The organism is Tumebacillus lipolyticus (assembly GCF_042682745.1).
Classification (GTDB): Bacteria; Bacillota; Bacilli; order Tumebacillales; family Tumebacillaceae; genus Tumebacillus_A; species Tumebacillus_A lipolyticus.
On sequence record NZ_JBHUIO010000005.1, the window covers coordinates 108,420 to 207,543 of the forward strand.

At 55.7% G+C, this 99,124-nt stretch carries 102 protein-coding genes, 2 pseudogenes, 1 riboswitch and 1 other annotated feature; of the genes and pseudogenes, 26 read left to right on the top strand and 78 right to left on the bottom strand.

Translation table 11 applies throughout. The features are described 5' to 3' along the window. Positions 1 to 3: 3 nt before the first annotated feature. From ACFSOY_RS05745 to htpG, 7 genes and pseudogenes are all read right to left on the bottom strand, one after another. The gene (locus ACFSOY_RS05745) at positions 4 to 594 is read right to left on the bottom strand and encodes a C39 family peptidase (protein ID WP_386044687.1); all 591 of its coding nucleotides are present in this window, start codon (positions 592 to 594) and stop codon (positions 4 to 6) included. 17 nt (positions 595 to 611) lie between these two features. Continuing rightward, complete coding sequence (locus tag ACFSOY_RS05750) at positions 612 to 1,082, bottom strand: hypothetical protein (RefSeq protein WP_386044689.1); 471 nt, start codon at positions 1,080 to 1,082, stop codon at positions 612 to 614. A gap of 120 nt (positions 1,083 to 1,202) precedes the next feature. After that, complete coding sequence (locus ACFSOY_RS05755) at positions 1,203 to 2,552, bottom strand: SpoVR family protein (RefSeq protein ID WP_386044691.1); 1,350 nt, start codon at positions 2,550 to 2,552, stop codon at positions 1,203 to 1,205. Between the two features lie 15 nt (positions 2,553 to 2,567). After that, positions 2,568 to 3,734 carry a sporulation protein YhbH gene (gene yhbH / locus ACFSOY_RS05760; protein WP_386044693.1) on the bottom strand — a complete coding sequence of 389 codons (1,167 nt, stop codon included), beginning with the start codon at positions 3,732 to 3,734 and terminating at the stop codon, positions 2,568 to 2,570. Positions 3,735 to 3,809: 75 nt separating this feature from the next. Further along, positions 3,810 to 4,856, bottom strand: a pseudogene (locus ACFSOY_RS05765) (protein prkA); the annotation flags it as partial. Positions 4,857 to 4,895: 39 nt separating this feature from the next. Beyond that, on the bottom strand, positions 4,896 to 6,470 hold the full coding sequence (locus ACFSOY_RS05770) for a recombinase family protein (RefSeq protein WP_386044695.1): 1,575 nt from the start codon (positions 6,468 to 6,470) through the stop codon (positions 4,896 to 4,898). 258 nt (positions 6,471 to 6,728) lie between these two features. After that, the gene (gene htpG, locus ACFSOY_RS05775) at positions 6,729 to 8,603 is read right to left on the bottom strand and encodes a molecular chaperone HtpG (protein WP_386044697.1); all 1,875 of its coding nucleotides are present in this window, start codon (positions 8,601 to 8,603) and stop codon (positions 6,729 to 6,731) included. 254 nt (positions 8,604 to 8,857) lie between these two features. Between htpG and ACFSOY_RS05780 the strand changes: the two genes are divergently transcribed. Beyond that, positions 8,858 to 9,016 (top strand): hypothetical protein, encoded by a 159-nt coding sequence (locus ACFSOY_RS05780; RefSeq protein WP_386044699.1) that lies wholly within the window; start codon positions 8,858 to 8,860, stop codon positions 9,014 to 9,016. Between the two features lie 75 nt (positions 9,017 to 9,091). Here ACFSOY_RS05780 and ACFSOY_RS05785 read toward each other — a convergent pair. Next, a pseudogene (locus ACFSOY_RS05785) lies at positions 9,092 to 9,970 on the bottom strand (protein prkA); the annotation flags it as partial. Positions 9,971 to 10,284: 314 nt separating this feature from the next. Between ACFSOY_RS05785 and ACFSOY_RS05790 the strand changes: the two are divergent. Next, positions 10,285 to 10,872, top strand: coding sequence for a TetR/AcrR family transcriptional regulator (locus ACFSOY_RS05790; RefSeq protein ID WP_386044701.1), 588 nt, complete (start codon positions 10,285 to 10,287; stop codon positions 10,870 to 10,872). Between the two features lie 108 nt (positions 10,873 to 10,980). Here ACFSOY_RS05790 and ACFSOY_RS05795 read toward each other — a convergent pair whose 3' ends face one another. From ACFSOY_RS05795 to ACFSOY_RS05820, 6 genes are all read right to left on the bottom strand, one after another. Beyond that, entirely contained in the window at positions 10,981 to 13,062 is a 2,082-nt protein-coding gene (locus ACFSOY_RS05795) for a YhgE/Pip family protein (RefSeq protein WP_386044703.1), read from the bottom strand. After that, positions 13,059 to 13,685, bottom strand: a complete 627-nt coding sequence (locus ACFSOY_RS05800) for an ATP-binding cassette domain-containing protein (protein ID WP_386044705.1) — start codon at positions 13,683 to 13,685, stop codon at positions 13,059 to 13,061. Before ACFSOY_RS05800 ends, ACFSOY_RS05795 begins: the two co-directional genes overlap by 4 nt. A 140-nt stretch (positions 13,686 to 13,825) precedes the next feature. Beyond that, entirely contained in the window at positions 13,826 to 15,118 is a 1,293-nt protein-coding gene (locus ACFSOY_RS05805; RefSeq protein WP_386044707.1) for a helix-turn-helix domain-containing protein, read from the bottom strand. Between the two features lie 225 nt (positions 15,119 to 15,343). Continuing rightward, entirely contained in the window at positions 15,344 to 16,063 is a 720-nt protein-coding gene (locus ACFSOY_RS05810; RefSeq protein ID WP_386044708.1) for an HAD family hydrolase, read from the bottom strand. Between the two features lie 129 nt (positions 16,064 to 16,192). After that, positions 16,193 to 16,657 carry a tRNA (uridine(34)/cytosine(34)/5-carboxymethylaminomethyluridine(34)-2'-O)-methyltransferase TrmL gene (gene trmL, locus ACFSOY_RS05815; protein ID WP_386046756.1) on the bottom strand — a complete coding sequence of 155 codons (465 nt, stop codon included), beginning with the start codon at positions 16,655 to 16,657 and terminating at the stop codon, positions 16,193 to 16,195. Between the two features lie 253 nt (positions 16,658 to 16,910). Continuing rightward, positions 16,911 to 17,861 (bottom strand): amidase domain-containing protein, encoded by a 951-nt coding sequence (locus ACFSOY_RS05820; protein ID WP_386044710.1) that lies wholly within the window; start codon positions 17,859 to 17,861, stop codon positions 16,911 to 16,913. 211 nt (positions 17,862 to 18,072) lie between these two features. Here ACFSOY_RS05820 and ACFSOY_RS05825 point away from each other — a divergent pair, with 211 nt between their 5' ends. From ACFSOY_RS05825 to ACFSOY_RS05840, 4 genes are all read left to right on the top strand, one after another. Continuing rightward, positions 18,073 to 18,819, top strand: coding sequence for an IclR family transcriptional regulator (locus tag ACFSOY_RS05825; RefSeq protein ID WP_386044712.1), 747 nt, complete (start codon positions 18,073 to 18,075; stop codon positions 18,817 to 18,819). 113 nt (positions 18,820 to 18,932) lie between these two features. After that, positions 18,933 to 20,867 carry an aconitate hydratase gene (locus tag ACFSOY_RS05830; protein WP_386044714.1) on the top strand — a complete coding sequence of 645 codons (1,935 nt, stop codon included), beginning with the start codon at positions 18,933 to 18,935 and terminating at the stop codon, positions 20,865 to 20,867. 107 nt (positions 20,868 to 20,974) lie between these two features. Beyond that, positions 20,975 to 22,051 carry an isocitrate/isopropylmalate family dehydrogenase gene (locus ACFSOY_RS05835; RefSeq protein ID WP_386044716.1) on the top strand — a complete coding sequence of 359 codons (1,077 nt, stop codon included), beginning with the start codon at positions 20,975 to 20,977 and terminating at the stop codon, positions 22,049 to 22,051. 133 nt (positions 22,052 to 22,184) lie between these two features. Continuing rightward, entirely contained in the window at positions 22,185 to 23,600 is a 1,416-nt protein-coding gene (locus ACFSOY_RS05840) for a CotS family spore coat protein (protein ID WP_386044718.1), read from the top strand. A 77-nt stretch (positions 23,601 to 23,677) separates the two neighbouring features. Here the strand turns inward: ACFSOY_RS05840 and ACFSOY_RS05845 are convergent, their stop codons facing one another. From ACFSOY_RS05845 to ACFSOY_RS05865, 5 genes are read right to left on the bottom strand one after another with little or no spacing between them, the layout of a single operon-like run. Further along, a complete protein-coding gene (locus tag ACFSOY_RS05845) occupies positions 23,678 to 24,142 on the bottom strand; it encodes a 2-thiouracil desulfurase family protein (protein WP_386044720.1) in 465 nt (154 codons plus the stop codon). Continuing rightward, positions 24,139 to 25,290: a tRNA epoxyqueuosine(34) reductase QueG gene (gene queG, locus ACFSOY_RS05850; protein ID WP_386044722.1), complete on the bottom strand. Its 1,152-nt coding sequence runs from the start codon at positions 25,288 to 25,290 to the stop codon at positions 24,139 to 24,141. The genes ACFSOY_RS05845 and queG overlap by 4 nt, the downstream gene beginning before the upstream one ends. Positions 25,291 to 25,305: 15 nt before the next feature. Further along, on the bottom strand, positions 25,306 to 25,737 hold the full coding sequence (gene rnhA / locus ACFSOY_RS05855) for a ribonuclease HI (protein ID WP_386044724.1): 432 nt from the start codon (positions 25,735 to 25,737) through the stop codon (positions 25,306 to 25,308). Next, positions 25,734 to 26,351 carry a TetR family transcriptional regulator gene (locus tag ACFSOY_RS05860; protein ID WP_386044726.1) on the bottom strand — a complete coding sequence of 206 codons (618 nt, stop codon included), beginning with the start codon at positions 26,349 to 26,351 and terminating at the stop codon, positions 25,734 to 25,736. Before ACFSOY_RS05860 ends, rnhA begins: the two co-directional genes overlap by 4 nt. Then, the gene (locus ACFSOY_RS05865) at positions 26,344 to 27,504 is read right to left on the bottom strand and encodes a YhgE/Pip domain-containing protein (RefSeq protein WP_386044728.1); all 1,161 of its coding nucleotides are present in this window, start codon (positions 27,502 to 27,504) and stop codon (positions 26,344 to 26,346) included. The genes ACFSOY_RS05860 and ACFSOY_RS05865 overlap by 8 nt, the downstream gene beginning before the upstream one ends. Before the next feature lie 145 nt (positions 27,505 to 27,649). Here ACFSOY_RS05865 and ACFSOY_RS05870 point away from each other — a divergent pair, with 145 nt between their 5' ends. Both ACFSOY_RS05870 and ACFSOY_RS05875 read left to right on the top strand, forming a co-directional pair. After that, entirely contained in the window at positions 27,650 to 28,879 is a 1,230-nt protein-coding gene (locus ACFSOY_RS05870; RefSeq protein WP_386044730.1) for an aminotransferase class I/II-fold pyridoxal phosphate-dependent enzyme, read from the top strand. Positions 28,880 to 28,919: 40 nt separating this feature from the next. Continuing rightward, entirely contained in the window at positions 28,920 to 29,582 is a 663-nt protein-coding gene (locus ACFSOY_RS05875; protein WP_386044732.1) for a hypothetical protein, read from the top strand. A gap of 95 nt (positions 29,583 to 29,677) precedes the next feature. Here ACFSOY_RS05875 and ACFSOY_RS05880 read toward each other — a convergent pair whose 3' ends face one another. The 4 genes from ACFSOY_RS05880 to ACFSOY_RS05895 all read right to left on the bottom strand — a co-directional run bounded on the left by ACFSOY_RS05880 (position 29,678) and on the right by ACFSOY_RS05895 (position 32,090). Further along, a complete protein-coding gene (locus tag ACFSOY_RS05880) occupies positions 29,678 to 30,445 on the bottom strand; it encodes an N-acetylmuramoyl-L-alanine amidase (RefSeq protein ID WP_386044734.1) in 768 nt (255 codons plus the stop codon). 36 nt (positions 30,446 to 30,481) lie between these two features. Beyond that, complete coding sequence (locus tag ACFSOY_RS05885; protein ID WP_386044736.1) at positions 30,482 to 31,048, bottom strand: N-acetylmuramoyl-L-alanine amidase family protein; 567 nt, start codon at positions 31,046 to 31,048, stop codon at positions 30,482 to 30,484. Between the two features lie 125 nt (positions 31,049 to 31,173). Further along, positions 31,174 to 31,386 (bottom strand): hypothetical protein, encoded by a 213-nt coding sequence (locus ACFSOY_RS05890; protein WP_386044738.1) that lies wholly within the window; start codon positions 31,384 to 31,386, stop codon positions 31,174 to 31,176. Between the two features lie 98 nt (positions 31,387 to 31,484). Then, complete coding sequence (locus ACFSOY_RS05895) at positions 31,485 to 32,090, bottom strand: DUF2140 family protein (RefSeq protein ID WP_386044740.1); 606 nt, start codon at positions 32,088 to 32,090, stop codon at positions 31,485 to 31,487. A gap of 94 nt (positions 32,091 to 32,184) precedes the next feature. On the opposite strand from ACFSOY_RS05895, the gene ACFSOY_RS05900 reads away from it, so the two are divergent. Continuing rightward, entirely contained in the window at positions 32,185 to 32,505 is a 321-nt protein-coding gene (locus tag ACFSOY_RS05900) for a DUF2614 family zinc ribbon-containing protein (RefSeq protein WP_386044742.1), read from the top strand. A gap of 31 nt (positions 32,506 to 32,536) precedes the next feature. On the opposite strand, the gene nth is transcribed toward ACFSOY_RS05900, so the two are convergent. From nth to ACFSOY_RS05935, 7 genes are all read right to left on the bottom strand, one after another. Then, on the bottom strand, positions 32,537 to 33,211 hold the full coding sequence (gene nth, locus ACFSOY_RS05905; protein ID WP_386044744.1) for an endonuclease III: 675 nt from the start codon (positions 33,209 to 33,211) through the stop codon (positions 32,537 to 32,539). Beyond that, on the bottom strand, positions 33,208 to 34,641 hold the full coding sequence (locus ACFSOY_RS05910; protein ID WP_386044746.1) for a bifunctional metallophosphatase/5'-nucleotidase: 1,434 nt from the start codon (positions 34,639 to 34,641) through the stop codon (positions 33,208 to 33,210). Before ACFSOY_RS05910 ends, nth begins: the two co-directional genes overlap by 4 nt. A gap of 102 nt (positions 34,642 to 34,743) precedes the next feature. Continuing rightward, complete coding sequence (locus tag ACFSOY_RS05915; RefSeq protein ID WP_386044748.1) at positions 34,744 to 34,926, bottom strand: hypothetical protein; 183 nt, start codon at positions 34,924 to 34,926, stop codon at positions 34,744 to 34,746. A gap of 50 nt (positions 34,927 to 34,976) precedes the next feature. Next, on the bottom strand, positions 34,977 to 35,198 hold the full coding sequence (locus tag ACFSOY_RS05920) for a hypothetical protein (RefSeq protein ID WP_386044750.1): 222 nt from the start codon (positions 35,196 to 35,198) through the stop codon (positions 34,977 to 34,979). Positions 35,199 to 35,275: 77 nt separating this feature from the next. After that, the gene (locus ACFSOY_RS05925) at positions 35,276 to 36,370 is read right to left on the bottom strand and encodes a tetratricopeptide repeat protein (protein WP_386044751.1); all 1,095 of its coding nucleotides are present in this window, start codon (positions 36,368 to 36,370) and stop codon (positions 35,276 to 35,278) included. 261 nt (positions 36,371 to 36,631) lie between these two features. Then, positions 36,632 to 37,267, bottom strand: a complete 636-nt coding sequence (locus ACFSOY_RS05930) for a YktB family protein (RefSeq protein WP_386044753.1) — start codon at positions 37,265 to 37,267, stop codon at positions 36,632 to 36,634. A gap of 13 nt (positions 37,268 to 37,280) precedes the next feature. Next, on the bottom strand, positions 37,281 to 38,231 hold the full coding sequence (locus tag ACFSOY_RS05935; RefSeq protein ID WP_386044755.1) for a D-2-hydroxyacid dehydrogenase: 951 nt from the start codon (positions 38,229 to 38,231) through the stop codon (positions 37,281 to 37,283). Positions 38,232 to 38,331: 100 nt separating this feature from the next. Between ACFSOY_RS05935 and ACFSOY_RS05940 the strand changes: the two genes are divergently transcribed. Then, entirely contained in the window at positions 38,332 to 39,210 is an 879-nt protein-coding gene (locus ACFSOY_RS05940; protein ID WP_386044757.1) for a complex I NDUFA9 subunit family protein, read from the top strand. Here the strand turns inward: ACFSOY_RS05940 and ACFSOY_RS05945 are convergent. After that, entirely contained in the window at positions 39,203 to 39,721 is a 519-nt protein-coding gene (locus ACFSOY_RS05945) for a mismatch-specific DNA-glycosylase (RefSeq protein WP_386044759.1), read from the bottom strand. The two genes, ACFSOY_RS05940 and ACFSOY_RS05945, sit on opposite strands and share 8 nt — an antisense overlap. Before the next feature lie 65 nt (positions 39,722 to 39,786). Between ACFSOY_RS05945 and ACFSOY_RS05950 the strand changes: the two genes are divergently transcribed. Further along, positions 39,787 to 40,122 (top strand): cupin domain-containing protein, encoded by a 336-nt coding sequence (locus ACFSOY_RS05950; RefSeq protein WP_386044760.1) that lies wholly within the window; start codon positions 39,787 to 39,789, stop codon positions 40,120 to 40,122. A 105-nt stretch (positions 40,123 to 40,227) separates the two neighbouring features. Here ACFSOY_RS05950 and ACFSOY_RS05955 read toward each other — a convergent pair whose 3' ends face one another. From ACFSOY_RS05955 to ACFSOY_RS05965, 3 genes are all read right to left on the bottom strand, one after another. Continuing rightward, positions 40,228 to 40,605 (bottom strand): hypothetical protein, encoded by a 378-nt coding sequence (locus ACFSOY_RS05955; protein ID WP_386044761.1) that lies wholly within the window; start codon positions 40,603 to 40,605, stop codon positions 40,228 to 40,230. 120 nt (positions 40,606 to 40,725) lie between these two features. Beyond that, a complete protein-coding gene (gene bioB, locus ACFSOY_RS05960; protein ID WP_386044763.1) occupies positions 40,726 to 41,721 on the bottom strand; it encodes a biotin synthase BioB in 996 nt (331 codons plus the stop codon). Positions 41,722 to 41,975: 254 nt separating this feature from the next. Then, positions 41,976 to 42,500 (bottom strand): MgtC/SapB family protein, encoded by a 525-nt coding sequence (locus ACFSOY_RS05965; RefSeq protein ID WP_386044765.1) that lies wholly within the window; start codon positions 42,498 to 42,500, stop codon positions 41,976 to 41,978. Between the two features lie 200 nt (positions 42,501 to 42,700). Here ACFSOY_RS05965 and ACFSOY_RS05970 point away from each other — a divergent pair, with 200 nt between their 5' ends. After that, positions 42,701 to 42,838 (top strand): YvrJ family protein, encoded by a 138-nt coding sequence (locus tag ACFSOY_RS05970; RefSeq protein ID WP_386044767.1) that lies wholly within the window; start codon positions 42,701 to 42,703, stop codon positions 42,836 to 42,838. A gap of 200 nt (positions 42,839 to 43,038) precedes the next feature. Here ACFSOY_RS05970 and ACFSOY_RS05975 read toward each other — a convergent pair whose 3' ends face one another. From ACFSOY_RS05975 to ACFSOY_RS05990, 4 genes are all read right to left on the bottom strand, one after another. Further along, positions 43,039 to 43,290, bottom strand: coding sequence for a helix-turn-helix domain-containing protein (locus ACFSOY_RS05975; RefSeq protein ID WP_386044769.1), 252 nt, complete (start codon positions 43,288 to 43,290; stop codon positions 43,039 to 43,041). 4 nt (positions 43,291 to 43,294) lie between these two features. Beyond that, positions 43,295 to 43,882: an RNA polymerase sigma factor gene (locus tag ACFSOY_RS05980; protein WP_386044771.1), complete on the bottom strand. Its 588-nt coding sequence runs from the start codon at positions 43,880 to 43,882 to the stop codon at positions 43,295 to 43,297. Positions 43,883 to 44,087: 205 nt separating this feature from the next. Next, the gene (locus ACFSOY_RS05985; protein WP_386044773.1) at positions 44,088 to 44,570 is read right to left on the bottom strand and encodes a ferritin family protein; all 483 of its coding nucleotides are present in this window, start codon (positions 44,568 to 44,570) and stop codon (positions 44,088 to 44,090) included. Between the two features lie 169 nt (positions 44,571 to 44,739). Further along, complete coding sequence (locus ACFSOY_RS05990; protein ID WP_386044775.1) at positions 44,740 to 45,549, bottom strand: Cof-type HAD-IIB family hydrolase; 810 nt, start codon at positions 45,547 to 45,549, stop codon at positions 44,740 to 44,742. A 225-nt stretch (positions 45,550 to 45,774) separates the two neighbouring features. Between ACFSOY_RS05990 and ACFSOY_RS05995 the strand changes: the two genes are divergently transcribed. Beyond that, positions 45,775 to 46,389 carry an RsfA family transcriptional regulator gene (locus ACFSOY_RS05995; RefSeq protein WP_386044776.1) on the top strand — a complete coding sequence of 205 codons (615 nt, stop codon included), beginning with the start codon at positions 45,775 to 45,777 and terminating at the stop codon, positions 46,387 to 46,389. Positions 46,390 to 46,422: 33 nt separating this feature from the next. On the opposite strand, the gene ACFSOY_RS06000 is transcribed toward ACFSOY_RS05995, so the two are convergent. The 12 genes from ACFSOY_RS06000 to ACFSOY_RS06055 form a co-directional block, all read right to left on the bottom strand. After that, on the bottom strand, positions 46,423 to 47,961 hold the full coding sequence (locus tag ACFSOY_RS06000) for an S-layer homology domain-containing protein (protein WP_386044778.1): 1,539 nt from the start codon (positions 47,959 to 47,961) through the stop codon (positions 46,423 to 46,425). After that, positions 47,939 to 48,667 carry an ECF transporter S component gene (locus ACFSOY_RS06005; protein ID WP_386044780.1) on the bottom strand — a complete coding sequence of 243 codons (729 nt, stop codon included), beginning with the start codon at positions 48,665 to 48,667 and terminating at the stop codon, positions 47,939 to 47,941. Before ACFSOY_RS06005 ends, ACFSOY_RS06000 begins: the two co-directional genes overlap by 23 nt. Beyond that, a complete protein-coding gene (locus ACFSOY_RS06010; RefSeq protein ID WP_386044782.1) occupies positions 48,664 to 50,379 on the bottom strand; it encodes an ABC transporter ATP-binding protein in 1,716 nt (571 codons plus the stop codon). Before ACFSOY_RS06010 ends, ACFSOY_RS06005 begins: the two co-directional genes overlap by 4 nt. Further along, entirely contained in the window at positions 50,380 to 51,258 is an 879-nt protein-coding gene (locus tag ACFSOY_RS06015) for an energy-coupling factor transporter transmembrane component T (RefSeq protein WP_386044784.1), read from the bottom strand. Beyond that, entirely contained in the window at positions 51,255 to 52,469 is a 1,215-nt protein-coding gene (locus tag ACFSOY_RS06020) for a DUF4430 domain-containing protein (protein ID WP_386044786.1), read from the bottom strand. Before ACFSOY_RS06020 ends, ACFSOY_RS06015 begins: the two co-directional genes overlap by 4 nt. Before the next feature lie 71 nt (positions 52,470 to 52,540). After that, a complete protein-coding gene (locus tag ACFSOY_RS06025) occupies positions 52,541 to 53,848 on the bottom strand; it encodes an S-layer homology domain-containing protein (protein WP_386044788.1) in 1,308 nt (435 codons plus the stop codon). Positions 53,849 to 54,001: 153 nt separating this feature from the next. Beyond that, a riboswitch (cobalamin riboswitch) is annotated at positions 54,002 to 54,204 on the bottom strand. Between the two features lie 35 nt (positions 54,205 to 54,239). Continuing rightward, on the bottom strand, positions 54,240 to 54,608 hold the full coding sequence (locus ACFSOY_RS06030; RefSeq protein WP_386044791.1) for a hypothetical protein: 369 nt from the start codon (positions 54,606 to 54,608) through the stop codon (positions 54,240 to 54,242). Between the two features lie 96 nt (positions 54,609 to 54,704). After that, positions 54,705 to 55,463, bottom strand: a complete 759-nt coding sequence (fabL, locus tag ACFSOY_RS06035; protein WP_386044792.1) for an enoyl-[acyl-carrier-protein] reductase FabL — start codon at positions 55,461 to 55,463, stop codon at positions 54,705 to 54,707. 71 nt (positions 55,464 to 55,534) lie between these two features. Further along, on the bottom strand, positions 55,535 to 56,389 hold the full coding sequence (locus tag ACFSOY_RS06040; RefSeq protein WP_386044793.1) for a DNA alkylation repair protein: 855 nt from the start codon (positions 56,387 to 56,389) through the stop codon (positions 55,535 to 55,537). A gap of 273 nt (positions 56,390 to 56,662) precedes the next feature. Continuing rightward, entirely contained in the window at positions 56,663 to 57,193 is a 531-nt protein-coding gene (locus ACFSOY_RS06045; RefSeq protein WP_386044795.1) for a hypothetical protein, read from the bottom strand. A gap of 96 nt (positions 57,194 to 57,289) precedes the next feature. Further along, on the bottom strand, positions 57,290 to 57,730 hold the full coding sequence (locus ACFSOY_RS06050; protein WP_386044796.1) for a hypothetical protein: 441 nt from the start codon (positions 57,728 to 57,730) through the stop codon (positions 57,290 to 57,292). Between the two features lie 64 nt (positions 57,731 to 57,794). Then, complete coding sequence (locus ACFSOY_RS06055; protein ID WP_386044798.1) at positions 57,795 to 58,310, bottom strand: DUF402 domain-containing protein; 516 nt, start codon at positions 58,308 to 58,310, stop codon at positions 57,795 to 57,797. A gap of 112 nt (positions 58,311 to 58,422) precedes the next feature. On the opposite strand from ACFSOY_RS06055, the gene ACFSOY_RS06060 reads away from it, so the two are divergent. Continuing rightward, positions 58,423 to 59,244, top strand: a complete 822-nt coding sequence (locus tag ACFSOY_RS06060) for a metallophosphoesterase (RefSeq protein WP_386044800.1) — start codon at positions 58,423 to 58,425, stop codon at positions 59,242 to 59,244. A 23-nt stretch (positions 59,245 to 59,267) separates the two neighbouring features. Here ACFSOY_RS06060 and ACFSOY_RS06065 read toward each other — a convergent pair whose 3' ends face one another. From ACFSOY_RS06065 to ACFSOY_RS06080, 4 genes are read right to left on the bottom strand one after another with little or no spacing between them, the layout of a single operon-like run. Beyond that, complete coding sequence (locus ACFSOY_RS06065; protein WP_386044801.1) at positions 59,268 to 60,698, bottom strand: NAD-dependent succinate-semialdehyde dehydrogenase; 1,431 nt, start codon at positions 60,696 to 60,698, stop codon at positions 59,268 to 59,270. A 19-nt stretch (positions 60,699 to 60,717) separates the two neighbouring features. After that, positions 60,718 to 61,149, bottom strand: coding sequence for a hypothetical protein (locus ACFSOY_RS06070; RefSeq protein ID WP_386044803.1), 432 nt, complete (start codon positions 61,147 to 61,149; stop codon positions 60,718 to 60,720). Positions 61,150 to 61,191: 42 nt separating this feature from the next. After that, the gene (locus tag ACFSOY_RS06075; RefSeq protein ID WP_386044804.1) at positions 61,192 to 61,929 is read right to left on the bottom strand and encodes a YidC/Oxa1 family membrane protein insertase; all 738 of its coding nucleotides are present in this window, start codon (positions 61,927 to 61,929) and stop codon (positions 61,192 to 61,194) included. A gap of 41 nt (positions 61,930 to 61,970) precedes the next feature. Next, positions 61,971 to 62,489, bottom strand: coding sequence for a DUF4178 domain-containing protein (locus tag ACFSOY_RS06080; RefSeq protein ID WP_386044806.1), 519 nt, complete (start codon positions 62,487 to 62,489; stop codon positions 61,971 to 61,973). Between the two features lie 192 nt (positions 62,490 to 62,681). Here ACFSOY_RS06080 and fabI point away from each other — a divergent pair, with 192 nt between their 5' ends. From fabI to ACFSOY_RS06105, 5 genes are all read left to right on the top strand, one after another. After that, a complete protein-coding gene (gene fabI, locus ACFSOY_RS06085) occupies positions 62,682 to 63,452 on the top strand; it encodes an enoyl-ACP reductase FabI (protein WP_386044808.1) in 771 nt (256 codons plus the stop codon). A gap of 131 nt (positions 63,453 to 63,583) precedes the next feature. Then, on the top strand, positions 63,584 to 63,808 hold the full coding sequence (locus ACFSOY_RS06090) for a hypothetical protein (RefSeq protein WP_386044810.1): 225 nt from the start codon (positions 63,584 to 63,586) through the stop codon (positions 63,806 to 63,808). A 775-nt stretch (positions 63,809 to 64,583) separates the two neighbouring features. Next, on the top strand, positions 64,584 to 65,147 hold the full coding sequence (locus tag ACFSOY_RS06095) for a flavoprotein (RefSeq protein WP_386044812.1): 564 nt from the start codon (positions 64,584 to 64,586) through the stop codon (positions 65,145 to 65,147). Next, the gene (locus ACFSOY_RS06100) at positions 65,140 to 66,375 is read left to right on the top strand and encodes an MFS transporter (protein WP_386044814.1); all 1,236 of its coding nucleotides are present in this window, start codon (positions 65,140 to 65,142) and stop codon (positions 66,373 to 66,375) included. Before ACFSOY_RS06095 ends, ACFSOY_RS06100 begins: the two co-directional genes overlap by 8 nt. A 12-nt stretch (positions 66,376 to 66,387) precedes the next feature. Further along, positions 66,388 to 68,259 (top strand): tetratricopeptide repeat protein, encoded by a 1,872-nt coding sequence (locus tag ACFSOY_RS06105; RefSeq protein WP_386044816.1) that lies wholly within the window; start codon positions 66,388 to 66,390, stop codon positions 68,257 to 68,259. Between the two features lie 72 nt (positions 68,260 to 68,331). Here ACFSOY_RS06105 and ACFSOY_RS06110 read toward each other — a convergent pair whose 3' ends face one another. The 3 genes from ACFSOY_RS06110 to ACFSOY_RS06120 all read right to left on the bottom strand — a co-directional run bounded on the left by ACFSOY_RS06110 (position 68,332) and on the right by ACFSOY_RS06120 (position 70,730). After that, positions 68,332 to 69,711 carry a sensor histidine kinase gene (locus ACFSOY_RS06110; RefSeq protein WP_386044818.1) on the bottom strand — a complete coding sequence of 460 codons (1,380 nt, stop codon included), beginning with the start codon at positions 69,709 to 69,711 and terminating at the stop codon, positions 68,332 to 68,334. Beyond that, positions 69,711 to 70,421 (bottom strand): response regulator transcription factor, encoded by a 711-nt coding sequence (locus tag ACFSOY_RS06115; protein ID WP_386044820.1) that lies wholly within the window; start codon positions 70,419 to 70,421, stop codon positions 69,711 to 69,713. Before ACFSOY_RS06115 ends, ACFSOY_RS06110 begins: the two co-directional genes overlap by 1 nt. 75 nt (positions 70,422 to 70,496) lie before the next feature. Further along, positions 70,497 to 70,730, bottom strand: a complete 234-nt coding sequence (locus ACFSOY_RS06120) for a DUF5325 family protein (RefSeq protein WP_386044822.1) — start codon at positions 70,728 to 70,730, stop codon at positions 70,497 to 70,499. Between the two features lie 157 nt (positions 70,731 to 70,887). Here ACFSOY_RS06120 and ACFSOY_RS06125 point away from each other — a divergent pair, with 157 nt between their 5' ends. Continuing rightward, positions 70,888 to 71,916 carry a glycosyltransferase gene (locus tag ACFSOY_RS06125; protein ID WP_386044823.1) on the top strand — a complete coding sequence of 343 codons (1,029 nt, stop codon included), beginning with the start codon at positions 70,888 to 70,890 and terminating at the stop codon, positions 71,914 to 71,916. 55 nt (positions 71,917 to 71,971) lie between these two features. On the opposite strand, the gene ACFSOY_RS06130 is transcribed toward ACFSOY_RS06125, so the two are convergent. From ACFSOY_RS06130 to ACFSOY_RS06165, 8 genes are all read right to left on the bottom strand, one after another. Continuing rightward, positions 71,972 to 72,700 carry a FadR/GntR family transcriptional regulator gene (locus ACFSOY_RS06130; protein WP_386044825.1) on the bottom strand — a complete coding sequence of 243 codons (729 nt, stop codon included), beginning with the start codon at positions 72,698 to 72,700 and terminating at the stop codon, positions 71,972 to 71,974. Between the two features lie 56 nt (positions 72,701 to 72,756). Continuing rightward, a complete protein-coding gene (locus ACFSOY_RS06135; protein WP_386044827.1) occupies positions 72,757 to 73,401 on the bottom strand; it encodes an SGNH/GDSL hydrolase family protein in 645 nt (214 codons plus the stop codon). Between the two features lie 95 nt (positions 73,402 to 73,496). Further along, positions 73,497 to 74,594 carry a serine hydrolase domain-containing protein gene (locus tag ACFSOY_RS06140; protein ID WP_386044828.1) on the bottom strand — a complete coding sequence of 366 codons (1,098 nt, stop codon included), beginning with the start codon at positions 74,592 to 74,594 and terminating at the stop codon, positions 73,497 to 73,499. Positions 74,595 to 74,721: 127 nt separating this feature from the next. Continuing rightward, on the bottom strand, positions 74,722 to 81,801 hold the full coding sequence (locus ACFSOY_RS06145) for an amino acid adenylation domain-containing protein (protein ID WP_386044830.1): 7,080 nt from the start codon (positions 81,799 to 81,801) through the stop codon (positions 74,722 to 74,724). A 180-nt stretch (positions 81,802 to 81,981) separates the two neighbouring features. Then, on the bottom strand, positions 81,982 to 82,626 hold the full coding sequence (locus tag ACFSOY_RS06150; protein ID WP_386044831.1) for a Bax inhibitor-1/YccA family protein: 645 nt from the start codon (positions 82,624 to 82,626) through the stop codon (positions 81,982 to 81,984). A 144-nt stretch (positions 82,627 to 82,770) separates the two neighbouring features. Beyond that, complete coding sequence (locus tag ACFSOY_RS06155; RefSeq protein ID WP_386044833.1) at positions 82,771 to 83,172, bottom strand: hypothetical protein; 402 nt, start codon at positions 83,170 to 83,172, stop codon at positions 82,771 to 82,773. 27 nt (positions 83,173 to 83,199) lie between these two features. Next, positions 83,200 to 83,385, bottom strand: coding sequence for a hypothetical protein (locus ACFSOY_RS06160; protein WP_386044835.1), 186 nt, complete (start codon positions 83,383 to 83,385; stop codon positions 83,200 to 83,202). A 138-nt stretch (positions 83,386 to 83,523) separates the two neighbouring features. Continuing rightward, complete coding sequence (locus ACFSOY_RS06165; protein WP_386044836.1) at positions 83,524 to 83,841, bottom strand: hypothetical protein; 318 nt, start codon at positions 83,839 to 83,841, stop codon at positions 83,524 to 83,526. 107 nt (positions 83,842 to 83,948) lie between these two features. Here ACFSOY_RS06165 and ACFSOY_RS06170 point away from each other — a divergent pair, with 107 nt between their 5' ends. Continuing rightward, positions 83,949 to 84,428: a hypothetical protein gene (locus tag ACFSOY_RS06170; protein WP_386044838.1), complete on the top strand. Its 480-nt coding sequence runs from the start codon at positions 83,949 to 83,951 to the stop codon at positions 84,426 to 84,428. Between the two features lie 80 nt (positions 84,429 to 84,508). Here the strand turns inward: ACFSOY_RS06170 and mutY are convergent, their stop codons facing one another. From mutY to ACFSOY_RS06185, 3 genes are all read right to left on the bottom strand, one after another. Beyond that, positions 84,509 to 85,612, bottom strand: coding sequence for an A/G-specific adenine glycosylase (mutY, locus tag ACFSOY_RS06175; RefSeq protein WP_386044839.1), 1,104 nt, complete (start codon positions 85,610 to 85,612; stop codon positions 84,509 to 84,511). Positions 85,613 to 85,694: 82 nt separating this feature from the next. Further along, positions 85,695 to 86,924 carry a bifunctional diguanylate cyclase/phosphohydrolase gene (locus ACFSOY_RS06180; RefSeq protein WP_386044841.1) on the bottom strand — a complete coding sequence of 410 codons (1,230 nt, stop codon included), beginning with the start codon at positions 86,922 to 86,924 and terminating at the stop codon, positions 85,695 to 85,697. Positions 86,925 to 87,212: 288 nt separating this feature from the next. After that, positions 87,213 to 88,328 (bottom strand): aminopeptidase, encoded by a 1,116-nt coding sequence (locus ACFSOY_RS06185; protein WP_386044843.1) that lies wholly within the window; start codon positions 88,326 to 88,328, stop codon positions 87,213 to 87,215. A 108-nt stretch (positions 88,329 to 88,436) separates the two neighbouring features. Here ACFSOY_RS06185 and ACFSOY_RS06190 point away from each other — a divergent pair, with 108 nt between their 5' ends. Next, positions 88,437 to 88,895, top strand: coding sequence for a peroxiredoxin (locus ACFSOY_RS06190; RefSeq protein WP_386044845.1), 459 nt, complete (start codon positions 88,437 to 88,439; stop codon positions 88,893 to 88,895). 45 nt (positions 88,896 to 88,940) lie between these two features. Here ACFSOY_RS06190 and ACFSOY_RS06195 read toward each other — a convergent pair whose 3' ends face one another. Continuing rightward, positions 88,941 to 89,393, bottom strand: coding sequence for a MarR family winged helix-turn-helix transcriptional regulator (locus tag ACFSOY_RS06195; RefSeq protein ID WP_386044847.1), 453 nt, complete (start codon positions 89,391 to 89,393; stop codon positions 88,941 to 88,943). 125 nt (positions 89,394 to 89,518) lie between these two features. On the opposite strand from ACFSOY_RS06195, the gene ACFSOY_RS06200 reads away from it, so the two are divergent. Further along, complete coding sequence (locus ACFSOY_RS06200) at positions 89,519 to 89,707, top strand: hypothetical protein (RefSeq protein WP_386044849.1); 189 nt, start codon at positions 89,519 to 89,521, stop codon at positions 89,705 to 89,707. Between the two features lie 48 nt (positions 89,708 to 89,755). On the opposite strand, the gene ACFSOY_RS06205 is transcribed toward ACFSOY_RS06200, so the two are convergent. The 9 genes from ACFSOY_RS06205 to ACFSOY_RS06245 form a co-directional block, all read right to left on the bottom strand. After that, positions 89,756 to 91,039 (bottom strand): DUF4097 family beta strand repeat-containing protein, encoded by a 1,284-nt coding sequence (locus ACFSOY_RS06205; protein WP_386044851.1) that lies wholly within the window; start codon positions 91,037 to 91,039, stop codon positions 89,756 to 89,758. Then, entirely contained in the window at positions 91,032 to 91,781 is a 750-nt protein-coding gene (locus ACFSOY_RS06210; RefSeq protein ID WP_386044853.1) for a B-box zinc finger protein, read from the bottom strand. The genes ACFSOY_RS06205 and ACFSOY_RS06210 overlap by 8 nt, the downstream gene beginning before the upstream one ends. 14 nt (positions 91,782 to 91,795) lie before the next feature. Next, positions 91,796 to 92,335 (bottom strand): anti-sigma factor, encoded by a 540-nt coding sequence (locus tag ACFSOY_RS06215; protein ID WP_386044855.1) that lies wholly within the window; start codon positions 92,333 to 92,335, stop codon positions 91,796 to 91,798. Next, positions 92,289 to 92,891: an RNA polymerase sigma factor gene (locus ACFSOY_RS06220; RefSeq protein ID WP_386044857.1), complete on the bottom strand. Its 603-nt coding sequence runs from the start codon at positions 92,889 to 92,891 to the stop codon at positions 92,289 to 92,291. The genes ACFSOY_RS06215 and ACFSOY_RS06220 overlap by 47 nt, the downstream gene beginning before the upstream one ends. Before the next feature lie 115 nt (positions 92,892 to 93,006). Next, positions 93,007 to 93,288, bottom strand: coding sequence for a DUF4190 domain-containing protein (locus ACFSOY_RS06225; RefSeq protein WP_386044859.1), 282 nt, complete (start codon positions 93,286 to 93,288; stop codon positions 93,007 to 93,009). 99 nt (positions 93,289 to 93,387) lie between these two features. After that, the gene (gene rpsD, locus ACFSOY_RS06230; RefSeq protein ID WP_386044860.1) at positions 93,388 to 93,993 is read right to left on the bottom strand and encodes a 30S ribosomal protein S4; all 606 of its coding nucleotides are present in this window, start codon (positions 93,991 to 93,993) and stop codon (positions 93,388 to 93,390) included. Between the two features lie 8 nt (positions 93,994 to 94,001). Beyond that, on the bottom strand, positions 94,002 to 94,433 hold the full coding sequence (locus tag ACFSOY_RS06235) for a hypothetical protein (RefSeq protein ID WP_386044862.1): 432 nt from the start codon (positions 94,431 to 94,433) through the stop codon (positions 94,002 to 94,004). Between the two features lie 142 nt (positions 94,434 to 94,575). Beyond that, positions 94,576 to 95,157, bottom strand: a complete 582-nt coding sequence (locus ACFSOY_RS06240; RefSeq protein WP_386044864.1) for a beta-class carbonic anhydrase — start codon at positions 95,155 to 95,157, stop codon at positions 94,576 to 94,578. An 866-nt stretch (positions 95,158 to 96,023) separates the two neighbouring features. Beyond that, positions 96,024 to 96,602 (bottom strand): MOSC domain-containing protein, encoded by a 579-nt coding sequence (locus ACFSOY_RS06245; RefSeq protein ID WP_386044865.1) that lies wholly within the window; start codon positions 96,600 to 96,602, stop codon positions 96,024 to 96,026. A gap of 309 nt (positions 96,603 to 96,911) precedes the next feature. Then, positions 96,912 to 97,133: a binding site (T-box leader), on the top strand. Positions 97,134 to 97,232: 99 nt separating this feature from the next. Here ACFSOY_RS06245 and ACFSOY_RS06250 point away from each other — a divergent pair. From ACFSOY_RS06250 to ACFSOY_RS06260, 3 genes are all read left to right on the top strand, one after another. Beyond that, a complete protein-coding gene (locus ACFSOY_RS06250) occupies positions 97,233 to 97,844 on the top strand; it encodes a LysE family translocator (RefSeq protein WP_386044867.1) in 612 nt (203 codons plus the stop codon). A 126-nt stretch (positions 97,845 to 97,970) separates the two neighbouring features. Then, complete coding sequence (locus tag ACFSOY_RS06255; protein WP_386044869.1) at positions 97,971 to 98,327, top strand: VOC family protein; 357 nt, start codon at positions 97,971 to 97,973, stop codon at positions 98,325 to 98,327. Positions 98,328 to 98,728: 401 nt separating this feature from the next. Then, positions 98,729 to 99,118, top strand: a complete 390-nt coding sequence (locus ACFSOY_RS06260) for a hypothetical protein (RefSeq protein ID WP_386044871.1) — start codon at positions 98,729 to 98,731, stop codon at positions 99,116 to 99,118. Positions 99,119 to 99,124 lie beyond the last annotated feature (6 nt).

Genomic DNA, 99,124 nt, shown 5'->3' on the forward strand with positions numbered 1-99,124 from the left:
AAGCTATTCTTTTACAGTGACCGCCTGACGCCCGAGCAGTTCCCAGCGCTTGACGAACAGATCGCGCGGATACAGCTCTCTGTTCCCCGTGTCTGGATCGTTGAGGATCACATGCTCCTGATCATACCCGACCATCAGCATGCAATGTTGAGGCGAGATCCATTGCACCTCAGTCCCCGCTTCGTCATACCAGACGTCTGTGACCTGCCCCGCTTGCAGTCTGAGCGTCGCCCAGACGATGACCGGCCGTCCTCCCTCCAGCACTTCGAACAGCTCTTCGATCGTCCCCGCGCTCAGGTCGACCGCTCGGCCGGGCAAGTAGTGGTCTAACAGCTTGGCGATTGGTGCGTGAAAGACGCCAAAGCTCTCTTTGGTAAACGGGTCACCGACAAAGCCTTTGTTCGGGTTGCCCCCGGCCATCTTCCCCTCCACCTGCCGAGGCAGCGGAACTTTCGGCAGCGCATGGGCCACCTCAGTGTTCTCGATCTCAAGCCCGGCGAAGCGAAGCAACATCGTCAGCGCCGTCGCCTCGCATCCGGTGGGAAGGATCGGATATTGATAGATCACCGGAATCCCCTCGATCAATATCGCCATCTCGCTCTCCCCTCCGCTTAACAGTATTGGCCCTGTTCGTCGATACCGATCGGAAAGTAGGGCAGCTTCGAGATGATCTTGTAGAGCTGATCGTATTCGTCGCTCAGCCAATCGACCGCAAAATCGAGCGGATTCACATAGGTCATGCCGTCGAAAAACGAATCCTCATCCTCGGCGGTCAACCTCGCTTCCTCCTGCACGCTGCTCGCCTCTTCGCTCCCTTCATCCAACTCCGCTTCAAGGTCCATCGCTTCGAACTGAGCGTTCAAGCGATCACAGGCGATCCAATATTTTCGAAGCACAGCGATGACGCGGCCCGAATAGGCGATCGGCTGCCACGCTTCGGTCATCCACTTCTCAAGCTCCTCTTCGCTCGCATAGGAGGTGCGATTGCGCTCCCTGATTCGGTCGCGGCGCCCTACTTCATCTGCGACAGCCTGTCCGAGCTCTGCCGTATAGCTGGCAAACAGTTTACGATACGGGTTCATCTTGTCGTTCTTGCTCCTTCCAGACAGCAATTCTACATCCATTCATCTTTGTCCAATTCTACGCTTTTTATGTAAAAAAGGAAACGCCCTGCCAGGCAGGACGCTCATCCGGTCTTCCGCTCATTGAAACCTGCGATGGTTCTTCTTGCCATCGTGTGTGAACACCACCCCGCGCCCGTCGAGGACAGTCTCCAAATGCACGGTGCGCCCCCAGAGGTTGTGGAGATGCGGCAGCGTCTTTTCGAGATCTTTCACATCGAGCTCGGTGCCATCAAAGCTGTGCTTGAGGTAGAGCTCGCCGTTCTTCAGATGATCGCCATCCTGGACGGTGATCACCGGGAACCCGCCGTTGACGCGCGCGGCGCAGAGCATGTCGCGCACCTTCTCCCAATCCTTTTCGACGATCTTCCACTCGCTGCCGACCTTTTGGTACAGATAGAGGTCCATCTCTTCGCATAGCTCCTGCGTCAGATAGTTGCGCAGAAAGGACGAGTCCGATTCCACCTCGCGGATCTCCCACATCGCTTCCCGACCGAATCGCTTCTCGATGTCCTCCCACATCTTCAGCCCCACATGGTACGGGTTGAGCGAAGTGCGCGAAGGCATGATCACGCCGGCATTCATCTGGGCAAACTCCAAGCTCTCCCCCTCATCGAGATCGAGCTCGCGCATGATCCGCAGATGCCAATAGGTCGCCCACCCTTCGTTCATGATCTTCGTCTCCATCTGCGGCCAGAAGAAGAGCATCTCCTCGCGAACGACCGATAGAATATCCCGCTGCCAATCTTTGAGGTGTTTCGCATTCTCCATGATGTAGAGCACGATATCCTTTTCCTGATCGGCAGATCGATGCGGCGTGGAGCGCGCTTCCGCCGCGTCTTGTACCGTGCCGATCGCGAAAATGTCCGCATAGGGATTTTCCGATTCCCCATCAGGCGCAGGCGTCGTTTCTTCCTCTCTTCGCATGCGCCTGACGAGCGAAGGATCGATGTGCTCTTGAATCGTCAGCGCAGAGTCGATAAACGACTCGACCGCCAGCTTGCCGTGATCGATCTCATATTGGCGAATCCGCTCCGCCGAGGCGGCCATCGAGTCGACCATAAAGCGCGACGTGTTTCGAAAGCGGGCGTTGTGTTTGAAAAAGTCGCAGTGGCCGAGCACATGTGCGACGATCAGCTTGTTCTGCAACAGCGTGTTGCAATCGAGCAAAAACGCGTAGCAAGGATCGGAGTTGATCACCAGCTCATAGATCTTCGACAGGCCGAAGTCGTATTGCATTTTCATTTTATGGAATATTTTTCCAAAACTCCAATGCGAAAAGCGAGTCGGCATTCCATACGCACCAAACGTGTAGATGATGTCGCTCGGACAGATCTCGTAGCGCATATCATAAAAATCAAGCCCAAAATCGCGAGCGATCATCGTGATCTCGTCGATCGCTTCCTCCAGCTTCTTAATATCTAGGCTCACGCGTAGCCCCCCTTTTTATGAGGCCTTTGTGCTGTCATCCGCTGTAAAAAACGTGGTCAGCGCCTTGTGAACATCGCTTTTTTCGCGGATCATCACATGCCTGAACTTCGGATCGGTCAGGTTTTTATAAGCGCTCATCAGGGTCGAGCTCCTCTGGTATTGGTTGACTTCTCCATAGCCGAAGATGTTGGAGATCTCCATCAACTGCTTGACCAGCCGCAAACATTTTTCATTGTCTGAAGTCAGATTGTCGCCATCAGAAAAATGGAAGGGGTAGATGTTATATTTGTCTGGCGAGTACTGCTGTTGGATCAGTTCCAGCGCGAGGTTGTAGGCAGACGAGCAGATCGTCCCCCCGCTTTCCCCCTTGGTAAAAAACTCGTGTTCGGTGACCACCTTCGCCTCTGTGTGGTGGGCGATATACTGAATGTGCACATGTTCGTATTTGGTGCGCAAAAAGCGGGTCATCCAGAAGAAAAACGAGCGGGCGATATACTTCTCGAACTGTCCCATCGAGCCGGAAGTGTCCATCATCGCCAGCACCACCGCCTGTGAATGGGGGACTTCGATCTCCTCCCACGTCTTGTAGCGCAAGTCGTCTGGCGTGATGTCGCTCAGGCCGCGCTTGCCCGAAAGCGAGTTGCGCCTGATCGCTTCGATCAGCGTGCGACGCTTGTCGATGTTGCCGCTTAGCCCCTTTTTGCGCACATCTGTAAAGCGAATATCTCTCGTCTTGATGTCATCGAGCGTCTTGCGCTGCAGGTTGGGCAATTCGAGGTCTTTGAACAGCATGTTCTCGATCTCATCGAGGGCAACTTCCGCTTCATAGTAGTCGATCCCTGGCTGATCTCCGGCTCGCTCTCCTTTGCCCGCCCCCTTTTGTCCCGTGCCGCTCGGGTCTTTGGCCAGCACGTCGCCGACCGATGAGGAACCGTCCCCCTGCCCCCCGTGCTGGTTCTTGTTGAAGTTGTAGCGAATGCGGTATTCGTCGAGCGAACGGATCGGCACCTTGATGATCTGCTTCCCGTTCTGCATGATGATGCTCTCGTCGGTGACAAGGTCGGCGAGGTTCTTCTTGATCGCCTCTCGCACCTTTTCTTGGTGGCGCAACTGGTCCTGATAGCCCTTGCGATGCAGGGACCAATCGTCTTTTGAGACGACGAAGTTCTGCTTTGGAACCATTCGCGCTCCCTCCTTTTCCTGTGGAGATTTGAAAAGGAGACAGGTGCCTTCGCCCTCCTGTCCCCTGAGCTCGATCTATCGGTTGAGCAAACTGCCCGTGTAGCGGAGCAGCTCGTTGGCGCAGACTGGGCAGTAGCCATGCTCGTCGATCAACTGTTTGGTCACCTCGTTGATCTTTTTCAGCTGCTGCACATCGGGTGTTTTGGTCGAGGTCGTGATTTTCACAACGTCTTTCAGGTCGGAGAACAGCTTCTTCTCAATCGCTTCCCGCAGTCGATCATGAGAGTTGTAGGCGAATTTTTTCCCGCGGCGGGCGTAGCTGGAGATGCGGATCAGGATCTCTTCGCGAAACGCCTTTTTCGCGTTTTCGGAGATGCCGATCTGCTCCTCGATCGACCGCATCAAGCGCTCATCCGGATCGACCTCTTCGCCGGTGATCGGGTCTTTAAGGCGCTGCCAATTACAGTAAGCTTCCACATTGTCGAGATAGTTTTCCAACAGCGTCTTGGCCGACTCCTCGTAGGAATAGACGAACGCTTTCTGCACCTCTTTTTTGGCGATCTCATCGTACTCTTTGCGGGCGATGGCGATAAAGTTCATCAGGCGCTCTTTGTCCTCTTTGGAGATCGAAGCGTGTTGATCGAGACCTTCTTTGATGCCGCGCAGCACGTCGAGCGCATTGATGCAGTTCGTATCGCGGCGGATCAGCGCGGAGGAGATGCGGTTGATCACATAGCGCGGATCGATGCCAGACATCCCTTCATCGGGCGATTCGTTCCGCAGTTCCTGCACATCTTTTTCCTTGTAGCCCTCGACGGCCGCGCCATCATACAGCTTGAGCTTTTTCAGCAGGTCCATACCCTGCTTTTTCGAATCTTTCAGCCGCGTGAGGATCGAGAAGATCGCCGCCGTCTTCAGCGCATGGGGGGCGATGTGCACATGGCGCATGTCAGACTGCTGGACCAGTTTGTCATAGATTTTGACTTCATCGCTGACTCGCAGATTGTACGGGATCGGCATCACGATCATCCGCGATTGCAGCGCTTCATTTTTTTTGTTGGCAATAAATGATTTGTACTCGGTCTCATTCGTATGTGCGACGATCATTTCATCGCTGGAGATATGCTGATACAAAATAGGTTCCTCCAAGACCGTTTGGCATCAAACCAAAAGGCCTGCTTTGAACCTGATATAAAGATCGAACGTGGTCGGCTTCCTGCCGCGCCCCTTTTCTCGGACAGCCAGTTCGACCTGATCGAACACAGCTTGGAACAGCCTGTTTTTGCACGTTTTGCTTCCCAGCTTCTGATACACACCGTGGACGTTTAAGAGGTTGGTCAGCAGGTCGGACAGATCGACTGTAGCGCTCGGCCGCTCCGGCGCGTGATGAAGCGCAACATAGTGCCGATGCTCGTTGATCTCATCGATCTCAGCCTGATATTTGGCTCGCCGCTCGGCAAACTCTTCCTTCGTGAACGTTCCATCGAGGACGAGCTCATACGCCTTTTCCAGTTTGCGCTGAATCGAGTCCTCCTGCTGCGCCAGCTGCTCCGTCAAGCGCGTCGCTTGCACCGACTCCTCCGCTGGCTGGGCTTGCAAGATCGCCTGCACGCCCGCTTCCAAAAGGGTCGGATCGAGCTTGATCTGTCCGATCAGCTCAAGCAGCCGTTCCTCCACCTCTCGATATTTCACATAGACGCCGCAAGTGCAACGCAAGAACTCCTTTTCATACGTGGAGATGGAGCCGTCCCGCTTCGTATACTGCTGTACCGAATATTGACGGACCATCTTGCGAGCACAAGAGCGGCAAACGACCAGCGAAGCGAGCTCACAGGGGGAGTAATCGGTGTTGATCGGCAGCTTCCCAGCAGTGTCGCGCAATCGCCGCTGCGCCTGCTCCCAGGTCTGCTCGTCGATGATCGGCTCATGGGCAGCTTCAACGATGATCCATTCTTCCTGCGGACGCGCCTTCACTCGGCTCCCCTGCCGCTCTGTCGTGCGAAAATTGACCTGGCCGATGTAGACAGGCTTTTTTAACATGCGGTGAACGACTTCCGGCTGCCACCTCGCCTTCCCGGTCGCCGTGCGAATGCCAATCTTGCGCAAATGAGTGGCGATCGCCTGATACCCCATCTTTTCGTGTGCATACAGGTGGAAGATCAGTCGCACCACCTCTGCCTGATCCGCTTCGATCATCAGGCGTTGGGTGTGCTCGTCAAATCGATAGCCGAACGGAACGGAACCGGCCATCCACTTCCCCTGCAGCGAATAGTTATAGCGGGCTCCCATCAGACGCTCGCGGGTCGTTTCGAACTCCTCCCGGGAGAGAAACAGCTCGAAGCGAATTTGCCGCAGGTCGGAGTGGTTCTTCGGATCATAGATCTTATAAGGCGTGATGATGTAGATGCGGTTGTTGGTGAGGATGTCATAGATGCGCCCCATATCGGTGTAGCTGCCACGACCCAGCCGGCTGATCTCCTTGACTGCGATCGCGTTCCACTTGCCAGCTTGCAGCTCCTCCAGGACTTCGCTGAAGATCGGCCGCGTCTCGATCTTGTCTCCAGATCCGATCTCAAATCGCTGTTCATAAGGGATGCCACAGGAGGAGAGCACGCGGTTCATCAGCATCTTTTGCTCAGCGAGCGTATCTTCTCCCGTCCTGCGCTCACGCTCCTCATCTTGGCGGGAGCGGCGGAGATAGTTGATGATCGACTTGATGTCAGGCGGTAAATTCATCTTGGATCACCCGTTATTTTAGTAGTACTACCATATGATCACCCGACCCAAAAATGCTTTGCTGGCTCGTAGATCTCCACGCGGGGAAGATGCAGCGCACCATTTTCCAACGTCAAAAAGCCTAGAGCAGACCGGCTCTGGACTTCTCTCGCCTGCTGGAAACAAGCCAATTCGCGATCGCTCCATCGCTCTCCAGCTTGCTGAACGCGATGGCAAAAAAAGAAGACAGCACCCTCACGGATGCTGTCACAACTTCGATTAAACCATAATTTTACAGATGTCGTTTGTAAACTCGACCGGATCTTCAACGGTCAACCCTTCGATCAGCAGCGCTTGGTTGTAGAGCAGCGCTGTATAGAGATCGAGTTTCTCCTGATCCTTCTCAAACGCTGCTTTCAGCGATTGGAACACTTCGTGCTGCGGGTTGATCTCCAACACTTTGTTCGCTTTCACCGGGGCACTGTTCGGCATGGCGCTCAAGATTTTTTCCATCTCGATCGTCACATCGCCATCTGTGGACAGACACACAGGATGCTTTTTCAGCCGCTTGGAAGCGCGCACGTCTGACACTTTCCCTGCCAGCTTGTCCTTCATGTAAGCGAGCAGCTCTTTGTTCTCCTCTGCGTCTTGCTCCGTCTGATCCGCTTCCGTTTCGATGCCGAGATCTCCGCTCGATACGTTCTTGAACTGCTTTTCCTGATAGTTCATCAACGACTTGATCGCAAACTCGTCGATGTCGTCCGTAAAGTAGAGCAGCTCATACCCTTTGTCGGTGACAATCTCCGTCTGCGGGAGCTTCTCGATTCGTTCGATCGATTCACCTGTCGCGTAGTAGATATACTTTTGCTCCTCCGGCATTCTGGACACGTATTCCTCAAGCGTGACGAGCTGCTTCTCCTTGGAGGAGTGGAACATCAGCAGATCTTGCAGAGATTCTTTTCTCCCGCCGAAATCGCTATAGACGCCAAATTTCAGCTGTTTGCCAAACGACTCAAAAAACTGCTCGTACTTCTCGCGATCATCTTTGAGCAAACTTTGCAGATGGCTCTTGATCTTGCCGGCGATGTTTTTCGCGATCAGCTTCAGCTGCCGGTCATGCTGCAACATCTCGCGGGAGATGTTGAGCGACAGGCTGTCCGAGTCGACCATCCCTTTGACAAAGCTGAAATGATCGGGCAACAGGTCGGCGCATCTGTTCATGATCAGAACACCGTTCGAGTACAGCTCCAGCCCTTTTTCATATTCCTTCGAATAGTAGTTGAACGGAATCTTCTCTGGGATGAACAGGACAGCCTGATAGGTCACAGCCCCTTCAACGCTCAGGTGGATGTGCTTGATCGGCTTGTCGAAGCCATAGTGCTTCTCCGCGTAGAAGTTTTCGTAATCCTCAGCGGTCAGCTCATTTTTATTTTTGCGCCAGATCGGAACCATGCTGTTGACCGTCTGCTCTTCCTGATAATCTTCAAACTCCGTATCGCTGTCTTCCTTCGGACGTTTGCCCGCCATGTCCATCTTGATCGGGTAGCGGATGAAGTCGGAGTATTTTTTGATCAGCGACTTCAAGCGATACTGCTCTAAAAACTCATCATAGCTCTCTTCTTCGGTGTTTTCCTTGATCTTCAAAATGATCTCGGTGCCGATATCCGCTTTTTCACAGGGCTCGATCGAGTAGCCTTCCGTCCCTGTCGATTCCCATCTGTAGGCGGTGTCGCTGCCCAATGCTCGGCTGATCACGGTGACCACATCGGCCACCATAAAGGCAGAGTAGAACCCGACCCCAAACTGGCCGATCAGATCGTGCCCGTCTTTCGATTCGTGCTCCTTTTTAAACGCTAAAGAGCCGCTCTTGGCGATCACGCCGAGGTTGTTTTCCAGCTCTTCCTCCGTCATGCCGATCCCCGTATCGCGGATGGTCAGCGTGCGATTGTCCTTGTCGGCGATCACTTTGATGAAATAGCTATCATTATCAAAGACCAGTTGCGAGTCGGTGAGCGCTTTGTAGTAAATCTTATCGATCGCATCGCTCGCGTTGGAAATCAGCTCCCGCAGAAAGATCTCTTTCTGCGTGTAGATCGAGTTGATCATCATCTCCAGCAGTCGTTTCGATTCGGCTTGAAATTGCTTCTTTTCCATACCTCATTCTCCCCTTTGAATAATAAACGATCTCCAGCAAGCAAGGTCTGTTAGCACTCAATCTCAATGAGTGCCAGTAATATTTTTATAACATTCTACCCTTTTAATGTCAACCGAGGTTGAAGCGCGATTCGAGCCCTTCCCGTTCAAACGCTGTGCGGGCGCTGTTCAAGCCCTTTTCGAAACGAATCGCCCCGTTCATACATCCCCTCTGCTCCGAATAGGTTGACTCAAACGAGCAAAGGGGTGATGTCGTGAAGAGCGAGCCCATCCTGCAGGCGTATCAGTCAGACACTGGCGAGACATTTGTGCTAGCACCGACCAAAGAGGAGACAGCAACTGACCGCGCCGAGCTGCACAACCTGATTGCCCAGCTGCTCGTCGATGATGCGCGGGACGGTCATCGCGACTGACCAGTTCGGAAGATCGCAGCCTGGTTGTCTGCTGGCATACCGCTCCCGGCGAGCACATAGTTTTAGGTATCACCTGCTCACAGACGATTCATCAGCGGAGATAAGCGCAAAGCGACCCGCCTTAAAATTGCCCTCTTGTGTCAGCGACAGCAAGTGCCAGAGAAATTTTTCATCGCATTTGAGCATCTCTTGAAACTCCATCAGCCCGCGGTTCGCTTTGTTCAGCTCGCCGTCAAACTTGTACGCCCGCGGGTCCGATTCGGAACCGAATTCGGAGATTGTCGAAAAGTCGATCGACCCGGTCAGATCGGCAATATCTTGCGACTTCGGATCGGAAGGTGAAAACGTGCCGATGCCGACGCGCTCATCTTCGGAGAGCAGGATGCGTTCGATCTGCACATCTTCGATCCGCCCCTCATAGTCGGTCTGCAAGCGCATCCGGCAGGAGGGGCAGAGGTTGCCCTCGATCCGAACTCCATATTCCCGTTCGAACTCGGCACGCAGTTCGTTTGGGATCAGATGCAGTGGCTCCTCATGCATCGGGCAGCCTTTTATTGCGTACATCGCACCCTCATCGGTGCGAGAAAAACGCTCCATCCCTCGCTTCAGCAAGGTCACGATCGTCGACTTCCCACCAGAGACAGGCCCCATCAGCAACAAAATCCGTTTGCGAACATCCAGGCGACGTGCAGCCGAGTGAAAATACTCCTCGACCAACCGTTCGAGCGATGCGTTCAACCCGAAAATCTCGGTGGAGAAAAAGTGGTATTTTTTTCGGCCGTTATCTTCTGTTGTGATCCCGTGTGATTCGATCATATTGTAAATGCGGGAATGCGCCGTCTGCGCAACGTTAGGCTGTCTTCTTACGATCTGCAGATAGTCAACGAACGTCCCTTCCCATCGCAATTGTTCTTCTTGAGCCCGATAGGCATTCAGACGATTCAGCAGGTCCATGTACACTTCCTCCTCCTTTTTTGGTCGGGTCCGTGCCCAACTTTCCCGCTGGGTCCCCTTGGTTTTCAGAAGCATATTCGGACAGATGCTTGCATGATGACGTTAGGAGGCGATGATACGAATCGTAGGAAGACGGGGATGCAAGTTCTAAATCGTTCGTATTCTATATCTATGCAAGCCCAATTGAACTGTTGCGTCTCGCTCTGAAATGTTCAAAACTCCCCACAGGCAGGGAAAATTGAAATGCGGGTCGTTCTCTGCTATGATATTAGGAGTGATTATTAGTACTTACTTCTAAGTGGGTGATGATGTTCATGCGCAAGAGCAAAATGAGCTTAATCTTCCAAGCGGCCATCGATGTGTTCTCCGAAAAAGGGTTTGATAAAGCCACGATGGATGACATCGCGGCGCGCGCGAACGTCGCCAAGGGAACGATCTACTACCATTTTAAAAGCAAGGAAGAGCTCTTCCTTTTCCTCGTGGAAGAAGGCGTTGAACTGTTGCGCGACGGCGTGGAGTCCAAACTGCTCCCCGACATGACACCAACAGAAAAATTGGAGCTTATCGTGCGTGAACAGATCAACTTCTTTGGACAATATCGCGATTTTTGCGTCATTCTGCTTCGGGAATCATGGGGGGCCGAGGAACGTCAGCTTGAGTTCCGCAAGATGATTCGCTCCTATATGTACTTGATTGAAGCGGTCGTTCAAGAAGGGATCGCGAAGGAAGAGTTTCACTTCGTGAATCCGGAAAATGTCTCCTCCGGCCTTTTCGGGATGATCTCGATCGCAGCTTTGCATATTCTGCTCGGTCACAAACCGTACGATGGGGATGCGTTGTTCCAAGATATGCGACGCATGACGTTCTCGGGCCTCTTAAAACAGGGCGAAGATAAGCTGTAGTTGTCAACCGACCTCGCAATTGGCGGGGTCTTTTTTATCACCGAAAGATCACCGAATGCAAAAAGCAACGCAAAAAGCCTCTGCTCCGATGAGCAGAGGCTTTCGCATTTAGCCTGCGAGCTGATCCTTTTCATGCAGGTCACGCACGCGCAACGTGCGCCGCGTGGTGACGATGTGCAGGAGCAGCACGCCGACGAGCAAGCTGCCTAAGATGATCAGGTTGCGCGTGACGAGCGCTTCGTCGCCTGTGGCGATGATCGAGCGCAATCCCTCCACGCCATAGGTCATCGGCAGGAAGTTGTGCAGGCCCTGGAAGAAGTCAGGAACCAGCTCGATCGGGAACGTCCCGCCGCTCGATGTCAGCTGCAAGATCAACAGCAGAATCGCCAGAAAGCGTCCCGGTCCGCTGCCAAAGCGCGCGATCATCAAGCCGATGATCGCGATCGAAGTCAGCGACATCAAGATGTTGAACAGATAGAACTCGGTCAGGTGCAACACCTGAAGCCCTAACACCTCGGTCAGACAGAAGGAGACGATCACCGCTTGGCAAATGCCGATCACAGCAAGCGTAGAAAATTTGCCGAGCACAAGCGATGGAGTGGAGACAGGGGACAGGGTCCAGCGATACTCTTGCATCGACAGGATGAAGTAGAGCATCAGCGCCCCGACCCACAGGGAAAGCGGAATGAAGTAAGAGGCAAAGCCCATCCCGTACGTCGCCACCTCATGGATCGGCTTCCACTCTGTCTCCAGCGGATCTGCCATCACCTTCGCTTTTTGATCCGGATTTTTGATCGTCGAGTCGGACGTTGCGTTCGTCAGCTCATCGGCGAGCTTCTGGTTGCCGTCTGCCAGCTCGCGGCTGCCGTCGGCAAGCTTCTGGCTCCCGGCGACCAACTCCCCGGTGCCACCGGCCAGCTTTTGACTGCCTTGTACAAGCTCGTTCGACTTGCTGGCAAGCGTTGCCGACCCGGTTTTCAGATCGCTCAATCCGCTGTAGAGCGAAGAAGCTCCCAGCGTCAAGCGATTGCTGCCATCGGTCAGCTTTTTCGCCCCGGCGACCATCTGATCCTGTCCGGTCGCGATCTCATTCAGCGCGCCGATCGCCTGTTGCAATCCGCCTTTGCTTCCTTGCACTTCTCCGGCAGTCTGCTCCAGCGCTCCGGCGACTCCCGCCGTCTTTTTCAGAGCGCCTTGATACACCGGATCTTGGCTCAGATCGTACTTCTGACCGAGATAGCCGAGCATCTCCTGCACCGTCCACTGGCTGGGGTCTTGCGAGCTCGGCTGGCCAGCGCTCTTGCCGAGCATGCCCTGCATCTGCAGCAAGCCAGCTTGCAGACGATCGGTGTTCGGAAGCGAGCCCTGCAGCCCGTCGCGCACCTGCCGCACACCGGCGGTGCTGGTGGTGAGTCCGGTGGACAGCTGCTGGCTGCCAGAGGCGATCTCTTTTGCCCCTTGGGCCAGCGCCCCCGCACCATCATGCGCTTTGCTCACCCCACCGCTGATCTGTCCAGCACCATCGGCAAGCTTCGCGCTGCCGTCCGCCACCTGACGCGCACCATCATCCGCTTTGCGAGTTCCATCCGCCAGATCATGATTGCCTTGCGCGAGGTCATTCGCTCCGTCCGCCAGCTTGTTGGCACCGTCTGCCGCCTTGCTCAGCCCGTTGCCCGCATCGCCGATCACGTCGAAGATGCCTTTCAGATATTCCTCGCTGAACTTATTGCCCACCTCTTCGCGCAGTTGCAGTTCAAGCCGCGAAGTGATCGTCGAAGCGATGTAGTTCTTTCCTTCGTTCGGGGTGAACAGCAGTTTCGCTCGCGTTGGGTTGTCCCCTTCCACCGATTTCACATCGTCGGAGAAGGTCGGGGGGATGGTGATCGTCAAATAGTAGCGATCTCCTTCCAACCCCTCTTTGGCGGTCGCTTCGTCCACCACCTCAAACCCGAACTTTCTTTCCTTGAGCAGCTCATCGACCAGCTCTTGTCCATACTCGCCCTTGTCCTGATTGACGAGCGCGACCGGAAATTCGTCGAGCTGCTCGTACGGGTCCCAAAAAGCGTAGAGATACAGACCGCTGTACAAGAGCGGAATGATCATCCCGACGACAATCGCCGCCCGTCCGATCCTCGATCGAAGCAAGCGGCGGAACTCGGTGCGGAAGATCCAAAAGATGTTCATGTTCATGGCTCCCATACCTCCCCTTCTGGAAGCACGGCCACCACGTCGCAGCGCTCCGCCACCTGCCGCAGCACGGTGGTCAACATCACCGTGGAACCAGACTCGGCTAAATTTCGCAGATCCTGATAGGCGAGCTCCCACTCATCGTTGGTCAAGCCGCGCTCCGGCTCGTCGATCAACACGAGGTCAGGTCGATGCACCACCGCCGTGGCCAGGCCGACGCGAAACTGTTCGAGATGGGCAACATCCTTCACCCGCGATCGCCGCACGATTTCCAGATCGTACTCCTGCAACAGCTCTTGAACTCGTGCTTTCGCCTGTCGCACATGGTGCAGCTGAGCCTGAAACAACAGGTGTTCTTCAACGGACAACGTATCAAAAAGCGGTGATAGATCATGGATCGGTCCAAGCCCCGTTCGCTTATGATCCGGTTTCGCTCCGTCGACGAGCACCTTGCCCTTCGCCGGCAGCAGGTGACCGGAAGCGAGCAACAGCACGCTCGACTTTCCCGTGCGCGAAGGGCCGTAGATCGCTCCGATCTGACCCCGCTTCAATTCGAAGTGGAAGTTCTGATAAATCTGATGCCGCCCGTAGCGAAGCTCCACATCTTGAATCAAAACAGCGGACATGGCATCCACCTCCCGAAAACTGACTGGTCAGTACAAATTGAAAATCTGTTTCAGATTATACGCTCAAAAGTGACATCGTGTCAACAATTAAAAAAGCCCCGTTTCCGGGGCGTATTCTTAACGGTAGTATGCGAAAGAGACTACAGGACGATGCCTCGCTCTTTCAAATTGCTCTCCATCGCGCGCTTCATCTGTTCAAGGGAGTGAATCGCCTTTTGCAGGTCTCCCTGATCTTTGTAGATGTCGCCGAGCAGTGAGTACGACTTCGCGATTTCACGAGGCAGATCTGCGATCTCGAACACTCCGACCGACTTCTCCATGTACTGGATCGAAGCTTCGAACTCGCCTTGCTCCTTTTTGATGATCGCGAAGGTGCGGTAGACATAGCCGCGCTCTACAGCGGAGTCGGCCAAGAGCTTCAGCGCTTCCTCACAATGTTTGGCGGCTTCTTCAAATGCGCGGTTCGACAGGTGGATGCGCGCCATCTCGCCATGCGTGTGCGCAACTTTGTCAGCATATCCGTACTCCTGATATTCGGACAGGCATTCGGCAAGAGTTTGCAGCGCCTGGCTCGGATCGCCACCCTCACCTTTGGAAATGCCATAGCTCTCCTTCACTTCGATCGCCAGCTTGATGTTTTTCAAGCCGCGGTACAAGGAAATCGCATGCTGGGAGTATTCGCTCGCCCGATCGAAGTCGCCCACCTCTTTAAACTTCTGACCGAGGTGGCGGAACAACTCGGCAATCGTGCTGAAGTTGGCCGTATTCTCCAGCAGCAGATGCGCGCGCTTGTAGGATTCGAGCGCTTCGCCCTTCTCGCCGAGATAGCCGAACACTTCACCGAGATGGCTCAAGATCGCCGAGGTGAGGAACGGATCTTTCTCCTCCAGCTTTTCCATCAGATCGAGCGCTTTTTGCCAGTGGTAGATCGCGAGCGGATAGTTGTGACGCTTCTTCTCGACCAGGCCGAGCATCTTGAGGGCGAGAACTTGCATATAGGTGTCCTTGCGCGTCGCAGCCGAAGACAAAACGCGGTCAAACCCATCCATCGCTTCGTCAAAGCTGCCCATCTCCAGTTGACATTCGGCGAGGTCAAATTGAATTTCTGCCGAATGAAGCTGCGGGATCGAATCCTCGATCAGCTCCGACAGCACAGGTACCGCCTGTGCAAATTCGCCCGCCTCCATCATGGCGCGAGCTACTTTGTATGTAGCGATCTGCTCGATCTGCATCTGCATATCGGTCAAAAAATATTCGATCGGCGTCTCCAACTTCTCGGCGATCGCTTGAAGCAGCTTGTGCGACGGGTTCGCTTTATCCGCTTCGATCTGCGAGATCATCGACGGGGTGACCATCCCTGACCCGAGGTCGCTTTGAGTAAGCCCTTTCTGAATGCGAAGTTCTTTAATCTTCTGTCCCAACGTTGCTGGCATACGAACATTCTCCTCTCATCTGAGCTGGATTCTATCACGACTTGCATGATCGTTTACTTTCTGTCAATTAACTTTCGCCTTTATCCGACCATTATTAACGGAGTTAATTCATTCTATACATTTCCGCTCCCGAATAGACCAATCTTTTTAAGCATGCCCCACTCCCATTCACAATTCGGTCAAGAGAAAAGACTGTGCGCGGGCACAGTCCATAGCGCTCAGCAATTAACGCACGGTCGGAAGCTCTTCACGAACAAAGCGCAACAGGTCTTCCAACGTCCCTCGATGATCAAACGGCAGCGTTTGCTCGTCAGGAACGGCGAGATTGTTCACCCAATAGGTCTGCATGCCCACTTGACCGGCAACCAGATCCTCACATGCATCATTGCCGATCATCATACATGATTCGGCAGGCACGCCAATTTTTTGTACGATCTCCAAAAAATAATTGGGATTCGGTTTGCAAAAATGGCTGTCTTCATAGGTGGTGACGAGAGCGAACGGAAGATCGTCAATCCCAGCCCAGCGCATTCTGTGCTGCGTAGCCGCCCGCGGAAAAAGGGGGTTGGTCGCAAGCGCCAACATATATCCTTTCTGAAGCGCCGCTTGGCAGATCTCCCGAGCGAGCGGCGTCGGCTCCGAGAGATGGGAGAGATCGCCGAATGCCCTGTTATAGAAATCATCGACAAGCGGGAAGATCTCTTCCTCTTTCAGCTCCAGCGCGCGCAGGAAATCAGCTTTGAACACCTGCTCGTTCGTCAAGTCTGGGTCGTCGTTCTTGACCATCGCTTTGGTCGATGCCCAGACTTGGGCGACAAACTGCTCAGGAGACAGGAGATGCGCAACACAGGCGGCCAGATGTTTAAAGTACCCTTTTGTGAAATGGTCATTATCGAGCGGCAACAGCGTGCCGTCAAGGTCGAACAAAAGCGTAGTCAACTTCATGGAAGTACCCCTTCCTCTTCTGCTTCCTTTTCATCGTGCCAAGCATCGACTGCGAAATGAACGAAGATGCGCGCTGTTCCGGTTGATCGAACGCATGATCAAACGGCGGTGAGCACGCCCCCAACATCTTCATTTCAGGCTTGGAAACCCTTGCTGCCGCAGCGCCTCAAAGACGACGACAGCCACCGCGTTCGACAGGTTGAGCGATCTGGCGTCCGGCAGGATCGGGATGCGAATGCAGGTCTCGCGATTCGCTTCGATCAGCTCGTCTGGCAACCCTCGCGTCTCTCTGCCAAAGACAAAAAAGTCGTCAGGCCCGTATTCGACCTCCGTGTACGACTTGTCCGCTTTGGTGGTTGCAAAAAAGAAACGCCCCTGCGGATACTTTGCTCGCAGGTCTGCAAAACTGTCATGGTAATGCAGATCGAGCAGGTGCCAATAATCGAGGCCAGCACGCTTTAATTGCTTATCGTCAACAGAGAAGCCGAGCGGCTTGACAAGGTGCAAGGTGATGCCTGTGCACGAACAGGTTCGCGAGATGTTCCCCGTATTAGCTGGTATCTCAGGTTCGACAAGAACAATGTGCATGAATATGCAACCCCCTTCAGTTAAATTGCAGGGTTTAAGTCGGCTCTAAGATACTAGCATACAAAAAGGAACAGCCTCCCGCAACTGTGAAGGCTGTCAGAAGATCGCGCGGGGTGTATTCAGGAATCCTTTGCAACTGTAACAAAACCTGTTCGATCGCTGGCGATTCTTTTGAACAGCTTTTCGTTAACAGTTGGAGTCCACATAAATACTACCATAAACCGACTGGAAAATGGAATGTAAATATGCTGGAAATAAATCAGAAAATGTCCGGAATATGATAAAACGCGTATCGAGTTCGTGCCGTGTGCGCATAGCTGTCCCGATAATCGAAATACCTGCGGTGGGAAGCTACTGTGTGCGCATTGACCAGCGGCATGCCATAGGCGTCGAAGTCGACCACCACCGTGTTGTGCTGCCAGCGGCCATCGCCGTCCCAATCGTAGCAGATCACATCGCCGATCTTCAGCTGGCGGGGATCGCCCACCTCTTGCGCATGCAACAGGCGCGGCAGGGCCAACTTAAACGAGTGGGCCACCGCCCAGGAGTAGCTCCAGGTCTTCCCACGGTACCACCAGCCTTTTGCCCGCGATTGACTCATCACGAACGGCATGCCGCCCGCATGCACCACCTGCGAGATAAAATTGGTGCAGTCGTTGCCCTGTACCTTCATATAGCTCGGATTATACCCGTCCCACCAGCGCTCAGCATATTTATACGCTTTCAGGCGATCATACCGCCCGCGCATCTGCCGCGCGACCGCTTCGTCCTCGCGATCTTCTGGCTGATCTGTCAGAGGTTGATCTGCGCGCCCACCGACCTGCTCAGCGTCCGCTAGGTCGCGCGCCACCTTCCAAGTCCCCCCGTCCAAGAGCAGGGTCAACCGCCGACGGCTCTTTCGCGCCTCATGACCGATCGTTCCCCCTTGGTCATAAAAAAAGCGGACCGCCTCCACCAGATCGACCTGCACGACCTCCTCCCGCTGAATCCACTTGCTGTGCAGCACCTGCAGGTTGGTCTTCGCCTTGCGATATCGCATGTCGCGCGTCGGCAGAGCATCGCGTAGTGCCCGAACTTCTAAATATGAATGGCAGTCGGCCGGAGTTCCCTTCATAAAGTGCAGGAGATTTCCTGTGTCGTCCTGCAGCCAGACCCGGTTTTTCTCGCGGAAAAAATCTTCGACTCGCTTGAGCCATGCCCGCTCCTCCATCGCATCCACCTCCCGTCCGAATCATCTGTTCAACTTAAAGGAACGATCGCTTCAATCTGTGTTCATCCCTCATCTTTATGCGCGTCAGCTCGCCTTTCTTCCGCGAAAAAAAAGTTTGAACAATTCCTCGCTCATGGTATACTATATAATGAAACAGGGTTTCATCTACTGAAACACCACTGAAACGCTCCGTTATGAGGAGGTAGGGAGTATGGCTGCGGAAGGTGAAAAGGGTACGGTTCGTGCAGTCGAGCGAGCGCTTGACATCCTGCTCTGCTTCTCTGGTGAGGAGACGGAGCTCGGATTGTCAGACATCGCCAAACGGATCGGACTGCACAAGAGCACCGTCCACCGATTGCTCGCATCGCTTGAGGGCAAAGGTTTTGTCAGACGACACCCGACCACCGACAAGTATCGCCTCGGTTGGAGCGTGTTAGAATTGGTTTCCAACATCAAGCAATCGGACGACCTCTCCACGATCGTCCGCCCCGCGATGACGCGACTGCGCGATCAGCTCGGGGAAACGACCTCGCTCTATGTGCGAGCAGGCGTTGATCGAATTCGCATTCAGGCGGTCGAAAGCACGCAACCGGTGCGGCGCGTGGCCAACATCGGCAAGCGTTTGCCGCTGTATGTTGGCGCATCGGGCAAAGTGTTGCTCGCCTATGCGGATGAGCCGATCGAAGAGCTTTTAGAAGATCCGAGCTGGCCGAAAGACTTGAACCGCACCGAATTTTTGCAAGCGATCCAAGCGGTGCGCGACCAGGGGTATGCGGTGTCGATCGAAGAGCGAGAAGCGGGAGCTGCAGCAGTCGCTGCACCGATCTTTTCTCGCAGTCAACAGATCGTCGCTGCTCTTTCCGTATCAGGCCCGGTCGATCGGTTTACACCAGAATCTGTTGAACGGTTTGCCGAAGCGGTGCGTCAGTCGGCAGAGCTGATCAGCAAGCTGGTATGATCACCCGCACGTGTTCCCCCTTGATCAAGTTTGTTTTTCCTGTTGATCTAGGCTCCCTTTAGGGTACGCTAGATTGCAGAGACTCATATGAGGTTTTATGGGAGGTTTATGAAATGGGAAAGAACCTAGTACAGAAAATTCTTGAAGCTCATCTCGTGCAAGGCGAGATGGTAATTGGCAAAGAGATCGCAATTCGCATCGACCAAACGCTTACGCAAGACGCGACCGGTACGATGGCATACTTACAGTTCGAAGCGATGGGCGTGCCGAAAGTGAAAACGGAACTCTCCGTTTCCTACGTTGACCACAACACCCTGCAATCCGGCTTCGAAAACGCTGACGACCACCGCTTCCTGCAAACGGTTGCGTCCAAGCATGGCATCCACTTCTCACGCCCGGGGAACGGGATCTGCCACCAAGTACATCTTGAGCGCTTCGCGAAGCCTGGCAAAACGCTGCTCGGCTCCGACTCCCACACCCCGACTGCTGGCGGCATGGGCTCGATCGCAATCGGTGCAGGCGGTCTGGACATCGCAGTTGCGATGGCTGGCGGCGCGTTCTACCTGAACACCCCGAAAGTGGTAAAAGTTGAACTGCAAGGCACCCTGCAACCGTGGGTCGCTGCAAAAGATATCATCCTCGAAGTGCTGCGCCGCATGACCGTTAAGGGTGGCGTTGGCAAAATCATCGAATATACGGGCGAAGGCGTGAAGTCGCTGACCGTTCCGGAGCGCGCAACCATCACCAACATGGGTGCTGAGCTCGGCGCGACGACTTCGATCTTCCCGTCTGACGAAAACACTCGCATCTACCTGGAAGCACAAGGCCGCGGCGCAGACTATCAACCGCTGGCAGCCGATGCGGATGCAACTTATGAAGAAGAGATCATCATCGACCTGAACAACCTGGGACCGAACATCGCACAACCGCACTCCCCGGACAACGTGGCACCGGTTGCTGAGCTCAAAGGTCAAAAGATTCCGGTTCAACAGGTGGCTGTCGGTTCCTGCACCAACTCCTCCTACGTGGACCTGATGCGTCTCGCGGCAGTTCTCAAGGGCCGGACTGTACACCCGAACGTATCGCTCGTCGTATCTCCTGGTTCCAAGCAGGTGTTCGAGATGATCGCGCGCAACGGCGCACTGGCTGACATTCTGGCATCTGGCGCACGCATCCTCGAATCGGCTTGCGGTCCGTGCATCGGGATGGGCCAAGCTCCTTCCTCCGGCGCAGTATCTGTTCGCTCCTTCAACCGCAACTTCGAAGGCCGCTCCGGTACTGCCGATGCGAAAGTATACCTCGCATCTGTAGAAACTTGCGCAGCTGCTGCGATCAACGGTTACATCGCAGATCCGCGCGACCTCGGCGAAATGCCGGCGATCGAAATGCCGGAACAATACCTGGTTGACGACCGCCTGGTGCTGTCGCCGTCCGAAACTCCTGATCAGGTGGAAGTCGTGCGCGGCCCGAACATCAAGCCGCTGCCGGTCAACACGGAGCTCGCAGAAGCGCTGACCACTCCGGTCTCGCTGAAAGTTGGCGACAACATCACCACCGACCACATCATGCCGGCAGGTGCAAAAGTTCTGCCGCTGCGCTCCAACATCCCGGCGATCTCCGAGCACGTTTACGTGCGCGTTGACCCGAACTTCCCGGCGCGCGCACAAGAGCTGGGCAAGTCGATCATCATCGGCGGTCACAACTACGGCCAAGGTTCTTCCCGCGAGCATGCTGCGCTCGCTCCGATGTACCTCGGCGTCAAAGCGGTCATCGTTAAGTCGTACGCTCGTATCCACCGTGCGAACCTGATCAACTTCGGTCTGCTCCCGCTCACCTTCGTGAACGAAGCTGACTACGAAGCGATCGAGCTCGGCGATGAGATCACCATCGACAACCTGCGCGATCAGATCAAAGCGGGCAACGAGCTGACCGTGAAAAACGCAACCAAAGGCACCGAGTTCAAAGTGACGCACGACCTGACCGGACGTCAGATCGACATCATCTTGGCTGGCGGCCTGCTCAACTACACCAAATCTCAAGCGGTTTAATGAACTGCTGACGATTGGCTCACACTAAGGGGGGGCGAGAAGCTTCCCCCTTTCCTTTGCTTTTGCTGACCGATTCAGATCTTGTAGACGACTTAGAGGTGAACTTCATGGACAAATTCACAATCGTTGTAATGGAAGGCGACCAGACCGGTCAAGAACTGCTCGAAGAAGGACTGCGCGTGCTCGACCCCGCGTTGATCGGCGTAAACGTTGAGCTGATGCGCTTCGACCTATCGCTCGAAAACAGACGGGCGACCAAAAACCAAGTGGTACATGATGCGGCAGCTGCGATGAAAGAGCATGGCTTCGGCTACAAAGCGGCGACGATCACCCCGGAGATCCCCGGCGATGTCGGCTCTCCTAACGCGATCCTGAGAAAAGGCATCGACGGCACCGTGATCGTCCGCACCGGACGCCGCATCCCGAGCATCACCCCTGTCGCTGGCGTGTACGCGCCGATCTCTGTCGTTCGCATGGCGGTCGACGATGCATACGGGGCGAAAGAATGGCGCGAAGGCGAAGGCGTGGATGAGATCGCCTACCGCACCGAGAAGATCTCCCGCAAAATCTGCCGCGGCGTGGCGAACTTCGCCTTCGAACAGGCGCGCAAGATGAACGCGAAAGTGTTTGGCGGCCCGAAATTTACCGTCTCCCCTGTCTATGAAGGCATGTTGAAGGAAGAGATGGACCTGTCAGCGAAGAGCTTCGCTGACGTCAAATACGAGCCGCAGCTGATCGACGCAACTTACGCGCTCCTGCTGAACACGTCTGGCGAGCCGCTGGTCATCCCCGCGCTGAACCGCGATGGTGACTGCCTGTCCGACCTCGTGCTGCAGATGTTCGGTTCGATCGCCGGCGCCGAGTCTGTCCTGCTCGCCTTTGACGAGCAGCAGAACGTGACGACCGTGATGGCGGAAGCTCCGCACGGCACTGCGCCGGGCCTGTTTGGCAAAAACGTGGCAAACCCGATGGCGATGATCCTCGCTGCCGCTTCGATGCTGACCTTCTTCAAGACGAAGGAAGCGGATCTCGCATCCCGCGCGATCTACGAATCGACGCTGGAAGCTGTCGTCGAAGGCGTGCGCACAGCAGACCTCGGCGGTACCGCGTCGACCACCGACTTCACCGATGAAGTCATCCGCCGCATGAAGACCAAGCTGGAAGTGTGGAAGTCCCTGTCGTAATCGACGACTTCATCCGCTTGGCTCAACTTCATCATCGCGCAAGGACCACTCGAATCTCGGGTGGTCTTTTGCGTATTCGCATCGCTTGCCCCCCTGTCATATGCTGTAGAGACAGCGTAAAGGGGGTGAGAACATGGCGGATAACAGCAAGAACAGCGAAAAGAAAGGGCAAGATTGGCTCAAGCTTTTGCTCGACGAGTTTATGAAACCTCCCAAATGGTTGAACGACGGGAAAAAACAGGGTGGCAGTTCGGCCGGTAAGAGCGGAAAAAAGAATGAGGCTGACGTTTCAATCACGCCAAAGAGACGTCAGCCTCCCGCCTGGTGGTCCTGGTCGGCATCCGATGGGGTACCCAAGGCTCGGCGCAAAAAAAAGAAGAGGGAGCTCCACGGCGCTCATGATCGCGGCCGTGCCCCCGCACCGAAGAAACTACCCCTCGCCCCTTCCGAAGTGCAGCTGAAAAAAAAGAACCGCCCTGCAGACCGTCTCGCTCCATCAGACCTTGGCAGCGCACTGCCAAGCTCCCCGACAGGTCTGCATGCGCAGATCAGCCGACACGGTTTCGCACCTGCCGTGCTGCGCGCCTATGGCATCACGCCGACCAAGGTCGAGCCGTTCGGCCCCGTCTTGCGCCTGCGCACGAACAAAGGTCTGATCGCCTTGAAAAAAAGCTATCTGCGATCTGCGCACATCGCCTACCTCCACCAGGTGTTCAAGCATCTGGAGCAGAACCAGTTCAAAAGATACGCCCCATTCTTGCTGACGACCAAAGGGCTGCCCTATGCGGAGATCGGCGGAGATACGTATTACGCCACCAGGTGGATTCGCGGCCAAGAGGTCGATTTTCGCTCGCGCTCGCAGCTGGCGATCACCGCGCGCACGCTCGCCGAATTTCATCGGGCATCCCGCGGCTTTGAGCCGTCCGGATTCGCACCGCCGTCGATCTTCGACATGGTCGAGCGGTTTGCAGACCGGCGAGATGAGCTGATCGAGTGGAAGCGGCGGGCAGAGGTGAAATCGCGTCCCGATGCGATCGATAAAATCTACCTCCAGCACGCCGACCATCACATCTCGCAAGCGCAGCAAGCGTTAGCGATTCTAAAGCGTCCGCAGGTGCGCGCCCAGCTGTTGTTCGAAGAGGATGATCCGCCGCTGCTGCACCTCGACCTCACCCCGTACAATCTGATCTATGCGCAAAACCATCAGGTGATCATGATCGACTTCGACTTCGCGACGCCCGGGCCGCGAACGCTCGACCTCGCGCATCTGATGCGCCGCGGTCTGCAGCGTCAAGAGTGGGACGAGGCGGTCGCCCGGCTCATCCTGGTCAACTACAGCTCCGCAGGGGGCTTACAAAATGCAGAATATCAGATGCTTTCCGGCCTGTTGCGCTTTCCCCATCGCTTTTGGCGCATCGGCTACCAGCATTACGATCTCGGTCATGACCCCAACCATCTCGGCTATTTCCAACTCGCCGAAGCGGAGGAAGAAAATCGATTGAAGTTCCTCGAACGATTCGATCGAAATATCTCCAGAACTTGGAGTTAACCAACCTAGAGCTAAAAAAAGCGCCGACCTTTAAACAGGTCCGCGCAGGATCATCAGGGGAGCAACAGCTCCTCCTTTTAGTTGTTCGACTTGCGTTTCGAATAGGTCTCCTCCGAATACACGTCGATGCCATGACGTTTTAGCAGAGCGGAAGTGACGCCGTCCCCCGCGCGCTTGCCGGCGGTGAACGTGCCGTCATAGATCAGCGTGGAGCCGCAGGAGGGGCTGCGCTCCTTCAGGATCGCTTCCTTCGCCCCGACGAGCTGCGCCATCTGCAGCGCCTGCTCCGCGCCTTTGAGAAACTGGTGCGTCACATCTTCGCCCCCGTCTGTGATCACCTTCGCCCGACCGGCTAAAACATCCTCGCCCGTACCGCCGACGATCTCGGCGGGGGGTCTCGGTGTGGACAGGCCGCCGAGCTGTTCTGGGCAGACGAAGACCGCCTCTCCCCGCTCGACCATCTCCTGAAACTCTCGAATCAGATTGTCATCCCCATCATAGCGACATTGACAACCGACCAGACAAGCGCTGATCACCTTCATGCTGGTTCTCCTCCTTCACTTTCGACCGCCCACGCCATCTCTCGCTTCGCCGCCTCATCTTGCTCCCGCTCAAAGGCGTCTGCCACCGCTTGACGATGCTCCGCTCTGTCGATCATCTTCAGCGCCCAGGCGGTCGTTCCGCGGATCTCCGGCCGCTCATCCTGCCGCAAGAGCTGAAGCAGCTTCGGCACCGCCGCTTTTTCCCTCATGTTGCCGAGGGCGATGATCGCATTGCGCTGCATGATCTTCACGCCTCGCCAAGCGGCTGCCGATGCGCCGAACTCTTTGCGAAACTGCCGGTTGGACAGTTCCAACAGCCGCATCAGATCGGGAAACGCATACTCGGGCTCCGGGTCGAACTCGATCGCCGTCCCAAACGATACTTCCCGATTCTTCGGGCAGACCACCTGACAGGTGTCACATCCCCACAGCCGCCGCCCGAGCTTCGGGCGATACTCCTCTGGGATCATGCCTTTCATCTGGGTGATGTAGGACAAGCATTTGCTCGAATCGGTCTGAAACGGCTGCACGAGCGCTTTGGTCGGGCACGCTTTCAAACAGAGATCTGGACAGTCTGCACACTGCGGCAGCGGCGTCGGCTCGTTCGGCTCGATGTCCACATCGCAGATCAGCTGCCCAAGAAAGACCCATGAGCCATGCTTGTCGGTGATCAGCGAGCAGTTTTTGCCCACCCAGCCGATCCCCGCTCGCTGGGCGACGGCGCGATCGACCAACGGCCCTGTATCGACCGAATGGTGAACGTGGATCTTCCGCCCCACCTCCGCCTCCAACCGCGCGGCCAGAAGCGTTAACTTTTGCTTCAGCACCAGATGATAGTCCATCCCCCAGGCATAGACGGACATCTGACCGCGCAGACCTTCCGGCTTTTTCTGCCCGATATATCTCTCGGTGCGGTAGGCCATCGCGATCGCCACGATCGACCTCGCCTCAGGAAAAAAGGCGCGCGGATCGACTCGCTCTTCCAAGACCGGATGCTCGAATCCAGACTCGTGCCCCGCTTCCCGATAGTGGATCAGGTGCGCTCGCAACTCCTCAAACGGCTCGGCGGTCGTCACCCCGATCCCGTCGATGCTGAGCTCCTCCCCGATTCGTTCGATCGTCTCGCGATCGATCTCATATCTTTTCATCGCACGCTCACATCCTCACTTCGGAACTGCGGCCCGCGCCAGCTCATCACAGCGCTCGTTCCAACGATCCCCGCTGTGCCCTTTCACCTTGATAAACTGAATCTGGTGGATGCGGTACAGCCGGAGCAACTCTTCCCACAGATCTCGGTTGGCGACAGGCTGCTTCTGCGAGTTGATCCACCCGTTCTTCTCCCAGTTGACATACCAGCGCGATTTAAAGCAGTTGATCAAGTAGGCGCTGTCGCTGTGCAGCTTGACCGAACAGGGATATTTCAAAAGTTTGAGCGCTGCGATGACGGCGAGCAATTCCATCCGCTGGTTGGTCGTCTCCTTTTCTCCACCGGAGATCTCCTTGTGATGCTCGCCTGCCATCAGCACCGCGCCATACCCGCCCGGCCCTGGGTTGCCCGAGCAAGCTCCGTCTGTGTAGATCACGACTTCTTTCATCTTTCGCTCCCTCGCTCGCCAGCCTTAGGGTTCACCCCAAGCCCACGCAAAATGTACAGCCTGGTTGCCTCACCTTGCTCGTAAGTCGATATCTCTTCTTCCCCCTCGAAGATGCCCATCACATCACTAGGCGCCATATGTGGGTAGATCAGAGCACCGATCGTGTTCAACACGGCTGCCTTCAAGGAAGAAAACTCAAACTTGCCCTGCGCCCGCCCTTCTTGCAACGCTCTGCTGATGCGCTTCCAAAATGGCGATGTATAGGTCTCAATAATTTTGCTGTATCGGGCAGACCGCATCAAGATCTCCTGTGAGATGATCTTTTGCACATACTGTTGCTCGTTCGCATAGTCCAGATAGCCGATGATAAATCGGTTCAACCGCTCCTCCGGATCTGCGACCGCATCGATCTCAGCGTACACTTCATCGCTTGGAAAGGCGCGATCTAACAGAGCGAACAGCAATTTTTCTTTCCCACCGAAATGATAAGAGACAAGAGCCACATTGGCCCCTGCCTCTTCGCATATTTGACGAACGGATGTCGCTTCAAAGCCCTTGACGGCAAACAGGCGCTCCGCAGCATCCAAGATCCGAGTTTTTACATCTTCACTCATGTGCTCCCACAACCTTTTGTTGATGTACAGGTGCCCTGTCTCGATGGATCAACACGCCAAGCATTGCGATGAGCAGTGCAGCCAGCGTGATCCAGAGCAGTCCGGTGACCGCTCCTGCCGTGCCAGTTCCGCCGAACAGCAGATTGGAATCACCGAGCACCGCATAGGTTGCCGGCAGGTAGTTCCCGATCGCATAGAACGTGTCGGAGAGCAGCTCCCGCGGCAGCATCGTGCCAGACGAAGCGAGCTGTAGCGACAGCGCGATGATGTTGAACAGCATGCCCGCCTGCCCGAACAGGAACAGAAACGTCTGGGCAAACGAGAGAAAGGCGAACAGCGAGAGCATCAAAAACCCGCTCAGCTGCAAATATCCGGCTGCTGGCTCCACGTCAAACAGATAGAGGATCAGCGTGGCGACAAGGCCGACCAGCACCGCGGCGCCCAGATTGATGATCTGTCTGGCGCCAAAGCGCATCCAGCGGTTCGCCTTCCCTTTCAGCAGCAGATCGGACGCGGTCAACTGCATCGACAAGAGCATGCTCCCGACATAAGAGGCCAGCACGACCATCATCGGAACCATCTGCAGCGAAAAATTGGTGATCGAGTTGAGCGCCGTATACGTCCCGACAACGCGACCGGTCACGCCTTCCGCCACCTGGGTCGCCTGTTCGGTCGGAACGCGCATGCCACCGAGCGCCGCCACGATCGAGCTTTTTGTAACCTGTTCATTAACATTCTTCGTCACTTCGCCCAAGACCTGCTGCCCGACGCTTTTTACCATCATCGGATTGGACTCGTTGACCAAAACTTCGAGCTCCGTCTGCTGACCCGGTTGCTGCAGCTTGGCAGAAAAGTCAGCAGGCAGGTAGATCACCGCTTGCAACTCCCGATCGTTCAACCGCTCCTTCGCCGCTTCCAGCGTCGAAAGCTCCTCCGTCTGAAACGGCAAGGTCTGCAACAGGTTGGTTGCGATCTCCCGCCCGACCTGCGCATCTTCGCTGACGATGCCGATCTTCAGCCTGTCGATCCGATCGGTCACATTGTCATATCCGTTCATCCAGACCACCGCAAAGATCAGCTGAAAGAACAGCATCGTGATCAGGCCGATGATCGTCGTCTTTTGTTTAAAGAAGTACCCGAGCGTACGTACCATGAACTCTCCCCCATAAAACCATCGTTTTAATCAAACGTTTGTTTAATAGCTATTTCTTAGTATATGCGAAAGTCTTCCCATGTCAACAAGAAAAGTGGGAATTGGGGAATGCTAGTCAAAAACCACCGCAAGGAGGACGTGCAACATGTTAAAAGCGGAAAAGCTGCAGGGCATCGCCCCCTATCTGTTTGCCCAGCTGGATGAACGGGTCTATCAGCTGCGCGAATCTGGCATCAAAGACATCGTCGATTTTGGCAAAGCGGACCCTGATCATCCCACGCCGCAAGCGGTCGTCCAGCGCCTGATCGAAACGGCGAGCGATCCGGAAAATCACCATTATCCGGCCTTTAAAGGCTCGCTTTTTTTGCGTGAGCAGATCGCCAGATGGTACAAGGAGCGATTTGGCGTCACCGTCGATCCGGAGACGGAGGTGCTCGCGCTGATCGGATCGAAGGAGGGGCTGTTCCACATCTCGCTCGCCTACCTCTCACCTGGCGACCTCGCCCTCGTCCCCGACCCGTCCTTTCCGGTGTACAACGATGGTGCCTTTTTTTCCGGGGCTGATGTCCTGCGCTTGCCGCTGCTCAAAGAGAACGGTTTTCTCCCCGATCTTGACAGCTTGGATCAGGCGACGAAAAAGCGAGCCAAGCTGCTCTTCCTCAACTATCCGAACAACCCTTGCGGTGTGCTCGCACCTCCCGATTTTATGAAAAAGGTGATCTCCTTCTGTCAAGAACATGAAGTGCTGCTCTGCTACGACCACGCCTATAGCGAAGTATATTTTGACCCGGCGCACAAGCCGCAAAGCCTGCTGGAGCATCCGGGGGGCAAAGATGTCGGCGTCGAGTTTTTCACCTTTTCCAAGACGTTCAACATGGCCGGCTGGCGCTTGGGGGCTGCGGTCGGCCATCAGGAGGTGATCAACTCGATGCTCGTCGTGCAAAGCCACATCAACTCCGGGATCTTCGCACCGATTCAATTTGCCGGAGCGACCGCGCTGCAAGAGGTGGCGCACTCCGACTTTCTCGACGGTCAGCGCGCCGAATACAAGCGCCGCCGCGATTATGCGATCAAGCGATTTGACGAGATCGGCTGGGATGTGCACAAGCCGGATGCGACCGTCTATCTGTGGCTGCCGACTCCTGAGCAGATGAACGGCGAGCAGTTTGCCGCCCATCTGCTGGAAAACTACCATGTGGTCGTCGCTCCCGGCACCGCGTTTGGCACTTCTGGCAAGCGCTATGTGCGCCTGTCGCTGACCACCGCCTACGAAAATGTGGTGAAAGGCATCGATCGCATCTGTGAAGCTTTGCAAAAACTAGGGGCAGCACCAGCCGTTTCCGCACATGAAAGCGAAAGCGAGAACAGAAGCTAAGCCCAGAATGAAATCGCCTGCTGTGAGGAGGTTTTTGGTGATGAGATTCTGGAATAAAGGATTGTCTTCTCTCCTGTTGCTCTCCTTCGTCACCGTCGGAATCACCGGGTGCGGCAAGCAAGCGCTCCCCGGGCGGACGGAGACAGATCGCGGAGGGCACATTCAATCGAGCGACTCCTCTCCCGTCTCTGACAAGCAGATGAAAGATGCGCAGAGCAACGGGATTCTGGCTGCCAACCAACTCGCCTTGCGCCTGAACAAGATGCCTGGCGTGCAAAATGCGACCGTCCTCGTCCTGAACGACGACGCGTTCGTCGGGTTGACCAACATCGGCACCGAGCGCAAGCCGGACGCGCAGATCAAGCAGGATTCTTGGCGGGGCGAATCTCCCTGGGGAACGCAGACCGCTCCCAAATCGGCAGCCGGCATGACGGTAGAAGAGCTGCAGACAGAAGGGATTCGCGGCAATGCGGCCACGCTGGATGGCCCGCGCTCTTCGATCACCGGAAATGTGGCGGACGATCTGAAGGGGAAGATCTCGGCGACGATCAAACGCTCGCTGCCTCAGGTGCAAAACGTTCATATCACCGGGGTGCTCAGCGACGCGCAGCGGCTGAGCGGGTACAAGCACTTCATCACCAACGGCGGCGACATGGCCGCCCATATGAACGAGTTTCTAACCTTTATCGGCCACACGTTTTAGCCGCGCAAAAAAGAGACACACCGCTATCGGTGTGTCTCTTTGCCTCTGCATCTCGATGCCCGCTTTCTGGCTGGAGGAACTTGCGGAAATGCTGTTCATCCTCTCGTCAAGCAGACGGTGTGCGTCTCCTTGTCCCAGGAGATGCCACAGCCGAGCAGCTCTGCCAACTCGCCGACCGGCACGTACGTTTTGCCTTCGATCAGCCTTCCGCTCTGCTCCATCGAAGCGCCGTTCACTTTGATCTGCACCCGATCGGCGTCGCGCTGCCGAGTGGGCTCAACCGCCGGAGGTTCCACATAGGGCATTTTAAAAATCTGGCAGATCGCCTCGGCTGCCGCTTCCGCCTGCGTTCGCAAAAACTGCTCGTCCGACAGGCGCGTCTCCTCGCTCGGATTGGTGATAAAACCACCCTCGATCAAGACCGCATCCATCATCGCATCGCGCAATACCTGAAAATCGCCCAGATAGATGCCTCGATGCTTCTGACCTGTCGCTTTGGAGATCCGATGGCAGATCAGATCTGCCTTGTAGTAGGCAGACTTGCCTTTTTGCGAGGGATGAATCCACACGGCGACTCCGTGCACAAACTCATCTGCGCTCGCGTCGTAGTGCCAGGAGACAAACAGATCTGCTGAATTGGTGTTGGCAAGCATCGCTCGCGCTTTCAGATCGACCGCATCTGTCACGCCCGGAACGCGCTCCGTGTCTTTGTCGCGGGTGATCAGCACATCGATTCCCGCCCGAACGAGCGCCTCTCGCAGCAGCAGGCATGCTTTCAGGTTGACATCTTTCTCCTGCAAACGCTTTCCGATCGCGCCCGGATCACGACCGCCATGTCCGGGGTCGAGCACAATTCTTGGCATATTTCCTTCCTCCTTTACTCTCTCTATGCAGCGAGCTCACTCGATCAGGGACAGCCTGTGGAGAACTTTCAAAATTCCCCTCGCCGTGCCTTGCGCCTGCGCTTGTAAAAAGTTAGGGCTCTTGCAGAGCTCGTGATCCTCTTCGTTGGACAAAAATGCACCGCGGATCATCACCGCGGGCACGTGAAGCAAAGACAGCACGTTGTCATGATCTTGAAAGACCCCGAGCATGATCTGCTTCGTCGCCTCGACGATCGCATCTCCGATCGCATCGAACTCGATCATGTAGCGCTCCTCCACATGATCGCCGACCCAGAGCGACACTCCGCTCACCACCTCATCCTCCAGATAATCGCAATGCCAGGAGACGAACAGGTCCGCTTCCATCGCATGGGCAAGCTCCGCTCGTTTGATCGGCTCCACATCCACATCTGCCGTTCTGGTCATCAACACATCGACGCCGCTCGCTTCCAAGATCGTCTTCAATCGACTGCAGACGGCGAGGTTGACATCTTTCTCCACCAACGTCTCCGTGCCAAAACCATGATCTGACCCACCATGGCCGGGATCGAGTACAACATGCCACCGTTTCTTCTCTGTCATTTTGCCTTGTGCTCCTTTCAATGAAAAAAGGACGCTATGCGACAAATGCCGGGCTGACTGCTGACAGTCAACCGACAGATGTAGCATAACGTCCTCCGGGTCTCGGTCGGACCATGTACATTTGCTTACTTTTTCTCACGGTAATAGGTAGTCGCTTCCATCACACAGGACAGGATCTGTCCGTGGTGCGTCTTTACAGTGCGGGTGTCAAACTCGCCCAATTTGATCTCATCAAGAATACGCCCTCGATCGACGAGGACCAGCTTCGGGCCGTCATCCACGCGCATCGACTGGTACAATGGCTCGGTGGAATTTGGTGGTTGAAGTGCTTTCTTCATGCTTCTATCCCTCGCTTGAGTACGATCTTGCCTCTCAATAATAGCACATATGTTCGCCTTTTTGCAAGTTTAGATTTCAAAAATGCGAACAAGTGTGCTTATTTTCGCAGCAGGATCTCCAGCTGTATCTTCTCCCCACCCCAGTCGATCTTCTTCAGCCGGTAGGAATATTTATCGACCTCCCGCTCAGAAAGCGCCACTTGCAGGGTGTATTTCTCCGACTCGACATGCACCCACGGCGGCCACGGCAACCCTTCGAGCACAGCGAACAGCGTCTTCAGCGGAATCGAATAGCCGCCTACCTTTGCGTCTTCCGCCACGAGGGTCAGGTCGCCATTTTCCAGCACCTGCGGCCGCATCCACATCGACAGGCTCATCTGACGTCCGAAAAATTGCAGGTCCGCATCCGTTCTGACCAATCCCGCTCCGAGCGACAGCTGCGCCTTTTCGATCGGGGTCTCCCGGTTTGCCAGCTGCATGGCCAGATACTGATTGATTCCATCGAGCGTGATGCTCGCTTCGACCGGCACGCCTGAAGAGTTGGCGACCGGCTGCCGTTCGGGCGGCTGGCCGCTCGATCCCCCTGACGTGATCGCATACCACATGTAGAGGAGCACCAGCAGCAGGACGACTAGGAAACCTGCGAGCAACAAGAACGAAAAGCGCCAAGGGTTGCGAAAAAGACTCCTCTTCCGACCATCCAATCGCGACTCCTCCTTTCACATATCCTTCATTGGACAAAGCACCCACAAGTGAGGTAGCATGAGAGCAGACTATGCAAAAAATGAGGGATTCCCTGTGAAGTTAAATCGATTGCGCAACTGGGCGCTGGGCTTGATCTTTCTCGCCTTTATCGTCATGTACCTCGGCGTGTTCGCCACCAGCCTGATGCCGTTCCTGTTCACGATCGGCACGCTGATGATCCTCGTCTCCGTCTTCATCTACTTTCGAGTCGGCGCGATGTCGATGCGCATCCCCACTTTAGAATGCCCGCATTGCCAGAAAAAGACCAAGGTGATGGGGATTGAAGACGGCTGTATGTATTGCCACGGGCTGATTCGAGTCGAACTGGACGAAGCGGGCGAGCTGTACGCCGTCCCCCGTTCGAAAACAACCTGATCATTTCTGAGTATATGAAAGAAGACCTGCTCTATTCGGGGCGGGTCTTCTTTCTTGCTTTATAGTCTAAGCATTGTGCGGTCAGTTCACACTGGTCACATTTCGGTTTGCGCGCGTCGCATACCCTTCGTCCATGCCAGATCAGCCAGTGATGCGCATCTGTCCACTTCGCTTTCGGAATGCGCTTGGTCAGCTGTTTTTCGATCACCAGCGGATCTTCGCTCTTGGCGAGGCCGATCCGGTTGGCGACGCGCAGGACGTGCGTATCGACCGCCATCGCCGGAACGCCGAACGCGTTGGAGAGCACGACGTTTGCTGTCTTCCGCCCGACGCCGGGCAGCTCGACCAGATCTTCCATCTTCGCCGGCACTTCCCCGCCATGCTTGGCGAGCAGCAGATGGCAGGTGGCGAGAATGTTTTTCGCCTTGTTCTTGTACAGCCCGATCTCTTTGATCTCCTGCTCCAACTCCGCTTGGCTCAACTGCAGAAAGGATGCTGGGTCGGGATACTGCTGAAACAGCCCGGCTGTGACCTGGTTCACCTTCTTATCTGTCGCCTGGGCGGAGAGGATCGTCGCGATCAGCAGCTCAAACGGATTGCGAAAGTTAAGCTCACAGTGGGCGTCAGGATACATCGCAGCGAGCGTGTCGAGGATTTTCGTCACGGGGACGCGAGGAAGCGTCACTTGCTCTTTTGTCTGGCTCATTTTCCCCTCACCTCTTGCAACAGATACCTCGGTGCGCTGTCTTGGCGCTCGCTGCGACCAAGCTCCGAAGCGAGCAGCTCGCGCAAAAATGGCAGTTCGAAGCGGATCGCCTGTCCTTGCTTGAACTCCTCGTACACCGATGAAAAATAGAGATAGTCGACAGCTGCCACCTCATAGTGACGCGCCGGATCGAGCGGTGCCCCATCGTGCTCCACCGCGACCACCCGCAGTCCCGCCTCCGCTTGGGCGACCTGAACGAGCAAGCCAGACACCTGCAGCCCGCCGACAAAGTGGCCGCGGAAGCCGTGTCCCTTGCCAACGCGTTCGATGTAAGCCTTGTCGAGACCTTTTTGCAGCAAGGACAGGATCTGCGCTCCGGTCAGCTCCACGACCACCGGGGTGTTCGGGCCTGGACAACAGGTCAGCATGTCAGCGCGGGTGACCGGCCCTGCGATCAGCCCGTGCATCAAAAGACCCCCATTGATCATCGCGATCGGAGCGCCGGTCAAGCGGCGCAATCTGTCGGTGACGACGTTTGCCAGCGGCGAGTTACCCCAAAGCGCATGTTCTAACGGTTCGGCAAGATCTGTGATCACCTCGCTCAGCGCGTCTGCCGCCTCCTCTTGCCAGCGGGCGAACAGCTCGACCAGCTCGTGATCCGGCTCTTCTGCCGGATCGCGGGGAACTGCGCCTCCCGAATAGCTCTTGCGCTCTCGCCGCTGTGCATCCCATTCGACCGACAAGTGCCCATAGTGGGACCCGTAGCTCCCCGCTTGGCAGATCAACGTGCGCCCAACCTGCTCCGGCTCGGTCAGAATGTGGTGCGAATGCCCGCCGAAGATGATGTCGATCTCCGGAAATTCGGCAGCGATCTTCCGGTCGAGATCGAGCCCGAGATGGGACAGCAGCACGACCATGTCCACCCGCTCCCGCTCAAGCTCTGGCAACAGCCGCTTCAGCGTCGACTGCGGAAGTTCGGCAGCGATGCTGTACAGTTTGTAAAAGTCGACAAACGCTGCGGTCAGCCCGATCACGCCGATCCGAATGCCCCCTCGTTCTAACACCAGATACGGCTCTAGCTCCGGCAGCCTCTCACCCGTCTTCAGATCGCTCAGATTGGCCACCAACAGCGGCATCTGCGCCGCTTCGACAAGCGCATGCCAGCGGTCGGCAGAGATCGTCAGCCCCTCGTTGTTGCCAAACGTCCAAGCGTCATAGCCGATCTGCTTGAGCAGCGCGGCGTTGGTGCGACCGAGCGTCCCTTCCGTCTCCATCCGCTTGCGATCCGCGTTGTCGCCGATCTCAAAGGTGAAGGCGATCTCCCCGGCGGCCAGCGCTTCCTCTCGCTTCCGCCGCAGCTGCGTGGTGACCTGCAGGAACTCTTCAAAATGGCTGTGCACATCGTTCGTATGAAAAAAGTGGATCTTCATCGCTCCCACTCCCGTTTCTCCACCAATTTTCCCTATTCTACCACAAGAAAAAATGCCGCGCACCCGCACGGCAATTCAGGGTTCTCGTCTATGTCTGACCGATCAATCTTGCGATCCGTTGTCATGCTCGTCGAATGACAGCTGGCAGACCATCGTCGTATCGCCTCGCGCTCGCTCTTCGTCGGTCGCAGGTCGCTGAAGTTCGTCATCCTCAAGACCAGGTGCGATCGTCGGCTCATGCGCTTCGCTGTGGAGCGCTCGTTTGAAACGCGGCTGCTGCTCCATCTACCTCACCTCCTCGTAAGAGGAGTATGCCCAACCATTATCTATCTGAATTATCCGACAATAGAAGGTGCCATCGGTTCTGGTGGCTCCGTCTGCGAGATCGAATGATTCCCGCTGTCCAACATTCCCATCGGCTCCGGCGGCTCGGTCTGATCCCCAAATCTCCGATCGCCTTGTACCTTTATGCCGACCTGATCGATCCAACCGGCTTGTCCAGCAAAAAAGTGTGATCCGTTCTCCCCAGCCGCTCCGTCAACTGCTCCCCAAGACAAGAGTCCCCCACCTATCAAAAGAAGACTTGCGAGTGTCATCCCCAACCAAACTTTGATTTTCATAGGAACTTCCTCCTCTAACCAATAAGTTGGATTGCGTTCTGGTTGTATTGTTCTGCAAGCTCTTTGAGACCGACTCTCTCAAAATCATTGGCAATCGTGCGCAACAGAGATGCAACTTTCTGCTGAGTCTCGTCACTGCCTGCCAAAAACAACGCCCGAGAAGCGCATACTTCCAGTTCGTCGTATCGACCCAGCGCAAACAGGATCTGAGCCCAGCTTTCGAGGCAGGTCACCTCTTTTTCTTGCAGGCGGTACTGATGGCAGATCGCGATCGCTTGTGTGGTGTAATTGAGCGCCGCATACCAGTCCTTTTCGGCGATCAGGTAGTTGGTGATCGATTGAAGCGTCGTCGCTTGTCCCTTAAAATCTTGGATGCGCTTTTTCATCTCCAGCGACATCCGCCAGGCGGCGATCGCCTCTTCGTGGCGTCCGAGATCCTGCATCAGCTCCGCATAGTTGTGCCAAGTTCGCGCGAGATGCAGATAGTCTTTGTGCTTTTCAAACCCCTGCTTGGCTCGCGTCAGATATTCATTCGCCTGATCGAAATCCTTTTGCGCTTTGAAACAGATCCCAAGCAGCATCTCCATCAAGGCGATATCATGCTCTTCACCATTCGTCTCAAACCAGCTCAGAGCACGGCATGCATAATCCACAGCAGAATCGTATCGTCCGAGGTATTCATAGACGAGCGCGATGTTTTGCCGCAAGGTGGAAAGATCGCGTCCCTCTTGATGAGCCGAGAGGAGCCATTGTTGCTCAACCGCCTGCAAGAATGTGAGCGCCTCATTGTACATCCCCACTTTGATGTACATGCGGCCCTTCATTCGCTCAGCTGTCATCACCAGCTCTTCCCACTCGCCACGATCCGCCTGTGAGACCCAATGAAACCAGGAAAGTGCCAACCAATACTGGCCTAACCGCTCAAGAAGTTTACCGATGCGAAGTGCCAAGGGATAGTCTGCATGAAGCCGGATGATCGATTCCCAGCTGGTCAATTGATCACCGGTCAGCTCTAACACAGAATTTGAATCACTGTCCACCAAAAGCTCCAGTTTCCCAACTTCTTGCGCCAACTCTTCTACAGAACCGTTTGTTACCTTAGACTTCAACACTCTCAACCCCTTTCATTGCGCCTGTTTAATCGGCTATCGCTTCTTCTTGCCGTTTTACTTACGTTTGAGATTGTGTGTTTATCTATATCATAAGTTCCTGATTTAGCTTAATCAAGAGATTCGCGGAATCCTTTTAGAATACGACTAAACTTCTTACGAATCCCTTCGGTTCGACAGGATCCAACACCGCTTTTTCGGTGCTTTCGACAAAGAAAAAGCGCCCTCTTTGGCAAATGCAAGAAGGCGCTTTCCCCGCTCTTATTCGGTAGTTGAAAATGCTAATCGATAGAGTGGGAGCAAGGTGACAAACGTCTCTTTCGCCCGATCGAGAAAAGCTTGCTCGCTCATCTGCACCGCTTCGTCACGCGGTATCTTCACCCCGATCATCACCTCACCATTTTTCTGGTTGGCCAGCCGGTGGGCGATCTTTTCAAAGTCGACCAGCTCCATCTCCGCCATCACCATGCCGCTTGGGTCCATATGATCTGGATACCACAGATAGGAGGCTGGGATCAGTTGCTTGATCTCATCGAGATGCTTGATCATCTGCTCGGCAAACAGACCTTTCATCGGCGACTCATAGATGATGCCAAATTGGATGAACGCGTGCGTCTCCCACGCGCCGATCTGAAAATGAGGGTACATCTTGTATCCGCGCTTGTTTTTGCTCCACGCGACCCAGGAATCCCGTGGCGGATTGGTTTTACGCCGCGCATGTTTGGCGACATGCGGGAACATCTCCTCGCCCGTCTGTTCGCTCAAAAAAGGGGCGAGCTCCTCGCCAAGCTCGGTCAGCTTCACCCGCAGATGGGTGATCAGCGCCTCCATCCGCGCTTCCAGCCCTTCCACTTGAAACACATCAAAATCTTCATTGCTCCATCCGGAAAACTTCAAATCGTCTCGCTCCTCAGTATCCTTTTTTCACGTCGATCACGTTTTGCATCTCGCCTGGCTGTCCGCGATAGACGGACAGGTTGTGCAGGAAGATCTCCTGCGCCCGCTCCATATATTTGGGCGAACGAGAGGAGAGGTGCGGGGTCAGCACCACATTTTCCAACTCCCAAAACGGATGGTCTTCCGGCAGCGGCTCCTGCATGAACACATCGAGCCCCGCACCGCGAATCCGCTTTTCCTGCAAGGCGGAGAGCAGCGCTCCCTCCTCGACAACCTGTCCACGCGCGATGTTGATCAACACGGCGCTCTGCTTCATCAAGCTGATCTCGCGCTCGCCGATCATCCCCTCGGTCTCTGCGGTCAGCGGGACGATCACCACCAGATAGTCGGATCGCTTGAGCACCTCATCGAGGGCGCTGCGATCGAACACCTCATCAAACTCTGGCAGTTCCCGCACCGTAGTCGCCACGCCGAGCGTGCGCATGCCAAATGCGCGGGCCCGCTCCGCAATCTTGCTGCCGATCGCGCCTGCGCCGATCACGCCGAGCGTTTGGCCGTCCAGCTCATCGATTCGGATCGAGCGATCCCATCTGTGCTGCAGCTGGTTTTGATACAATTCGACGAAGCGGCGAGAAAACATCAGGATCAAACCGATCGTATATTCGGACATCGGGCCGACATGAATCCCGCGCGCATTGGTGACGAGGATCTCCTGCCGCCCGATCTGATCGAACGGCATCAGTTCAAGTCCAGCAGATATGACATGAATCCATTTTAAGGAGGTACAGGACGCGATGATCTCGTCCGTCAGGTCTTCTCCGTATGTGATGATGATCTCTGCGATCGCAAGACTGCCTCGCGCTGCCTCCAGATTCGGAAAGATCCGAATCTCCAGCTCCGGTGCAGCCTCTTTCATCTTCGCCAAATGTCTGTCGCTGACCGGACAGGTGGTGACAAGTACCATGCTCTCATCCCTTTCCCTTCACTCTACACTCATTATGGAAAAAGAATCGGTTGTTCGCAACCACCCCGATTGATAAGATGGAAGAAAGAGGTGATCAAGGATGAAAGTGTTTCTCACGGGAGCATCCGGCTTTGTCGGGCGCGAGATCGCAAATCGATTGATCCGAGCAGGCCATGAGGTTCGCTGCCTAGTCCACAGCAACAGCCAGCTGCCAGACGGCTTGCAGGCGGTACAAGGGGACATCCTGCAAAAAGAGAGCTTGATCAGCGCGATGCGAGGGTGCGAGGCGGTCGTGCATCTGGTCGGCATCATTCGCGAATCCCCGAAACGAGGGGTGACGTTTCAAAAGATCCATGCGGATGGCACGAAAAACATGGTCGATGCGGCGCGAGCAGTCGGGGCACAGCGCTTTTTGCAGATGAGCGCGCTCGGTGCTCGCCACGGCGCCACCAGCCCTTATCACCAGACCAAGTGGTCGGCAGAAGAGCATGTGCGAGCGAGCGGACTCGACTGGACGATCTTCCGCCCTTCGGTGATCTATGGGCCAGGCGACGGATTTGTCTCGCTCTTGGCTGGCGTGTTGCGTCGTGCGCCCTTGTTTCCGATCTTCGGGAACGGTCGATTCCCGCTCTCTCCGGTGGCGCTGCACGATGTTGCGGACGGATTTGTCGGTGCGCTGACAAGGTCGTCGACCAGCGGGCAAGCGTACGAGGTGGGCGGGCCGGAAGCGATCCCGTACCGCGATGTCATCCAGACGATCGGCCGCGCGATCGGCAAGCGAAAAGTACCCACCTTCACCGCACCGATCCCGCTGGTGCGACCTGTCGTATCGCTGATGGAGCGGTTTTCTTTCTTCCCGATCACAAGTTCGATGCTGACGATGTTGGTGGAGGGGAACTCCTGCGATTCGACCCGCTATGCGAGCGAATTCGGACTGTCGCTCACCCGCTTCGCAGAGGGGATCGCCTACGTCAGATGATCTGCCGCAACAGCTTATAGATCTCAAGAATCTCCTCATACTTCATGCGTACCAGACCGCTTGAGGAGGGAGCAACAAAGTCGATCACGCCGTGCACAGCCGAATCTGGTTGAACTCCCCAGGGAATGTTTCTGTGCCCGTTGTATTCCTCATAGACCCCTTTTCCCACAAAGCAGGCGACCTTCGGGCGATACTCAGCGATCAGATCGCGTAGGCGAATCCGCCCCTCCGCATACTCTTTGCGGCTGATCTCATCGGCGCGACGGGTTGGCCGCGACACGATGTTGGTGAAGCCATAGCCGATCGAGAGCAGTTCGCGATCTTCTGTCGGCTTGACCTGATAGTCGGTCAACCCGGCATCGTGGAGGAGCCGCCAAAAGCGATTGCCCCGCCCCGCGTAATTATGACCGATCTCACCGGAGGTGAGCGATGGATTGTAGCCGATAAACAGGACGCGCAACCCAAAAGCGATCGAGTCAGGCAGAACTTGAAAACTGTGATTGTCTGTCATACATGTGCCTCCCATCTTTACACATACTAGGTTCATCTGTCAGGCCAAAGGAGGAGCATCCTGAGATGAACCGTGCGGAAACCGTATTCCAAAATCCTGCATTTGACGATGAGGGCGTCGGTAAGGTCAACAACTTTACTGGAGCAGACCTGACCACCAACACCTATTATTTTCGTCCAGGGCAAGCGCTCGACTTTCAACTGCGCCCTGTCGGCGATCAAGTGTATGTCGTGCTGTCAGGTGAGGGGCAATGCATCCTCGACAACGGTCAGCAAGAGACGATCAGCATCACCACCGGCTCGGTCGTGTATGTGCCGAGCGGTGTGAATGTGAAGATGATCAATACGGGAAGCGGTGAGTTGATCTGTACAGAAGTCTGCCATCCGAGTCACAAGCAGTGACTCACCCTGTTTGTTATGTACAAGGAAAAACCCGACATTCCTTTGTCTCGGATGTCGGGTTTTTCTTTTTTTGTAACATTTGATTAAAAGTTACACTGTTTTCACCTAGTGACTGGCCGGCGCATTGGTCAAATACTTCGTGAGCAATTTCGGCAGATCGAGGGATAGCTTCGAATTGGCAACCACCTCATCACATCCTGCCGCTTCGGCAGCCTCACGAGCTTCAACGTTGACGTGGGGTCCGTAGGCGAGGACAGGAACGCCCGTCTCCTTCGCTCTGGCCACCGTTTGCTGCCAATCGCCCGTCACTGCAGTCAAATCTAAGATGAGGAGCGAAGGATGAATCTCCAGCTTGTCGACAATCTCCTCACTTGATGAGACGAGAATCACATGACCACCGAGTGCGTTCGCCACCTCACCGATGCGGACTGAGAACATTAGATTGCTGACCCAAGCCAAAACAGTTTTAACAGCTTTTTCCATGTACACTCTCCTTTCTCCCCGACGTTGGGAACGATCTTTAAGGTACGTATTATATAGAGTATCGAAAATTTCTGTTCCCTGCAAGTGCCGCCAGCCATTATACTTAACTACAAATTTTATTTACAAAGCGCACTCTTCGATTTCAAAACCCAGATCTTCGATCATCTGCCAATCGCTGGTCGGCTCCTGACCTTGCGTGGTCAGATAATCACCTACAAAGATCGAATTGGCCGCATACAGTCCGAGCGGCTGCAAGGCGCGCAGGTTGATCTCACGCCCGCCAGACAGTCGAATCTCTTTGCTCGGATTGACAAAGCGCATCATCGCGACCGCCTTTAAGCATTTGCGCGGATCGAGATGTTGAGCGCCCTCTAGCGGGGTACCGTCGATCGCATTTAAAAAGTTGACCGGAATCGAATCAGCATCGAGCGCGCGCAAGGAGATGGCGAGCTCGACCAGCTCCCGATCCGATTCGCCCATGCCGATGATCACGCCAGAGCAAGGGGACATGCCCGACTCTTTCGCCTTTTGCACAGTGTCTACACGATCATCATACTCGTGAGTGGTACAGATGTTGCTGTAGTTTTCTTTCGAAGTATTCAAATTGTGGTTGTAGCGATGCACGCCAGAGTCGGACAGCTTTTGTGCATGCTGTTCGGACAAAAAGCCGAGGCAGGCGCAGATTTTCAGCTGGGTGGTCTCCCTGATCTCTTTGACCGCCTCCACCACATGGTCGAGTTCGCGCTCGGAGGGGCGCCTGCCCGACATGACGATACAGTAGGTGCCCGCCTTGCGGTGGATCGCTTCTTGCGCCCCCGCGAGAATCGATTCTTTGGAGAGCAACGCATATTTTTCAACTGGCGCGTCGGAGATGATCGATTGCGAACAGTAGCCACAGTCCTCCGGGCATAGGCCAGATTTCGCATTGATGATCATGTTTAGCTTTACCTTTTTTCCAAAAAAACTCTTGCGAATTTGAAAGGCAGCATGCAGCAGGTCGAGCAGATCATCATCTGGAGCCTCGACGATGCGGAGCGCTTCCGCACGGGTCAACTCGTACCCGCTGAGTACCTGTTCTGCCAATTCGCGATAGTTGATTGCAGTCTGAGTCGTCATCTTTTTCCTCCTGTTGGACCGATCTGTGCGGACAAGGAACAGCGCGTGGCACCAACGTGCACGCTGGTGATCGCCTGTGAATGCTCAGTTCGCATGTCCGCTCGCATTCGATATTTGTCAACCTATTATTTATTATAAGTTGACAATAGAGAAAATTGTACCACTCTCTGCCAATTGGAGCAACAGCAGACCTGCATAAAAAAAGGACAACTTCGCCCGCGCGAAATTGTCCTTGCTGAAACACTTAGAGACATTTAAAGATCGTCCTCTTCCTCATCGCCCTCTTGCGCTTTCGATTGTCGCGATCTTTCAAACAGACGGGGGAAAAGATGATGCGCATCTAAGATCACAAAAGCTAACACGGCAGACATCAAGCCGCTCAAATACATGCCAGCGCCGATCATCAGACCGATCGCAGCGGCGACCCAAAGACCTGCTGCGGTGGTCAGCCCGCGGACAAACCCCCTGCCATCTTTGATAATCGTCCCGGCTCCCAAGAAACCGACCCCTGCCACCACCTGAGCTGCTACACGACCTGGATCGTCTGTCGCACCGGTCGTCGGAAACCCGTATTCGGATGCGAGCGCAAACATACAGGAGCCAAGACAGACCAGCGAATACGTTCGAAATCCTGCACCTGTATGAAATTTGCCCGTCTTCAAATTTTTCTCGCGCTCCATCCCCATGATGGCTCCCGCGATAAACGCAATCAACAGTCGAACAACGACCACATCGATATGAGCAAATTCAGAAACCAGATCATTCCAAATACCTGACACGAGCGAAACACCTCTTCACCAATTATGTTTCGTAAGTATGATCCTACATCATACCATAGAATTGCAATATTGGGTTGTATAATTCGTCAGAATAGTTCATCTACTATGTAATCTCTGGGAAATGTTTCGACCGATCAAAACTGCAAAACCGAAAAGCAGAGGTATGAACCACAACCAACAATTCGAAGGAGGTTTTCCACATGGATTGGGTACAACTGGTCAGCAACTACGGATTCCCCATTGTCGTCAGCCTCTTTTTGCTCATCAAGACACAGCATAAGTTGGAAGAAGTCTCTACCTTGCTAGCCCGCATCGACGAAGCCTTGGATGATCGATAGTTTAGACCTCACCGCCTTATGTTTCAACTCCCAGAGAGAATGAACTGGTCGCAATCCTGCCCCCGAGGATCGCGACCCTTTTTTTGTGCAAGGCTGATCGCTCATCGGTCGATGCCAAAACCGCTCCCATCGCTAACCTGCCCGTTCGTGCGCACAAAAAAAATCGACATATCCCCACTACTATGCCGATCGAATCTCCCTTATGAATTTGTTTTCCGCAGCTCTTTTTCCACGAGGTCTTTAAATCCATACGGCAGTTCCTCTCGGTACGAGCGCACCAGCGTGATCAAGCGCAGAGTGAGCTCCTGTTCGAGATCATGCGCGTCCTTGTGCGGTGCCTGACGAACATACTTTCGGATCAACGGTCGAAAGCGCTGGACCACTTCATTCAGCGCACTCTGGTCGCCCGCTTTGGCTCGCGAGATGAGGGAACGCAGCGATTCGTTGGCCACCAGATCACCATCTTTCCTGACGCGGCTTGGCTTTCTTCGCTTGGACCCCTAGCTGTCTTCTGATCTGTTCAAGCGCCTTTCCCTTGCTCTTGTTGACCGCCTGCTGCGAGATGGAGAGGACGTCTGCCGCCTCCAGTTCGCTCAAGCCCTCCACGAACAGCAGGTGTAACACCAGCTGTTGCTTGGGCGACAGCGTCTGCAAAGCGACGTGAAGCTGCTCGTTCGATGTCAGGTCGGTGAGGTCGATCGTCCGCCCGACCACCCTTTCCTCGACAGACGCCGTGCGATCTGCGAGCAGCGTGACCGCCTCAAAGCCTGTCCCTTCCTCGTCGCTCACCTTTCGATTGAGCAACAGCGGCTCCACCTGTTGCTTCCGTCTCAATCTGCGCAACAGATGCTGAGCTTCATAGTGAATGTGCTTGCGAATAAAGCTGAGGAAGCGCCGTTCGAAATAGTGATCTGCAAAGCGACGCTCCAACTCTTCAGCTTCTCCTTGACAAAACAGGCGCTGGTTTTCCGGCTCTGCCAAAAAACTTTTGAGCAACGGGTTGCTGAATTGCGGTCCAATAGGCAACTGTGCAGGTTGAGTCATTCGGACTCCCTCCTTTTCACTGAAGCTGACAAACCACCTTTCACCAGCAAGATCATCCCATCTTCAGCCACGATTTCGGAATGGATCGAAAGTTTCTATTTAATTATGATTATATACTAACTTTCTCATTTATTCCATTTATTTTGGGCTGTGATCAATTTTTTTCCAACAAAAGCCGAACCTCTCATCAAGGCTCGGCTTTTGTTCACAGCTCTGCACGGATAAAAGCGAAGCGAGAGGCGTGCTCCATCTCATCGGTGATCAGCTCAAAAAAGATGTCGCGCACCCACGGCAAGTTGCTCATCAGGTAGAGATCGCGATACATCTCAGCCGCTTGCAATTCATCTGTAAACGCTTTTCTGATGCCGGTCAGATAGTCGGCCAGCTCTGGTGCCTGCGCGGATGATACGTGTGGCGATTGTCCTGTGATCGTGCTGTACAGCCTGATCAACATCTTTTCGTGTTTCACTTCATCTTCGTACGCATGATCGATCTGCTCTTTTTGAAATTTTGAATTGGCCCTCTCCGCTAGCAGCCGATAGAACTGTTGCGCTTGGCGCTCGTCGCTGATCGCTTGGCGCACCATTCGCAAAAAGCGCGCCTGGTCGGTAAAGGGCGTTTGGGCAGTCCCTGTGCGCTGCGAAACGTGATAGGCAGGGATGGCCGTCCAATAGCCGTAGTCGTACATCGGCAGTATCCTCCCTCGCTACAAGTCCGTTCCCTGTCAACATATTCGCCCGCTTGGAAAACGGTGCCCAGTCCAGCCGAACCGCTACACCGACTCGCCGCACCGCTTGGAAAAAGCGTTCGAGGGCACAAAAAACGACCGATGCACAAGCTTGTACATCGGCCGTTCCTCATAAGAGTCGCTCCAGCATCTGTGCGATCCCGTCGTTGTCATTCGTATCGCAGATCGAGTCGGCGATCGCCTTGAGCTCCAAGTTCGCATTGCCCATCGCCACGCCGAGCCCCGCATATTCGATCATCGCAAAGTCGTTATCCTCATCGCCAAATGCGATCACCTGCTCCCGATTCAGCCCGAGGCTTTCGACGATCAGCGAAAGTCCGGTCGCTTTGTTGACCCCCGCCTTCATCACTTCGATCACATTCCACGGAGTGCCCCAATAGCGGTGTTCGATCAGATCGGCATGATGCTGATGCAGATGTGCTCGCAGGTCGGAGACGACCTCTTCGCGCGCCTGGATCAGCAGGGAGGTCGGATGATCGTGCAGCAGATCGTGGATCGCGCCCACCGCCAGCGGTTGGCGCCCTTCGCCTAAGATGTTCACGATCTTCGCATCGTGTTGCTTTAAGTAAAAATCATCCTTGATCTCCGCCATCACATTGTGAATCCCGAACTGCTCGCAGACGTCTAGCACTTGCAGCGCAGTCGCTCGCTCCAGCGGGAAGTGATGATGGCCCCACTCCTCATCCACCGCATGGTGAACCAGCGCTCCGTTAAAGTTGACCATCGGGGTGTGCAGGCCCAGCTCATGGTAGTAGTTCAAGCTGGCTCGCGGCGGTCGACCGGTCGCGATGACCACATGATGGCCCATTCGCATCGCCTCTTCCAACACCCCTTTCGTGCGAGGCGTGATCTTTTTCTGTTTGTTCAATAATGTTCCGTCCAGATCGAGGGCGATCAGTTTTCGATCACTCTTTCGCATGCATATCCCCCCTATTGCCTAAGTAAACAGATGGTACATGAGCCTCCTACAGGTGTCAAGGTTGTCTCACCTAAAAACTTTTTCTCCTTTTCCACTAAGAAAAGTGACAGAATGAGCGGAGTCTTTCATATGAATGGAGTAGTCACCTAAATTTCGTGGATGAAAGTGTATCAATCTCCCAACTGCGGGACATACAGATAATATACGAGTTTGGAGGCGATAGGAATGGAAACAGTGGAACGTTGGACCACACGATCTGACGCATGGACACCAGACGACGATCTCAAGCTCGCCGAGATCGTGCTGCGTCATATACGAGAAGGCAGCACACAGCTCAACGCGTTCGTAGAGTCGGCTAACCTGCTCGGTCGAACGCCGGCCGCCTGTGGATATCGTTGGAACGGTGTGGTTCGCAAAAGCTACGAAGATAAGATCAAAGAGGCGAAGCTGGCGAAAAAAGAGCGCCTCTCCATTCGCCAACAAGCCAAACAGCGCCGTGTCTACGGCCCAGACCTCGAAGACCCTTCGATCGACGGCATCATCCGCGCGCTAAAAAACCATGAGCGCGAATATTTCAACTTACAGGAGCGGGCGCGTAAACTGGAAGATCGCATAGAGGAGCTGCAAGAGCAACTGAGCGAATTGAGCGAAGAAAACGTTCAGCTGCGCGGCGGCGAACAGGTGCTTTCTCGCTCGACCAGCGAACTGCTCGGACATGATTCGAAAGCATTGCTAGAGATCATGGACCGAGCGAAAAAAATATTGGAGATGGAGCAGCAAGGCTACAAAACGCGCTTTAAGATGGACGATCACGGCAATCTTGAACGGGTCAGCGAATAGCCGCCCCGTCATCCACGAAGAAAAGGGAGGGTCCTAGTAGGACGCTCCCTTTTTATTGGCCGCTTCGTAGTAGTGGATAAAGGAGTAGCTCAGCTCCGCACGGGTTGCATTCTTATTCGGATCGAAGTTCGGATACCACAACCCTTGCTCGTTCGCCACCTGGATGTGACCATCATACCAGTTCTTCTGGTTGGGGCGCGCGAGAGCATCGCCTTCCAGACCGAGCATCCGCACGAGAATCGCCATCACCTCAGCGCCGGTGACATTGCCTGCCGGATCGAACAGGTTGCCCGGCCTGCCGACAATATATTGCTTTTGATAGGCGACGTTGATGTATGGGTTGGACCAGCGATCGAGGCTGACATCGCGAAACTTGGTGATCTTCGGACCGAGCTGATCCTGCAGCTGCAGACCGTTGACCATGATCGTCGAAAACTGCTCGCGGGTCACGTTGTCATTCGGGCCATACGTGCCATCAGGATGGCCGACGACAACGCCCAAGTTGACCAGCTTGATGTTCTCTTCATAATAGGGATGCGAATAGGGCAGATCGGCAAACAGCGGCTGCCACGCGCCCGACTTCCCCGCATATTGCTCGCGCAGCTGCTGATAGACCGACTTCCCTTTTACCAAGTCGGAGAGGGCGAGCGCCACGTTTTGCGTAGACAGGACGTTCGAGTCGCCCCCTTTGCGATAGGCGAACGCGCCATCGCTGTTCCGATAGCTGAGCGTGTTGGTCAGGACGTCCCCACTCCCTTTTTTCCAAGAGCTTGGATCGATCCCGTTCATCAGCAGCGCCTCGATGATGATCGAGTTGCTATCCGGATTTTCGACGCCCTCATTCTTAAATCCGCCGAGCTCCGTCTGATTTTGCTTGAGGTAGAGCAGCGCCTTCTGCACCGCCGGATCGGCCTGATCCAGACCGAGCGCCTTCATCGCGATCAACGCCATCGCCGTCACATCGGTGCCCGATTGCGCCATCCCGACCGACCAGTTGAAGCCGCCATCCGCGTGCTGTTTGGACAGCAGGTAGTCGATCGCCTTTTGCTTGTTGGGGATCTCCACACCCGCCGCATAGAGCGCGATGATGCCATAGATGTGCGAGTTGAGCAAGTCTTCGCCAAACCCGTAGATCGTGTCGGCAAATTTCCCGTTCTGCTGCTGGGAGGAGAGCACCGCTTGCACCAGGTCGCGCCGGCCGTAAGCGCGCGGGTTTTTCCCCGCTGCCAGCGCCCCGAGCAAGGTGCTCTCAAAGTCGGTGGTCGCGTCGGAGATGTTCAGATTTTTCTTCAAGTCTGCTTCGCGCCACGTCACGCCGTTCTGTCCGGTCGAGGTGCTCCAGCGGGCGCTCGTCGGAGATTCGCCAGCCGCATAGAGCGTCAGCGCCGGCCAGTCCATCACATAGCGGAAGTTGTTCACCTTATACTTGCTGTGCAGATAGGAGATCGCCCCATCGCGCTGTTGAATCAGTTCGGCGTTTGTCGCCGCATTCGCCGCTTGTAAGGGCGAGAGCATCACCGCAAGCGTCACCGCAGACAGGGTGAATCGCTTAGCCAGTTTTCGTTTCAACATGATGTTGCACCTCCAGTGTGGTCGTCGTAAGTTTCTTGCGAAAGCGGTAGAGGATCGGCAGAAAGGAGCGGGTCAGCAGCAGGGCGAACAGCACGTTTGCCGATGCGTGCGACACGTCAAACCAAAAGCTCGCCGCGTTGGCCGCCAGAAAGGTTTTGAAGGTGAGCGGGAAAAAGGTGGTCAGCCACACCCAGCAGTTCATGATCCAGCCGAAGAGGAACCCCCAGATCGCCCCGAACACGGCGAGCTCAAGCGGGCGGACGCTCTCACCGCGCCACCTGCCATAAAGCCCTGCTGTCGCCCCGACCAGCCCCCAGGCGAGCATCTGCCACGGCGTCCACGGGCCCTGACCGAAAAACATGTTCGAGACGACCGCGACGGTCGACCCGACCATAAATCCGGCGCGCGGGCCGAAGACAAATCCGGCGAGCAGGATCAGGTAGGTGGTCGGCTTGAAGTTGGGAAAGGGCGCGAAGATGATGCGTCCGACGACGGCGAGCGCCGCCAAAGAGGCGATCAGCGCCATCTCTTTGGACGAGACTTTCGCCCGTTCGAACCGCAGATAGAACAGTCCGAGCCCGAGAAAGAGCATCGCGAACGAGGTGACCGCCCAGTTCAGATCTTCTGTCGGCCACAGCTCATAGGCGAGCAAGACGACCGCTGCGGTGAGCAGGATGATCAGGAGGGAAAACGCGTTTCGCTTCACAGGCTGCGCTCCTTTTTCGTCAGAATGTTCACCCCGTCTTCCAGCGTGATCACATCGCCTGCCGACACTCCGCGGAAGACGCGGCCGATCTGTGGCGCATAGAACATGCCGCGGGCGAACATCTCTTGCGGCGTGCCTGCTGCCGCCACCGCCCCATCGTCGATCAGCACGGCGAAATGCGCATGTTCGGCGGCGAACTCCACATCGTGCGTGATCAGCACGACGGTGCCCCCGCGCTGCACGTAGTCGCGCAGATAGCGTCCGAGGTTGTCCTTCTGCCCGGCATCCAACCCGCGCGTCGGCTCGTCGAGCAACAGGAGTTTCGGATGCTGCACCAGCACAGCTGCCAAGGCGGCGCGCTGACGCTCCCCACCGCTCAGATCGCGAGGGTTGCGGTCTTTGTGTCCCAGCAGCCCGAGGCTGTCCAGCACGGCCGAGATCTCGCGCTCCGCCGCCTCCCCCTCTGTCGGCAGCCCGACCATCTCGCGCGAGAATTGGCACTCCTGCCACAGCGTGTCATGGAAGAGATAGTCGCTCGGATTTTGCGAGAGATAGCCCACAGTGCCTGCGAGATCTGCCGGATCGAGCGATGCGGTCGCTCGCCCCTCGACCTCCACCGCTCCTGCGCTCGGCTTGAGCAGCGCGATAAAATGGCGAAGCAACGTGCTCTTCCCCGCTCCATTCGCCCCGAGGATCGTCGTGATCGTCCCGCGATCGATCTGCAGGGTGAGCTCTTTTAACACCTCATCTTCGCCCGGATAGGCGAAGGAGACGCCAAGCGCCCGCAGTGCGGCTTGCTCCTCCGCTCGCTTCTGCCCCCACCGGTCGCGCAGCCGAGCGAACAGGCTGCTCTTGCGCTCCACTGCGAAGGCCGGCTCTTCCGGTCGAAGCTGTTCGGCGACGATCTGCCGCGCCGCTTTGACGGTCAGCGGGCGCTCCGGCAGCTCTGCCGCCACGAACAGGCGGGTGACGGGCGGCAACAGCTCCGGCCGGCACTCTGCCGCATAGGTGGCAAACCCGGCTGGGTCGCCATCATACTCGATGCGCCCCCCATCCATCGCGGTCACGCGGTCTGCCAGATGCAGCACGCGATCCAAGCGCTGTTCGACGAGGATGACAGTCAGGCCGAGCTCTTCGTTCAGCCGCTTGATCAGGTCTAAGATCTCCTGAGCTGTGCCCGGATCGAGCTGCGAGGTCGGCTCGTCGAGCAGCAGCACATCAGGCTGAAGCGCCATCACCGAGGCGATCGCCACCTTTTGCTTTTCGCCGCCGGAGAGATCTGCCGTCTTCTGCCGCCGCAGATCGGTCAGGTCGAAAAAGGCCATCACCTCTGCCACTCGGCGTCTCATCTCCGCCTGCGGAACTTGCAAGTTCTCCAGCCCAAAGGCGATCTCGCGCTCCACCTCGCTCATCACGAGCTGCTTTTCCGGATCTTGAAAGACCATGCCGATATGGCGTGCGATCTTTCGCTCCGCAAAGTCGCTCAGCAAGGCGTTGCGAAAGCGCGCACTCCCGGCGATCGTCCCGCCATAAAACTCGGGCACCAGCCCGTTCATCGCGCGCAGCAACGTCGATTTGCCGCAGCCGGAGCGCCCGGCGAGCACGACGAATTCGCCACGCCGCACCGCCCATGTCAGCTGGTCGAGCGCGGGTGACTGCGCATCCGGATAGGTATAGGTCAGGTCGGTCAGTTGTAGTTCGAGAGCTGCCATCTAATCGGTTCTCCTTTTCACGAGCACAGGTGGGAGGATGAGCAAGAGGGCGAGCAGGAGCGCCCCTCCAGACGTCCAACCGCCAGCTGCGAGCATCGGCGAGAGGCGGGGGTAAAAATCGAAGCTGGCCGCGCCGATCGACAGCAGCGCGATCATCAGCGCGAGCGCTGCGAGCATCCCCGCCCAGATCAGCAGGTCGAGCCGCCGCCAGCGCTCCCGCGTATAGGAGCTGCGGTGGCGCGACCCGAAACCGCGCGCCTCCATCGATTCGGCAACCTGCCACGACCCTTCGAGCGAAGAGATCAGCAGGACGTTGAGCATCAGGCTGTGCTTTTTGATCCGCTCGCGGGTTGAACCTTCCTGAAAGCGCACCCCTCTGCTCTGCATCACTTCGCCCACGCTCTTCGCCTGTTCGGTCAGGTAGGGGATCAGGCGAGCGGTCAGCATGGCGACGACCGCCGATCTGCCCGCCCATTTTGCCATCAGCCCGAGCGCGCGGTCTGGAGACAGCCAGGCGAGATAGAGATTGCCCGCGCCGAGCACGACGAGCAGGCGCAGCACCATGACGATGCCGAACAGGATCGCCTCCAGGGTGATGCGCAGCGCCCCCAAGACGGGAATTCGCGGTCCGTCGAACAGGATCGTCGCACCGTCTTTGGAGATCAGCACGTTGAGCGCGAGGATGATCAGCAGCAAGGGCCAAGCGTAGCGCATCGTTTTCAAAAAAGTTCTCGCCCCTCCGCTCGTCAGCAGCGCGCAGATCGTGACGCCGAACAGGGCGAGCAGATAGAGCGGGTGCCCGGTGAGCAGCGCCATCATCATCAACAGCAGCGGATAGATGGCGAGCGTCAGCGCATGCAGCCGTTCGAAGCGCCTCATGGTGCGACCGGAATGCCGACCGCTGTGCTGCCGCTCAGCACGATGCCCACCTTGCCGCGCAGCTTGCTTCCTCCGCTGGTCATCGTATTGACCGCTTCGTCGAGCGCCGCGTCGTTCACGCCGATCAACAGCCAGGTCGGCGTGGTATCGCCATTGCCCGTTCCGGTCGCGACGACCATCGCCTGCCCGGCTTTGCCGCTCTCATCCCCTGTATAGTCGAGCATTTGCACCGCTCCATCCTTCACTTTTGCATAGATGCCGGTGCGCGTTGGGCTGCTCATCACGTCCTGTACGGAAGAGTGGTCTTCCAGCTCCGACCAGAGGCCGAGCAGGATCACGTTGGTCGTGTTTTCGATCAAGGTCTGGTTGCGATACGACGCGGTGCTCACGCCCTGCGCGCCTTGTCCGCGCAAGGCGGATGCCAAGCGATCCGCATCATCAGCATGGCCGTCGCTGTAGTAGATGACAGTCCCCGGTCGCGCGCCTTCATATCCGCTCGTGAACGGATGCGGGTAAGAGGCGACGACCGCTGGCGTGTTCGATCCGCTGCCCGACCAGTCATGGTAATCCCACCAGACGCTGGCCGAGTTTTTCGCCGCATATGCGTCCGCCCCCACGCTTGAGACCACCCCGTTCACGTAGTAAAACCAGTCCCGTTTTTTCCGCGTGAAGATCGACTTATCGGTGTAGCCAGACTTGACTCCGTTGATGCTGTTGACGAAGCTGCCGCCGTACGCCGTCTCGATTTCGAGATGTTGGCGCATCACATCCATCACCGACTCGCCGCCGTAGTAGCTGACCGAGCGGTTAAACTCGGAAACGGCGCCAAAATTGTGGGTGACGAGCATCTGCAAGTTGCCCGCCGGCTGCTTTTTGCCAGGTGATGGCTGCTGCGGTGCGGTCGAACCACCGTTCGCCGGCTTGCTCGCATTCGAGCCTTTCGAAGCGTCAGGCTTGTCGCTCTTGGCCGGCGGGGTATTGTTGCCGGCAGCCGCCCCGGCTTGCTCGTTCGGTTTTGTATCTTCCGCCTGCTGCTGCTCTTGGTCTTTTTGTTCCGCTTCCTTTTCAGGCTGCTCTTGCTCGGGGAGCTGGACGACGACCTGCTCCGGCAAATTCCCTTCCTGCTGTTTGCTCGACTCGCTTTGGCTGCCACATCCGGTGATCATCAAGGCGAGCGCAAGAAAAAGTCCAAGCTGTGAGGTGAGCTTCATGGCGCACTTTCCTCCTGTTCAATGGTAAAAAGAGGGGGAGGCTCTTCACAGAGCCTCTCCCGTACAGCGTACTATTTATTCGTTCCGTTCATGACATTCACGATCGCAGTCGAAACTTCAGCTCGCGAAGCGGTCGCATGCGGGCGGAACGTTCCTTCCGCATCGCCGCTCATCAGGCCAAACTCGACGGCCGCTCTGACGAACGGACGCGCCCAGCTGCTGACATCTCCCCGATCCTGGAAGCTCAGCTCCTGCATGTTCGAGGTCGGTTCGATCCCGGCGAAGCGAACGAGCACGACGGCCAGCTCTTCGCGAGTCAGACCTGCGCTCGGACGGAAGGTGCCTTCCTTGTCCCCGCTCATGTACCCTTTGCGAACGACCGTCTCAATGAACGTCTGGTACGCGTTTTGGTTCACATCGCGGAAAGAAGCGGGGCCGCCCAAGTTCAGGTCACCGCTGGACAGCGCCAAAATCTTGGTCAGCTCGCCGCGGGTGACCGGACGCTTCGGTTGAAACTCTCCGTTGCCCGAGCCGATGACGATCCCCTTTTTCGCGAGCGCAAGGATCGATTCGTTCGCCCAGTCAACGCCTTGCAGGTCGGTGAAAGAGGCGTTCGGGTTGCCGACGAGCAGGTTGAGGCGACCGGTACGAATCAATTGCGGAACGCCCGTCTGCTGATCGACTTTGTCGATCTCCAGCTGGAGCAGTCCCGGCTGATCTGCCTTGAGCGTGGCGACACCGTCTGCGCCCGTCTGCCAAAGCGTCTCCGCTGTGCCCGCCTTCTGAACGGCCGCACCCTCTACGTCGACGGTGGTGACGGTCGGATTCCATTCCTCATCATAGGTGGTCTGCTCCGCCGTCACCTTGACGGTGAACGATTCGCCGACAGCAGGCGTGGTCGTCGAGAAGCTGACTTGCGGGAAGAGCGTCTGCGTGTAGTCATAATAGCCCCAGACCACCTCATCGCCATCGTGGATCTCCGATGCATCAGCAGAGATGTCCGGCGCTTTCCCGTTGACCCAGACCGACCAGCCGGCATTCGCGTTGAGATCTTTTTCTCCCAGCGTGCCGATCTTGGAGATGTAGGAGCCGAAGGAAACCGTCTTCGCCTCATAGGTGAGCTTCTGCTCGCTGAGCAGTTTCATCAGCGCGCCCATCGCGGTCGGCTTCTGCATCGTGATCGTTTCACCGACCGTGTTGGTGAACGAAGCGGAGCCGACGTTTAACACCTTCTCCTCATGCATGCCGTTTAATCCGGCCACCCGGACCTTGACGGTCGTCAGGCTATCATCTGCTGCCAGCACAGCTCCCGTCTGCGGAATGAGCAGGGAGGTCGCCAGCAGGACGCCAGCAGAAATCTTTGTGATGCGCTTAGCCATTAGTCATTCTCCTCTCAGGAATCATTTGGAAAACGGATCTCGTAAAAAAACTCCTGCCGCATGGTCAGGAGTTGAAGGCTCTTAGAATCAGGATCTTTTGATGACGCCAAGCTGCAAGATGACCTGGTTCCTGTACCTTCCCTCCGAAAGCACGTAGGACTGCGATTGGAAGAAGGTTTCCTGACTCACGGGTCTGCCGCCAGCTCACACCTTCTCATCCGAACGGACAATGGCATCTGTGAGCGCGTCACCGTATACAGTAGCGGGGGCTGCAGTGGATTTGCACCACTTTCCCTACTCTTCCAGTCTCAGTGGTAGTTTATCATTTCGCTTTGGCTTGGACAAGCAAAAAGACCAGCCGACAGCGGGCTGGTCTTTCCTGTGCTCGTCTCTACTGCTCTTCGAAGCGATCCTTCCGCATCTCCGGAACGGCGCCGAGCGGAAGAAATGCCGCCCGGGAGTTGATCAGCGAATGGTCGATCAGCGAGTTGTAGTTGTGCACCATGTCGAGCACCTTTTTAAAATCTGCTTCCGAGTTGAACTCGCCTTGCAGATGAGTGTCGAACAGCGAGGCGGCAAACTGTCTGTCCGCCTTCGCCTTGTTGACAGCAGCTTCCAGCTTCTCGGCCATGACGGTGTTGCCGAGCGCCCGCATGCCCTTCAGCTCAAGGCTGAAGGCGCCGACCGCAAAGTTGGCAGCTGCGACAGCCGCTTGGATCACCATAAATTCGTTCGAGCGAAAAATTGCTTCGTTAAGCATCTCTTGTTCACCTCAAGTTGGAGTGCAATCTTGCTCTCATCTTAGCGGAGCGGGAAACGGAGGTCAAATCCTCCCTGCGGCAAGCGCGTTTCCGCCCTAGTTGATCAGCGAGTATCCCCCGTCGATGATCAGCGTCTGCCCGACGATCATCTTCGCCTGTTCGGTGCAGAGGAAGTGCACCGCATCGGCGATGTCCTCCGGCGTGACCATGCGGCCAGCAGGCGTGCGGCTGATCGCGTCGTTGATCATCTCCTCGCGGTTCGGAAAGTGCGTCAGCGCGTCTGTGTCGACAGCCGCTCCCGACACCGCGTTGACGATGATGTTCTTATGAGCAAGCTCTGCTCCGAGATAGCGCGTGAGCGATTCGAGCGCCGCTTTCGAAGTGCCGACACAGGTGTAATTTTTCAAGGCGAAGCGACTGCCGAGCGAAGAGATCGAGACGATCGCACCGCCCCCACGCTGCTCCATCAGCGGAACGGCCCGCTGTGCGAGGAACAGCAGCGCCTTCGCGTTGATGTTCAGCGTCCAATCCCAGTGCTTCTCCTCCACTTCCATCGCCGGAAGCTGCACGCCAGACGCGGCGTTGGAGACCAGAATATCAAGCCCGCCCATCGTCTCCTTGATCTCTTCGAACAGCTGGTCGATCTTGTCGAGGTCGCCGACGTTCGCTTTGACGATGTGACATTTCCGCCCCATGATCTCGATCAGCTTTTGCGTCTCTTCCGCAGGTTTGCGGTTGCGGAAGAAGTTGATCACGATGTCTGCGCCTTCCGATGCGAGCTTGAGCGCGATCGATTTGCCGATGCCGCGAGATCCGCCGGTGATCAGCGCTGTTTTTCCTGTGAGTGTGGTCATGATGAGGTCCCCTCCATTAGTAGCTGGTAGTAGGAGTAAGTATAGCATAAGGTTGTTCGAGGTGGTAGCGATCAGTTGGCGGCCCGCTTTTTTTCGATCGTCCGCTTCGCTTTTGTCACGATGCGCTTCGTCGCTTTCGAATCAGTTGCTTCCAGCCATTCTTGACAAACTTGAAGCACCCAGCCCGGGTTCGATTTGCTCGCATCGTTCAACCAGTTTCCCACCGAATCTTGAACGTACTTGGAGCGATCCGCTTTGACACGATCGAGCAACTGCAAGGCCCGAGCCGGATTTTGCTTCAGCTCGTCGATGTGCTTGCTCCACACCCCACGCGGTCGCGTCGATTCGATCGCAAACCTTCTGATGTTTTCATCGCTGTCGACCACCCATGCTTGGAAAAGGTGAATCGAGCCTTCAAGCGACTGTGTGATCGATCCCCTGACCGCCATCCAAGCGATCTCTCTGACACCGAAATGCGGGTCGGCAGCAAACGGTTTGATCTGAGCTAGCTTTTCTTCGATCGACAAGCTGTCGTTCACGCCGACCACATAGGCTGCCCAACAGCGAACGCTGTCTGAGCGATGGCTGGACAGCGCATGAAAAAGCGTCCCCCTTCGATCCTCCTCCAGATCGGCTAGCAGTTCGAACAGCTTCTTCCCGATGAGAGGAAGCAGCTTCATAATTCCCTGCCCTTTCGCTCGCTCCAGCTCCGATTGCACCGTGCTGACAGCTTCTCCCAACCCGAGCGCCGGAAGGGTATGCTGAAGCAGAATCGCATGATCAACCGCAAGCCATTCGGTCAGATTTACGCTCTCAATCCTGCCAGCCAGCAGGAGCTCCGCCACCTCTGCTGGAATGTCAGAAGCTTTTCGCGCGCCCTTTCGATTTAGTACCCAATCCTCGACAATCGCGCTTTCGATTTCCATTCGCCTCCTCTCTCTCACCTGAAAGGCGTCCTGTTGAACGGCTGCCCGAACTGTTCAAGATCACCTTTCAGCGAAAACATGCTCTCCCCATCATAGCGGAGTTTAGGGAACAGCTCAAAAGCGAATGAACTACCTGCTTATATCAAACGGCAGAACATCGAGCAGAACAGCAAACAAGCTGACGTCCGATCTCCTCAGACGTCAGCTTGCGGTCACTGCTGGCAAACGGTGTGCCCCCGATCGTGGTGACAGCGCACGATCGAGACGGCAGGCTTATGCTTTCAGCTTTTTCAGCTCTTGCTGGAGCTCCTGATCTGCCGCTTGCAACAGTTTCAAGATGTCTTGCTGGTTGGTCTGGAGCTTGGCGAAAGTCGCTTTGATCTTCTTGCTGTCCTTCGCTTCGGCTGCCGCTCGCAGCTCCTGGCGCAAATCTCGATACTGCTGCTTGCTCTCCTTGAGCCGGCCCATCAGCGCATGGTACTGCTTCAGATCCTCCTTGACCTGTTGCTGCAGTTTCTGGTCTTTCGCAGCTTCCATCTTCTGATGCAAGTCTTTGCTGTGCGCGTGGATGTTTTCCATCTGGGTGCGAATTTGATCATGCATCGCTTTCAGTTGCTTGAGATCGACACCAGCATCGAGAAGCGCCTGCTTGTGCTCATCTGTCAACTGTTTGTGTTGATGACCGCCATGCTCGGCGGGCTGATGGACATTGTTCGCATTCGAATCTGCCAGCGCGCCTCCGCTGCCTGTCAGCGTGAGCGCTCCGATGATCATGGTGGCGAAAATCGTTTTTGCAAGCTTCATGCATACCACTCCTTTCGCCTGTAGGATACCCATTGTCGTTCAAAACATTGTAATACGAAAAAAGCCTGCCAGCGGCAGACTTTTTCGTCAGAGCGATCAGACCAGTTGCACATATTCGGATTCGGACTTGAGCAGCTGGGCGATATTGTCCATTCGCTCGCTGTCCCGAATGACGGCGAGCGTCTTGCCGCTTTGAATCTGGCTGGCGCACTGCGCGACTGTCGCCTCTGGGACACCGTACGACTGGAGGCGATCTTTCACCGCCACCTGCGTGCGCTGGTTCGCATAGCCGGGCAGAACATTCAGCTGTGGGACTTCGATCTCCCCTTCGACAGGCGCGTCGATCACGCTCTGAATGTTCGGCGTGATCGACGGATAGAAACCTTCGACCCCGTCGGCGTTCTGATCGCCCTGATTTTGCAGATAGAGGACGCTAAAATCGTTCAGTCCAGCTGCGTGCAGTTTCTGCATGGTGTCGTGCGCAGACTGATAGCTCGAAAACGACGCGACGATCACCCGTTTGTTGTCAGCTTCCATTTGGCTCACCTCTTCCTAGCTTGCGTTCATAGCTAGTGTTTGTGAAGAGGGAGGTTGTCATGCGTCAAGTTGTGGCATCGAGAAAGGCTTGTGTCCATCTCTCGCGCGCCTCCGGGTCGAACGGCCCCTCCTGCGCTTCGAAGAGGGCGATCAGCTCAGCGGTCGCCTCGGCGATCTTGTGCAGGATCTCCTGCGGGTATTTCATCGCATGCGCATGTTCGGTCAGCTCTTCCTCATCGACCACTTCGTATACACCATCTTCGTTGGCGATCAGATCGACATCGTAGTCGATAAATCGGTACAGCTTGTGCTCGCTGTCATAATCGATCGGAGACGCGATGTTGCAATAATACCCGGTCCCCGTCTCCTTGCAGAGGATCGCAACATTAAACCACTTCTCAGGATGAACCCAGTAGATGACCGGGAACGGGCTCGACCAGGTGGAGCCGTCCGCCTCGATCACCGGGGTATCCGGATCGATCCAGAGGATTCCCCGCTCGCCCGGCACCTCATAGAGCTTGACCCACTTGCGGTGCTCCCGTCCATCATGTTTATAGCTTTGCATCCAAACTTGTTTCATCAGGCTCCCCCTCCAACATTTGTAGGTCGATTCCGGTGCGCATCCGTGTTAGACTTAGTCCTTGTTGACATAACATGAACGAAAAAACTTTGGTGAAGGAAGGTGAATCTCGATGTTGTTCATGTTGATGATTGTGGCTGTACTCGCCGCACTGGCTTTATTTGTCTCCTACGCATACTGGAACACGTTTCGCCCGGTCGTCCGTGAAGTCGAGATGACCCTGCAGAAAGACGGGGGCTTTTCCGAACTGCGCATCGTGCAGCTTTCCGATCTGCACATGGAGCGCCAGTCGATCACGCCCTCCCGTCTGACAAGCTTCATCGAGGACGCCCGACCGGACCTGATCGTGATGACAGGCGACTACCTGGATAACTATAAGAATCTGAACAAATTTATGGAATATCTCGACGCGATCGTCGCAACCAAGCCGGCGCATGGCGTTTGGCTGGTCTGGGGCAATCACGACCACTATCTTGGCGACCGCATCGAGGAGCTTGGCGAGCTGATTCGCGCCAAAGGCGTTCGCGTGCTGGAAAACGAGTGGGACTCGATTCGCTTTGGCGAAAAGAGCTTGAACATCATCGGCATCGACGATTTCTGCCTCGGCAAATCTGACATCCCTCGCTCCTTTCGCGGTGTCGGGGACGGCGTCAACCTCGTGCTGTCCCACGACCCGAACATCGTGCTCGACATGAACGATCATTCGTTCGACCTTTTGCTCTCCGGCCACCTGCACGGCGGTCAGTTCAAAATCCCCGGCGCGTTCAAGCTGTTTCCGATGGGTGAACTGCCCAAGTCGAACGTGATCTCCGGCCTGCATCAGGTGAACGGTAAGAACATCTACATCTCGGATGGCATGGGCCAAGCTGGGTTTAACGCCCGCCTCGGCACCCGCCCCGAGATCACCGTGCACACGCTGCGCACCACTGCGTAGCGTGTTTTTTTATGCCCAAAACGCTAAAAGGCAAGCGAGATATATTTGGTTTCAAGAAAGGCGTCAAGGCCGTATTTTCCGCCTTCGCGAGCCAGACCGCTCTCCTTAAAACCGCCAAACGGCGCTTGGATCGCCAGCGACGGAGCAGGATCGTTCACCCCGATGATCCCGTAGTCCAGCCCTTCTTGCATTCTGGTGATCCGCCCGATCTCGCGGGTGTAGAAGTAGGCGGCCAATCCATACGGCGTATCGTTGGCGCGCGCGAGCACTTCCCCTTCCGACTCAAAGGTGAAGATCGGGGCGACAGGGCCGAACGTCTCCTCGGTGGCGATCTGCATCGACTCGGTCACACCGCCTAAGACGGTCGGTTGGAAAAAGTAGCCTGGGCTGTCCACGCGACTTCCCCCAGAGAGCACCGTCGCTCCTTTGCTCAGCGCATCTTCGACATGGCGCTCCACCTTTTCCAGCGCGCGCTCGTCGATCAGCGGGCCGATCTGCACGCCCTCCAGCCTGCCATCGCCAACCTGCAGTTTGCCCACCGCGCCGGCAAGCTTTTCAGCGAAGCGCTCGGCGATGCTCGACTGGACATAGACGCGGTTGGTGCAGATGCAGGTCTGGCCAGCATTGCGATATTTGGAAAGGATCACCCCGGTGACCGCTTGATCGAGATCAGCATCTTCAAAGACGATAAACGGAGCGTGTCCGCCCAGTTCGAGCGAAATCCGCTTGACCGAATCGGCCGCCTTCCGATAGAGCAGCTTGCCCACTTCGGTCGAACCGGTAAAGGTGATCTTGCGCACGCGCGCGTCTGTGGTCAGCACATCTCCGACAGCGGCCGGGTCGCTCGTCGTCAGCAGATTGAGGACGCCGGGCGGGAATCCAGCCTGCTCCGCCAGCTCGATCAGGCGAATGGCGGTGAGCGGTGTTTGCTCGGCAGGCTTCAAGATGACCGTACATCCGGCTGCGAGCGCAGGGGCAACCTTTCTCGTCACCATCGCCGCCGGGAAGTTCCACGGCGTGATCGCCGCGACCACGCCGACCGGCTGGCGCAGGACGGTGATTCGCTTGTTGCGCTCATTGGCCGGCAGCGTCTCACCGTTGATGCGCTTCGCCTCTTCCGCGTACCAGAGCACAAAGTTGGCAGCAAACACCACCTCCCCTTTCGCTTCCGGCAGCGGTTTGCCCATCTCCGAGGTGAGCAGGCTTGCGATCTCATCGCAATGGTCGAGGATCAGGCGGTGCCATTTGTACAGCAGGGCTGAGCGCTGCGGAGCTGGCGTTTTCGACCATTCTGCAAACGCGCTGTGCGCCGCCTCGATCGCTCGAATCGCATGCGTAGGATCGGCGTCTGCAACCGATCCGACCACGCGATGGTTGGCCGGATCGGAGACGGAAAAATGACGATCGGTCGGAACCCAGCTTCCACCTAGATACAGATTGCTTTTTCGTGTCATCGTTCGCACGCCTCCTTCTTTATCGATGTTGCAACAGCAAGACGCGATCGCCCCGCTGCCACCATTCGGTCAGCCGATCCAACCGCGCTCGCTGCTCCTCGCTCGCGGTGAGCGGAGCGAGCATCTCCTGCCGCTCGGCGAGAACCGACAGACAGTCTTCCGCAGACATCAAGAAGTCCAAAAAGTGTTCCGCGCAGTGGGAAAGCTGCAGCTCCACCCCATCGATCACCAGCTCTTTTCCCCGCTCGTAATCGAAAATCCCGCCAGCAACACAAAACTCGCTCTCCTCCTCGGAGAGCAAGGCGCTTTCTTTTAAAGATGGCAAGAGGCGCGGATGCAAGCTCTGCATCGCTTTCTTCCACGCTTCCCCTTCCGCTCCCTCAAGGGCCAGATGCTCTTCGCTCAAGATGAGCGGTTGCTCTTGCAAGATCGGTACGACCGTATAGCCCATCTTTTCATCTCCTCTTTGTAAAAAAGCGCAGCCGCTAAATGGCTACGCTTTTTTTGTTTCGTCTTCGTGGGGGTCGACTCCTCCCTGCGCACCAGACATGACAAGATCTGGATTCAGGCGAAAGCGTCTGACCGCAAATCGACTGCGCAAAAAGGTGCGCTCGATCATGCCCCAAGCGGCTGTGGTGCTCATGTACAGCGAGATCGCCACCGGCGCTTTCCAGAGCACGAGCAACATCAGCGGCATCATCATCAACATCGGAGTCAACTTCTTCAGCCAGGCGACCTGCTCGATCGCGTCAGGCTGGATGATCGGCACCAGCACCCCGCCCGCTGTGAACAGCGCGGCGAACAGCGGAAGCGCATGCGTCGCATCGCTCTGTCCGAGCGCAGTTGCCCACGGGATCAACGAAGAGGTGATGTCGCTGCCAAAATGGTAGAACAGCGCGTACACCGCCGCAAAGATCGGCATCTGCAAGATCGAAGTTCCGATCATCCCAAACGGGTTGAATTTATGTTCCAAGGCCAACTGCGTCGTCCGCTCTTTCAGTTGGTCCGGCTTGTCACGAAAACGAGCGCGAAGGTCTTTCATCGCGTTCATAAACCGTCTGTTCTTCCAAGCGAAACGCGCTTGGCGTATCGAAATCGGGAACAGGACGAGACGAACCAACAACGTAAACAGGATGACAGCCAGTCCCCAGTCGTGGACAAACCCTTCAATCGCATTTAATACTGGGTGCAACAGTCCTGCTAAAAATTGCACCACACCCCAGTTGCTCATCGAATCCTCACTCCCCACTCTTTCATATCAGTTGTGTTTCCCTACTCGCTCGCTGCAAAGATGGTGACGTGCTCCGCTTTTATCGGTGCGCCCACCCGAATGATCGTCTCGCCGTTTTGCCACTCGATCAGCATCCCCCGTCCATCGTCAGACAGGTGCATCCACCAGTAGACCAGGTCGGATGTGTGAAACGCACTCTTGCCGATCACATCGACTTTCGACTCGCCGCGCACCTTCTCATAGTAGTGCACACCATCGTACACCATCTCGTAGTTGACCGCCTCCGGATTTTCCAGACGGGCCTGGATGTTCTCGTACAAGAAGGCGCGAATGGTCTCTTTGCTCTCGACCAACAGAAAGCGCCTGTTCCCCGCATCGTTGAGCAGATAGCCATACCGCTGCTGAGTTCCACCAAGATAGAGGGTCACGCCTTCGACCTGATAGTCGATCAGCTCGTAGGACACGATGTCGCCAACCTTTAGATTGACCAAGGTTCGCGGTTTCAATGCTGGTTCTTGGTCTTTGCCGAACGCCGATCTGATTCGTTTGAAAAAACCCATACACCGATTCTCCTTCTATTCGAAGTCACCAAGTCCGCATCATATATACGATTGAATCGCCCGATGGTTTCACCTTTCACCGAATCTCTTGCAAAAAATGATTGTGTGCGGGCACACTTGTTCTTTGCAACAAAATCAGTCAATATAGTACTAGGTACTATGAGTGCATTTTACTCACAAAGGAGATTGGACATGAACCAACTGTTAGCTGGTAAAAAGTTCTTGATTATGGGCGTTGCGAACGACCGCTCGATCGCTTGGGCGATCGCGAAAGCACTGCACGAAGCGGGCGCAACCCTCGCCTTTAGCTACCAAGGGGAGCGTTTGGAATCCCGTGTACAAAAGCTCGTGGAATCGACGATGCCCGGTTCGCCGATGGTTTCTGTCGATGTGACGCGTGACGAAGAGATCGCCTCCGCATTTAAACAGCTCAAGAAAGCATGGAGCACGATGGATGGGGTTGTGCACTCCTTGGCGTTTGCGAAAGCGGAAGACTTGGAAGGCAACTTTGTCGACACTTCGCGCGAAGGCTTCTTGCTGGCGCACGACATCTCGGCATTCTCGCTGGTCACCATCGCTCGCGAAGCGAAAGAGATGATGACCGAAGGCGGCTCGATCATCACGATGACCTACATCGGCGGCGAGCGCATCGTCTCCAACTACAACGTGATGGGCGTCGCCAAAGCAGCTCTGGAGCACAGCGTGCGCTATCTGGCGAACGACCTCGGTCCGCAGGGCATCCGCGTCAACGCGATCTCCGCAGGCCCGATCAACACTTTGGCAGCGCGCGGCGTGAAAAACTTCACCTCGATCTTGCCGCAAGTGGCGGAAAAATCCCCGCTGCGCCGCAACATCACCCAGGATGAAGTGGCCAAGACCGCACTTTTCCTCGCTTCCGATCTGGCGAGCGGCATCACCGGCGAGACGATCCACGTCGATGCTGGCTACCACATCATGGGCTGATCCTGACACTTTTACAAGCGGTAGGCAGAAGATCTCTGCCTGCCGCTTTTTCATTTTCATCTGCGTCGCTCGACACTGTGGATAACGTCGGTCGCCTGCGTTCATCCTACAAGCACAGGAGGTGACGCCAGATGTACGTCGGACGAGAGCTGAACAGGTTGGAGAGCATTCCGCTCCCAGAGTGGTCGGTCGACGAGCTGTCCTACTATCGCGATACCCTGCAGCGGTTGCAGAGCGTTTTAAATGCCGATGGAAAGCGCATTTTGCAAAATGTGAGCGCGGAGATCAGCGCTCGCGGCGGACTGCCCGCACAGGGTGGAGATTACGACCACCCTTCGACCATTCATTATGATTGAACAACTTCGATCGTTCAGATCAGACTCACACCGAAAACTGTCGCCCACAGGAAGCGACAGTTTTTTTATTTAACCTCAGTTTACAGGTAGGAATTTCGATCCCGCATGTAGTATTTACTATTTGTATCCCAATTCATTAAATAACATATGAGAGGTGACCTAACATGAAACGCAACCTGTCCATCGGTGACATCAACATCTGGATCTGCTAGTTTAACTGCTCCTGCTCGCTGTGAGAAGCCTGCCGTTCGCGATCAGGCTCCTCACAGCCTCTAAGTTAATCTATTTTAACTCTAATTTCCGCAAAAGATTTGCTATTTTTCAAATTTTTTTGATTTTTAGGTAGGATTTCCGCTCTTGCATGTAGTAATATTACATTCAAGTGAGTTGAATAAATTGTAGAACCTTAATCTTTTTGTACATCTATAAGGAGGTGACACACATGAAAGATCCGATCTTCATCTGCTAGTCCAACTACCAGCCAACTATTATCAGCAACGGAGGTGACACGCATGAAAGACAACGGCTCGATCTACCTCTGCTAGTTCCTTTTTACCCTGTAGTTTTCAGCGCGGAGGTGACAAGCATGAAAGACAACGGCTCGATCTTCGTTTGCTAATTGATCATATTTCCATCTGACAGTCGAACGGAGGTGTCAAGCATGCAAGATCAAGTTTGGGTTTGCTAGTTCCTGATCTATACGCACGCATCTCGAAAAGCCTGGATGCTACCATCCAGGCTTTTCAGCCATTTATGGAGGGGAAGATCTGTGGAGATGAAAAACGTACTCGTCTGCATTGCAGGCTCGATCGGTGCAGTTGAAATTCAAAACTACTTGACGGTGCTGCGCAGCACTTGGGGATCTAGCATCCATGTGATCATGACCGAAAGCGCGACCAAGATGATCCAAAAAGACACGGTCAACTATTTTATCGATGGAAACGTATTTGTGAACTCGACCGATTCGACCGATCAATTTAAAATTCCGCACATCCACCTGACCGCATGGGCAGACCTGATGGTGATCATCCCAGCCAGTGCCAACATCATCGGCAAAGTGGCAAACGGGATTGCGGATGACCTGCTCTCCACCGCGGCGATGGCCGCCAAATGTCCGGTCATCTTCTGCCCGAACATGAACGAACACATGCTCAACCGCCCTGCGATGCAGCGCAACTTAAAGCAGTTGAAAGAAGATGGCTACCTGATCGTCGAGCCTGGTGAAGAAGAGGCGATCCAGCTGTCGACAGGCCAAAAAGTTCAAGGTGCAATGCCTTCTGCCGGCCAGTTTATCCCGCGGCTGGAGGAAACGTTAAGGGGGCAGGGGATTCATGTCTAACCCGCATCCTCAGCCAGCACATCCTTCTCCCAAGCAAGCGAACGCACGCTTTTTATACCTTCTGTTCGGCTTGCTCTTTTCTCGTCTTGGCAACAACATCTATCTGCTCGCCTTGCCTTGGTTGGCGTATGACCTGACCGGGTCGTCTGTGCAGATGGGGACGGTGTTCGCGTTTGAAACGTTGCCGTACATCCTGCTGTTGCCGCTTGGTGGTGTGATCATCGACCGTTCTGATCGACGAAAGATCATGATGGTCTGCGATATAGCTCGAATGTTTTTGGTCGTTTCGATTCCGTTGCTCTATTGGGCAGACCTGCTCTCGATGCCCTATCTCTACGTGCTCTCGTTTGTGCTCTCCACCCTGTCCTTCTTTGTGGACATCTCGATGTCGGCGATCATTCCGAATCTGGTGGACAAGGACGATCTGATCAAGTCGAACGGTCGACTCCAGCTGGTCGACAACACGATTCGCCTGCTCGGACCGATCATCGCCGGCGCCCTGATCGCCTCGATCGGAACGCCAGCGTCGATCTTCCTCAACGGCTTCTCCTACCTGATCATGGCGGTCTGCGTCTTTCTGATCGGGCCGATCGCCCGCCCGAGCGCAACCGCTCAGGCGGCCAAGACGATCTGGCAGGATATGCGCGACGGTTTCGCCTACGGATGGAACCGCATCGACCTGCGGGCGATCGGTGCGATCTCGATGTTCTGCAACTTTGGGATCGGGCTGGTGATGTCCACCCTGATCTTCTACCTGCGCGATACGCTGCAGAGCGATGAATATCAAACGGGCCTCGTGTTCTCCGCCGTCGGGATCTTCGGCATCATCGGCGCCCTGATCACACCGCCCTTGACCAAGCGCTTTCGCCGCGGGATGCTGCTGAGCTGCTTGATGGTCTTCGGCGGTCTGATCGGCGGCGGTCTGATCGCGCTCGTCCCGCATTGGATCGCAGTCGGCCTCGGGCTTGGCATCTTGCTCGGCAGCGTGGTCGCGATGAACGTCATCCTCAATGCATACAAGCAGGGCAACATCGACAACCAGATGTTCGGTCGCGTCGAAGGTGCGATCACTTCGATCTCGAACTGCTGCATTCCGCTGTCCGGTTTGGTCGGCGGGATTACGATCGGTCTGGCAGGCGGCTCGCTGATCACCTACCTGCTGGCGACCGCGATGATCGTGATCTCCGGTCTGATATCCTTTTTCACTCCACTTCGCAAAATTGCCTAGGAGGTAGCCCAGATGAATCTGATGCTCGATCAAATCATCTCCACCGAAGTCTCTGCCGCCATCGAAGATCTGCTGACAGGAAGATCACAGGGCAAGACCATCTTGATTGAAAACGGACAGCCGTCCGACCTCGACGATGCGTTCACAGCGTTTGCCGATCGAGATGTCATCCTGTTTCGCAGCACGCTGACCTTGCTCGACCGCACGATCTTCGCGACGATCAGAGAGCTGTTGCTCGCAACCAAGCCGATCTGGTCCGACTGGGAGTGGGTGCACCGCGACTATTTCCGCGAGGTAAACGCCTTCTTCCCCGACACGTACGAAGGCAAGCAAAACGTGTACCAGATCTCCTACTCCTGGTCGGAGATCCGCTTGAACCGCGACATCCTTTGGGGCTTTCGCATGATGCACTTCGCCTCTCTGCTGCTCAAGGAGGTCGCCGCTCACAAGCCGCTCGTCATCGCGCTGCACGACGTGCAACATGCGGACCGGCTGACGTTGCAGACGATGTACCATCTGTTGCACAACCTGAAGGGGGAGCAGATCCTGCTCGTCCTGCACAAGCGCCCCTACGATACGGAGGGTCGGCAGATCACCGTCGACAGCGGAGCGGCGATGGAAAAGCTGTTCAGCTTTCTCATCGATGCGCTGCAGCCGCTGCGCCTGATCGGTTCGAAAGCGACGGTCGCTCCGGCCGCACCTGCCAAAGGGACAGATCAGTTGCCAGACGATCACATTCGGGAGATCGTCGAGTCGCTGCGCCGAGGAGACTGGGATGCGGAGCGAATCAAGACCAGCTTGCAAAACTGCATCTACATCTACAACTTGGACAACGTGCTCACGCTCTGCGATGAGATCTTTGCCCATCTGCCAGAGCTTGCAGCAGAAGAGGAACGCGCCATGCGCTTCCTCGTCTGGCGCCATGCAGGGCTTGCGCTGGCGTTTATGGAGATGTATCCGGAAGCGATCCACGCCTTCACGCAGATGCACGACTATGCGGGCAGCTTGGCGGAGCGCACGAAAGCGTACCACCTGCTCGCCCTCTGTTACGGCAAGCGCGTCGGGCGCTGGGACATCGCCAAGCAGTTTTTGCATGAGGGCATTCGCATCACCGAGGGGCACAACGATTTTGATACGGTCTATGAGCGCTGCTGGCTGTACAATTTCCTCTCCTATGTCACCTATTTGAACGATCGCGACATTCCGCTGGCGATGCAATATGCGAACGCTGCCTACGAAGGCATCAAGCCGTTCTCGCACATGACCCAAGGGAACGTGATGGCCGAGCTGGAAGATCCGAAACTTCCTTTGCGCCTGTTCTACAACCTGTCGATCAACATCTCGTATCTGCACTACTTTGCCAAAGATTATGAGAGCGCGCTCGACCTCTGGCAAAACACGGTCGGTGAATCGGTCAAGCAGATTCCTGACATCTTCAAAAAGGAGTATTTCTATTTTGAAGGCAACATCTTAAACCGCCTCGGTCGGCTGGAAAAAGCGTTGCCCTCCTACGAACGAGCGTACGAAATCTGCATGGCGCACTCCGAAACGTTGAGCGCCGAAGTCAGCACCCGCCCGCTCGGCGCCACCAACTTCCAGCTCAAGCGCTATGCAGAAGCACTGCAGTGGTACCAGCGCAGCCTGGAACTGAAGATCGAGCTTGGCGATGCTCGTCAGCAGGGCGCCTATGCGTCGATCATCCTCTGCCACCTCAAGCTGGGTGATCAAGCGGCGGCACAGCGCGTGTTTCAAGAGGCGCAAGCTCAGCTTCCCACTCGCTTTCAAGAGCTGTTTGCCACAGGCGAGCTGGCCGAGCGTGCGAACGAGTTTCTCGACTACGGCCCCTACATCTTGATTCAGCCGTACACGCAAATGGTCGTCTAGCAAGCAAAAGAGCACTTCGACAACTCGCAGTCGAAGTGCTCTTTTTTCTTGGTTGATCGGCTATCTGGACGATCAGTTCATCGGCAAGCTGATCTGAAACTCTGCCCCGCCCTGTGGATGGTTGTTCGCGGTGATCGTGCCGTTCGACTTCTCCACAATCGCTTTGACGATCGCCAGCCCCAGCCCGGTGTCGCCTTTGTTGCCTTTGTAAAAGCGCTCGAAGATCAGCTCCTGCGATCCAGTGAAGCCGTCCCCATCGTCGCGAATGGTGATGTACAGCCGTCCCGCCTGTTGGCGGAGCGTCACCTCCACCTTGCTGTGCGCGTGTCGAATCCCGTTGGAGAGGAGGTTTTGCATCGCCTGCATCCATCTGTCCCGATTGGCGTTCACCAGATGAGCCTCTTTCCCGTACAGGCGCAGCTCCACCCCTTTTTGCATCGCAAGCGGGGTGACCCGCGTCATCGCATCCTCGACAAACTCGGTAAACTCGAACGGTGCCGGACGATAGAGATCCTCCATCGTCTCCAGCTTCGACAGATAGATCAGCTCGTCGACCAGCCGCTTGAGCCGCGTCGACTCCTGCGCGATCACGTCCAGCCCCTTCTCCGCCTCTTCGCCTTGGAAGATCCCATCCTTGATCCCTTCCGCATAGCCTTGGATCGCCATCAACGGCGTCTTCAGCTCATGCGAAGCGTGTTGCAAAAAGCGGCGCTGCGCTTGATCGTACCCTTTCAGCTCTGCCACCATCATCGCAAACGTGCGCGAGACATCTTCCAGCTCATCCCCTGTGCGCACCACAGGCGGCGGCGTGAAGTCCCGCTTGGCGAGGCGGCGCATCTGTTCGCCGAGCACTTCGACCTGCCTTGTCAGCGATCTGGAAAACCAGATCCCGAGCACGACCACCAAGGCGGATGTGATGACAAAACCGATCACCAACAGCCGCACGATATCCCCGATCACATCGCTGACGATCTCGTGGGGGGCGATCAGGACGAGCATGCTGTTTTTCATCTGGTTCATCGGGAGCGCAGTGATCAGATAGTCCTGATCGTTCATCTTCAGGAAATGGTTGTTGAGCGACCGCTCCTTCATGATCTCGTCCAGCGAGATCGGGAACTGGTCGCCTTTTTTCATCAGTTCAAAGTTGGAGGCGAACACCTTTTGCGCTCCCCCCTTTTCGACGATGAGAAAGGAGGCGGAGATCGAGCGGGATGCGAGCGACATCTTGATCTTGCGCTTCATCTTGTCGGTCAGCACACCATCTGCCACCGGGATCTTCTCATCTTCGACCATCTGCAAAAATGTTTCACCTTCGCGCACGAGCGACTCGAACGCCTGCTGCGACACCGCTTGCGTGACCAGCGTGTAAAACATCACACCGCTGACCGCAAACGCCACGATGACGAGCAGCATGTAGGAGCCGATCAGCTTGCTCCTTATTTTCCATCGCATCAGGACTCCACCTTATACCCGTATCCCCAGACCGTCTTGATCTCCAAGTGCGACCCGCAAGCTTTTATTTTTTTCCGCAAGCGCTTGACCAGATCGTCGATCGCCCGCTCATCGCCAAGATAGTCGTATCCCCACACCTGGCTGAGCAGTTGCTCCCGCGTCAACGCTCGGTTCGGATGGCGAGCAAAGCAATGGAGCAGCTCGAACTCCTTGGCGGTAAAATCGATCTCCTGGTCCGCATAGATCACCTGGCGCTCCACCGGGCAGACCCAGATGTCCTGCAGCCTGATCCGCGCGCTCGCGTCGCTTGCTTCGCTCGATGTCGAGGCGGCGATCCCCGCCTGAAAGCGGCGAAAGATCGTCTTGACCCGGGCGATCAGCTCGCGCGGTGAGAACGGCTTGGACAGATAATCATCGCTGCCGAGCTCAAGACCTACGATCTTGTCCACCTCCGCATCCTTTGCCGAGACCATGATGATCGGGATCTGGCTCTCCGCTCGCAGCTTGCGGCAGACTTCAAACCCGTCGATCCCCGGCATCATCAGATCGAGGATCACCATGTCGGGCGCTTCCTGTTCGAACGAGCGAAGCGCCTGCTCCCCGTCGGAGAACTCGGTCACCCGATAGCCTTCCACTTCCAGATAACGTGTGATGATCAGGCGGATGTTCGGATCATCATCGACAACAAAAATCCGTTTCGCCTCTTCCATGCGCGCGCTTCTCCCCTTTGCACTTCCGCTTATGTACAACACAGGGAACCCGCGTCGGCGTGGGTTCCCTGCTGTTTACAACTCATCATTCTGTTCAAGCAATCCTAAGTTTCGCAAGACGCGCTTGCGAATCATAAAGCCTACGCCAACCATCAGCAAAGCGGCCATCAGCAACGCAAATGCGAGCCCGTAATGGAACATCGAGACGGAGATCCCGACCAGAGCGAACGTCGTCATGATCGCGATCACATAGACCAAAAAGAACGCTTGGAACTTTTTCGGCATCGGTGATTGAAACCACAGAGACAAAAAACTCACCTCATGATCTATCAGAGATTCTCCATTTATCATATCATAAGTTGTACATTTTCGGAGCAAATCGAAAAAAATGTAGTTCAGGTGACAGTAGCGAATCAAAAGTCAGGGTAAAGTAGTAGCAATAGCTGAAGAAAGGAACGATCCTCTCATGAAGATCCTGATAGTTCTCCCGCCCAATCTTCCCTCAGGCGGAAACTGGACATACTCTGGGCGCTTAAAGCGCAATCTCCTCCCCTACGGCATCCAGATCACGATCAAACCGCTCGATCGAGTGAACAGTGCGGACTACGAAGCGGCCGATATCATCCACTCTTACAACGCGTACGCCACCGGGCGCCACATCGTCCAAGAAGCGAAGCGGTTGGAGAAACCGATGGTGCTCACGATGACCGGAACGGATGTCAACGAGCATCTCGGACATCCGGATACGACCGATTCGATGGCGGAGGCGGTCGACTACGCATCGGCGATCGTCTTTTTGACCGATGATGCAAAAGAGCGCCTCGCCACCCTGCGCCCGACAGCTGCTGAAAAATCGCACGTGATCAACCTCGGCGTCGATCTGCCAGAAGGCGTTGGCAAAACGCGCGCCGACTTTCATTTTTCGGATGACGAGTTTCTCTTTCTGCTCGTCGCAGGCCTGCGTCCGGTCAAGCGACCGCTCGACGCATTTTCTGGGCTACAGAAAGTGCATGAACAGCATCCGCACGTTCGCTTTGTACTGGTCGGACCGGTGCTGGATGAAAAGGTGGGCCAACAGGTCGAATCTGCGTTTGCCAAGAGCGAGTTCGCGCGCTACCTCGGCTCTGTCCCCTACGAGGAGATCGCCGATCTGTACCGAGCTGCCGACGTGGTGATGAACACCTCCTCCTCAGAAGGCCTCTCCCACGCTCTGCTCGAAGCGATGTCGATCGGCAAGCCGGTGCTCGCCTCCAACGTCCCCGGCAACCGCGACCTGATCCAAGATGGGGAAAACGGCTTTCTCTACGCGGAAGAGCAAGAGTTGGTGCAAAAGGCGACCCAGCTGGTGACAGACGCAGCCGTCCGCGACAAGCTGAGCAAAGGATCGCTCGCCACCATCGCCGAACGCTTTTCGCTTGCGCTGGAGCGCGATACCTTTTTGGCGCTGTATCGCAACGTCTGCAAGCGGACGCCTTGCGGAGCGAACAAGCAATGATCGAACGGTAAAAAAGCATGAAAGCACCCGACCACGCTTCTCGTGACAGGTGCTCTCATGCTTTTTTGCTGAGGACGATTTGCTCGGAGTTCAACAGGTGTTCAGACATTCTCGCACAGGCTGTCTCGCCGTCTCGCTGCTCGATCGCAGCTATGATCTGGCAGTGCTCCAACAGCAGGACTTCCGGATTTTTTTGCTCTTCATGCGAAGTTCGCAAAATGCTGCGCAGCGCTTCGGACAACGTGTTCATCAAGTTCCGCAACACGTTGTTGCCCGCCGCCTCCGCGATGGCGATATGAAACTGCAAGTCGTAGTTGACCCACTCGTCTGACGAGTGCAGCGCCGTCTCCTGGCGCAAGAGCGCCTCGCGCATCGCCGCAAGCTCCTCTTCCGTTCGACGCTCACAGGCGAAGCGCACCGTGCTGATCTCCAGCAGCCGCCTCATCTCAAGCAGCTCGCGCAAGTTGCTTCTGCCGAGCAGAAGCGCTGCGTTCATCGGCTCGATGATCATCGTCTGCACGTCGATCTTTTGGACAAACGTGCCTTCGCCGTGCCGCAGGTCGATCAGCCCCATCCCGACCAGCGAAGAAAACGCTTCGCGAACGGCCGCCCGCGAAACGCCAAACTGTTTGGCCAGCTCTGTCATCGGCGGCAGTTTGTCTCCAGGCGCGAGAACGCCCTCTTCGATCTTCTGCTTGATGTGCCGCGCAATCTGTTCATAGATTTTCTGCGATTGAGCCTTCTGCTTCGTCTGCTTGTTCCGTTTGGTAGGTTTCGTATTCACAAGCGCCTCTCAAATTGGAATGATTTGAATTCATTGTCTATTATAACATGATGAAACTAGCGAATGTAAGCAGACAGGTTGCGGGCGATCACCGCATGCCCAGCGTTGTTCGGATGGATCGGGCGACGGAACGACGCGAGCGCATCTTCGACGCGCCCGGTGTGATATCCCTGGATCAGAGCTGGCTGATTGCCTTCAAACCACTCGTGTGCCGGAGCTAGCTCTGTGCTCAGCGCTTTGGAGCGCTGGATGGTAGCCCCGTTAAGCTGCTGGATCGCCGCCACCGCCACAGGCGAGCGGGGAAACGGGTTGTATTGGGTGCACAGGACGATGCAAGCGCTGCTGTTCGCGCGCACAGCGTTGACGATCTGCTCCAAGTTGCTCGCATAGCGGGCGAGCCTGTTGACCAGAACCGACTGAAAATGGGCGCTGCCAACCGCCAAGCTGATCGCTGCCCGCAACAGATCGTTGCCACCGACCCAGATCGAGACGGTGGTCGCCCGGCGGATCGCCTCAAGGCCGAACGGCAAGGCGCCTGCAAGCGCCCCGCTCGTCCAGCCATCATGCGCGAACACGCATCCTTGCGCCCCTCTCCTCTGCTGTTGCAGGCTCTGGACGATCAGCGATGGGTAGGCGTAGCGAGGAGAAGTGGCGCTGCGGCCTGCGGTGATCGAATCCCCCAAGGCGGTATAATAGACCATCTTCATCACCTCCCCCTCATATTTCGCCGATACTAAAGCATATGACCCTCCCTCATGCTTGGCGTGGACTACCGCCTGAAGGGAAGGTCACAAGATCAGGAGCTGAATACGTTTTTGTGCATTTGGCGCGTCCAGTCCAGAATGCACGATTCGCTCCCCTGCAACGTGTTGGTCAGGGTGACCGATGTCAGCTTGCGCACCGGATCGCACCAGAGCGAGCACCCGGTGCTCGACAGCTGTCCATAGGAGAGCAAAGGAGCTCGCTCACCTGCCGCACAGTGTGCGCTGGCCGTCTCCCAACCGAGGCCGAAGCTCTGCCCCTGCCAGGCTGCGTGCAGGTTGACGGCGAGGGAGACGAGCGTGGTGTCCAGATAGCGCTGACGCTGATGAATGCCTTTGCGCACCCACATCTCCGCATAGCGGGTCAGGTCGAGCGCAGTTGAAAACAGCCCCGCATGTCCCGCCACACCGTCCAGCCCATAAAATGCGTTTCCGTCCTGCGCTTCCCCGCACAGCGCATGCTCTCGCCACGGGAAGGCGATGTGCCGCTCGCTCGCCGACAGCCGTCGCTGCTCCTGCTCATTGCCGAGCTCTGTCGCCGCGCACATCTCCGGCGGCAGACCATCCCCCTCCGCAAACGAGGTTTGATACAGATCGAGCGGGCTGAAGACCAGCCGTTCGCACACTTCGGAAAACGGGCGATCCCAGATGCGCTCCAGCGCAAAGGCGAGCAGCATGTAGCCGAGGTCGCTGTTGATCAAGCGCTCGCCGGGCACCGCCTCCAGCGGCGTGTCGGCCAGCGCGCGCAAGTACGCTTTGACGCCTCGGGCGTCCAGAAACAGCGGGCGCCAACCGGGCAAGCCGGACGTGTGCGAGAGCAGGTGGAAAAAGGTGATCTCGCCTTTCGCATGCCGGTCGATCCCCGTTGCAAACTCTGGCAAAAAGCGAGCGATCGAATCGACCAGCGTCAGCTTGCCCAGCTGCACAGTGCGCAGAACGGCCGGCAAAGTCGCGACCACTTTGGTCAGCGTGGCGATGTCAAATCGCGTATCGACAGACATCGCACGCTTATACGGAAAGGCGTCCGCATAGCCGTGCGCCTCGAAGAACAGCGGATCGCCGTTTCTTGCCACACAGACGACAGCGCCTGGAAATACTTTGTCCTCAATCCCTTGGATGATCGTTTCTCTCATTCTATCTTCCCTCCCCTGCTATGTAGTAACATCCTATGCAGGAGAGCTTGCCGATAAGACAACAAACCTCGTCCCTTGAACAGGAACGAGGTTTGTTGTCTTATCTTATCAGGAGAAAGCGGAGCGCTTAAAACAGTTCGTCGAGCGCATCCTCCAGGTCGAAGCTTTCCAGTTCAAACTGATCCAGACGCTTTGCTGGATCTGTCACGAACTGATCGATCACCGCGGCAAACTGTGCAAACATCCGATCGACCGTCTCCTTTTGGAAGCGGAACTTGTCGTAATGTGTGCGAATCAGCAGGTGGTCAGGTTTGTCAAACACTTCGATGTGCAGGTCGAAGGGAAGCTGTTCCTCCTCGATTGCCAGCTGATCGCCGATCAGATCTTCATAGGCGAACAGCTCCGATCTGAGATCGTGCAGTTGGAAGCTGCCCGTATGAACGTTCTGTCCGACCAGAACGACCGAATAGAGCGGATCTTCTGCGCTGCGATGCGGGCGCAGGTCTTGCACGAGCAGATCGAACGGATAGTCTTGGTTCGCATACGCCTCCAAAACGACCGTCTTCGAGCGCTCCAACACCTGTTCGCCAGTCGGATTGCCAGACAGGTCGGTGCGCAGCGCAGCCGGGTTGACCAGCACGCCGATCACCGATTCAAAATCTGGGTTGGTTCGCCCCGTCAGCGGCGAACCTACGACCACGTCTGTCTGGCCGGACAGGCGAGCGAGCCAGATGTTAAAGGCGGCGACCACCGTCAGGAAGGTGGTGGTGTGCCTTTCTTTAGCCAGCTTGCGGATCTTCTCCGTCACTTCCGGCTCGATGGTCAAATGGCGGATCGCCATCGGCTCCGGCCGCTCCACCTCTTCCGGATCAAAATCGTACGGGAGGGCGGGCGGCGCCCCCGCATCTTTCAGGCGGTCGATCCAGTACGCTTTCTGCTCGTCCAGGTCACCCGAGGCGAGCATCGAGCCTTGCCACTCCGCATAATCGGCATATTGCAGCGGTTCGGCAAGCTCAGGCGAATCGCCTGCGATCTCCGCTCGATACAGAGAGGCAAAATCGTTCATGTAGACGTTCGACGACCAACCGTCATAGACGATCGCATGGGCGGAGCGTACCCACAGCGCGCGCGTCGCCGAGAGCTTGAGCAGGTGGGAGGCGAACAGCGGACCTTTTATCAGGTCGATCGGCGTGCGGTGCACCTCGCCGAGAAGCGCAGCGATCCTCGCCTGCTGCTCAGCGTCTGGCTGAGCGGTGAGATCTTCGAAGCGACAGGCCAGATCGAGGTCGTCGCGAACCACCTGATAGGGCACGCCCTCCACTTCGCGGAACGTCGTGCGCATGATGCTGTGCCGCTTGACCAGCTTCGCATACGCTCGCTGGAAGGATTCGACATCGAGCGCGCCATGCAGCTCGCTGACCATCAGCGATCCAAACGACGATTCTGGGCGCATCACAAAATCAAACCAGAACCTTTTTTGCGCGTTCGAAAGCGGGTAGCGCCCGCAGGAGACCGCTTTGCGAACCGGGCTGCGAAGCCCTTGCTTGCCGACCTGCCGCTCCGACTTCACGCGAACGGCCAAGCTTGCCACCGTCAGCGTTTCGAACAGCGCGCGAAGCGGCAGCGCGGTGCCGAGCACACGGTTGATGCGCGACATGATGCGCGTCGCATCGAGCGAGTGGCCGCCGAGATCGAAAAAGTTGTCCTCGACCCCGATCGCTTGGAGGCGCAAGACCTCCTGCCAGATCTCCGCGATCTTCGCTTCCGTTTCATCGCGAGGTGGAATGAACGTCGCGCCCAAATCGGGGCGCGCATCCCCTGGGTCGGGCAAGCGCTTGCGGTCCAGTTTGCCGCTGTCGGTGAGCGGCAGAGATTCGACCGCCACGAAGCGCGCCGGCACCATGTAGTCTGGCAAGAGCGTCAGCATGTGCTCGCGCAGCGATTCGGTCGTCGCGCGGCCGCCTTCCACCTGCTCAAAATAACCGACGAGATAGTAGCCGTTCGGGCGTTTGTGCGCCACGACCGCACACTCTGCGATCGCCGGATGTGTGACCATCACCGCCTCGATCTCCGCAAGCTCGACGCGTTGCCCGCGCACCTTGACCTGATCGTCGCGGCGACCTAAGAACATGATCGCCCCGTCTTCGCGGTAAAAGCCGCGATCCCCCGTCTTGTACATCCTCGTCCCCGGCACAAATCGGTTGGGGAGAAACGCCTCGGCGGTGCGCTCTTCGTCGTTCAGATAGCCGCGGGCAAGCCCGACGCCTGCGAGGTACAGATCGCCCGGCACGCCGACCGGAACCGGATTGAACTGACCGTCGAGAATATAGACCAGATTGTTGTCGATCGGACGACCGACCGAGACGATCCCTTCCGCTTCTCCATCTTCGGCGGTCACCTGATGGCAGGTGGAGTCGATCGACACTTCGGTCGCTCCCCATTGATTGAACAGACCGGAGTCTGGCAGCTGTTGCAGGAAGGAGCGCACAAGGTCTGCTCGCAGCGCTTCTCCTGAGGAGATGACCACGCGCAACGCCTTGAGCTTAGCGCGCGACTCCGCTGTGATCGCGTCGACGAACAGGGCGAGCATCGAGGGGACAAACTGCAGCACCGCCACCTCGTAGCAGATCGCCGCCTCCAAGATGGCGAGCGGATCTTTGTGCAGCTCCGGCTTGAGCATCGCGATGCGCGCTCCGACCATCAGCGGCCAAAAGAACTCGACAGCAGCATCGTCAAACGTCAAGGTCGTCTTTTGCAACACCGTCTCGTCCGCTCGCAGCTGATAGCGCCGTTGCATCCAGTGCATCCGGTTCACCCAGCCCTCATGCGTCGAGCACACCCCTTTCGGCCTTCCGGTCGAGCCGGACGTATAGTAGATCGAGACGAGGTGTTCAGGTCGTACCTGCGCATCCGGCTTTTCGCTCGCACATTCGGCGAGCTCCGCTTCGATCGCATCGACCTGCACATAGTGAGAAACACCGGGCGGCATGCTGTCGATCAAGCGCCGCTGGGTGAGGCAGAGCGGCGCTCTTGCATCTGCCAGCACCTGCGCTTTGCGAGCGGGCGGCGCATCGACATCGAGCGGGAGGTAGGCGCCACCCGACTTCAGCACGGCGAGCAAGGAGACGACCAGCTCGATCGACCGCTCCAGCGACACGGCGATCGGCACGTCTGGCCCCGCACCGCGATCGCGCAGATAATGTGCCAACCGATTGGCCTGGCGGTCGAGCTCGCGATAGGTGAGCGTCCGCTCGCCCTCGACCACGGCGATCCGATCGGGCGTCTGCCCCACCTGCTGCTCAAACAGCTCATGCAGGCAGAGCTGCTGTGGGAAGTCGACCTGCGTGTCGTTCCATTCAACCAACAGCTTGTGCTGCTCCGCCGCGCTCAGCAGCGGCAGGTCGCCAATCCTGGCAGCAGGCGTCTCGACTGCGCCGGCGAGCAGGTGCAGATAGTTTTGGATCATCCGGTCGATCGTCTCCGCGTCCCACAGATCGGAGTTGTACTCCCAGTTGATCGTGATCCCCTCATCCTTGTCCTTTCCTCTGCCGCGCACGCCCAAGCGCTTCGAATGGCGAGGGATGACCATGATGTTCATGTCAAACTTCGCAGAGCCGTTGTTCAACCCTTCGTGGATCGACATCTCTACGCCAGGAATCTCGATCTCCGGCATCGGCGTATCGTGCATCGAAAACATCACCTGCATCAGCGGGTTGCGGTTCAGGTCGCGCTCGATGCCCAATGCGCCGATGATCTTGTCAAACGGAACGTCTTGGTGGTCATACGCCTCCATCGACGCTTGGCGCACCTGCTCGACGATCTGCACAAAGGTCGGGTTGCCGCTCAGATCGGTGCGCAGCAGCACGTTGTTGACGATCATCCCGATCAGCCGCTCCGTCTCCTGCAGGCGGCGATTGGCGATGCCCGTGCCGACCAGCAGATCCTCTTGTCCAGAATAGCGGTGGAGCAGCACCTTGTACGCCGCCATCAGCGTCATGAACAGGGAGACGCCCTGCGCGCGTGAAAACTGCCGCACCGCTTTCGACAGCTCGTACGGAATCTGAAAGCGATAGGCGGCGCCTACAAATCGCTGCACCGCCGGGCGCGGACGGTCGAGCGGCAACTCCAAGATCTCCGGCGCATTTGCCAAGCGGCCCTTCCAGTAGGCCAACTGACGCTCACCTTCTGGCCCCTCCATCGTTTCGCGCTGCCAATCTGCAAAATCGACAAACTGAATTTCCGGCTCGGCCAGCGGAGAGCGCTCACCGTTTGAAAACGCGTTGTACAGGTGAAGGAAGTCGTGCAGGAAGACCGAGAAAGAAAACCCGTCGTGCACAAGATGATCTTCGACGTGCAGCAGTGTGTACAGATCTGGCTCCAGCTTGAACAGCGTCCAGCGCACCATCGGCAGCTCGTCCAGCTTGAACATCTTTTTGATCTCCATGTCGACCACGCGGTCCATCTCCGCCCGTTTTTCCGCCTCTGGCAATTGGTGCAGGTCGAGCACAGGCAGACGGATCGGCTCGTAGGGCATCACCACCTGCGCAGGTTCGCCGTCGATCGCTTGGAAGATCGTGCGGAAGATCTCATGGCGCCGCAAGATTTCGCAGAGCGCGCGCTCGACGATGCTCACGTCCAGCTCGCCTCGAAAGGTCAGCAGACAGGATGCGCTGTAGGACAGATTGTCGGGGAACAGCTCGCGCAGGAACCAGACGCGCTCCTGAGCGTAGGAGAGCGGCATGCGCTCACGTCGCGGTCGCTTGGTCAGCGGGGTCAACGTGCTGCCGGCGACAAGCTGCAGCTGCGTGAGCTCCGGTGCCAGCTCGACGATGGTCGGCTTGGCAAACAGGGTGTTGAGCGGCATCTCGACACCGAACTGCTCGCGCACGCGCGCCACCACCTTGGTGGCGAGCAGCGACTCGCCTCCCAATTCAAAAAAGTGATCTTCGATGCCGACCTGCTCCAGCCCCAACACCTCACAGAAGATCTGGGCGAGCGTTTTTTCCTGATCGGAGCGCGGTGCCCGATACGCTTCATCGAAGAGCGCTCTGTCGGCCACATCGGGAACGGGGAGCGCCCGTCGATCCACCTTGCCGTTTGGCGTCAACGGCAGTTCGTCGAGCAGCACAAACGCGGATGGCACCATATAGTCGGGAAGATGTTCGGCGAGAAAGCTCCTCAGCTCGCGCACCGACAGCTCACAGCCGGCGCGTTGCACCACATAGGCGGCGAGGCGTTTGACACCCGGCGTGTCCTCCCGATCGATCACCGTCGCGTTTTGCACAGCAGGATGCGCGAACAGCCGCGCTTCCACCTCGCCGAGCTCGATGCGAAACCCGCGCACTTTCACCTGCTGGTCGATGCGCGAAATATATTTCACCCGCCCGTCTGGCAGATAGCAGCCTAGGTCGCCCGTCTTGTACAGGCGCGGAGCGCGCTCATCTGCAAACGGGTTGTCCACAAACCGCTCCTCCGTAAGCTCCGGTCGTCCCAAATAGCCGCGCGCGACCCCCGCTCCCCCGATGTGGATTTCGCCTGGAACTCCGATCGGAACCTGTCGCATCTGCGGATCGAGCAGATAGACGGTCGTGTTGAGCAGCGGAGTGCCTACCGTCACCAGATCGTCTGGCGAACAGATGCCGACCAGCGCCCCGACTGTGCCCTCTGTCGGCCCATAGCCGTTCAGAAAGAGGCGACCTGCTGTCGCCCAGCGCTTCACCAGTTCGAGACTGCACGCCTCGCCTGCCGAGACGACCGTCTTCACGCTTCCCAATCGCTCTGCCGGCAACAGCATCAGCACAGAGGGGGGCAGGACCATATGCGTCACCTGCTCCCGATTGAGCAGATCGACCATCGCAGGGCCTGGCATCAGCTTGTCCCGCGGCGCGAGCAAGACGGTCGCCCCTTGAAGCAGCGGCACGAACAGCTCTGCCACCGCCGCGTCAAACGAAAATGCAGCAAACTGCAAAAACACCGACGTTTCGCTCAGCGAGAATCGCTCCGCCAGCGCCTGCGCCATGTTGCACACGCTGCTGTTTTCGATCATCACGCCCTTCGGCTTCCCCGTCGAACCGGACGTGTAGATCACATAGGCAAGCCCGTCAGGCGGGAGGGGTTCGGCTAGATCGTCCGCCTGCTCAGCTGCGATCTCTGACCAATCGCGATCGAGATAGGCGATCTGCCGAGCGGCAAACGGCATCGCCTGCCGAATGCTCGCTTGAGTGAGCACCAACTGAACGCCAGCATCTTCTACCATGTAAGCCAGGCGATCTTCCGGATAGGCAGGATCGAGCGGCAAGAAGGCAGCGCCCGCCTTGAGGATGCCGAGCATTCCGACCACCATCTCGACCGAGCGATCCACACAGAGGCCGACAAGCTGCTCCTGCTGAACGCCGCGCTTGCGAAGCCAGCGAGCCAGCCGGTTGGCGCGACCGTTCAGCTCCGCATAGGTCAGACTCGCTCCTTCAAAGCGCAGTGCGATGCGATCGGGCATGCGATGCGCCTGCCGTTCAAACGACCGCGCGATCACCTCATCGGCGAGCGCTGCGCGCGGGCCTTTGGTAAACTCCGCCCGCAAGCGCGCTTCCTCCGCCGATGTGATCATATATAAAGAGCCAATCGGTTGGGTGAGGTCGCTTTGCACAGCCTGCAGCAGCGTCAGCAGTTGATCGGCCATTCGCTCGATCGTCGCCCGATCGAACAGCTCCTCGTTATAGCACAGCGAGAAACTTGACGGCGCCTCCTGTCGGCAGCAGGAAACAGCAAGCTCATAGCTGTGATCATCTGAAAATTCAGCATCATTTGCGAACAGCACCTGATAGTCTGCATCGCTTGCGTCTGCTGCGATCGCTTCCCCTGCAGATGCGCTTTGTTTCACCCGATCGACCAAGGTGGCAAATGGAAGGTTGAGCGGTGCATCGGCGACGAGCAGACGTTCCGGTTCGCTTTGCTCAATCAATGCGATCGCAATCTCCTCTTGACCCGAATAGCGCACCAAGAGCGTCAGAAAAGAGGCGAGAAGCAGATCGCGCCACGAAATGTCCTCACCGGCGCCGATCTGCATCATCTGCTCGATCAGTTCCGCCTGAAAAACAACCTGCACTTCCGCTTTCCGAAACGCTGGTACCGCAGCCCGTGGACGATCGACTGGCAGTGTGATCAACGGGATTTGACGATCACGGTGTATCGTAGACTCTTGAAGCAACACGCGTTCGCTCACTCCTTACGATTCAATCAAAAATTCGATTCAGAAAAGTTGATATTACCAAAACATTCTTCAAAGTAAATGGTATCAGCAACATTATAATTTAGTCAATGTAAAGTAGAATTATTTTAAATGTAGCGAAAAAAAAACCTCGTCCAAACGGACGAGGTTTTGCTGACCAGCTTAGTCATCAGAGCCCAAGTTGATGCCGAACAGTCGCAGCACGAACAGGAGCAGGTTGATAAAGTTGAGGTACAGGCCGAGAACAGCCATCGGAACCAGCTCTTCCGGCACGCCGTTGCGGGCGATGTTCGACACATCGTACAGCGTGAAACCGATGAAGATGAAAATCCCGAGCAAGGTGAAGAACATGTACATCGTGCCACCGAGCGGGGAGATCATGTTCCAGATCGACAGGCCGATCAGCGCGATGATGCCGACCATCAGGAACCCGCCGAGGAAGGAGAAGTCAGCTTTCGATTTCCACGCGTAGAGTGCGGTCGCACCATATGCGAGAGTTGTAACCCCAAATGCGGCCATCACCATGTTGCCGCCGATCGCCCCCATGTAGTGGGAGAGCACCGGGTAGAACGTGACACCGCTGATAAAGGTGAACAGATAAAGGAACGTGTATCCTACACGACGCTTTCTTAGGAACATCGCTGCGAGAAGCATTCCGATCTCGATGATCATCAGCGGCAGGAACAGCGCCGGCGGCACTTGCGTACCTACGATCGTCCCGATCACAGCGAACAAGAGGCTCAGGAAGAACATCGGCAAGACGCGGTTAATTCCAACCATGCGCCCACCTGAATAAGATTGGTACATATTGACACTCCTTTCAAGTCTCTATAAAGTATTATACAACCTTGGGCTAAAAAAAAGAAACAGGATTGGGCACGAAAAAAGATCCCCTGACAATTCGGGAGATCTTTTTGATCAATTTCGACGGTGCGCATTAGACGATGCGCATTATTGGAAGTTTTGCTGACCTTCGTACTTGTTGCTGATCTTGGTCATCAGTTTGCCAACATCTGCATCGTTGAACGGACGACCGTCGCGCTGCAGCTTTTCACCGATGCGCTGCAGCTCATCGTGAATGAAGCGCAACACTTCGTATTTGTTGGTACCTTGTTGCAGGTTGATCGAGTTGGTCTTCAGCTGATCGACAAACGGAACTTCACCCTGCTCGTTCTCCACCGCCCCTTGCAGCGGCATCGACTTGTCGTAAACCGCAACGATCCCTGCGTTGTTGACGACAAAGTAGATCGAGAAGTACGCGTTGTTCATCGAAGTTTGACCGAATGCGAACGTTGCGGAGATGCAGCGCTCCATCGACTTGATATCATAATTGACCTGTACTGGCGTTTCCATGGCGTGTGTCCCCTTTAGCAAAAAAAGTTAGCAAGACGAGTTGTAGCCGTTTGTATTCGTAACGATAAAATCATCTTCAACGATATCATCGTAGTCGATTTGAATGCCCTCGATCAATGCTGCTGCAAACGGGTCTAACACAAACTTGATCCCGTCTACCTCAAGCGATTTGTCATATTCTTTTGACTCATCCAGAGCCAAACGAAAGCGCATGCCGCCTCAACCGGGCGAAACACTGACGCGAATGACAGTGCCTTCCGGTTCTTGCCCCAAGATCTCTTCGATCTTCTCTTTGGCAATATCAGTCACAGAGATCATTGATGCTCACCCCTCTCTATCTGTGTTCCTACGTCACGCGAGAAAGTCCAATTCGGTAAAAAACCAAACTTTCTTCGCGCTCTGCCCCCCGTCGATCAAACTGTCGAGCGAATGCATCAAGTGAGCCGTTTCCGGATCATTCAATAGTTTCGCTTCCCTCTCCCGATACTCCTCTAAGGAGGGGAGCAAAAAAGTCTCGACAAAGCGATTTTTTTGTTCGATGCTCTCGCTCACGCTGTAGGAGACATAGCCTGCTGCACCTCGCTTCGCGCGAAGCTTGGCCACCAGATGCAGATAGTCTTCCCTGCATCCCTCTCGCACACGATATTCAAAAAATCCACGCACCGCCATCTCTTGCCACCGCCCTTTTTTACAAAAGTTTTAGCCCGCGTTCAAGAAAGCTCCACGCGAAAACGGTATCCTGAATGCAACAACGCATTCAGGAGGAGTGTCAGCCGATGGAAGCGAAAGCACGAGTGTTGCAAGGGCAGGACTGCGGGTCATTGTTGATCGATCGCACGCGAGCACCCTATCTGGTAGGCTGTGTCTTGTCAACCGATGTGATGCGCACCACGCGCCCGATTCCAAGCCGCATCGAGTCGAAGGTGCAGCTGTACAAAGGTCACCTCGCACTCGAACTGCACGTACAGTTTGACGCGTCCGAACAGAAGCATCATCTGCAGTTCCTACTTCCCTACAGCCAGCACCGCGATTTTCTGCTTCAGCTCACCGAAGCTCCCGCCCTCTATCTCCTCACCGGAAGCGATCATCCTGTGCCGCGCAAGCTGCCGGGCAGGCAGACGCTCCATCAGCGGGTTCACCAAGCTGGCTTGGCCATTCAGCTGACCGAAGCGGTCAGAACTCAGATCCTGTTGCTCGATCGGCTCCATCCTGTCACGCCCTCGGTCGACCATCATGCGGCCGCATTCGGCTGCTGACCAGACCGCTCTTTCCGTTTGGGAAGAGCGGTTTTTACGATCTGCCCGCCCGATTCGCACACGCCGCCAGCTTGTACCGCCTAGACCAAGCCGCTTAGCTCTTTTACCACTTTCCCGTGTGCCACCGGGAACGTATAGGTGCTTAGGTCGCTGATCGCGACCCATTTGACATCTTCCTGTTCGCGCACCTGGCCGGCTGTCAGCGCGCATTCGTAGACGCGCATATCCCACTGCAGGTGGCTAAACGTATGTTGTACTTGGGCGAAAAGTGAACTCGGATTCGCCTGGACGCCAAAAGCGTCGCGCAGGTGAGCTGTCAAGCTTTCCTCAAGCGTCATGCCATCCAATCGCTCACCGCCCGGGAACTCCCACATGCCGGCCAGCAGTCCGCTCTCGGGCCGACGGCGGATCAACACTCGATCCCCATCGCGCAAAAGCGCTGCGGTCATGTCGACCGGACGCGGCGGCTTTTTCTTCTCTTTGATCGGGAGCTGTTCCTGGATTCCCTCTTCCTGCGCCCTGCACTTCGCCTGCACCGGACAGGCGTGGCAGCGCGGATTTTTCGGAATGCAGATCGTCGCCCCCAGCTCCATCAAGCCCTGATTGAAAGATGCTGCTCGTCCTGGCGGAATCAAAAACTCGGCCAAGCTTTCAAACGTTCGCCGCGTCTTCGGCTTCATGATGTCCTCTTCGATCAAAAAAATCCGCGACAGCACCCGAAACACGTTGCCATCTACCGCCGGAACGTCCACATCGTAGGCGATCGACAGGATCGCACCTGCCGTATACGGCCCGACGCCGGGCAGTGTTGAAATCTCATCCAGCGTATCGGGTACCCGTCCGCCAAATTTGTCGCGCACCACCTGCGCACCCTTTTGCAGGTTGCGCACGCGCGAGTAGTAGCCGAGCCCTTCCCACGCTTTTAGCACGTTCGGCTCCGGCGCCTCCGCCAGCTGCTCGATCGTCGGAAACAGCTCGATAAAGCGGTTCCAATAGGGAATGACCGTCTCCACGCGCGTCTGTTGCAACATCACTTCTGACACCCAGATTTTATACGGATCTCGCGTCCGCCGCCACGGCAGATCGCGTTTGACCTCTTCATACCAGTGCAAGATCCCTGCACCGACAGCTTGGGCCGTCTTCCGATCGACGTCGACCTTCGACCGCCTCGTCTCCTCTCGCATCTCCTAGCCTCCCACTTCTGTTCACCTATCACCCTATTATACAAAAAAAGCGCAGCCGTGAGTTCGGTCTGCGCCCTTGCGATTACATCTGTCCTTTGCGCTCCTCGATCGCCTTGCAGAACAATTCGACCAGCTCAGGATCGAACTGCGTGCCCGCACATCTGCGCATCTCGACCAAGCCTTCCTCGATCGATTTCCCTCGACGATAGGCGCGGTCGAGCGTCATCGCTGAAAACGAGTCGGCGATCGCCATGATCCGCCCGACCAAAGGGATCGTGGAGCCGTTCAGCCCGAGCGGGTATCCCTTCCCATCGTAGCGCTCATGATGGCAGAGCACCGCCTGCTTCATCGTCTCGCTCGTATAGTGCTCAGCGAGCAGTCGGTCGGAGCGCAAAACGTGCTCTTTCATTCGATCAAACTCCAGATCGGTCAGCCGACCCGGCTTCTTCAAGATCTGATCGGGGATCAAGATCTTGCCGATGTCATGAAAGAGCGCTCCTGTGTACAGCTCCCTTTTCGTGCTCTCCGGCAGGTGGAGCGCTTCCGCTAAGATCAGCGCATAGCGCGCCACATCCTCCGAGTGCTGCACCGTGTGGGTGTCTTTGTCCTTCAAGGAAAGGATGTACATCTCCAGATCGTGTGAGTCTGTGTCGAGACGCTTTTCGATCTGCAGATAGCTCGGCACGCGCTGGATCTTCGCCGAGCCTTGCCGCTTGCACTCCTCTGTCGTTCGCAGCGCAAACTCGACGAGCAGCGATTGGCTCTGCGCATCATCAGGGTAGGTTGCGATCCCGATCGAGACGGAGATCGTCAGCGCCTCCTCATACTGCTGAAAGCGAAAGGGCTCGTGGTTCAAGCGAGTCTGAAAACGAGCGGCGATCCGCTCCGCTTCCTCCGGCGAGGTGTCGGGCAGGATCAGGATGAACTCGTCACCCCCATATCTTCCGAGCACATCCTGTTCACGACATTCTGCGAGCAGAACTCTCACCACATGGCGCAGCATTTCATCGCCCACCTCATAGCCGTAGACACAGTTGATCGGCTTGAAATCGTCCAAGTCGAAGAGCAACACCGACACCGTCGCGTCATCGCTCTTCGCCTGCACCAACAGGCTGTGCAACACATCTTGGATCTTGCGATGGTTATAAAGTCCTGTCAGCGGATCATGGTCGAAAGAGCGAAACGGCTCATCGCTCACCTCAGAGCGCTCTGCGCGCGACCTGACCACCCTCGTCACGATCAGCGCTAGCACTGCGACTGTCGCCACCCAAAGCAACAGGTGCAGCGGCGTCGGCAGCTCAGACAAGCTCAATAGAACTGTACACCCCAAGAGAAGAAACAGAAGAAGTTCGCGTATCCCTATCTTATTTACCCAGCCATTCATTGGCGGTCCCCCATTCCCCAACCCCGACATCAAATGACCTTTTATTGGAATACTTCTCGTTGTAATTCCGTTTTCCTGCCAAACAACAAGAATAATATTGAGCATAAGAAAAGAACTTAACCTGACCTATCATAAGTCAATTCTAAATAGAAAGTAAATTTTTATTGTTCCCATAAAACAGTAAAAGGCACCTTCTCGCGAAGGTGCCCACCTTGCCTATTTTAAGTTTTCCGGATTCAGTCCGAGCAATTCAGGAATCACGAAGCTGCCATCTTTGCGGATCAGCACATCGTCAAACCAGATCTCACCGCCACCATACTCGGGGCGCTGGATGCAGACGAGATCCCAGTGAATGTTCGAATGGTTGCCGTTGTACGCATCATCGTAGCAGTTGCCCGGCGTGAAGTGGAAGGAGCCCGCGATCTTCTCATCGAACAGGATGTCCTTCATCGGGTTGAGGATGTACGGGTTGAAGCCGATCGAAAACTCGCCGATGTAGCGAGCGCCTTCATCTGTATCGAAGATGCGGTTGATCGCTTCCGTATCGTTTGCCAGCGCCTCGACGATCTTGCCATCCTTGAACGTCAGGCGGATGTTGTCAAACGTCGTTCCGTTGTACAGCGTCGGCGCGTTGAACTGAACCGTTCCGTTTACCGAATCGCGAACTGGAGCGGAGTACACCTCACCGTCCGGAATGTTCAGACGACCATCGCATTTGACTGCGCCGATCCCTTTGATCGAGAAGGACAGGTCGGTGCCCGGCCCTTTGATGTGCACTTTGTCGGTGCGCTCCATCAGCTCTCTCAGCGGGTTCATCGCCTCCGACATCTTCGCATAGTCGAGCGTGCAGACATCGAAGAAGAAATCCTCAAAGTCTTCGGTCGCCATGTTTGCCGACTGCGCCATCGACTCGTTCGGATAGCGCAGGATGCACCATTTGGTCTTCGGCACTCGAACTTCAAAATGCACCGGCTTGGTGTAGTTTTCCGCAAACTGCTTCATCTTCTCAGCCGGAAGACCTGCCAGCTCGTTCACATTGCGCGAAGCGCGAATCGAGATGTACGCATCCATCTGCTCCATCACAGCGCGATCGAAAGCGCCCCACATCTTCACCTGCTCTTCGCTCGCCCCTCTGATCAGCTCGCGATTCAGCTGCGACTCCTTGTTCCAGACGAACGGCATGCCGCCGACCGCATAGGCTGCGCGAATCATTTCCCGAGCGAGCGGCACCTCGCCGTCCGTCACGTCGATCAGCACTTTTTCTCCAGGTTGCAAGGCAACCGAGTATTCCATCATGTTTTTCGCCAGCTTTTCGTAACGAGCATCTCTCATCTTGTTCAGCCCCCAATATGTAAAATGTAACCCCCGCGCCTTCCCCTTGCTTGACTCGTCCACAGGGGATTGAGACAATAAGGAAAATGAGCGGGAGGAGGAAATGTAATGCTTGAGATCGGAATGACCGCTCCGGACTTCCATGCGGAAAGCACAGAAGGCCCTGTGCGCCTCTATGATGACTACAAAGGGAAGAAAAATGTGATCCTGATCTTCTACCCGATCAACAATACGCCCGGCTGCCGCAAACAGCTGTGCGACGCGCGCGATGCGCAGCCCGATTATGAGCAATTGGACACCGCTGTCCTCGGCATCAACCCGGGGAAATTCGCCGGTCACCAGAAGTTTACCGCCAAACACAACTTCGGATTCCCTCTGGTGTTCGATGATCGCTGGCAGATCGTCGCCAACTATCATGTGCCGACATTCTCTGGCATGATGGTCGCCCGCACCGTCCTCATCGTCGATAAAGACATGAAAGTGCGCTACATCAACAAAGGGATGCCGTCCACGCAAGAGCTGATCACAGCGATCAAAGAAATCAACGAAAGCTCACAATCATTGTAGCACGAAAGCGGTGTCCACAGGGGCACCGCTTTTCTATCTAAGATGTCAAGTATCCAGTTTTTTAAAGAAGCGTTCCAAGTAGTTGTAAAACTGTTGGCTCTCCTCCGGTGTGAAATCGCCAAAGATCTCTGAGCTGAATTGGTCGCGGGGTTTTTCGATCTCACGCATAAACTGAGCGCCTTTTTCGGTCAGCATCACCTTGGTGACGCGACGGTCGAACTGATCGGGGTGGCGGCTGACAAAACCATCGCGTTCAAGGCGGTCGATCATGCCCGTCATGTTCGCCTTCGTGACAAGCAGATTCTTCCCAAGCTCTGTCATCGTCATACCCTGACCACTTCGAAACAGGACTCCGAGCAACGTCCACTGCTGTTGCGAGAGCCCATAGGCACCCGCCAGCCGGTCGCTGTTCCCGTGCTTGATCAACAGGTTGTTGATCCTGATCACCATGTTGATGATCGAAGCACGCTGTTCCGTGTCTTGATTCAGATTGTTCATTTCCCCTCAACCCTTTTAACAAAAAATTTTAATATATGAGTTTATAATACTACGTCAAGGAAATTATTCCTTCGTATGAGATCGAAAAAAACGCAAAAAATATGGCTACGGGAGGTGGTATGAACATGTGGAATATGATCACCGATATGATGCCGCGCCGGAAAAACGGGATGAACACCGTGACGGCCATGATGCTCGGAGCCGGAATTGGAATTGCAGCGTGGGAAATGATGCGCCGCAACAACGCTTCCGGCAACGGCGCCAATCAGATGGATCAGATCGCCGATTCCATGATGAACGCGATCAACGAGTAGTTCCCCCTCTCCATGAAAAAAGGGTCCCTGTTCATCCGGGGACCCTTTTCAATACAGATCGACGAAGATGCTGCCATGATAGGAGCGCACCGTGACCGGCCACGTCCCATCTCCCAACTTGTCGGTGAGCAGCGTGCCCTGTTTGGTGCCCGCATTTTTGCTCGATTTCGTCGGTCCTTTGATCACGCCTCTGTTCGACTCTCCTAAAAATTTGATCGACGAGCTCTTCGGCATCTCCAGCGTCGTCTTGCCGTTGTTCACAGAGAGCGTCCACGGAGCCAACACGTCCCCGCGCACTCGCATATCACCAAGTCCGCGAATCGTCGCCTCCACTTTGGCGAGCGGGCTGCGCACATCGAGCACAGCCGAATCGGCCATCGCCATCAGGTCACCGCCCACCGTGTCGACGCTCACCTTGCCGACTTTGACGTTCAGTTTGACATTTCCTGCGACCTGTCCGATCTCGCTGTCGCCGCCATCTGACGCCAAGTTCAAGTTGCCGCTGATCTTCTTCGCTTGGATGTTCCCCACTCCGGTGAGCAGCTCAGCGTTTCCGTACACGTTATGAACGCTGAGCGGGCCGTTCTGCAGATCTGCGCGCAGATCGCCGCGCAGCGTCTCAACGGTCACAGCGCCGCCCTTGCTGGTCAGATCGGCGTCGCCATAGTAGTCGCGAACGATGATGTCCCCCTGCTCGGTGCGCAGCTTGAGCACGACGCCGGTGGGCACGACCAGCTTCAGATCGATCGTTCCCGAACCGCTCTCCTCATCAGACGCTTTTACCTTCACCGTCGTCGACTCGCCCACCTCGGTGTAGGGCATCAGCTGAACGGCGGAGACGACCGGCTCGTTCTTATCGATGATCGACACATGGGCGACCGCATCGATCGAGAGCTCGCGCGCTGTCGTTCCGGTCACCTCGATTGTGCCGAGCGGATTCTCGATCACCACTTCCTTGGTGATCGGCAGGATCGGCACGATCTGCGTCGGCAGCGCGAGGTCTTTGCTCGTCACCGTGAGCAACGGCTTCTGCGGTGTGGGCTCCTCGCCTTGGGCAACGCGGGTGGTGGTCAGATAGTAGTTGACCGAAAAAACGCCGACCAGAAACAGCAGCGCAAGGCTGCGTCCATCGAGGCGGATGCGCTCCTGAAACTTCTTGCGCCGAATCGACAACCAGCTGATCAACAGCTCTGCACCCAGCCCGATGACGATCAGAGGCCACAGGTTCAGCCCGGTCAGAAAATAGTTCCCCTGTCGCAACAGGTCGATGAAAAGCAGAAGACCCAGTGCGAGCATCGTGCACGCACTGGTCAGAGTTCCTACTTTACGCATGTCCACCATCTTCATTCTTATCGATGTTCCGATCGGTGGTGAAAGGAAGCGCCTTCCCGTTGACAATCCACACGCCGAGGGCGAGGAACAGCGCCGCTGTGACCATCTCCTTGAGCGCGTCGCGCAGCTGCCAGTTCAAGCCTGCCAGATCGAACAGACCGTAGGTGAGCGCGATGCTGCCGATGATGGCAAACGACCAGCCGAGCATCGAGACGTTGAGCATCTCTTTCCAGCGCGGGAAGATCGCCCGGTCATCCACAACATCGCCACGGTTGATCATGTCGCGATGCTTATGCGCATCCACCTGAGCGTAAAACCAGAGGATCGGCACCGCAAAGCCGGTCGCGAACGACAGCGAGTTCGGCACGATCGTGTTCAGGAAGATCAGTCCGAAGAAGACGATCATCAACTGCACGCCGCGCACTTGCAGGCCGAGATAGTAGTGTCCCAGGCCTGGCAGACAGGAGAACAGGGTGGTGAGAAAGAAACTGCGGTGACCCTCGATCAGCGTCTCCGATTTGCGTCTGACCGTCTTGACAGCCCTGCTTGCCTTCTCGGCCTTTTTATCCAGTTGGATCGGTCGATGGTTCGCCAGCGGTTCTTCGAGCGTCAGCGTTTGCGAAACACAGCTCTTGCAGACAGCATGTTCGCCAACCGGAACCAAACAGTCGGAACAGATCAGCTTGTGGCAGAGGCGGCACTCACGCTCCACAGGGTGATCCGGATGGTAATGGCAGTTCATCAGATGATCCCTCCTCATTTCGAAAAATCAAAGCTTATCGAGCTAAACAGGTAGTGCAGCTCCGAATAGATGCGAGCCGTTCCGTCGGTAAACAGGTTGCCCGTGTTCGACACGGCCGCGATCGTCTTGCCGACCACCGGCACTTGTTCCGCATAGCTCTGACCTGCCGATCCGAAGATCATCAGGCCGGTGACGACTGCGGCGGTGGCCACGCGAGTGAACAGCTCGAAGCGCGGAGACCGCTGTTTGCGAGCTGCAAACGGCAGGGCGGGTGGCGCAGCGTGGGTCTCTTCAGGCGCAGCGTGTGCGGAGGTCGTCACAGCCTGTCTGTCGAGCTGTTCGATCCCGCTCATGATCCGATCGGTCAGCCCAGCAGGCGGCGCGACGAGCGGCAACATTTCCGGCATATTCGAACCGAGCTCTGCCATGTTCGCCAGCCGCTCAGCACAGAAGTCACATTCGGACATATGCAGTGCGATACCATCCAACAGATCGTCAGAAAGCGCATCACCGTTTAGAAACTTCCAAATCAAATCTCCTGCTACGTGCTCCATCCGTTTCGCCTCCTTTCAGTCGATCGCGCAACATGTTTTTTGCACGGTACAGCCGCGTTTCGACTGTGCGCGGTGAGATCTCTTGCACTTCAGCGATATCTTTGTAACTCATCCCTTGAAAATGGTACATCAGCAGGATCGATCGATATTTTTCCGGCATCTTATCGATCAGATCGCGCACTTCTACTTGTCGCTCTTGACGAAGCAGGATTCGCTCCGGAGAGAGGTCGAGGTCATCAGGTATTCGCTCCGCCTCTTCCACTTGCGCTGTCTGCTCCTGTCTGACCAGATGTTTCCGCCGCCAATCGATGCATCGGTTGGTGGCGATTCTGCAGATCCACGTTTTGAAGCTCGCCTCTTCGCGAAAGCTGTCTAACGTTCGGTACGCTTTGAGGAAGACCTCTTGGGTGATGTCCTCAGCCTCCGTTCGATCGCGCACCATCCTGTGGGCAATCGTGTAGATGAGAGTTTGATACCGCTCCACGAGCAGTCGGTAGCTGTCGCAGTCTCCTGTGATGACGCGCTGTATCAACTCTTGATCGCTAAACTCCTGCATCGTGTGCCGGTTCCCCCCTCTCCTCCGTTTGCCTCACTTTCAGATCTTTCTTTCACTCCTATTGACGGTTCGAGCGGATGAAACCCTTCACGATCTCAAAAAAAGGATCGAGCCTTTAAACCATCAGCAGCACAAAGCTGAGAACCGAGGCGACCAGCAACGTGGAGACCAGGTTTAAAAGAATGCCGGTCAGCGCCTGCCAACCGCCTTTCATCGCTTCTGGCGCCTGCTTGATCTGCCTGATTCCAACAAAGCCGAGTATGATTCCTAATGGGCCCATCAGCAGAACGAAAAAGTTAAGAAACGGGATGATCACCGTGACGAGCGAGCTCGCGCCGAGCACGAGCGATGCGACCGCCATCCGGTTGGTGGGAAGAAACTGCTGTTGTTCTTGCATCTATCCAAACACTCCTCATTCTATTCATCGTTGAAACATCGTCTATTATACCTCATACAACAAAAAAACGCCCCTGAGAGGGGCGTTTTCAACTCCCGATTAACGGGAGTAGTATTCGACGATCATCGATTCTTGAATTTGCTGCGGCATTTCTTCGCGGGTCGGGAAGCGGCTGTAAGTCGCGGAGAGGCTGTTCGCATCCCACTCCAAGTATGCCGGACGTGCGGACACGCCTTCCAGAGCGTCTTTGACCGGTGTGAGGTCGCGAGATTTCTCACGCAGCGAGATCACGTTGCCCGGGCGAACCGCAAAGGATGCGATGTCGACCTTGTTGCCGTTGACAGTCACGTGACCATGGTTGACCAGCTGACGAGCACCTTGCAGGGTGCGAGCGAAGCCAGCTTGGTAGACGAGGTAATCGAGGCGCGAGTTGAGCTGGCGCAGCAAGTTTTCCCCGGTGATGCCCGATTGACGAGCAGCTTCTTCGTAGTACGCGCGGAATTGCTTTTCCAGCACGCCGAAGATGTAACGCAGTTTTTGCTTCTCTTGCAGCTGCAGACCGTATTCGCTCATCTTCTTGCGCTTGGTCGGGCCGTGTTGACCCGGCGGGTACGGACGCTTGTGTACTGGACATTTTGCGGAGCCGCAGAGCGCTTGGCCAACTTGGCGGCAAAGTTTGTGTTTCGGACCTGTGGAACGTGCCATGTAAGTATCTACTCCCTTGTCTGATCTTGATCTTGATCTTGATAAATGCTTTGAAACTGCTCCATCTCCTGAAGCATGTGAGAGAGCGGATCGATCAGTTCAACGCCCTCCGAACGAAGTCTAGCCAACTCCTGTTCGGTCTCCTCGATGACCGAAGCAAGGAGATAAGTGATGTCATTTTGCTTATAGATAAGCACATCGGGTTCGCATGTCTCCGACAAAATTAAAGAATACACGCCGGAACCGAATTTGACAAGTGCCTTGGTGTACAAATGACAGCCAGTTTCCTCCCATTTTGAGACGAAAACGTCCACATCCGCACTGTAATGCCACTCTGTCAAAATATGCTCGATGCAGTCGAGAATGGGCTCTGGTTCGCGGTAGTGACCGACTCCCCAGCACATCTGAACGACTTCCTTGCGAATTTTTTCAACGAGCATCTCACATCACCTTACCGTTGCTTTGTCATTATTGAAAATGATTCTCATTCGCTACTGACTACTATAGCGCATCGATCAGCGCTTGTAAACAATCTCTCTTAGTAATAGCCAAATGAGTCGCTTTCAAAACAACAACGGCAGCCTAGCCCAAGTTTTCGTATCCGTTGACGATCAGGTCGAGACGGCCATCATCCGGATCGAAGATCAGGCCGTGCACCGGAACATCCTTGGGAATCAATGGGTTCTCGCGGATCGTTTTGACCACCTCGGCCACGTTTTCGATCGGGTGGTGGAACGTGTCCACCCAACGCGACAGAGCGCCTTCGACCAGCTTGATCGCTTCGGGCGAGATCCCGCGGGCGATCATCTTCTCCTTCAAGTCGTCTGCCGTCGCTGTCGACATGCCGCAATCGAGATGTCCGATGACGATCAGCTCCTTCACGCCGAGCGCGTAGATCGCCATCACCAATGAGCGGATGACGACTCCAAACGGATGGGTGAGGGTGTTCCCCGCATTTTTGATCACCTTCGCCTCGCCGCGCTGGATGCCCATCGCACCTTCGAGGAAATCGACGAGGCGAGTGTCCATGCAGGTGAAGATCGCAAGCTCTTTGCTCGGGATCTTCGTGACGGCCGGAACGTTGTGCAGTTCCTTTCGCTTTTTCCACTCGTCGACGAACCCAGTATTCGCTTCCAACACTTGTTCTAAAATGGTCTTGCTCATTGACACACCCCCTAACAGTTTACTATAGTTTGCTTGCCAGATCTGCCTGCTTCATTCGGGTGGGATATGGCGTTTCGATCCGCGTCAAGCATCTCGCCATGCGGGTCTGCTCACACCGCTCAGCGCTGCGAGCGAATGGTGATCGCCCAGGCGAGCCCGCGGTCTTTCGCAAGTTCATCAAATCGCATAGCATATGTAACAGGTTATGTAGGGTGATGAAACCTATCCCGTCCTTTTCCATAGTATCACAAAACGGCGAATGACAAGAAAAAAGGAAGGGGTTGCTCCCTTCCAAATTGCTACTCTCTTTTCTTCTGGGTGAAATGTGCAGTCCAAGCGAAGGCGAAAAACAAGAATCCCACAAAAGCAAACACCCCGATGGCAAACAGCAATGGCCACATGCTGTTCTCCTCCTCCTCGCTCAGAAAGGGCGGTTGAAAGGCGCGTGCGGCAGCAGTCGCCCCCTCGTCGCTTCAGCTATCAGATTCCTCTTCTCTCTACGTTATGCGGACAAAACGTACGGTAGACGTACCACGCCAAGAAGACGACCGCATGCGGTCGCCTTCGCAACAGAACTGTTCTGCACTCCATCTCATCAAACAGCAATCGAGCTTTGGGAACCGACTGCTCGGAGCTATCCCTTGCCGCTAGATCATCGTGAGATGCCCGACTCGATTCTGAGGACGATCGGGTACACGCTCAAGATTCCTTGAGGAATGCATTTAAAATGGGTAAGCCAAGGTGGATAGCCCTCGCGACCGGTATCATCCATTTATTCCCAACGAATCACTTCCGCCCTTGATCGGCGATCGCATCGTTCACGATCATCTCTTTCAAGGTCTCTGTCAGAGGCGCTGTGCGCCTTCTTACACCCGTTCGAGCGGGCGGTGTGGCTCAGGCGACCATTCAACGCGGATCTGATCGCCTGGGCGCACCTGTCCGCCGCTCAACACGATGCCCATGATCCCCGCTTTGCGGATCAGGTTGCCCTGCTCGTCACGGTCGAGAACCGTCTTCATCAAGCCTGGCTGAAAGCGATCCAGCTGGGCGCAAGGGTTGCGCAGTCCGGTGACCTCGACGATCGCCGCATCGCCGATGTACAGTCTGGCTCCCGTTGGCAAACCGAGCAGATCGACACCTCGCGTGGTGATATTTTCGCCCATCTGCCCCGCCGAAACAGAAAAGCCGGCCGCCTGTAACTCGTCAAACAGTTCAGCGTGAATTAGGTGCACTTGGCGCAGGTTCGGCTGGGTCGGGTCTTGCGCCACCCGCGAGCGATGCTTGACCTCTTTTCCCAGATGAGCGTCTCCTTCGACACCCAGCCCAGCTAAAAGCTGGATGCTGTCCTGATTTTGCTTGCTAAACGTGTGCGTCCCGCTCGTGCTCACCATCAATACGCTCCCCGTGCCGACTACCGCTTCACCTTTCCATTCCATGCGCCTCATCGTCTCCATTCGTCTGCGTGATCGTTCCTACTTGGCGATACGTAAGTCAAGGCTCCCAACTGCTGCTTCTACTCTTTGAGCATCTCAAAGATCTTGATCGTATGCAACGAATAGAGTTGGTCAAAAACACCATCCCCTTTTCGACAGAGCCTTCTATGATTGTGAAAACTCTGTCGCGCAGTGCTGGTCGAGAGCGAGCAATCACATATTATGCAACTGTAAAAAACGATAGGAAATCACGATATGTTTTAGCGGCAATTTTGATAAGTAGCCTGTTGACTATCAGTTCCTGACAGGTATGATAGAGAACAATAAGCTTTGACGTGGAGAAGTACTCTAGATGGCAATCCACAGAGAGTTGCCCAAACGCTGAAAGGGCAATGATTATCGCTAGAGGAAGAACACCACGGAGCGCCATCCGAACGATTTCGTTCTAGTAGGAATGGACGGTTCTCCACCGTTACCGGAGCTGAGTGGTCGGTTCTTTTCCGACAACTAGGGTGGCAACACGGGTTAAGCCTCGTCCCTTTCTGGAAGGAGGCTTTTTGTATTCTTACGGGAGGTGTTCCAAATGGAAGATGACAATGGCAACAATTTCAAAACAATCAAGTCAAAGGAGGGTTTTGATCCATGATTTTCTTCCTAAAGGGAGTTCTGATCGGATTTTCTGTTGCGGCCCCCGTTGGGGCAATCGGTCTACTATGCATTCAGCGCACACTCGTACAAAGTCGCTTGTCAGGGTTTCTGACTGGCTTGGGAGCTGCATTTGCCAACGCCATCTATGGGGTGATCGCGGGCATTTTTGGCGCAGGGCTGATCACCCAGTTTCTCGTCAGCCAAGAGAGATTGGTTCATCTTATCAGTGGGGTTTTCCTCATCTACATGGGCGTCAAGATGATTCGTTCAGTGCCACCAGATCGCGAGGTTGATCCGACCAGCAAAGGTCTTCTGGCAAACTTTCTGTCCTCTTTTTTCCTTCTCATCACAAACCCATCTACCATCTTGTTCTTTCTAGCTGTCTTTGGAACTGTTGGAGTTCCTACAGCTTCCAACCAAGTTTTCGGTGCATCCGTTACTATATGCGGCATTTTCATGGGCTCTGTACTCTGGTGGCTGACTTTGGTGACGGTGACGCATCTATTGAAAAATAGGATCAATCGGAAGGTGCTCAGCGCAATCAACAAGATTGCAGGATTGATCATCGTTGGATTTGGGGTAACCTCTTGCATTTCATCCTTTTAGATTCGGGTGACAACCATCCATCTGAAAGTCGCATCGTTTCTTCACTTGAACAGACCATGACTTTTTTTCACTCTTTTACCGTGCAATGTGCTGATTTGATATAGTTACCATTGAGGGGGTGGAGCATTGCACAAGATTGTCGATCTTGAAGAAGTTCTGTTCTTTGTTCAAGATGTAACTCAAGCCAAGCAATGGTATATGAAACTGTTAGATACCAATCCAACGTTTGATGACCCCAATTATTGCACCTTTCAGCTGGGTCGGGTCACGATCGGGCTTCATCCTTCCGATTCGAAGACCGCTTCCGGTGTAGCAGGGCAGGTGGCTTATTGGCGGGTTGAAAATCTCACGTCAACCATCGATCACTTTGTTGCACACGGTTGTACCGTTTTTCGTGGGCCCATTGTTGGAATCGATGGTCCACAGATTTGCCAAGTCAAAGATCCGCACGGAAACGTATGGGGTTTTGTTGAAAGAAATTGATGAGCAATTATATTCCAAAATAGGAGCTCCAACCGCTCGATGGTTGGAGCTCCTATTTTGGGATCTTTTCGAGTAGAAGATTCCTATGATTGGAGTAAAATCTGGGAAAACATCACGAAATCATCGAAAATCATGTTCATGAAGCTACTGGTTACACCTTGGTTCAGGGCATTCTGGGAAATTAAGTTTCATTATGAGTGACTAGTTATGCATGTGAAATGCCATTGTTTGTTTAGGACATTTTCTCACACTATGATGATCGCATCACCAAATATACCCATTTAGAGCGAGGTATTTTGTCTTATTTTAATATTTTATATAAAAATTTCAAGAAATATATATACAACAAGTCGTTTTATGTGTATATTAATAATATAAAAACATATGAAGGGGTTAATATAATGAACAAAAAAATGATCGCCGCACTTATCACCTCTGGGTTAGCCGCAGCAGTATTCTCATCTAATGCACATGCTGCTTCGACCCCGTACAGTGGCACCCATACTGGCTACGGTGCCCCGCACGAGAAAGAGTTCACGTTGAACTCATCCGCAAAGGTAACCGTATTTGGTTCCCAAAATGCCACAGAACCAGAATATACTGCAATTTGTTATTACTCGGTCTATAAAAAGGTACCTTTCTGGTTTGATGAACTCGTCTATGACAAAGGCGAAATTCGCGGTAACAACGCGACTGTAAATTTTGCTACTTCAAAACTGGAGTCAGGAACCTATTACCTCAAATTCGTTTGCAACACTCCGTCCTTCACAAGTGGAACGATTTCTTGGTAATCTTAG

Excerpts from the sequence above, each read along its gene's own strand:
- ACFSOY_RS05790 (WP_386044701.1), top strand. The coding sequence starts at position 10,285 with ATGCGCAAGAGCAAAATGAGCTTAATCTTCCAAGCGGCCATCGATGTG.
- ACFSOY_RS05970 (WP_386044767.1), top strand. The coding sequence starts at position 42,701 with ATGGATTGGGTACAACTGGTCAGCAACTACGGATTCCCCATTGTCGTC.
- ACFSOY_RS05865 (WP_386044728.1), bottom strand. The coding sequence starts at position 27,504 with ATGGTACGTACGCTCGGGTACTTCTTTAAACAAAAGACGACGATCATC.
- ACFSOY_RS05915 (WP_386044748.1), bottom strand. The coding sequence starts at position 34,926 with ATGGAGCAGCAGCCGCGTTTCAAACGAGCGCTCCACAGCGAAGCGCAT.
- ACFSOY_RS06070 (WP_386044803.1), bottom strand. The coding sequence starts at position 61,149 with ATGGGCTATACGGTCGTACCGATCTTGCAAGAGCAACCGCTCATCTTG.
- ACFSOY_RS05745 (WP_386044687.1), bottom strand. The coding sequence starts at position 594 with ATGGCGATATTGATCGAGGGGATTCCGGTGATCTATCAATATCCGATC.
- ACFSOY_RS06030 (WP_386044791.1), bottom strand. The coding sequence starts at position 54,608 with ATGCTTAACGAAGCAATTTTTCGCTCGAACGAATTTATGGTGATCCAA.
- ACFSOY_RS05940 (WP_386044757.1), top strand. The coding sequence starts at position 38,332 with ATGAAAGTGTTTCTCACGGGAGCATCCGGCTTTGTCGGGCGCGAGATC.
- ACFSOY_RS06250 (WP_386044867.1), top strand. The coding sequence starts at position 97,233 with ATGATTTTCTTCCTAAAGGGAGTTCTGATCGGATTTTCTGTTGCGGCC.
- ACFSOY_RS06015 (WP_386044784.1), bottom strand. The coding sequence starts at position 51,258 with ATGAGGCGCTTCGAACGGCTGCATGCGCTGACGCTCGCCATCTATCCG.
- fabI (WP_386044808.1), top strand. The coding sequence starts at position 62,682 with ATGAACCAACTGTTAGCTGGTAAAAAGTTCTTGATTATGGGCGTTGCG.
- ACFSOY_RS06210 (WP_386044853.1), bottom strand. The coding sequence starts at position 91,781 with ATGAACTGCCATTACCATCCGGATCACCCTGTGGAGCGTGAGTGCCGC.
- ACFSOY_RS06010 (WP_386044782.1), bottom strand. The coding sequence starts at position 50,379 with ATGGCAGCTCTCGAACTACAACTGACCGACCTGACCTATACCTATCCG.
- ACFSOY_RS06025 (WP_386044788.1), bottom strand. The coding sequence starts at position 53,848 with ATGGCTAAGCGCATCACAAAGATTTCTGCTGGCGTCCTGCTGGCGACC.
- ACFSOY_RS05820 (WP_386044710.1), bottom strand. The coding sequence starts at position 17,861 with ATGGAGGAGCGGGCATGGCTCAAGCGAGTCGAAGATTTTTTCCGCGAG.
- ACFSOY_RS06195 (WP_386044847.1), bottom strand. The coding sequence starts at position 89,393 with ATGAACAATCTGAATCAAGACACGGAACAGCGTGCTTCGATCATCAAC.
- ACFSOY_RS05800 (WP_386044705.1), bottom strand. The coding sequence starts at position 13,685 with ATGTCCGCTGTTTTGATTCAAGATGTGGAGCTTCGCTACGGGCGGCAT.
- ACFSOY_RS06055 (WP_386044798.1), bottom strand. The coding sequence starts at position 58,310 with ATGAAACAAGTTTGGATGCAAAGCTATAAACATGATGGACGGGAGCAC.
- ACFSOY_RS05840 (WP_386044718.1), top strand. The coding sequence starts at position 22,185 with ATGGCGGATAACAGCAAGAACAGCGAAAAGAAAGGGCAAGATTGGCTC.
- ACFSOY_RS06110 (WP_386044818.1), bottom strand. The coding sequence starts at position 69,711 with ATGCGATGGAAAATAAGGAGCAAGCTGATCGGCTCCTACATGCTGCTC.
- ACFSOY_RS05875 (WP_386044732.1), top strand. The coding sequence starts at position 28,920 with ATGAGATTCTGGAATAAAGGATTGTCTTCTCTCCTGTTGCTCTCCTTC.
- ACFSOY_RS05870 (WP_386044730.1), top strand. The coding sequence starts at position 27,650 with ATGTTAAAAGCGGAAAAGCTGCAGGGCATCGCCCCCTATCTGTTTGCC.
- ACFSOY_RS06170 (WP_386044838.1), top strand. The coding sequence starts at position 83,949 with ATGGAAGCGAAAGCACGAGTGTTGCAAGGGCAGGACTGCGGGTCATTG.
- ACFSOY_RS05805 (WP_386044707.1), bottom strand. The coding sequence starts at position 15,118 with ATGCCAGCAACGTTGGGACAGAAGATTAAAGAACTTCGCATTCAGAAA.
- ACFSOY_RS06190 (WP_386044845.1), top strand. The coding sequence starts at position 88,437 with ATGCTTGAGATCGGAATGACCGCTCCGGACTTCCATGCGGAAAGCACA.
- rnhA (WP_386044724.1), bottom strand. The coding sequence starts at position 25,737 with ATGAAAGAAGTCGTGATCTACACAGACGGAGCTTGCTCGGGCAACCCA.
- ACFSOY_RS06135 (WP_386044827.1), bottom strand. The coding sequence starts at position 73,401 with ATGGTCTATTATACCGCCTTGGGGGATTCGATCACCGCAGGCCGCAGC.
- ACFSOY_RS06150 (WP_386044831.1), bottom strand. The coding sequence starts at position 82,626 with ATGTACCAATCTTATTCAGGTGGGCGCATGGTTGGAATTAACCGCGTC.
- ACFSOY_RS05885 (WP_386044736.1), bottom strand. The coding sequence starts at position 31,048 with ATGACAGAGAAGAAACGGTGGCATGTTGTACTCGATCCCGGCCATGGT.
- ACFSOY_RS05985 (WP_386044773.1), bottom strand. The coding sequence starts at position 44,570 with ATGTACGACTACGGCTATTGGACGGCCATCCCTGCCTATCACGTTTCG.
- ACFSOY_RS06235 (WP_386044862.1), bottom strand. The coding sequence starts at position 94,433 with ATGCTCGTTGAAAAAATTCGCAAGGAAGTCGTTCAGATGTGCTGGGGA.
- ACFSOY_RS05795 (WP_386044703.1), bottom strand. The coding sequence starts at position 13,062 with ATGAACATGAACATCTTTTGGATCTTCCGCACCGAGTTCCGCCGCTTG.
- ACFSOY_RS05955 (WP_386044761.1), bottom strand. The coding sequence starts at position 40,605 with ATGGAAAAAGCTGTTAAAACTGTTTTGGCTTGGGTCAGCAATCTAATG.
- ACFSOY_RS05835 (WP_386044716.1), top strand. The coding sequence starts at position 20,975 with ATGGACAAATTCACAATCGTTGTAATGGAAGGCGACCAGACCGGTCAA.
- ACFSOY_RS06160 (WP_386044835.1), bottom strand. The coding sequence starts at position 83,385 with ATGCGCTTTCGTTTGGCTCTGGATGAGTCAAAAGAATATGACAAATCG.
- ACFSOY_RS06000 (WP_386044778.1), bottom strand. The coding sequence starts at position 47,961 with ATGTTGAAACGAAAACTGGCTAAGCGATTCACCCTGTCTGCGGTGACG.
- ACFSOY_RS06215 (WP_386044855.1), bottom strand. The coding sequence starts at position 92,335 with ATGGAGCACGTAGCAGGAGATTTGATTTGGAAGTTTCTAAACGGTGAT.
- ACFSOY_RS06260 (WP_386044871.1), top strand. The coding sequence starts at position 98,729 with ATGAACAAAAAAATGATCGCCGCACTTATCACCTCTGGGTTAGCCGCA.
- ACFSOY_RS06060 (WP_386044800.1), top strand. The coding sequence starts at position 58,423 with ATGTTGTTCATGTTGATGATTGTGGCTGTACTCGCCGCACTGGCTTTA.
- ACFSOY_RS06075 (WP_386044804.1), bottom strand. The coding sequence starts at position 61,929 with ATGAGCAACTGGGGTGTGGTGCAATTTTTAGCAGGACTGTTGCACCCA.
- ACFSOY_RS05990 (WP_386044775.1), bottom strand. The coding sequence starts at position 45,549 with ATGCGAAAGAGTGATCGAAAACTGATCGCCCTCGATCTGGACGGAACA.
- yhbH (WP_386044693.1), bottom strand. The coding sequence starts at position 3,734 with ATGGTTCCAAAGCAGAACTTCGTCGTCTCAAAAGACGATTGGTCCCTG.
- ACFSOY_RS06100 (WP_386044814.1), top strand. The coding sequence starts at position 65,140 with ATGTCTAACCCGCATCCTCAGCCAGCACATCCTTCTCCCAAGCAAGCG.
- ACFSOY_RS05935 (WP_386044755.1), bottom strand. The coding sequence starts at position 38,231 with ATGGTACTTGTCACCACCTGTCCGGTCAGCGACAGACATTTGGCGAAG.
- ACFSOY_RS06045 (WP_386044795.1), bottom strand. The coding sequence starts at position 57,193 with ATGAAGCTTGCAAAAACGATTTTCGCCACCATGATCATCGGAGCGCTC.
- mutY (WP_386044839.1), bottom strand. The coding sequence starts at position 85,612 with ATGCGAGAGGAGACGAGGCGGTCGAAGGTCGACGTCGATCGGAAGACG.
- bioB (WP_386044763.1), bottom strand. The coding sequence starts at position 41,721 with ATGACGACTCAGACTGCAATCAACTATCGCGAATTGGCAGAACAGGTA.
- ACFSOY_RS06020 (WP_386044786.1), bottom strand. The coding sequence starts at position 52,469 with ATGAAGCTCACCTCACAGCTTGGACTTTTTCTTGCGCTCGCCTTGATG.
- ACFSOY_RS05825 (WP_386044712.1), top strand. The coding sequence starts at position 18,073 with ATGGCTGCGGAAGGTGAAAAGGGTACGGTTCGTGCAGTCGAGCGAGCG.
- ACFSOY_RS05860 (WP_386044726.1), bottom strand. The coding sequence starts at position 26,351 with ATGAGTGAAGATGTAAAAACTCGGATCTTGGATGCTGCGGAGCGCCTG.
- ACFSOY_RS06205 (WP_386044851.1), bottom strand. The coding sequence starts at position 91,039 with ATGCGTAAAGTAGGAACTCTGACCAGTGCGTGCACGATGCTCGCACTG.
- ACFSOY_RS05810 (WP_386044708.1), bottom strand. The coding sequence starts at position 16,063 with ATGAAGTTGACTACGCTTTTGTTCGACCTTGACGGCACGCTGTTGCCG.
- ACFSOY_RS05980 (WP_386044771.1), bottom strand. The coding sequence starts at position 43,882 with ATGACTCAACCTGCACAGTTGCCTATTGGACCGCAATTCAGCAACCCG.
- ACFSOY_RS05950 (WP_386044760.1), top strand. The coding sequence starts at position 39,787 with ATGAACCGTGCGGAAACCGTATTCCAAAATCCTGCATTTGACGATGAG.
- ACFSOY_RS06165 (WP_386044836.1), bottom strand. The coding sequence starts at position 83,841 with ATGGCGGTGCGTGGATTTTTTGAATATCGTGTGCGAGAGGGATGCAGG.
- ACFSOY_RS06220 (WP_386044857.1), bottom strand. The coding sequence starts at position 92,891 with ATGCAGGAGTTTAGCGATCAAGAGTTGATACAGCGCGTCATCACAGGA.
- ACFSOY_RS06245 (WP_386044865.1), bottom strand. The coding sequence starts at position 96,602 with ATGAGGCGCATGGAATGGAAAGGTGAAGCGGTAGTCGGCACGGGGAGC.
- ACFSOY_RS05770 (WP_386044695.1), bottom strand. The coding sequence starts at position 6,470 with ATGAATTTACCGCCTGACATCAAGTCGATCATCAACTATCTCCGCCGC.
- nth (WP_386044744.1), bottom strand. The coding sequence starts at position 33,211 with ATGAGCCAGACAAAAGAGCAAGTGACGCTTCCTCGCGTCCCCGTGACG.
- ACFSOY_RS05750 (WP_386044689.1), bottom strand. The coding sequence starts at position 1,082 with ATGAACCCGTATCGTAAACTGTTTGCCAGCTATACGGCAGAGCTCGGA.
- ACFSOY_RS06185 (WP_386044843.1), bottom strand. The coding sequence starts at position 88,328 with ATGAGAGATGCTCGTTACGAAAAGCTGGCGAAAAACATGATGGAATAC.
- ACFSOY_RS05880 (WP_386044734.1), bottom strand. The coding sequence starts at position 30,445 with ATGCCAAGAATTGTGCTCGACCCCGGACATGGCGGTCGTGATCCGGGC.
- ACFSOY_RS06090 (WP_386044810.1), top strand. The coding sequence starts at position 63,584 with ATGTACGTCGGACGAGAGCTGAACAGGTTGGAGAGCATTCCGCTCCCA.
- rpsD (WP_386044860.1), bottom strand. The coding sequence starts at position 93,993 with ATGGCACGTTCCACAGGTCCGAAACACAAACTTTGCCGCCAAGTTGGC.
- ACFSOY_RS06050 (WP_386044796.1), bottom strand. The coding sequence starts at position 57,730 with ATGGAAGCTGACAACAAACGGGTGATCGTCGCGTCGTTTTCGAGCTAT.
- ACFSOY_RS05910 (WP_386044746.1), bottom strand. The coding sequence starts at position 34,641 with ATGAAGATCCACTTTTTTCATACGAACGATGTGCACAGCCATTTTGAA.
- queG (WP_386044722.1), bottom strand. The coding sequence starts at position 25,290 with ATGAAAAGATATGAGATCGATCGCGAGACGATCGAACGAATCGGGGAG.
- ACFSOY_RS06065 (WP_386044801.1), bottom strand. The coding sequence starts at position 60,698 with ATGACACGAAAAAGCAATCTGTATCTAGGTGGAAGCTGGGTTCCGACC.
- ACFSOY_RS06115 (WP_386044820.1), bottom strand. The coding sequence starts at position 70,421 with ATGGAAGAGGCGAAACGGATTTTTGTTGTCGATGATGATCCGAACATC.
- ACFSOY_RS06080 (WP_386044806.1), bottom strand. The coding sequence starts at position 62,489 with ATGGGTTTTTTCAAACGAATCAGATCGGCGTTCGGCAAAGACCAAGAA.
- ACFSOY_RS06105 (WP_386044816.1), top strand. The coding sequence starts at position 66,388 with ATGAATCTGATGCTCGATCAAATCATCTCCACCGAAGTCTCTGCCGCC.
- ACFSOY_RS06200 (WP_386044849.1), top strand. The coding sequence starts at position 89,519 with ATGTGGAATATGATCACCGATATGATGCCGCGCCGGAAAAACGGGATG.
- htpG (WP_386044697.1), bottom strand. The coding sequence starts at position 8,603 with ATGGAAAAGAAGCAATTTCAAGCCGAATCGAAACGACTGCTGGAGATG.
- ACFSOY_RS05890 (WP_386044738.1), bottom strand. The coding sequence starts at position 31,386 with ATGAAGAAAGCACTTCAACCACCAAATTCCACCGAGCCATTGTACCAG.
- ACFSOY_RS06095 (WP_386044812.1), top strand. The coding sequence starts at position 64,584 with ATGAAAAACGTACTCGTCTGCATTGCAGGCTCGATCGGTGCAGTTGAA.
- ACFSOY_RS05995 (WP_386044776.1), top strand. The coding sequence starts at position 45,775 with ATGGAAACAGTGGAACGTTGGACCACACGATCTGACGCATGGACACCA.
- ACFSOY_RS05845 (WP_386044720.1), bottom strand. The coding sequence starts at position 24,142 with ATGAAGGTGATCAGCGCTTGTCTGGTCGGTTGTCAATGTCGCTATGAT.
- ACFSOY_RS05945 (WP_386044759.1), bottom strand. The coding sequence starts at position 39,721 with ATGACAGACAATCACAGTTTTCAAGTTCTGCCTGACTCGATCGCTTTT.
- ACFSOY_RS05830 (WP_386044714.1), top strand. The coding sequence starts at position 18,933 with ATGGGAAAGAACCTAGTACAGAAAATTCTTGAAGCTCATCTCGTGCAA.
- ACFSOY_RS06240 (WP_386044864.1), bottom strand. The coding sequence starts at position 95,157 with ATGAGCAAGACCATTTTAGAACAAGTGTTGGAAGCGAATACTGGGTTC.
- ACFSOY_RS06040 (WP_386044793.1), bottom strand. The coding sequence starts at position 56,389 with ATGGAAATCGAAAGCGCGATTGTCGAGGATTGGGTACTAAATCGAAAG.
- fabL (WP_386044792.1), bottom strand. The coding sequence starts at position 55,463 with ATGACCACACTCACAGGAAAAACAGCGCTGATCACCGGCGGATCTCGC.
- ACFSOY_RS06140 (WP_386044828.1), bottom strand. The coding sequence starts at position 74,594 with ATGAGAGAAACGATCATCCAAGGGATTGAGGACAAAGTATTTCCAGGC.
- ACFSOY_RS06155 (WP_386044833.1), bottom strand. The coding sequence starts at position 83,172 with ATGGAAACGCCAGTACAGGTCAATTATGATATCAAGTCGATGGAGCGC.
- ACFSOY_RS06225 (WP_386044859.1), bottom strand. The coding sequence starts at position 93,288 with ATGCAAGAACAACAGCAGTTTCTTCCCACCAACCGGATGGCGGTCGCA.
- ACFSOY_RS06125 (WP_386044823.1), top strand. The coding sequence starts at position 70,888 with ATGAAGATCCTGATAGTTCTCCCGCCCAATCTTCCCTCAGGCGGAAAC.